Source organism: Paenibacillus herberti, assembly GCF_002233675.1.
Taxonomy (GTDB): Bacteria; Bacillota; Bacilli; order Paenibacillales; family Paenibacillaceae; genus Paenibacillus_O; species Paenibacillus_O herberti.
In genome coordinates, this window is sequence record NZ_NMUQ01000002.1 from 1039814 (window position 1) to 1153040 (window position 113227).

General features: G+C 51.7%; 108 protein-coding genes, 1 rRNA gene, 1 other RNA gene, 2 pseudogenes and 1 riboswitch. Of the genes and pseudogenes, 79 read left to right on the top strand and 33 right to left on the bottom strand.

Going from position 1 to position 113227, the window contains the following annotated elements; all coding sequences use genetic code 11:
• The first annotated feature begins 80 nt into the window (after positions 1 to 80).
• From CGZ75_RS17075 to CGZ75_RS17100, 8 genes are all read left to right on the top strand, one after another.
• Positions 81 to 1124: an IS630 family transposase gene (locus CGZ75_RS17075; RefSeq protein WP_425436469.1), complete on the top strand. Its 1044-nt coding sequence runs from the start codon at positions 81 to 83 to the stop codon at positions 1122 to 1124.
• Between the two features lie 31 nt (positions 1125 to 1155).
• Positions 1156 to 1236 carry a putative holin-like toxin gene (locus CGZ75_RS26240; RefSeq protein ID WP_281255125.1) on the top strand — a complete coding sequence of 27 codons (81 nt, stop codon included), beginning with the start codon at positions 1156 to 1158 and terminating at the stop codon, positions 1234 to 1236.
• Between the two features lie 345 nt (positions 1237 to 1581).
• Positions 1582 to 1962, top strand: coding sequence for an Imm50 family immunity protein (locus CGZ75_RS17080; RefSeq protein WP_176444892.1), 381 nt, complete (start codon positions 1582 to 1584; stop codon positions 1960 to 1962).
• A 40-nt stretch (positions 1963 to 2002) separates the two neighbouring features.
• Entirely contained in the window at positions 2003 to 2164 is a 162-nt protein-coding gene (locus CGZ75_RS25395; RefSeq protein WP_176444820.1) for a hypothetical protein, read from the top strand.
• Positions 2165 to 2188: 24 nt separating this feature from the next.
• Positions 2189 to 3049 (top strand): aminoglycoside phosphotransferase family protein, encoded by an 861-nt coding sequence (locus CGZ75_RS17085; RefSeq protein WP_089525448.1) that lies wholly within the window; start codon positions 2189 to 2191, stop codon positions 3047 to 3049.
• A gap of 138 nt (positions 3050 to 3187) precedes the next feature.
• Complete coding sequence (locus CGZ75_RS17090) at positions 3188 to 3637, top strand: hypothetical protein (RefSeq protein ID WP_089525449.1); 450 nt, start codon at positions 3188 to 3190, stop codon at positions 3635 to 3637.
• Between the two features lie 356 nt (positions 3638 to 3993).
• Positions 3994 to 4803: a CPBP family intramembrane glutamic endopeptidase gene (locus CGZ75_RS17095; protein WP_176444893.1), complete on the top strand. Its 810-nt coding sequence runs from the start codon at positions 3994 to 3996 to the stop codon at positions 4801 to 4803.
• 51 nt (positions 4804 to 4854) lie between these two features.
• Positions 4855 to 5154 carry an RNA polymerase alpha subunit C-terminal domain-containing protein gene (locus CGZ75_RS17100; protein ID WP_089525451.1) on the top strand — a complete coding sequence of 100 codons (300 nt, stop codon included), beginning with the start codon at positions 4855 to 4857 and terminating at the stop codon, positions 5152 to 5154.
• Between the two features lie 60 nt (positions 5155 to 5214).
• Here CGZ75_RS17100 and CGZ75_RS17105 read toward each other — a convergent pair whose 3' ends face one another.
• Together CGZ75_RS17105 and CGZ75_RS17110 are read right to left on the bottom strand one after the other, a co-directional pair.
• Complete coding sequence (locus tag CGZ75_RS17105; protein ID WP_089525452.1) at positions 5215 to 5664, bottom strand: YdeI/OmpD-associated family protein; 450 nt, start codon at positions 5662 to 5664, stop codon at positions 5215 to 5217.
• Positions 5665 to 5734: 70 nt separating this feature from the next.
• Complete coding sequence (locus CGZ75_RS17110) at positions 5735 to 6958, bottom strand: PQQ-dependent sugar dehydrogenase (RefSeq protein ID WP_245850892.1); 1224 nt, start codon at positions 6956 to 6958, stop codon at positions 5735 to 5737.
• Between the two features lie 150 nt (positions 6959 to 7108).
• Here CGZ75_RS17110 and CGZ75_RS17115 point away from each other — a divergent pair, with 150 nt between their 5' ends.
• The 3 genes from CGZ75_RS17115 to CGZ75_RS17125 are packed head-to-tail and all read left to right on the top strand — an operon-like array spanning position 7109 to position 9045.
• Complete coding sequence (locus CGZ75_RS17115) at positions 7109 to 7597, top strand: MarR family winged helix-turn-helix transcriptional regulator (RefSeq protein WP_089525454.1); 489 nt, start codon at positions 7109 to 7111, stop codon at positions 7595 to 7597.
• 46 nt (positions 7598 to 7643) lie between these two features.
• Positions 7644 to 8018, top strand: coding sequence for a VOC family protein (locus tag CGZ75_RS17120; RefSeq protein WP_245850893.1), 375 nt, complete (start codon positions 7644 to 7646; stop codon positions 8016 to 8018).
• Between the two features lie 49 nt (positions 8019 to 8067).
• Entirely contained in the window at positions 8068 to 9045 is a 978-nt protein-coding gene (locus CGZ75_RS17125; protein ID WP_089525455.1) for a hypothetical protein, read from the top strand.
• A gap of 163 nt (positions 9046 to 9208) precedes the next feature.
• On the opposite strand, the gene CGZ75_RS17130 is transcribed toward CGZ75_RS17125, so the two are convergent.
• Both CGZ75_RS17130 and CGZ75_RS17135 read right to left on the bottom strand, forming a co-directional pair.
• Positions 9209 to 9727, bottom strand: coding sequence for an SRPBCC family protein (locus tag CGZ75_RS17130; RefSeq protein ID WP_089525456.1), 519 nt, complete (start codon positions 9725 to 9727; stop codon positions 9209 to 9211).
• Between the two features lie 157 nt (positions 9728 to 9884).
• Positions 9885 to 10436 (bottom strand): DUF1697 domain-containing protein, encoded by a 552-nt coding sequence (locus tag CGZ75_RS17135; protein ID WP_089525457.1) that lies wholly within the window; start codon positions 10434 to 10436, stop codon positions 9885 to 9887.
• Positions 10437 to 10593: 157 nt separating this feature from the next.
• On the opposite strand from CGZ75_RS17135, the gene CGZ75_RS17140 reads away from it, so the two are divergent.
• The 7 genes from CGZ75_RS17140 (at position 10594) to CGZ75_RS17175 (ending at position 17385) form a co-directional block, all read left to right on the top strand.
• Positions 10594 to 12165 carry an ABC-F family ATP-binding cassette domain-containing protein gene (locus CGZ75_RS17140; protein WP_089525458.1) on the top strand — a complete coding sequence of 524 codons (1572 nt, stop codon included), beginning with the start codon at positions 10594 to 10596 and terminating at the stop codon, positions 12163 to 12165.
• A 231-nt stretch (positions 12166 to 12396) separates the two neighbouring features.
• Positions 12397 to 13245, top strand: coding sequence for an amino acid ABC transporter substrate-binding protein (locus CGZ75_RS17145; RefSeq protein ID WP_089525459.1), 849 nt, complete (start codon positions 12397 to 12399; stop codon positions 13243 to 13245).
• 22 nt (positions 13246 to 13267) lie between these two features.
• Positions 13268 to 13936, top strand: a complete 669-nt coding sequence (locus CGZ75_RS17150; RefSeq protein WP_089525460.1) for an amino acid ABC transporter permease — start codon at positions 13268 to 13270, stop codon at positions 13934 to 13936.
• Between the two features lie 27 nt (positions 13937 to 13963).
• On the top strand, positions 13964 to 14719 hold the full coding sequence (locus CGZ75_RS17155; protein ID WP_089525942.1) for an amino acid ABC transporter ATP-binding protein: 756 nt from the start codon (positions 13964 to 13966) through the stop codon (positions 14717 to 14719).
• A 148-nt stretch (positions 14720 to 14867) separates the two neighbouring features.
• A complete protein-coding gene (locus tag CGZ75_RS17160; RefSeq protein ID WP_089525461.1) occupies positions 14868 to 15263 on the top strand; it encodes a VOC family protein in 396 nt (131 codons plus the stop codon).
• 102 nt (positions 15264 to 15365) lie between these two features.
• Positions 15366 to 16124: a YheC/YheD family protein gene (locus tag CGZ75_RS17165; protein ID WP_245850894.1), complete on the top strand. Its 759-nt coding sequence runs from the start codon at positions 15366 to 15368 to the stop codon at positions 16122 to 16124.
• 454 nt (positions 16125 to 16578) lie between these two features.
• Positions 16579 to 17385: a MerR family transcriptional regulator gene (locus CGZ75_RS17175; protein ID WP_089525463.1), complete on the top strand. Its 807-nt coding sequence runs from the start codon at positions 16579 to 16581 to the stop codon at positions 17383 to 17385.
• A gap of 64 nt (positions 17386 to 17449) precedes the next feature.
• Here CGZ75_RS17175 and CGZ75_RS17180 read toward each other — a convergent pair whose 3' ends face one another.
• From CGZ75_RS17180 to CGZ75_RS17225, 10 genes are all read right to left on the bottom strand, one after another.
• Positions 17450 to 18007 carry a DUF1700 domain-containing protein gene (locus CGZ75_RS17180; RefSeq protein ID WP_089525464.1) on the bottom strand — a complete coding sequence of 186 codons (558 nt, stop codon included), beginning with the start codon at positions 18005 to 18007 and terminating at the stop codon, positions 17450 to 17452.
• Positions 17976 to 18344, bottom strand: a complete 369-nt coding sequence (locus tag CGZ75_RS17185) for a PadR family transcriptional regulator (RefSeq protein ID WP_089525465.1) — start codon at positions 18342 to 18344, stop codon at positions 17976 to 17978. Before CGZ75_RS17185 ends, CGZ75_RS17180 begins: the two co-directional genes overlap by 32 nt.
• 204 nt (positions 18345 to 18548) lie before the next feature.
• Positions 18549 to 20156: an AraC family transcriptional regulator gene (locus CGZ75_RS17190; protein WP_089525466.1), complete on the bottom strand. Its 1608-nt coding sequence runs from the start codon at positions 20154 to 20156 to the stop codon at positions 18549 to 18551.
• A 49-nt stretch (positions 20157 to 20205) separates the two neighbouring features.
• The gene (locus tag CGZ75_RS17195; protein ID WP_089525467.1) at positions 20206 to 21153 is read right to left on the bottom strand and encodes a FecCD family ABC transporter permease; all 948 of its coding nucleotides are present in this window, start codon (positions 21151 to 21153) and stop codon (positions 20206 to 20208) included.
• Positions 21154 to 21200: 47 nt separating this feature from the next.
• Positions 21201 to 22190 (bottom strand): FecCD family ABC transporter permease, encoded by a 990-nt coding sequence (locus CGZ75_RS17200; protein ID WP_176444894.1) that lies wholly within the window; start codon positions 22188 to 22190, stop codon positions 21201 to 21203.
• Positions 22191 to 22268: 78 nt separating this feature from the next.
• Positions 22269 to 23264, bottom strand: a complete 996-nt coding sequence (locus CGZ75_RS17205; protein WP_089525468.1) for an ABC transporter substrate-binding protein — start codon at positions 23262 to 23264, stop codon at positions 22269 to 22271.
• 230 nt (positions 23265 to 23494) lie between these two features.
• The gene (locus tag CGZ75_RS17210) at positions 23495 to 24493 is read right to left on the bottom strand and encodes an aldo/keto reductase (RefSeq protein WP_245850945.1); all 999 of its coding nucleotides are present in this window, start codon (positions 24491 to 24493) and stop codon (positions 23495 to 23497) included.
• Between the two features lie 25 nt (positions 24494 to 24518).
• Positions 24519 to 25112 carry a TetR/AcrR family transcriptional regulator gene (locus CGZ75_RS17215; RefSeq protein WP_176444895.1) on the bottom strand — a complete coding sequence of 198 codons (594 nt, stop codon included), beginning with the start codon at positions 25110 to 25112 and terminating at the stop codon, positions 24519 to 24521.
• Positions 25113 to 25490: 378 nt separating this feature from the next.
• On the bottom strand, positions 25491 to 25943 hold the full coding sequence (locus CGZ75_RS25400; RefSeq protein ID WP_425436502.1) for a collagen-like protein: 453 nt from the start codon (positions 25941 to 25943) through the stop codon (positions 25491 to 25493).
• A 30-nt stretch (positions 25944 to 25973) separates the two neighbouring features.
• Positions 25974 to 26291, bottom strand: coding sequence for a hypothetical protein (locus tag CGZ75_RS17225; RefSeq protein WP_089525471.1), 318 nt, complete (start codon positions 26289 to 26291; stop codon positions 25974 to 25976).
• 329 nt (positions 26292 to 26620) lie between these two features.
• Between CGZ75_RS17225 and CGZ75_RS17230 the strand changes: the two genes are divergently transcribed.
• The 11 genes from CGZ75_RS17230 (at position 26621) to CGZ75_RS17280 (ending at position 43073) form a co-directional block, all read left to right on the top strand.
• A complete protein-coding gene (locus CGZ75_RS17230) occupies positions 26621 to 27427 on the top strand; it encodes a TerC family protein (RefSeq protein WP_089525472.1) in 807 nt (268 codons plus the stop codon).
• A 220-nt stretch (positions 27428 to 27647) separates the two neighbouring features.
• Entirely contained in the window at positions 27648 to 28556 is a 909-nt protein-coding gene (locus CGZ75_RS17235) for an ABC transporter permease (RefSeq protein ID WP_089525473.1), read from the top strand.
• A 25-nt stretch (positions 28557 to 28581) separates the two neighbouring features.
• Positions 28582 to 29433 carry a carbohydrate ABC transporter permease gene (locus tag CGZ75_RS17240; RefSeq protein WP_089525474.1) on the top strand — a complete coding sequence of 284 codons (852 nt, stop codon included), beginning with the start codon at positions 28582 to 28584 and terminating at the stop codon, positions 29431 to 29433.
• A gap of 56 nt (positions 29434 to 29489) precedes the next feature.
• The gene (locus CGZ75_RS17245; protein WP_176444896.1) at positions 29490 to 31121 is read left to right on the top strand and encodes a type 2 periplasmic-binding domain-containing protein; all 1632 of its coding nucleotides are present in this window, start codon (positions 29490 to 29492) and stop codon (positions 31119 to 31121) included.
• Positions 31122 to 31227: 106 nt separating this feature from the next.
• The gene (locus CGZ75_RS17250) at positions 31228 to 32802 is read left to right on the top strand and encodes an extracellular solute-binding protein (protein ID WP_089525476.1); all 1575 of its coding nucleotides are present in this window, start codon (positions 31228 to 31230) and stop codon (positions 32800 to 32802) included.
• Positions 32803 to 32815: 13 nt separating this feature from the next.
• On the top strand, positions 32816 to 35197 hold the full coding sequence (locus tag CGZ75_RS17255; RefSeq protein ID WP_176444897.1) for a helix-turn-helix domain-containing protein: 2382 nt from the start codon (positions 32816 to 32818) through the stop codon (positions 35195 to 35197).
• Entirely contained in the window at positions 35175 to 37313 is a 2139-nt protein-coding gene (locus tag CGZ75_RS17260; RefSeq protein WP_089525478.1) for a family 20 glycosylhydrolase, read from the top strand. The genes CGZ75_RS17255 and CGZ75_RS17260 overlap by 23 nt, the downstream gene beginning before the upstream one ends.
• A gap of 129 nt (positions 37314 to 37442) precedes the next feature.
• Positions 37443 to 40013 carry a family 16 glycosylhydrolase gene (locus CGZ75_RS17265; RefSeq protein ID WP_089525479.1) on the top strand — a complete coding sequence of 857 codons (2571 nt, stop codon included), beginning with the start codon at positions 37443 to 37445 and terminating at the stop codon, positions 40011 to 40013.
• 292 nt (positions 40014 to 40305) lie between these two features.
• Entirely contained in the window at positions 40306 to 40611 is a 306-nt protein-coding gene (locus tag CGZ75_RS17270) for a hypothetical protein (protein ID WP_089525480.1), read from the top strand.
• Positions 40612 to 40762: 151 nt separating this feature from the next.
• Entirely contained in the window at positions 40763 to 41470 is a 708-nt protein-coding gene (locus CGZ75_RS17275) for an ABC transporter ATP-binding protein (protein ID WP_217900075.1), read from the top strand.
• Positions 41463 to 43073, top strand: a complete 1611-nt coding sequence (locus tag CGZ75_RS17280) for a hypothetical protein (protein WP_089525482.1) — start codon at positions 41463 to 41465, stop codon at positions 43071 to 43073. Before CGZ75_RS17275 ends, CGZ75_RS17280 begins: the two co-directional genes overlap by 8 nt.
• Before the next feature lie 107 nt (positions 43074 to 43180).
• Here the strand turns inward: CGZ75_RS17280 and CGZ75_RS17285 are convergent, their stop codons facing one another.
• Positions 43181 to 43912: a suppressor of fused domain protein gene (locus tag CGZ75_RS17285; protein WP_089525483.1), complete on the bottom strand. Its 732-nt coding sequence runs from the start codon at positions 43910 to 43912 to the stop codon at positions 43181 to 43183.
• A gap of 201 nt (positions 43913 to 44113) precedes the next feature.
• Between CGZ75_RS17285 and CGZ75_RS17290 the strand changes: the two genes are divergently transcribed.
• Complete coding sequence (locus CGZ75_RS17290) at positions 44114 to 44593, top strand: DUF6530 family protein (RefSeq protein WP_089525945.1); 480 nt, start codon at positions 44114 to 44116, stop codon at positions 44591 to 44593.
• Between the two features lie 100 nt (positions 44594 to 44693).
• On the opposite strand, the gene CGZ75_RS17295 is transcribed toward CGZ75_RS17290, so the two are convergent.
• Positions 44694 to 45032 (bottom strand): DUF1801 domain-containing protein, encoded by a 339-nt coding sequence (locus CGZ75_RS17295; protein ID WP_089525484.1) that lies wholly within the window; start codon positions 45030 to 45032, stop codon positions 44694 to 44696.
• Positions 45033 to 45238: 206 nt separating this feature from the next.
• Positions 45239 to 45748, bottom strand: a complete 510-nt coding sequence (locus CGZ75_RS17300) for an ROK family protein (RefSeq protein ID WP_089525485.1) — start codon at positions 45746 to 45748, stop codon at positions 45239 to 45241.
• A gap of 201 nt (positions 45749 to 45949) precedes the next feature.
• On the opposite strand from CGZ75_RS17300, the gene CGZ75_RS17305 reads away from it, so the two are divergent.
• Positions 45950 to 46306, top strand: a complete 357-nt coding sequence (locus CGZ75_RS17305) for a hypothetical protein (protein WP_089525486.1) — start codon at positions 45950 to 45952, stop codon at positions 46304 to 46306.
• A gap of 675 nt (positions 46307 to 46981) precedes the next feature.
• Here CGZ75_RS17305 and CGZ75_RS17310 read toward each other — a convergent pair.
• Complete coding sequence (locus CGZ75_RS17310) at positions 46982 to 47401, bottom strand: DUF6973 domain-containing protein (RefSeq protein WP_089525487.1); 420 nt, start codon at positions 47399 to 47401, stop codon at positions 46982 to 46984.
• Positions 47402 to 48191: 790 nt separating this feature from the next.
• Here CGZ75_RS17310 and CGZ75_RS17320 point away from each other — a divergent pair.
• Complete coding sequence (locus CGZ75_RS17320) at positions 48192 to 48383, top strand: hypothetical protein (protein ID WP_089525489.1); 192 nt, start codon at positions 48192 to 48194, stop codon at positions 48381 to 48383.
• 55 nt (positions 48384 to 48438) lie between these two features.
• On the opposite strand, the gene CGZ75_RS25970 is transcribed toward CGZ75_RS17320, so the two are convergent.
• Positions 48439 to 48774: a family 4 glycosyl hydrolase gene (locus tag CGZ75_RS25970; RefSeq protein ID WP_245850896.1), complete on the bottom strand. Its 336-nt coding sequence runs from the start codon at positions 48772 to 48774 to the stop codon at positions 48439 to 48441.
• Positions 48775 to 48939, bottom strand: a complete 165-nt coding sequence (locus CGZ75_RS25975; RefSeq protein ID WP_245850897.1) for a hypothetical protein — start codon at positions 48937 to 48939, stop codon at positions 48775 to 48777.
• A 134-nt stretch (positions 48940 to 49073) separates the two neighbouring features.
• On the opposite strand from CGZ75_RS25975, the gene CGZ75_RS17330 reads away from it, so the two are divergent.
• The 6 genes from CGZ75_RS17330 (at position 49074) to CGZ75_RS17355 (ending at position 55813) form a co-directional block, all read left to right on the top strand.
• Positions 49074 to 49940, top strand: a complete 867-nt coding sequence (locus CGZ75_RS17330) for a MurR/RpiR family transcriptional regulator (RefSeq protein ID WP_089525490.1) — start codon at positions 49074 to 49076, stop codon at positions 49938 to 49940.
• Between the two features lie 388 nt (positions 49941 to 50328).
• Positions 50329 to 51243 (top strand): N-acetylmuramic acid 6-phosphate etherase, encoded by a 915-nt coding sequence (gene murQ, locus CGZ75_RS17335; protein WP_089525491.1) that lies wholly within the window; start codon positions 50329 to 50331, stop codon positions 51241 to 51243.
• Between the two features lie 84 nt (positions 51244 to 51327).
• Positions 51328 to 52770 (top strand): ABC transporter substrate-binding protein, encoded by a 1443-nt coding sequence (locus CGZ75_RS17340; RefSeq protein ID WP_089525492.1) that lies wholly within the window; start codon positions 51328 to 51330, stop codon positions 52768 to 52770.
• Between the two features lie 108 nt (positions 52771 to 52878).
• A complete protein-coding gene (locus CGZ75_RS17345) occupies positions 52879 to 53781 on the top strand; it encodes a carbohydrate ABC transporter permease (RefSeq protein WP_089525493.1) in 903 nt (300 codons plus the stop codon).
• Positions 53782 to 53801: 20 nt separating this feature from the next.
• Entirely contained in the window at positions 53802 to 54662 is an 861-nt protein-coding gene (locus CGZ75_RS17350; protein WP_089525494.1) for a carbohydrate ABC transporter permease, read from the top strand.
• A 29-nt stretch (positions 54663 to 54691) separates the two neighbouring features.
• Positions 54692 to 55813 (top strand): exo-beta-N-acetylmuramidase NamZ family protein, encoded by a 1122-nt coding sequence (locus CGZ75_RS17355; RefSeq protein WP_089525946.1) that lies wholly within the window; start codon positions 54692 to 54694, stop codon positions 55811 to 55813.
• Between the two features lie 593 nt (positions 55814 to 56406).
• Here the strand turns inward: CGZ75_RS17355 and CGZ75_RS24690 are convergent.
• A complete protein-coding gene (locus CGZ75_RS24690) occupies positions 56407 to 56688 on the bottom strand; it encodes a hypothetical protein (RefSeq protein WP_176444898.1) in 282 nt (93 codons plus the stop codon).
• A 236-nt stretch (positions 56689 to 56924) separates the two neighbouring features.
• On the opposite strand from CGZ75_RS24690, the gene CGZ75_RS17360 reads away from it, so the two are divergent.
• The 4 genes from CGZ75_RS17360 (at position 56925) to CGZ75_RS25405 (ending at position 61327) form a co-directional block, all read left to right on the top strand.
• Positions 56925 to 58025 (top strand): N-acetylglucosamine kinase, encoded by a 1101-nt coding sequence (locus CGZ75_RS17360; RefSeq protein WP_089525495.1) that lies wholly within the window; start codon positions 56925 to 56927, stop codon positions 58023 to 58025.
• Positions 58019 to 59206: an anhydro-N-acetylmuramic acid kinase gene (locus tag CGZ75_RS17365; protein WP_089525496.1), complete on the top strand. Its 1188-nt coding sequence runs from the start codon at positions 58019 to 58021 to the stop codon at positions 59204 to 59206. The genes CGZ75_RS17360 and CGZ75_RS17365 overlap by 7 nt, the downstream gene beginning before the upstream one ends.
• A gap of 273 nt (positions 59207 to 59479) precedes the next feature.
• Positions 59480 to 61093, top strand: coding sequence for an ATP-binding protein (locus tag CGZ75_RS17370; RefSeq protein WP_089525497.1), 1614 nt, complete (start codon positions 59480 to 59482; stop codon positions 61091 to 61093).
• Positions 61094 to 61159: 66 nt separating this feature from the next.
• Positions 61160 to 61327, top strand: coding sequence for a hypothetical protein (locus CGZ75_RS25405; protein ID WP_176444899.1), 168 nt, complete (start codon positions 61160 to 61162; stop codon positions 61325 to 61327).
• 227 nt (positions 61328 to 61554) lie between these two features.
• Here CGZ75_RS25405 and CGZ75_RS17375 read toward each other — a convergent pair whose 3' ends face one another.
• Positions 61555 to 62271: a hypothetical protein gene (locus CGZ75_RS17375; protein WP_089525498.1), complete on the bottom strand. Its 717-nt coding sequence runs from the start codon at positions 62269 to 62271 to the stop codon at positions 61555 to 61557.
• Between the two features lie 163 nt (positions 62272 to 62434).
• Between CGZ75_RS17375 and CGZ75_RS17380 the strand changes: the two genes are divergently transcribed.
• The 8 genes from CGZ75_RS17380 (at position 62435) to CGZ75_RS17410 (ending at position 67809) form a co-directional block, all read left to right on the top strand.
• Positions 62435 to 63145, top strand: a complete 711-nt coding sequence (locus CGZ75_RS17380) for a response regulator transcription factor (protein WP_089525499.1) — start codon at positions 62435 to 62437, stop codon at positions 63143 to 63145.
• Positions 63142 to 63966, top strand: coding sequence for a hypothetical protein (locus CGZ75_RS25980; RefSeq protein WP_245850898.1), 825 nt, complete (start codon positions 63142 to 63144; stop codon positions 63964 to 63966). The genes CGZ75_RS17380 and CGZ75_RS25980 overlap by 4 nt, the downstream gene beginning before the upstream one ends.
• A 16-nt stretch (positions 63967 to 63982) precedes the next feature.
• Complete coding sequence (locus tag CGZ75_RS25985) at positions 63983 to 64657, top strand: sensor histidine kinase (protein ID WP_245850899.1); 675 nt, start codon at positions 63983 to 63985, stop codon at positions 64655 to 64657.
• Between the two features lie 106 nt (positions 64658 to 64763).
• Positions 64764 to 65216 (top strand): SRPBCC domain-containing protein, encoded by a 453-nt coding sequence (locus CGZ75_RS17390; protein ID WP_089525500.1) that lies wholly within the window; start codon positions 64764 to 64766, stop codon positions 65214 to 65216.
• 169 nt (positions 65217 to 65385) lie between these two features.
• Positions 65386 to 65538 (top strand): DUF1540 domain-containing protein, encoded by a 153-nt coding sequence (locus CGZ75_RS17395; RefSeq protein ID WP_089525501.1) that lies wholly within the window; start codon positions 65386 to 65388, stop codon positions 65536 to 65538.
• A gap of 201 nt (positions 65539 to 65739) precedes the next feature.
• Positions 65740 to 66183, top strand: coding sequence for a PH domain-containing protein (locus tag CGZ75_RS17400; RefSeq protein WP_089525502.1), 444 nt, complete (start codon positions 65740 to 65742; stop codon positions 66181 to 66183).
• A gap of 125 nt (positions 66184 to 66308) precedes the next feature.
• Positions 66309 to 66758, top strand: a complete 450-nt coding sequence (locus CGZ75_RS17405) for a VOC family protein (protein WP_245850900.1) — start codon at positions 66309 to 66311, stop codon at positions 66756 to 66758.
• Positions 66759 to 66903: 145 nt separating this feature from the next.
• Positions 66904 to 67809, top strand: a complete 906-nt coding sequence (locus CGZ75_RS17410; protein ID WP_089525503.1) for a 3'-5' exonuclease — start codon at positions 66904 to 66906, stop codon at positions 67807 to 67809.
• A 124-nt stretch (positions 67810 to 67933) separates the two neighbouring features.
• Here the strand turns inward: CGZ75_RS17410 and CGZ75_RS17415 are convergent, their stop codons facing one another.
• From CGZ75_RS17415 to CGZ75_RS17445, 7 genes are all read right to left on the bottom strand, one after another.
• Positions 67934 to 68701, bottom strand: a complete 768-nt coding sequence (locus CGZ75_RS17415) for an exodeoxyribonuclease III (protein WP_089525948.1) — start codon at positions 68699 to 68701, stop codon at positions 67934 to 67936.
• Between the two features lie 642 nt (positions 68702 to 69343).
• Entirely contained in the window at positions 69344 to 71407 is a 2064-nt protein-coding gene (locus tag CGZ75_RS17420; protein ID WP_089525504.1) for an alkaline phosphatase, read from the bottom strand.
• A gap of 103 nt (positions 71408 to 71510) precedes the next feature.
• Positions 71511 to 72185 carry a M15 family metallopeptidase gene (locus CGZ75_RS26245; RefSeq protein WP_281255117.1) on the bottom strand — a complete coding sequence of 225 codons (675 nt, stop codon included), beginning with the start codon at positions 72183 to 72185 and terminating at the stop codon, positions 71511 to 71513.
• Between the two features lie 215 nt (positions 72186 to 72400).
• Positions 72401 to 72904, bottom strand: coding sequence for a C40 family peptidase (locus CGZ75_RS17430; RefSeq protein ID WP_425436503.1), 504 nt, complete (start codon positions 72902 to 72904; stop codon positions 72401 to 72403).
• 3 nt (positions 72905 to 72907) lie between these two features.
• Positions 72908 to 73068, bottom strand: a riboswitch (cyclic di-AMP (ydaO/yuaA leader).
• A gap of 210 nt (positions 73069 to 73278) precedes the next feature.
• Positions 73279 to 73509, bottom strand: coding sequence for a hypothetical protein (locus CGZ75_RS17435; RefSeq protein WP_089525505.1), 231 nt, complete (start codon positions 73507 to 73509; stop codon positions 73279 to 73281).
• Between the two features lie 268 nt (positions 73510 to 73777).
• Positions 73778 to 74602, bottom strand: a complete 825-nt coding sequence (locus tag CGZ75_RS17440; RefSeq protein ID WP_089525951.1) for a hypothetical protein — start codon at positions 74600 to 74602, stop codon at positions 73778 to 73780.
• Positions 74603 to 74630: 28 nt separating this feature from the next.
• Positions 74631 to 76772, bottom strand: a complete 2142-nt coding sequence (locus tag CGZ75_RS17445) for a M1 family metallopeptidase (RefSeq protein ID WP_089525506.1) — start codon at positions 76770 to 76772, stop codon at positions 74631 to 74633.
• A 179-nt stretch (positions 76773 to 76951) separates the two neighbouring features.
• Between CGZ75_RS17445 and CGZ75_RS17450 the strand changes: the two genes are divergently transcribed.
• From CGZ75_RS17450 to CGZ75_RS17465, 5 genes are all read left to right on the top strand, one after another.
• Positions 76952 to 77557, top strand: a complete 606-nt coding sequence (locus CGZ75_RS17450) for a YwhD family protein (RefSeq protein ID WP_089525507.1) — start codon at positions 76952 to 76954, stop codon at positions 77555 to 77557.
• Positions 77558 to 77638: 81 nt separating this feature from the next.
• The gene (locus tag CGZ75_RS24695; RefSeq protein WP_141136806.1) at positions 77639 to 77980 is read left to right on the top strand and encodes a hypothetical protein; all 342 of its coding nucleotides are present in this window, start codon (positions 77639 to 77641) and stop codon (positions 77978 to 77980) included.
• 764 nt (positions 77981 to 78744) lie between these two features.
• A complete protein-coding gene (locus tag CGZ75_RS17455; protein WP_089525952.1) occupies positions 78745 to 80463 on the top strand; it encodes a family 10 glycosylhydrolase in 1719 nt (572 codons plus the stop codon).
• A gap of 375 nt (positions 80464 to 80838) precedes the next feature.
• The gene (locus CGZ75_RS17460) at positions 80839 to 81270 is read left to right on the top strand and encodes a hypothetical protein (RefSeq protein WP_089525508.1); all 432 of its coding nucleotides are present in this window, start codon (positions 80839 to 80841) and stop codon (positions 81268 to 81270) included.
• Between the two features lie 84 nt (positions 81271 to 81354).
• Positions 81355 to 82584, top strand: a complete 1230-nt coding sequence (locus tag CGZ75_RS17465; protein ID WP_089525509.1) for a glycosyltransferase family 2 protein — start codon at positions 81355 to 81357, stop codon at positions 82582 to 82584.
• 85 nt (positions 82585 to 82669) lie between these two features.
• Here CGZ75_RS17465 and CGZ75_RS17470 read toward each other — a convergent pair whose 3' ends face one another.
• The 3 genes from CGZ75_RS17470 to CGZ75_RS17480 form a co-directional block, all read right to left on the bottom strand.
• Positions 82670 to 84394, bottom strand: coding sequence for an ABC1 kinase family protein (locus tag CGZ75_RS17470; protein ID WP_176444900.1), 1725 nt, complete (start codon positions 84392 to 84394; stop codon positions 82670 to 82672).
• The gene (locus tag CGZ75_RS17475; RefSeq protein ID WP_089525510.1) at positions 84391 to 84876 is read right to left on the bottom strand and encodes a phasin family protein; all 486 of its coding nucleotides are present in this window, start codon (positions 84874 to 84876) and stop codon (positions 84391 to 84393) included. Before CGZ75_RS17475 ends, CGZ75_RS17470 begins: the two co-directional genes overlap by 4 nt.
• A gap of 99 nt (positions 84877 to 84975) precedes the next feature.
• On the bottom strand, positions 84976 to 87255 hold the full coding sequence (locus CGZ75_RS17480; protein ID WP_245850902.1) for a transglycosylase domain-containing protein: 2280 nt from the start codon (positions 87253 to 87255) through the stop codon (positions 84976 to 84978).
• Between the two features lie 425 nt (positions 87256 to 87680).
• On the opposite strand from CGZ75_RS17480, the gene speE reads away from it, so the two are divergent.
• The 6 genes from speE to argS all read left to right on the top strand — a co-directional run bounded on the left by speE (position 87681) and on the right by argS (position 92917).
• Positions 87681 to 88508: a polyamine aminopropyltransferase gene (gene speE, locus CGZ75_RS17485; protein ID WP_089525512.1), complete on the top strand. Its 828-nt coding sequence runs from the start codon at positions 87681 to 87683 to the stop codon at positions 88506 to 88508.
• Positions 88508 to 89377 carry an agmatinase gene (gene speB / locus CGZ75_RS17490; protein WP_089525513.1) on the top strand — a complete coding sequence of 290 codons (870 nt, stop codon included), beginning with the start codon at positions 88508 to 88510 and terminating at the stop codon, positions 89375 to 89377. Before speE ends, speB begins: the two co-directional genes overlap by 1 nt.
• Positions 89378 to 89543: 166 nt before the next feature.
• Entirely contained in the window at positions 89544 to 89807 is a 264-nt protein-coding gene (locus CGZ75_RS17495; RefSeq protein WP_090780348.1) for a DUF7667 family protein, read from the top strand.
• Positions 89741 to 90391: a DNA-deoxyinosine glycosylase gene (locus CGZ75_RS17500; RefSeq protein WP_089525514.1), complete on the top strand. Its 651-nt coding sequence runs from the start codon at positions 89741 to 89743 to the stop codon at positions 90389 to 90391. Before CGZ75_RS17495 ends, CGZ75_RS17500 begins: the two co-directional genes overlap by 67 nt.
• Positions 90392 to 90770: 379 nt before the next feature.
• A complete protein-coding gene (locus CGZ75_RS17505; protein ID WP_089525515.1) occupies positions 90771 to 91244 on the top strand; it encodes a YwiB family protein in 474 nt (157 codons plus the stop codon).
• Positions 91241 to 92917, top strand: coding sequence for an arginine--tRNA ligase (gene argS, locus CGZ75_RS17510; protein ID WP_089525516.1), 1677 nt, complete (start codon positions 91241 to 91243; stop codon positions 92915 to 92917). Before CGZ75_RS17505 ends, argS begins: the two co-directional genes overlap by 4 nt.
• A 34-nt stretch (positions 92918 to 92951) precedes the next feature.
• Here argS and CGZ75_RS17515 read toward each other — a convergent pair whose 3' ends face one another.
• Positions 92952 to 94073, bottom strand: a complete 1122-nt coding sequence (locus tag CGZ75_RS17515) for a S8 family peptidase (RefSeq protein WP_425436519.1) — start codon at positions 94071 to 94073, stop codon at positions 92952 to 92954.
• Positions 94074 to 94494: 421 nt separating this feature from the next.
• Here CGZ75_RS17515 and CGZ75_RS17520 point away from each other — a divergent pair, with 421 nt between their 5' ends.
• The 18 genes and pseudogenes from CGZ75_RS17520 (at position 94495) to CGZ75_RS17610 (ending at position 113185) form a co-directional block, all read left to right on the top strand.
• Positions 94495 to 95295, top strand: coding sequence for a hypothetical protein (locus CGZ75_RS17520; RefSeq protein ID WP_089525517.1), 801 nt, complete (start codon positions 94495 to 94497; stop codon positions 95293 to 95295).
• A 209-nt stretch (positions 95296 to 95504) separates the two neighbouring features.
• Positions 95505 to 96068 (top strand): DNA-directed RNA polymerase subunit delta, encoded by a 564-nt coding sequence (gene rpoE, locus CGZ75_RS17525; protein WP_089525518.1) that lies wholly within the window; start codon positions 95505 to 95507, stop codon positions 96066 to 96068.
• Between the two features lie 422 nt (positions 96069 to 96490).
• Complete coding sequence (locus CGZ75_RS25640) at positions 96491 to 96646, top strand: hypothetical protein (protein ID WP_217900076.1); 156 nt, start codon at positions 96491 to 96493, stop codon at positions 96644 to 96646.
• A gap of 8 nt (positions 96647 to 96654) precedes the next feature.
• A pseudogene (locus CGZ75_RS17535) lies at positions 96655 to 97374 on the top strand (alpha/beta hydrolase family protein); the annotation flags it as partial.
• 206 nt (positions 97375 to 97580) lie between these two features.
• Positions 97581 to 99182: a CTP synthase gene (locus CGZ75_RS17540; RefSeq protein ID WP_089525520.1), complete on the top strand. Its 1602-nt coding sequence runs from the start codon at positions 97581 to 97583 to the stop codon at positions 99180 to 99182.
• Positions 99183 to 99515: 333 nt separating this feature from the next.
• Positions 99516 to 99917: a response regulator gene (locus CGZ75_RS17545; protein ID WP_281255118.1), complete on the top strand. Its 402-nt coding sequence runs from the start codon at positions 99516 to 99518 to the stop codon at positions 99915 to 99917.
• A gap of 279 nt (positions 99918 to 100196) precedes the next feature.
• Positions 100197 to 101450, top strand: a complete 1254-nt coding sequence (locus CGZ75_RS17550) for a UDP-N-acetylglucosamine 1-carboxyvinyltransferase (protein ID WP_089525521.1) — start codon at positions 100197 to 100199, stop codon at positions 101448 to 101450.
• Positions 101451 to 101764: 314 nt separating this feature from the next.
• Positions 101765 to 102995: pseudogene (rho, locus tag CGZ75_RS17555) on the top strand (transcription termination factor Rho); the annotation flags it as partial.
• 1676 nt (positions 102996 to 104671) lie between these two features.
• Positions 104672 to 105928, top strand: a complete 1257-nt coding sequence (locus CGZ75_RS17560) for a radical SAM family protein (protein ID WP_089525522.1) — start codon at positions 104672 to 104674, stop codon at positions 105926 to 105928.
• A 103-nt stretch (positions 105929 to 106031) separates the two neighbouring features.
• On the top strand, positions 106032 to 106229 hold the full coding sequence (gene rpmE / locus CGZ75_RS17565) for a 50S ribosomal protein L31 (RefSeq protein ID WP_089525523.1): 198 nt from the start codon (positions 106032 to 106034) through the stop codon (positions 106227 to 106229).
• A gap of 78 nt (positions 106230 to 106307) precedes the next feature.
• Positions 106308 to 106721, top strand: a complete 414-nt coding sequence (locus CGZ75_RS17570; protein WP_089525524.1) for a hypothetical protein — start codon at positions 106308 to 106310, stop codon at positions 106719 to 106721.
• 177 nt (positions 106722 to 106898) lie between these two features.
• An RNA gene (gene ffs, locus CGZ75_RS17575) (signal recognition particle sRNA large type) lies at positions 106899 to 107164 on the top strand.
• Positions 107165 to 107737: 573 nt separating this feature from the next.
• Positions 107738 to 109513 carry a DNA polymerase III subunit gamma/tau gene (dnaX, locus tag CGZ75_RS17585; protein ID WP_089525526.1) on the top strand — a complete coding sequence of 592 codons (1776 nt, stop codon included), beginning with the start codon at positions 107738 to 107740 and terminating at the stop codon, positions 109511 to 109513.
• Positions 109514 to 109602: 89 nt separating this feature from the next.
• Positions 109603 to 109914 (top strand): YbaB/EbfC family nucleoid-associated protein, encoded by a 312-nt coding sequence (locus CGZ75_RS17590; protein ID WP_089525527.1) that lies wholly within the window; start codon positions 109603 to 109605, stop codon positions 109912 to 109914.
• A gap of 122 nt (positions 109915 to 110036) precedes the next feature.
• Positions 110037 to 110636, top strand: coding sequence for a recombination mediator RecR (gene recR / locus CGZ75_RS17595; protein ID WP_089525528.1), 600 nt, complete (start codon positions 110037 to 110039; stop codon positions 110634 to 110636).
• A gap of 220 nt (positions 110637 to 110856) precedes the next feature.
• A complete protein-coding gene (locus CGZ75_RS17600; RefSeq protein WP_089525529.1) occupies positions 110857 to 111144 on the top strand; it encodes a YaaL family protein in 288 nt (95 codons plus the stop codon).
• A complete protein-coding gene (locus tag CGZ75_RS17605) occupies positions 111141 to 111404 on the top strand; it encodes a pro-sigmaK processing inhibitor BofA family protein (protein WP_089525530.1) in 264 nt (87 codons plus the stop codon). The genes CGZ75_RS17600 and CGZ75_RS17605 overlap by 4 nt, the downstream gene beginning before the upstream one ends.
• Positions 111405 to 111630: 226 nt before the next feature.
• Positions 111631 to 113185: ribosomal RNA gene (locus CGZ75_RS17610) — 16S ribosomal RNA — on the top strand.
• Positions 113186 to 113227: the final 42 nt, after the last annotated feature.

A 113227-nucleotide genomic window follows, 5' to 3' on the forward strand; every position in this document is an offset into this window, starting at 1 on the left:
TTATATAGAGCGCAAGTGAAAAACGAACAAAGTCAGGCTTACCACCAAAGTGGGTAATGAATAGTAACAAGAACCCGGTGGTGATGAAAATGAGTACTGCAGAAATGGAGAAACTCAATGTGTCCATGAGAGAAACTTCAGATAAACGGCTTTACGAGAGATACCTGGCGGTCCGTCTTCGCTTTGAAGGTCACTCGTTTGAGGAAATCGGCCATTTACTCAATCGCACGCGCCAAACGATCAGCCTCTATTGGCAAGCGTATCAAGAACGTGGTCTTGCCGGGCTGGAAATGGATCATTCTCCCGGACAACCGACAAAGCTCACGGATGAGCAACGCAGCCAGCTAGGCGCCATGCTGGAGCAGAAAACCCCAGTCGATGTTGGCTTTGAAGCGCGTCACACCTGGACACTTCCGCTGGTAGCCGAGTGGATCAAGATGACGTTTGGTGTCACCATGAGCGTACGCGGTATCAGCGCGATGCTGGGACGCATGAACTTCAGCTTTACCAAAGCGACCTATTCGCTGGTTAGAGCCGATGCGGATGCCCAAGCCCTTTTCCGCAAGCAAACGTTCGCTCAGCTCAAGAAACAGGTGGAAGCCGAAGAAATCGATCATCTGCTGTTTGAAGACGAATCCATGATTCGCTCCTATCAAGCGCTGCAATACAACTGGTTCCCACGTGGCAGGCAACGCAAAGTGCCGACTTACGGCAAGCATGAAGGAGCCAAGTTGTTTGGGGCGATTAACTACGAAACCGGACAGGTGCATCATCGAGAAGAAGAGAAAGCGGATGTAGCGGCTTTTGTTCGCTTTCTTGAAGATCTACTTTCTGTGTACCCGTCGGGAAAAATGGCCTTGATCCTGGACAACAGCCGCATTCATCATGCTAAAGCGTTACAGCCGTTTCTCAAAAAACATCCTCGTTTGCAGTTGGTCTTTCTGCCGCCTTACAGCCCGAACCTGAATCCGGTGGAAGGCTTGTGGCTATGGCTCAAAGCTGACGTAGTCAATAACGTATTCTTTGAAAAATTCTATAAGATCAAGCTTCATGTGAGTCAATTTATGAATCGAATTAATAAGAATCCGATGGAAACCATCGATCGTCTGCTTGTTCGGTTATGATCTTAAGTGCGCTCTATATAGCTAGAAGTTAATGATCGGTTTTAGTGCGCTTATAGTAGCGATGCTGACGCTGGTTGTTGCCATCATTGCAGTGATTAACCAAAAGAAATAGACCGCCCACCTCACCAGGATAACGGTCTATTTCTGACTGATTGACTGGAGCCGACCGCCTTTGAAGCGGTCTACTGTGCCGGAGGAGTCGTGTTGACGCACGGCTCCTTCTTTAGCTTTATTATAACGGCGGGAAATTATTCGAGCAATCTGTAATTAACCTAGCTTGCTTGCGCTCAATCTGTTATTAACATTGGTCAAGAATTCCTGAGCCTGACTAGAACGTCAGCGTTCGATCTGTTGAGCGTGAGGAGATTTGTTTTGCTCCAAATAACGATTGGCAGGTCCAGGTGGATGGAATGACTCCATTTTGCTGTATACAGGCCGTCAATATGAGTTGCAGCTCATGAGCAAAGTCCAGTTTGAACTCATGTTCTCGCCGTTAATTTCCATAAAAGGTACTCAGGATGTTATCGATAGGCTCGGTTCCTTTCCCTCGTTTCATTACGATGAAATCACGAAGGTACATTTGAAAGCTACGGGACATGGTGACATTCAGACGGATCTGTCCTTGACGATAAGACATACATCGGCAGATGGGCTGGAACAAGATGTTAATTTCTATTTCGAAGATATTCAGCAAGAGAACATATCTCCTGCTGAGGAATGCAATATTTGCTTGCAGCTGAGTTTCTCTTATGTAGACGAACTTATCCGAGTCGAGCTGGATGCCGTGTCCGGGTTTGCAGCAACGTTTCTTTGTCGCGATATTAGGGCTCAACTCTAAGGTGGCTTAATGCCTGCCCATTAAGGAGGAATTGAAACGTTTGATAAAACGGTGGCGCTGCAACCATTCTCGAGAGTTCCTGCTTGGAGATGGAATTCAGAGTGTTCAGGTGACGGATAAAGGTATCATATGGACCAGTTATTTCGACGAAGGCGTTTTTGGAAATAACGGTTGGGATAAACCGATTGGGGAATTGCTTTAGTTCAAATGAAAAGGAGCAGGTAGCATGGATGAGAGGCTTGGGAAGAAGATTGGAGAGGGCGGTTGTTCCGAGGTTTTTGAATGGGTAGATAACAGCAAAATTATTAAGCTAGGGAAGCTAAACACGGATTATGAGGGTATGCAAAGGGAGTACCAAAACAATTATGTGGCATGGGAGAGTGGGCTTCCTGTAGCTAAGCCAGTAGAGCTTTTGAATATTGCGGGACGTCCAGCCATTGCTTTTGAACGGATTTTTGGTGAGACGATAAAGGAGCGATTTTTTAAGCAGTTGCTGAATCAGGCCGCAATCCCAGTAATGAAAAGTATTGAAAATGATGTTCGATTAACTGCTCGTGCTCTAAGTGAAATTCATAAAAAAACGCCTCTAGGTTCGCTATCTTCTCAAAGAGAGAACATTAAGTCCTTCATTCAATCGGTCGAGTATCTCACCCAAGAAGAAAAACTAAAAATAATAACTATGCTGGATGCGCAACCTCTCAAACAATTATTTTGTCATGGTGACCCGAATCCAGGAAATATCATCGTGAGAGTTGATGGCTCATTTGCTGTAATTGACTGGATGAATGCTTCCATTGGCAATCCCGAGGCAGATATAGCTGAGTATATTATTATGGTTAGATATGCGATTCTGCCTGATTCTCTTCCAAGCGCAGCTTTAGAATTCTTTGATACGATAAGAGAAACTATGATCAGTATATTTATGGATGAATATTGTAAGGAAACAGGGTTTTCATCAAAAGACATTGAACCTTGGATTGTACCCATCGCAGCTCGGAAGTTATCAGCTGACGGAATTTCTGAAGATGAGAAGTGTTTATTGATTAAGGACATCAGGGGATACCTTAGTCAATTGGCAGAGGCTTAGATGAAGTAAGAGGGGCTTTTCCCTGTGTAACTCTTAGAAAAAGGCGGATCCACCCGGGCTTTAACTGTGTCTCTCTTATCTTTGAGCGAATATAAATAGAACTAGAGAGAAACACTTTAGAGCCGGAGGTAATATTCTGTGGGAAATTCGTTTTCAAACTCCGCTGTTATACTTGTCCTGTTCATTTTACTCGTTATTGTGGTCAGTGTCTTTTCTTCAAATTTGTATCTTAATCCTTCTGATGATGATCTCGGGTCCCTTTCTCGTACACAAGGCTATGATATCTACAATAACACCGGAATCTATACTTTGGTTTTTGATGATAAGGATGGACCTATTTCCGCGCCTTCAGACATCTTTATTCCTCCAGGCTCCAGGCATCATTATGAAATGCTTTGCAACGCAGGTAATAAGGCCGAGGTAGAATACGAGGTTTGGCAGAGCCCTGCCGGGGAAGAAATTGGCTCGTTTGAGGCTAACTTGGAAGTTAGATCTGGCTGCAGTTATGCGAAATTCTCGGGTTTAGATTCTAGTTCAAACATTCGTTTGACGACTAGCGGTACTAATCTGTATGTGTATGTTACCTGATTTAGAGCAGATCCATCTATTGATAAAAGAAGGCCGGACAGTCAGCTCATTGGAGTGGCTATCAGGCTTTTTGTGTACCTGAAAGATAAATCTAATCTTAATGAGGGAAGGTACAGAGCGGGATGACGTAATATATCTGCATGCACTGGCGTTGCATAGTCAACTTTTTCGTATACTTATCTTGCTGACATTCCGCCACGGCATTTATGAACGTTTTTACACAGATGGTCCAACCCATTTACCAAATGAAAGTAATGCAGTGTGATTGTCCATGCTGGATCCTTTTCGGCGTGGTAAAATATTACTTATAATAATCTTTTTGTTGGATGCAAAATTCGTGCAAAAAGGGGTGTAGGATGGATCAAGTTTATTTATGGGTGATGCTGATTGCCGCTTGTGTGCCCGGCATATGGTTAATAAGCCGGTTCTCGGTTAATGATCTATTCAAAATGCCGGAAAACAAGCTATCTAAGCGGGCTTTGTTAGTGTTGCTAACTGGGCAGACAATCGCGATCGTTGCAGTTTGTGCTGCTGCTGGTATTTATTTTGGACCCAAGATCGGAATTGCCGACCAGTTCCTGAATGGGTTAAGCCGCGGCAAGGCGGATTGGAACGATTTAATTCGTCAATTGTGGATCGGGGCTATCGCAGGGATAGTTTGCATTTTCTGCTGGATGGCTTGTTATTACGGTTTTATCCGTGCCCGTATTGATAGGGAGTCTGTGCTGATTGCCGAGGGCCTACGCCAAAACCTGGGGCTGATGACCAGAATTACTTCAGGCGGAATTACCGAGGAAATTATTTTTCGTTGGGGGCTGCTGAGCTTTGTCATGTGGCTTATTTCGCTGATGGAATCCTCCCAACCGATTGCCTTTTGGACGGCGACAATCATTACTGGGATTTTGTTTGGCTTGGCGCATTTACCTGGCAATCTTCAAAAAGGATGCAAACCGTCGCCGATGCTGATTAGTTCAGCTGTACTCGGGAATTTATGGGTGACTATTGTCTGCGGTTATCTTCTGTGGCAGTATGGTCTGATCGCCGCTATAGTTGTGCATATATTGTTTCACGTCATCTGGTATCCGTTGGATCGGATGGCGTACAATAAGTTGCTTGGAGAGCAGACACCAAGCATACATATCGATCATCGTAGTACTCATTATTAGGCGGCAACGAGATAACTACAGCCTAATCCTAATAATCTGAAAGGGAGACGGATGCCTTTGACCACTTCCGGGAAAAGCTTAAGAACTTGCGACAAGGGACACAAGTACTACAAGAGCACCGACTGTGCTACATGCCCGACCTGCGAACAAGAGCGCGGACCGAAGAGCGGATTTCTTTCGCAGCTATCTTCGCCTGCGAGGAGAGCGTTGGAGCAAAAAGGGATTCTCACGCTGCAACAACTCTCCGCCCATAGCGAAAAAGAGATTTTAAAGCTGCACGGAATGGGGCCGGCTTCGATGCCCAAGCTAAGGATGGCTTTGCAGGCGGAAGGGCTGGCTTTTCGTGAGTAGCATAACGCGTTTAAATCTAGAAGGGGATACCGAATCTTCTATTGTAAGTTCTCAGTTCCTTTAAGGGGTCCGCCCTTCCGTCAATGCTTCGACGGCTTTGCCGACACGCTTCTGGCGAGTCTCGGCTGTTTTGGCTCCTTCAATAGAAAGCACGATGCGGTTTTTGTTGCTGTACGATAATCCGTCAAAATAACCGCGTGCTTCTGCAGCTCCGTTCAGCGCTACAGCCAAATCATCCGGCACAACGATCTCACGCGGCTCTGTATCCAGCGCCACCTCAACCTCAATCGTATCTCCGGCGGCGACTCCAGCGCCTTCCCGATTCGGCGCGCTGAGCGGAATCCAGAATTGCCCGCCCATGAAAGCAATTGTACTGCGATAGCTATACTCCCCAATCCTGACGTGGACGGGTGGTTTTTTGCCTGCTCCTAGCGCAGCAACAACCTCGTCCGGAACTTGGATTCCGGTTGCAGTTTTGCCGCTTAAATGAACAACCGATTGGAATTTCATCGGGAACACCTCTTTTCGTAGGGTTGGATTACCCCAAATGATACAAAAGTACAATTGTGGAAATAAAATATTATTTCCAGGTCGGTGTTAGCGCTAAAATTCGGTCATCACCTTCCGAAGGTGTACCGCGGTCCAGATTGCTAGTCAGCACATAAAGTGTGCCATCTGGGCCCTCCGCTACGTTGCGCAGGCGTCCCCAATCTTGCTCGAACAAAGTTTCCAGAGATGCGGCTTGTCCTTCCTTATCAAGTGTTATATGCAGCAGTCGCTGTCCCGCTAACGCAGCAACCAGCAGCTCTCCGGACCAAGGGCCCTGTGTAATAAAAGTCATGCCGGAAGGAGCCCATGTCTCGTTCGAGCCGCTGTGCACAAGGGGCGTTTGAAGACTTTCTCCTTGCTGTCCGCTTCCGCTTTCATCTCCTTGTATCAAGGGCCAACCATAATTGCCGCTAGCTTCAATGAGATTAATCTCGTCATGTGCGGAGGAGCCGTGCTCTGAGCTGTAAAGCAGGGATGTTTCCGGCTGCCAAGCCAGCCCTTGAGGATTACGATGGCCGTAGCTGTATACTAATGAGCCCTCAAAGGGATTGTTCTTCGGAACCGACCCATCCGGTGCAAGACGCAGGATTTTTCCCGCCAGGCTGGTTATATCCTGGGGTAACTTGGTCTCTGACCGATCACCCGTCGTGACATACAACATCCCGTCCGGTCCGAACTTTATTCTTCCTCCATTATGATTCACACTGCCAGGAATATCGTCCAGCAACACCATATCGATCTCGGCTGACTGCTCCCCAATCTTCAGACGCAGTATACGATTGCTGATTTCCTCTCCATCCGGGTAGGAATGGTAGACGTAGGCATAACCGTTGTTTGCAAAATCAGGATCAAGCGTCAGTCCCAGCAAACCTCCTTCACCGTAGGAAGGGGCTGGAACCTCTAGCAGCGGCTGCGGCTGCAGCTTGCCGCCCACAATGACGCGCAGATTGCCCGGCCGCTCCGTGAAGAAGATCCGTGAATCTGGCGCCGGAGCAAAAGCGATCTCCCAAGGCAAACTAAGCCCTTCTGCCAGTGTCGTTATTTGGTAGGGGAAGGTTTTCTCGGTGGAGCTCTCCTCTTCTGCTCCAGCCGGACTTGCCGTGGGCAGATTGGATGGGCTGCTCACGGTGGGGCTTTTACTTTGGACAGGACCAGAATTATCATCGGTATTGTTGTCGGTTTGCTCTGTGCAGCCGTATAGCAAAGCGGTCGCAAGAGCGGCAGTTAGACTCAGCCTGCGGCTAGACTTATTCATTAGCATGGAGTTCTCCTTCCGTCGGGAGCTCGTTTTGGGCGGTGCCGGCATTCGGATTTATAATTATTTTTACCCTAATCGGTATGCTTCAAAAGTGTCAAATAATAGTTGCAATAGCATCCTATCGTGCATATACTGAAATTAGTTGCAATGACATTCTATCGAGGGGGGAGTAAACTGAACGAACAACGGACGCCTCATGGCGAAGGTTCAACGGAATCGCACGGTCAATATATTTCGGCCATCTACCGTCATATGCAAGTATTGATCTCCACGGAGCTGGCGCCGTATCGGATCGGGAGCGGTCAGTATATTTTTCTGATGGCGATTGCGTTCCAGGAAGCAGTGACGCAGAAGGCGCTGAGCGAGAAGCTGCTCATAGATAAAACAACTACCGCCAAGGCAATCGCTAAGCTTGAAGCCGAGGGGTATGTACGGAGAGAGGCTGATCCTGCCGACAATCGCTATCAGCTGCTTTTTTTGACAGAGTCGGGACGTGAAGTTGTGCCTAAGGTACAGAAAGCGCTGGATCGCGTCAAGAACAAAACCCGGAAGGGCATCGCTGACGAGCAATATGACTTGATGATGCAGCTGTTAAAAACAGTGCTGAGCAATCTGACTGAGCATGATGCAACGTAGGTGCAAGCCACTACAAATATGATTGTATAACGCTAAGGAGGCTACAATGATGATGATCGTGCATCCTTTTATCGTCGTGGAGAACTGTAAGGATGAAATTAAGTATTATCAACATGTTCTTGGCGGTGACATTGAAATCCTTCGTAAGCAGGGTGAAGAGGTTTATAACGCAGATCTGCATGCAGACGGTGCTGTAATTAAGTTCGCCGACACTCGGGCCGCGAAGCCAGTGCTGAAAGGCGACTATGTGAGAGTTTTCCTGAAAATTGAGACGGAGGAGAAATTCCGCAGCATTTATGGACAATTCGCAGAGGACGGAACCGTCAATACGGAAGTATATGAAGCTCCTTTTAATGGACTTCTAGCCATTGTTACGGACCGGAATGGTGTGTGCTGGGTACTTTCTTATTATCGAATTTGATAGGGCAAGTGAATTGATTTCTTTGAAATATTAGATATGGGGGAGCGGAATGAGCACAACTTTCGAAGTTTATCCTACCGGGATAGAAGTACCCACTGTAGTCGCGTTATTAAAGCTTGCTAATGAAAAATTAAAGCACTTTTTACAACCTTTAGAATTACAAGAAGTACCGTTGATCTGTGTTCGGCTAGGAGAAAAAATAATTACGCCAGGCGATACAAGCAATGAAACGATGAATTGGGATGTAGAGTATGCCTGTTTTTTTGTAGAGCCGAGTGAAGGTGGCGGGACGGATGCCTATTATCATAAAGTTGATGAAGATACGGCTGATATTTGGGACGAATACAGTGAGACTGGAGATACATACCTCGAGGTGAAGAGTTCTTTATCTGTCGGATATTTCTGGTCATTTCGGAGATCAGCAGGACAACCAGCTATTATTAATTTAGCGTATGGCTTTATTGCTTCGGCGCTAGCGGAATTAACGGAGGGTTTTATCTTTTCTGATGACGGTGCTTGGTATGGTAAACCCATTCGTTCTCATCTTTTTGATACCGAGTACTTTGATCCAAGTAAAGCCAAGTCAGTTGATGATGCTTTATGGTATGAGAGGTGTTTAAATAGCATTGCTAGTAAATATAATGGCAAATCTATTGAACCTCATCATCAACTTTTTGAGGAGCATGATTTATCATGGGAACAGCGTTTAGTGTATTATCCTTCAGGTAGATTGTTCAAAGAAGGTCCCGCAACAGAAGATCGATTTTTTGTGATGTTAAGTCATTTCAACAACCTCCCTTATTGGTTCATTGATCATACGATGCTTTCCGCCACGGAGGAGCTTTTATCCAGGCAAATGAAGCTGATCGATATTAAAGGTGGGTTTAAACTTTTGAATCACCCGATTGCACAAGTAATGGGAGAGTATCAAAAGTTGCAATTTGCCCTCAATAGCCTCGAAACAACATTTTGGGCTAACCCCTTGTGCATTGAAGAGGGTGACGCCATTCGAAAACAGATAACATGAGACCGATTGGGACTGGATCATAAATCTCGTCCAGCAAGGACGTCAGTTAGATCGTCTGCTGGCCCGACTGGAAAAATGGTATGGAATCGTCGTTGGCTGGTTCTAAAATAGGGCTGTGACCGTCACCCTAGTGGTGAAGGTCACAGCCCTATTTACGCAACAATTAAACTTTCGCCAAGTACTCCTCGAGCTGATCGAAGGTGCCGCCGAAGCCTTGCTTCATGGACTCGAACATGCTCTTGAAGAACTCTTGCTCCTCTGCAGATGCGTTGTGAGGGCCTCCGCTCAGGGTAAGCGTAGTTTGGCCATCCTGCTCGGTGAATGTGACTACATTCATGATTTCAATTGGAAACACAGGACTGAACTCGGGACGTACGGTATTGCCTTCTGGATCGGAGAAGGAGTTGGTGAAAACAATTTTCTCCGGTGCTACGATTTCCTGGTAAACGAATTTGCCCCACATTTCATGGCCGTCAGGAGTGCGCATATTATAATGGAACATGCCGCCAGGGCGCAGATCGAACTTTTTGACTTCGATGTTCATGCCTTTCGGACCCCACCATTGTTTCAAGTGCTCAGCCTCTGTCCATACTTTGAACACCAGCTCGCGAGGTGCGTTTAAGGTTCTTGTAATAACTAACTTGCCTTCCTCCATGGTTGTTCCGTTTTGGCTTTCTGTCATTTTAATTCCTCCATTATAGGATTGTAGTAAATGCTATATCCTTCTAGTCTGCCCTTGCCATTCCAGCAAATAATCATCAAAAATCATGCTCTAAATATATCTCACAAGGAATATTCTCGTAAAGGAATATAAAATGAAAATGTTATCTAAGGAAAGTTTATTCGCGCTTTGCGGCGGTCACCATCAGATTGTAGATTTTTCGAGCCGTATTAACGTTCCGGATGGTCACGTTTCGGTAGTTCTTCGAGCCGATCAGTTTGTTCATGCCGCTTTTCCCCGCATGTTCCCTGTCGTACGACCAAAGAATAGCTCCACTTACGTAGATGACGCGGTCAATTTCCGGTTTAATGACCATCGTCTCCAGCACAGATTCCTCATTGATGTCATCCCACAAATAAAGCACATCGCTGCGCATACTCGTATCATTCATCCAATGCTCGGGCAGGGCGTCCATAATCGTCTTGATCTCTTCTAAGCTGCGGACCATGACTCGGATAGACAGACTGAAATCTCGATGAATGGCTTCCTCCAGCAGGCTGGACAGCTCTTGCACAGAATGAAAAGAGTCTGTAAAAATAATATTCCCCGTATTGATGTAGGTAAGAACATGGTTCAGGCCGATTCGCTCAAAGGTTCCCTTGAGCAGCTTCATATCCACTTTATTATTGCCGCCAACGTTGATGCCTCTGAGTAAAGCTACAAAAACCACCGCGATCCCTCCATGAATTCCAAATCAAACTAGAAATAATTGGTGTTATTATACGGCTAAGAGGAGTCGTTAACAATGGACCGACAGTCCCTTCCGCCATGTGCTGCAGTGACCTAGTGTATAATGGGGCAAATAGAACGAATCAGAGGAGATAGCGATGAGCGTCATTCGGCTTGAGAACGTCACGAAGAAATATGAAGAGTACCTAATCTTTCGCAATATTTATTTTCGTATTAGCCAGGGGGAGCGGGTCGCTCTGATCGGACGGAACGGTGCCGGGAAGTCGACGGTGTTCAAGCTAATTTTGGGCAAAGAAGAGCCGACGGACGGAAAAGTAGAGGTTGATCCTCAAATTAAAATCGGCTACTTCTCGCAGTTCTCGGAATTGCAAGGGAGCTTGTCCGTCCAGCAGGAGCTGGAAAATTGCTTTGAACAAGTGGCGCTCATCGAGCGGGAGCTGCAGGAAATAGGAGAGAAGCTTGGCGTCGTGGCTGATGACGGCGAAATGGACCGACTGCTGGCGAGGCAAGCCGAGCTGTTCGAGGGAATGGAACATTTGGACGGCTGGAATGTGTCCGTTGAGATCAATACTGTTCTGACAAAACTCGGCTTCAATGAAGTCTCGCGCAACCAGCCCGTCGACGAGCTGTCAGGAGGCTGGAGAAACCGTGCGGCACTCGCCAAGATGCTCATCGAGCAGCCCGATGTCGTCCTGCTGGATGAGCCGACCAACTATCTGGATATAGAAGGCATCGCTTGGTTGGAGCAGTGGCTGTACCGCTTCAAGGGCGCAATGATTCTGGTGTCCCATGATCGGCAGTTCATCGACAAGGTCGTGACGAAGACGATTGAGATTGAGAACTATCATTTTCAGGAGTACGACGGCAATTACACCGACTATATTCGTAAAAAGAAGATGCGGAAGAAGGAGCTGGACCGCCAGTTCGAGTGGGAGGAAGAGCTGCTGCTCATGGAGGCGGAAGCCATTGACAGTCGTGCGAGCAAAAAATCACCTAAGGATCGGCTTTCCCGTCAACTGGCGGATAATAAGAAGCGGATCGAGCCGCATCCTGTGAACGTGCTGATCACGGATATTTATGAGCGGCTGCGGTTCCCAGATCGGTTATGCGAGGTCAAGAATATCGGACAAGTGTACGAGGATCGGACGATTTTTCAAGATGTTAGCTTCGATATTCAAAAGGAAGACCGCTACGTCATCGCGGGTCCCAACGGCAGTGGAAAGTCTACGCTCATTAAGGTTCTTACCGGACAGGAGAAACCTGCAAGCGGCGAGGTGACCTGGGAAAAGGGCGTCCAATATGCGTACTTCAACCGCATGTGGGAGGAGCTTGATCCCAAGGATACGGTGAGCCATGCGGTTAATACGTACGGACTGGGACTGGATGCGCCGCGTAAAAAAGTGAATAAATTCCTGTCCATGCTGCAATTTTCCGAAGCAGATCTGAGCAAGGTCATCGGCAATCTGTCCGGCGGGCAGAAAGCCCGCGTGGCGCTGGCCAAATGTCTGCTCTCGGGAGCGGCAATCATTATATTGGATGAACCGACTAATCATCTGGATCTGACGAGCATTCAGGTGATGGAGCAGGCGCTGATTCATTTCCCCGGCGCTGTTGTGACGGTCAGCCATGACCGGTTCTTCATCAATAAAATCGGAACGAAAATGCTGACTTTTGATCCGGTGTCTGGAGTGACGGTGCAGAGTCTGTAATATTCATGAGAGCACGGCCGGGATGATGCCATCCCGGCCGTGCTTTTTTAAAGTTGTCTAATGGCATAAAGCGGGAAGTCCAGGGAATGATGAACAAAATAAGTCTGCAATTGGTATGATTTATTTAATTCCAACAAGAATGATCGGAATTTTAATTGACATGACTTTGCAAGGGATGTAAACTTCATTAAGTCATCTATAAAAAAGAAAGTACTTTTGGAGGGAATCACCATGAAAAGAAAAAGCTTTGCAGCCCTGCTGCTAATCGTTACTGTCCTCATTCTTGCCGCTTGCGGCAGTAAGAATAACAATACAAATACGCCTGCACCGTCTGAAAGCCCCGCAACCAATGCAACTGGCGAAACTGGCGCTGGCGGAGACTCTTGGGAGGCCATCAAGGCCAGCGGCAAAATGCGTATCGGAACGGAAGGAACCTATGCCCCATTCTCCTTCAATGATGCTTCAGGCAAGCTGACGGGTTTTGACGTGGAGATCGCCGAGGAAGTGGCAAAACGCCTGGGCCTTGAACCGGAATTTAGCCAGACGCCTTGGGATTCCCTTATTGCTGGTCTTGATGCGAAGCGGTTCGATGTTATCTTCAACCAAGTTGGCATCAACGACGAGCGTAAAGCCAAATACGACTTCTCCGACGACTATATCGTTTCCAAAGCGGTTCTAATCGTTCGTGAAGACAATAACGATATCAAAACATTTGCTGACTTGAAAGGCAAAAAATCCGGACAGACGCTTTCCAGCAACCTGGCTACTCTTGCTAAAAACAACGGAGCTGAAATCGTGTCGGTGGACGGCTTCAACCAGGCGATCGACCTGCTGGCTTCCAAGCGTATCGATGCTACGGTTAACGACTCCCTTTCTTTTCTGGATCTAAAGAAACAGAAGCCTGAGCTTCCGATGAAAATCGCGGTTGAGGCCACCGATGCTTCGAAAAACGCGGCTCTTTTCCGCAAAGGTAATGAAGGGTTCGTCAAAGCCGTGAACGAAGCGCTAACCGGCATGAAGAGCGACGGCACCTACCTGAAAATTTCCGAGAAGTATTTTGGGGAAGACGTCTCCAAATAAAGAATAAAGGAAAGCTGCCACTATGAGTGAACGACAGATCGATATTCTTCTCGATTCGCTGCTGCCTCTGCTTAAAGCGGGGGTGGCTTTTACCATTCCACTAACTCTTGTTTCCTTTGCCCTTGGCATGATTGTGGCAGTTCTGACCGCCTTGGCCCGGCTATCTTCCATCTGGCCGCTCCGTCTCGTTGCCGGCTTCTATGTTTGGGTCATCCGCGGTACGCCATTGCTGCTGCAGCTATTCATCATTTTCTACGGCCTAACTTATGTCGGCATCATTTTGAGTTCATTTACGGCAGCTACAATTGGTTTTACTCTAAGCGTCGGAGCTTACGGCTCCGAAATCGTAAGGGGCTCCATTCAGTCCATTCAAAAGGGCCAATGGGAAGCAGCAGCTTCGCTCGGCATGACGCGTGGACAAGCACTCCGCCGCATTATCATTCCGCAAGCCGCCCGCGTATCCGTGCCGCCGCTTGGTAATTCCTTTATCAGTTTGTTGAAGGATACATCTTTGGCAGGCAGCATTATGTACCTGGAGATGTTCCGTGTTTCGCAGCAGATCGTTGCTACTACCTACGAGCCGTTACTTGTTTACAGCGCGGCAGGGGTCATTTATTTGCTGTTCTGCACCGTCCTGACCTGGCTGCAAAGCATATTGGAGAAACGGTTGGCGAGATATTCCGCAAGCTAGGGAGGCTCTTATATGTCGGGTACAACTATGATTGAAATCAACAATTTGCATAAATCCTTCGGCTCCCTTGAGGTGTTGAAAGGCATCGACCTGACCTTGGAAAAGGGCAAAGTACTTGCCATTATCGGGCCTTCCGGCTCGGGAAAAACGACGCTGCTGCGCTGCTTCAATCTGCTTGAGGTGCCGGATCAAGGCATGATGAAGATCGGAGAGATGTCGCTCCAATTTCAGCAGGGCAATGGGATCCGTACGGCTGATACTTTGGCTCTCCGCAAGCGTACCGGCATGGTATTCCAGTCGTTCAACTTGTTTCCTCACATGACGGCGATCCAGAATATTATGGAGGCTCAGGTGACCGTACAAGGGAAAAGCAAGGCCGCTGCGCGCAGTCGCGCCGCCGAACTGCTTGGTAAGGTAGGACTTGGGGACAAGGCGGACGCCTATCCCCATCAGTTGTCGGGTGGGCAGCAGCAGCGAATCGCTATTGCCCGAGCGATGGCCCTCGATCCGGATGTGCTGCTGTTCGATGAGCCGACCTCGGCTCTCGATCCTGAACTTGTCGGTGATGTGCTGAAGGTGATCCGGCAGCTGGCTGCCGAGGGGATGACGATGGTCATCGTCACCCATGAGATGAGGTTCGCCGAAAATGTGGCGGATCATATCGTCATGATGGACGGCGGCGTCATCGTTGAGTCAGGCCCTCCCGAGCAGGTAATCGGCAATCCGCGGAGCCCGCGCGCGATTCAATTCCTCAATCGAGTGACCAACTACGATGTGACCTAGAAAATAGAAACCCGGTGGACCAGGCAGCTCTGGTTTATCGGGTTTTTAATTTGCCGACTGGAATTTTTCCTGCCTTGTCGATTTCACGATTGTTCGTTCGTCGTGTTCATGTAAGGTCAAATTCAAAGGGAAAGGTTGTTAAACTATTATGGGAGCCCAAATTCACTCTTATTTGATGTCGGAGGATGCAAGCGGTCAGGCTAATTTTTACATGGAGTCACTCGGTGGCGAGATTCAATTCCTGACCACATTCGGTGAGACACCGGGAACACCCGATGCGATGAAGGACAAAGTCATGCATTTGGCTTTCACAGTAGCAGGTACGAATACGTTAATGATTTCCGATTCATTCGAGCCGGTTTCGTATAACCGTAACATCAGTATTTCCTTGAACTATGATGATGTGTCAGAGGCTAGCACGGCATATGCCAAGCTAAGCGAGGGCGGCGAAAGCAAGTATCCTTTTGCACTTCAGCCATGGGGTGCTTATTATGGCGAAGTCGTAGACAAATTCGGTGTTACGTGGATGATTACCAAGCAGTAAGCTTTTGGGAAACTGCCCCCTGAGATTAGGTGTTTGTACTGGACGGGTGCACATACAGGCTGTTAAAACCCCTCATATGCTAAGTGTGGAGGGGAGCCCTACATGGTGAGCTATCGAAGTTCCACAATTAGTAGTAAATTGGTGAAAACGAAGTGGCTGCTTGACGGCGGCGCTATACAATCGTATGTACCTAAAACCGTAGCTTTTAACTACAGCAACCTGAAAGCGATGTTTGCTTTGTATCCAACCGTCTATTTCAAGCCCATTAATGGCTCGGGCGGCTTCAACATCGTGCGGATAAAAAAGCTGGGAAATAGTTATCAAATGCAACACGATTCAGCGAAAAGCAATTATCTGAGCTTCGATGTGCTCTATGCGAAATTGAGTAAGCGTGCCAAGCAGCGTCCCTATCTGCTGCAAAAGGGCATTAACCTTGCCACAGCTAGTGGCCGACCATTCGACATTCGAGTTATGGTTCAAAAAGCGAATACTGGAGCTTGGAAGAGTACCGGGGTTTTTACCAAAATAGGCAGGCCGGGAAAAGTCGCCACTAATTACAATCAAGGCGGGACGATCGGGTATTTCCCACAAACAATGCTCAAGGCTGGATTCAGCAAGGAAACCATCCAAAAGAAAGACCAAGAGCTGAGAAGACTTGGGGAAGCGGTTGGCCGAAAATTTGATCGGCACTCCAGTGGATTCCGAGAGCTGGGGCTTGATGTTGCCTTGGACGGCAGCGGCAGGGCTTGGATTCTTGAAGTGAATACCAGACCACAGTTCTACCCGCTGAAAAATATGGTGGATAAAAGCCTGTATCAACGCATAATTTCTTATTCCAGACAGTATGGTCGGACGAAGTAAGAAGTTTATGTTATAAAAGCCCCTCATTATTCTGTGAGGGGTATATTTCTTTATAGATAAAAAGATTCCTTTTAATCAATTTTTATCTATATTAGTAAGCAATTAGATTTCATAATGTATAATCTAACGATGGTCGTGATCCATTTTTAGGAGGTAATTTATATTAATACATACTATTCAGGAATAGGAAGAATGCTCGAGGGAAGAACTCCCCTTAATGAAGATGGTTTTTTTGTGCTATATGGAAACAATGAAGTTAGCTTCAGCAGTGCCAAACCCGAAGGTATTGAAAATGTAACTACGAGTGTATGCGGCATTGATCATAACGATATATTCCGGTTTCAACTATATCCGGAACAACTATCGCAAGCTTAAGCTTGATGCATATTGACTTTGCCCCAGGGTCAACGTTGTAGGATGTACACACAGACCATTGCTGGAAGGAGATTTCACCTTGCTTACCATTGGACTCATGGCTCGCTTATTCGGCATAACTTCCAAGACGCTGCGGTATTACGACTCTATTGAATTGTTTATGCCAGCTCGGATCGGAGCCGACAATTCATACCGACTCTACTCCCCGGAACAAATCCCAGAGCTGCGACGGATCTTATTCTTTCGATCTTTGGGACTAGGAATTGAGGCGATTCAGGAGCTGAAGCGCGAGGGAACATTGGACGATGTCGACAAGATCAAAAAACTCCTTCAGGAAAGAGCCTCCGGTATTCAAGATGAAATTGCCGCAAGGGAGAAACAGCTTAATTCCATCCAACGCATGGTCGAGTATGTGACGTTTACTGGAGGCATATCGATGGAACCAAAACTGGTAGAACAAGCGGAATTTACGATTATTGGCATGGCATGGAGCAGCTCTTCAAGCGAAGGTGATATACCTGGACTATGGGGGCGATTCATCCCACGGGAAGATCAAATAGAAGGAAAGCTGCAGCCCGCCGTCTCTTATGGAATTTGCCTGCCGGGCGTTGAAGAGGAATTCACCTATGTGGCGGCTTTTGAGTCCAATTCGGAGAACGTCCCCGAAGGGATGACAAAAGTAGTCGTTCCAGCACAGCGCTATGCTGTTTTTACTCACAAGGGCTCAATTGAGCAATTGGGTGACACGTACGAGATGATTTACAGCAAGTGGCTGCCGCTGCATGGGCTTCAGCTTGTGAAAGGAATTGACTTTGAGTTGTATGACAAACGTTTCAAGCATTCACAGTCGGAGTCGGAGCTGGACATCTACATTCCAATAGCCTAATTGGCAGCTATATCACACAGAAATAAAAAGGGATGCTGCGGACTGATCCGTGCATCCCCTTTTATTAGCCGCGAATAGTAGTTTCCAGCATGCTGTGGTAGCGACTGGATAGAGCGGCAAGATAGCTCTTCAAGTTCTTCCAGCTGATAAAGGCTATGGCGCCAATTATTGAGGCTATAACAAGTGCAAAGGGGAAGCTCCATACAATAGGAACTTCATACCCGGGGGCAATGGTCATATCAATCCAGGTAACGCCAAAGGAACGTATAATTCCGGCAATTACAATTATTACGGCGCAAAAACCAAAGCCGTAAGCTATTACCCCTAGAATCGGCACGACGGCAATGCTCAGCAGTCCTGCTGTGCAATAAAAGCCAATCATGGTCATAACTTCTTTGAAGGAGCGCGGGTTTGCCTGAGAAATATATTCGCTGCTATAAGCTTTAGCCAGTTTTTTCGGATCGCCTAATTTCGCTAAAATTTGTTTGTCCGATTGACCGTCCCGTAGCCCATGCATAATATGGCTTTCGATTTCTCGAATTGCATCCTGCTGTTCTTCCTCTGGCAACGCTTTTAAGCTTGCATGGAACTTATTCAAATATGTCTTTACCAATGGACTCATAAATACCTGCCACCTTTAATTTTTCAATTTGATATACAGCCTCGACAATCTTGCTCCAATCTTGAGCCATATTCTCGACTAGCTGTTGTCCTTGCGGGGTCAAGCGATAGTACTTCCTCGGTGGGCCTGAATCGGACTCTTGCCAGAACGATTCAAGATGTTTTTCATTAATCAGCCTGCGTAAAATGGGGTAAAGCGTTCCTTCCGTTACAGCAAGCGATTCCCAACGATTCAGCATCGTGACCAGCTCGTATCCATAAGTAGGTTTACTGCCGATTAAGGACAGAACGCAATACTCCAATATTCCCCGTCTAACTTGTGATGTCCACTCTGCCATAATTTTCATATCTCCCTTACTGGCAACATATTATCACACAGTACTGTGCCTTACAAGGTACTAAAGTAAAAAAATGGTGAGCTTGTCTATACCGGACAGGAGCAGAGGGGCTTGCAATCAATCCCTCTTTTCATTGACAGTTTGGAAGCGACAAGCCTATTTTAATAACGGTCATTTTGTACGGGATCAGTGTCGTTTTTATTCTTACTCATTTTGAATAATCCCGCTTTTATCATTTTTGAACAAATCCAGCAATTGCTCCATAATCAGCTGCCTGCCCTGCAAAGTCCAGCTATGCACAAACCAATTGTCGATGATTCTAACATTCCCGAGGCGAACGGCCGTTATTTGTGACCAAGAGGAAGTATGAGCCAAGCGTTGGTACACCGCTTCGCTACCCGCCCGGAGATGATGTTTATGGATGAACAGATGCTCGGCATCCAGCACATCAAGCCATTCAGGCTGGAGCTCAACTCTCCATTCATCTGCGGGTGTATCGGGTCCTGCCTTCAAGCCAAGCTCACTATAAATCAACTCATTCAGTGGGTGATTAGCAAGACCTTGAATTCCGATTGCCCGGTGATTGACCTGTATGATCGTTAATCGGTCGTCACCCATTGCCTCACGCAGCGCCAAGCCAACATCGGATATTCTAAGCTGGAGTCGGGTCAACAGCACATCCGCTTCCTGTTCGCGGTTCATGAGCTCGGCAATTTTCATGAAGTTCTGCTTCCAATCCCATCCGTCCGAATCAATATAAACCGTTGAGGCTATCTTTTTCAGGGAATCTCGAAACTCTGTATGATAATGATCTGCGATAATTAATTCCGGTTCGGAGTTACTTAATTGCCTCAACTGTTCGGCTAGCAATTGCTGATATTCCTGGTCCTGCATGCCAGGATATTGGAGCAAGTCCACGATTTGTACCGCTTCAATGCCCAGTGCCTGTAGATGGTTATGAAAGCCGAGCGAGGATGCAACAGCTACCTTTAGCTGCCCTCGCTTCATATATACGGTTGGTGAAACCCCGACCACTCGCTGAAAAATACGGCTAAAATAAAACTCACTGTTGAAGCCGACAGCGGCTGCAATCTCTTTGACACGCCTGTGATCCTCATCAAGCATTTTCTTCGCGTTCATTAAGCGGATATGATTCAGATATTCAACAGGGGGGATGCCGGTCATCTTCCGAAAAGTTTTTGAGAAAGCAACGGTGGAAATTCCTCCGGCTGCGGCCATTTGATTCATGCTGATTTTATCGGTGAAATGCTGCTCCATGAAGGTAATGACTTTCTCAATTCGCTGATCTTTCATCGTCGACAGGACCGGGGTATCGCTAGCCACTTCGTAAACGAGCTCTTCTAGCTGAATTCTCAGTTGGGTGGGGTCTTTTTTGTGTACCCCTTTGCTGTCCTCTTGCAGTTGTAAAATATGCTGAAGCACCCGCTGCGGCTGAGCAAGCGGCAGCGGGCCGGGGAGGAATGAGCCTAGTTGTTGCATTTCTTTGGCAACAGACAAGCCGTGTTTCGTTTTTGTAATCATCAGTGGTTCAAAGAATACACCATAATAGTCAAAACGGACGGACTGCTCCGGCACCTCAATCATCATCCCCGGTACGAGAAGATAAAGCTGCAACGGATAGATGCGGCATAAAACACCGTCCAGAAGCAGAATACCTTCACCTTCGGTAACCAGACATAACATATGCACCGGAATACGGTAGGCTTTTCGGCCAATCGCTGCAGGAAAACTCCTTTTACGAACCGATGAGAACATATATAACGAACTGACTTCTCTAGAATGATCTGCCATGAAAAGCTGCCCCCCTCTCTTGCCGAATAATCGGAAAATGATTCCTTAATTATAAGGTGCGAGAACGCAGGAGCAAATAGAACATATAAGGGGCTCCGAATAAAACAGTCATTAAACCGGCTGGAATTTCATGCGGAGAGAATATCAAACGCCCTGCTAAATCGGCCAGCATTACAAGCAGACCTCCCAATAGGGCTGCAATAGGCAGGCGTCTGTGGCTTCGGCTCCCCACTAAATAATGAGCCATATGCGGCGCCATCAGCCCGACAAATGCAATCGTGCCCGCCATCGCAACAGAGGAGCCAGCAAAGGCAACGGCAAGCAGCAAGAACAGACCGCGCATAAGCTCCAGGCGGACGCCAAGCCCCAGGGCAGACTCATCCGCAAGCTGAAAAATATCCAATGTACGAGCAAGCAGGAGCAGCAGCGGGAACAGGATGACCAACCACGGAAGCAAGGGCCAGAAATGCTCCCATGTCCGTCCATAAAGGCTTCCAGCCATCCAGATCGATGCCTGTGTAACCCGGAAGATGCCGCCAACCGTCAACCAATACGTAATAAGCGATCCAGCCATAGCGGTGATCCCAATGCCAATCAGCAGCATTCTTGTGGTGGAGGTTCCTTTTTTCCAGGACAAAATGTAAATCAAAGCCGCAGCTGCAGCAGCCCCACCAAAGGCAATAAAGGGTAGCCTGCTCATCGGAAACGTCGGAACAAGAATCATTACAGCGACCACAGCAGCAGCTGCACCTGAATTGAGACCGATAACTCCGGGTGATGCCAACGGATTACGGGTGATCACTTGCAAAATCGTACCGGAAAGCGCTAGTCCACATCCAACGAGGAAACCGGTCATCGCTCGAGGCAATCTAAGGTCCATCACGGTAAACGCATATTCCCCGCTGCCGCTCAACACGGTCCGAATCGCTTCAAGCGGAGGAACACTCCGCGCACCGGTGACCAGATGGAGCAAGAGAATAACCAGATTGGCTGACATGAGGATTAGAAGACAGCCTAGCCAGCGTCTTTTTTGAATAGAAGGGACTATGTCGCTCTCTCCTTTCGTTGGGCCAGGTAGATCAGGAAGGGAGCTCCAAGAAAGGCGGTTACAACACCTACGGGAATTTCCTGTTCCGGTAAAATGAAGCGTGCTCCTATATCGGCAAGCAGCAACAATAAGGAGCCTGCTCCTGCAGCGTAGGGAATCGTCCAGCGATAATCATGTCCCGCAATAGCGCGTGCCAGATGAGATACAGCAAGCCCGATGAAGCCGATCGGTCCAGCAATTGCAACCGAGCTTCCGGCAAGCAGCACGACTACAGCAACGCAAAGTGCCTTAATATAGAACACATGTTGACCAAGTCCCTGAGCCATCTCTTCTCCGAGTCGGATGATATTGAGATGTTTGCTAATCAACAGGCCGCCTATTAGGCCGATAGCCATGATAGGAAGGACTTTCCAGAATGTCTCCATTTCTCTGCCGGTAAGCGACCCAGCCAGCCAAAATCGTATCGTATCCAGCGATTGCTCATTGAGGATCAGGATTCCCTGAGTAATCGAAGCGAGCAGCAAATTCATCGTAGATCCGGCTATAACAAGCTTGATCGGGGTTAAAGCTCCTCTGCCAAGTGAGCTGAGCAGAAAGACGAATATGCCGGCAAGTGCTGCTCCCAGCAGAGCTGAAGAGGCGAACAGGTAAGTTGAAGCTGAACCTGAAACGAACATAGCGATAACGATTGCCAGTGCGGCACCGTAATTGATTCCGAACAGCTCCGGCCCGGCAAGATCATTGCGACTGAGTGCCTGCATTACACAGCCCGCGATCGCAAGGGAGCATCCAACGACCAGCGCAACGAGCGCTCTTGGCAGCCGGACGTCGCGAACGATTAATTGTTCCCTTGAGCCGTCGAACGACCAGAAGGCATCCACAATGGAACGGAAGGGGATAGATACAACACCTATACTGATGCTTAATAGGAAGGCCAACAGCACAAGGATGAACAGAATGATCAAACCTATAATTTTAGTTTTCAATCCTCTAACCTCCGCCTCATAACAGGAAAAGAAATAGAAAAATGGGCCGTATAATAACGACCCAATTATTGTAAAATTTTATTTTACGAGAAATTTATTTAAATCATCCACAATTTTTGTGGCTGCCTGTATGCCGAGGCCGCTTAGCCAGTATTCCCAATCCACCGAATGGACGTTTTTGTTCTGAACGCCTTTCAGGGAGCTCCATAACGAGCTCTTCTCCAGCTTGGCGAACGCATCGGCTTCACGGTCGAACCAGAGGATGACATCGCCATCCAACTCTGCGATTTGCTCCTCGGTCACATCCTTAGAGAACTCATCGTTATTCTGGGCAGCTGGGCGTACAACGCCGGCATCATTCATGATTGCGCCAGCAAATGTAGCTTTCATATAGATCTGAATTTTATCGGCACGTGGGCGGAAAAGGGAAACCGCGGTACCTGTTTTGCCAGCAATTTTCGATTTCAGCTCTTCGGTTTTTTGCTGATAAGCTGCGAGGAGTTTATCTCCTTCGGCCTGCTTGTTCACTGCTTCCGAATGCAGCTTGAGGTTCTCTTTCCAAGTCGTGCCCAGCGTCTCTACGAATACGGTCGGAGCGATTTCACCCAATTGCTTGTAAATAGCATCATGGGTATCCTTGTTGCCGATAATCAAGTCCGGTTGCAGGGCATCGATTGCTTCCATATTCGGTTCGTTGACCGATCCGATATTTTTAATTCCATCTGTATTTTTCAAATACTTAGGATAAGGATCTCCCGCTGCCAAAATAGAAGGGGCGCCGATCGGCACAATGCCCATCTCCAGCAGATTATCGAGTGCTCCGATGTCCAGCACGACGATCTTAGTTGGATTAGTTGGTACCTGCACATCTCCGTAAGCGTCTTTAACCGTCCGTGTATCGCTACTCGTTTCAGTACTTGCTTCATTAGTCGTATTGCCCGTGTTACTACCGTTACTACTGTTAGCCTTACCGTTGTTCCCGCTTGAGCAGCCTGAGACCAAGATTATAACCAGTAGTAGTAACATTCCTACTGTTCCTTTATTGCGACGGGTATGCATGGAATGACCGATCATGAAAACTTTCCCCCTGTGTCTAATTGATAATGATAATCATTACCTGTATTAGAATAACTTATGTTGAAAGGTAAAGTCCATGCACAAACATTTAGATCTCATAAACTATTTCATACTTAGCCCTGTTATTACAGGGGAATGAGGATAAATCAGAGCATTCATACTGAAAAGAGGGATCACCGTCGAAACGGTAATCCCTCTATTAGCTTCTACAGGCTAATGGATAGATGCTACTTCTGCACGCCCCATGAAATTGTGCTGATGGAGTCCATTTCATTTTTGGTCAAAGCAAACCTCATCGCATTCACATTTTCCTGCGCATGGCTGACTTTAGTAGCGCCTGGAATAGCAAACACTGTGTTTCCATTTGCGTTTATCATCCAATTCAACACAATTTGCGTAGGCGAAGCGTTATATTTCACAGCGAGCTTATCAAGCTCAGTGATGAGTGGTTGTGATTTTTTCAAACCGGACGGTCTGAACGCCGAGCCAAATTTTCTCGGTCCCTTGATAGCACGGACAAGGGCTTCATCCTTATGGAATTTACCGCTTAATATTCCTTGCTCGAGTGGCGAATAGGCAATAATAGCAACTCCAAGCTCTTTAGCTGTGTCTAAAATTCCGTTTTTCTCGATTTTACGATCCAACAAGCTGTATTTAACTTGATTGGATGCCAAACGGAGGCCATGTCCTTTCAGCACTCGATCCGCTTCGCGCATTTGCTGGGCGGAGAAGTTGCTGACACCGACATGTTTGATTTTTCCTTGCTTTACCAGTTTAGCCATGGCATTCATTTCACTAGCCACTGAGGAGAACGAATAAGGCTGATGTACCTGATGCAGATGGATCGTCCGATGATCAAGCATTTGCAGTCGCTCATCGATTGTTGCACCAATACTGCTGGCCGTGCGGAAAACAGGCCACCATTTTGTAGCGATGTGGGCTTCCTCTGCCAAGCGGGTATTCGTTGTTTTCAAAGCGGCGGCTAACATTTGCTCCGACTCGCCATGACCGTAAAATTCAGCGGTATCAAACCAATTAATGCCTCCGTTTAAGCTAGTTTGGACGATGTTAAGCACGGATTCAGATGGGAGAGTTGGCCAGAACTTTCCTGAGATTCCTGTTCCATTGCTGAACTGCCAGCAGCCCAGTCCAAGAGGAGAAAGCATTAAATCCGAATTTCCCAACTTACGTGTTATTGGAGTTGTTGTTGTTGTTTCCACTGTCATCGTAGTCACCCATTTCCTCTATTTTTTAAGCCGATATTCCTTTGAAAAACAGTTCGAAAGTGAACGCCATTTGATTCGCCAGCTTTTCATCTCCCAAGCCTTTGCCCCAATACAGTAAAACGCCGTCATAGGTTTGCACCGCAAGATCTACGATTATTTCGGCTGGCATGGCTGGGCTGATTTCGCCTCTTGCTTGGGCAGCTGTTATGATATCCGCGAGAATCTGCTTGAACGAATCATTTTTCGTTTTTTCCAGCTCCAGCAGCTTCTGATGAGTTAGGGTGGACTGGAATAAAGCCAGTATCAACGAGCGGTCCCCTGGCAAACGCCTAACCATTTCCATCAGGAATTCTCTTACAAGTGGAATGATCGGGCCTGGGTGGTGGCGTAATTTAGATAACTCTTCGGTAACCAGCACCAATTGAAAGTCGCAAAGAACCTCTTCCTTGCTCTCAAAGTAGTTAAAAAACGTCCCTTTGGCCACACCGGCATGCTCTGTGATTTGATTTACCGTTGTCGAGGCGTAGCCTTGCTGTGAAAATAGCTCTACAGCACAGTTGATGATGTTCTGCCGTGTAGCTTTTTTCTTTTCTTCGCGGTTCAAGATGACCAGCTCCATGTATGATGTTCTCATTGAACAGCCGTTCAAGGATAATTATGACCATAAGTATAATATTATTAATAGATTTTAGCAATTGGACTTTATGAGATTGAATATGAAGTCATATGTAATGTTCATATATAGTGTAGGGGTATAGTCTTAGATTTAATGACTATTGGTCATGTAATGAGTAAAAAAGAACCGCAGGAGCTTTAGCTCAAGCGGTTCATCTTTTTGATTCGGCTCAGCTAGCTTCAACCGTCATATCCTTAACTCTAATGGGTGAAGCTCATACGCTAACGAAACTCAGAGAGCTTATTTCCACTCAATAAGGGTTGTGCGTCATCTAACGGAACTGAGAAGCGTTATTCTTATGCCGGGCGTATACTTACCGCCTCAAAAACAAGTGAACGATTCTATCCGTTGGAGGTCCAAACCGGAGAACATCCAGAAGAAGCCATTCCAGCGGAACCCGGAGATCGAGGTGCGGCCGATGAAAACGGGATAAAACCAGAATCCTGCTCCGTTCCGCGGCCAGATATAAGTGTAGCGGAACGCACAGCCGGCGATAGCGCCGGGATCAACGGCGAATACGCCGAAAGGCTTCGCCGGAATCGTTTGCGGCGGTGGTGAAGACGGAGGCTGAGGCCCGCCGCCGGGTCCGCCCGGTACTCCACCCGGGAATCCTCCGGGAGGTCCACCAGGGGGTCCACCCGGAAATCCACCAGGAGGGCCGCCTGGAAATCCACCAGGGGGTCCACCTGGAAATCCTCCGGGAGGCCCGCCCGGAAATCCGCCTGGGGGTCCGCCTTGCGGACCAGAAGGGAACAAGAAAGACAAGCTGATCACTCCTTTTTAGTTAAGCTGGTTCACAGTGGGTCACACTAGCGTGATAGCGAGCAGGTCGAACAGCACGAGAGGAAGAATGACGTTGTTGTAGGGAGTTGCCGCCCCCGGAACAAAAGCGCGGGAATTGCCCTCGTTGGATAAACTGAGGTAGACGATGCTCCGGTCACAAAGAACGATAGTCCCTTCGTACACTTCGCCATCCATAGTCTCGACCTTGACGAGTCGATGGGCGTTCTGGGCACATAGCTGGTTAAGATGATCCTTAACGGACCGCAGCGTGTGGTGGGCATACGTTTCACATTCATAGATCGGCGCCAGCGCATGCTGGGTCTGATAGAACGAGCTCATACCAATGACCTCCGTTTCGTGAAAACTCAAGGTATCCTATGCAGGAGCCTAGATGGGGGTGACATTTTAAAAAAATGAAACCTAGATGCCGAACCAGCGTATAACGGTTTAACTATCACGCTTGACGCAACTGCATAGAGACTCCGAAGGGGAGTAGCTGCCACAATAAAGTCGTCAATCCGAGAGTGAGAGCTCTCCGGCTTTATTGGCAGTGCCGAATCGGCATTGTTAGCGAGACCTTTGTCCTTGTGAAGAGACCGTCGTCTCTTTTGAGGTCAAGGGTCTTTTTGTATTCATCAAGCAACTGAATGCCGAAGAGGGGGATTAAGATGGACTTTGCATTATTAATGGAGTATGGGTGGGTGTTGCTCGTCCTGATTGCGCTGGAGGGATTGTTAGCGGCAGATAACGCGCTCGTGCTGGCAATCATGGTTAAACATTTACCGGAGCAAGAACGTAAAAAAGCATTGTTTTATGGCTTGGCTGGTGCATTTGTATTCCGCTTGGCCTCGCTGTTCATCATCTCCTTCCTGGTCGATGTATGGCAGGTGCAGGCGATCGGAGCGCTATATCTTCTGTTTATCGCAATCAATCATATTTACCGCAAGGTCATTGTTAACAGAGCGAAGCAGAACGTTGAACCGCATTCTGGTGTAGAACCCAAAAAAGCGGGCTTCTGGAAAACGGTCATTAAGGTCGAGCTGGCCGACATCGCTTTTGCCGTTGACTCTATTCTGGCAGCTGTAGCACTGGCGGTTGCACTTCCGGAAACACCACTGCCGCAAATCGGCGGTATGGACGGCGGTCACTTCATCGTTATTTTCCTCGGCGGATTCCTTGGCTTGCTGATCATGCGCTTCGCAGCCAACTGGTTCGTGAAAATACTGGAAGAGCGTCCATCGCTTGAGATCGCCGCGTTCGCCATCGTAGGTTGGGTAGGTGTCAAGCTGGCCGTTTATACGCTGTCTCATCCGGCGCTGGCCGTTATCCCTTATGGATTTGCCAAGTCGGCGGGTTGGAAGTTGACGTTCTACGGTGTCTTGATCGCTATCGCGGTATTCGGCTGGTTCATGTCCGGGCGCAAAACCAAGACGCAACAGGAAGCTGAGCCGGTAAAAGCGGAATTCCCGGAATAACGCGATAATACCAAGCGATAACAAACAATTAGAGTTTAATTAGGCACTGCAGGGGCATTATGTCCCCGGCAGTGCCTTTTTTCATTGGAAAATAGCCGTGTTCTACGGATTTGCAACACATTCACAGATCTGCTTCTTTCCCGTTGTGAGCCCTAAAACCTATGATTGGCCTATGCCGCGGACTCAACCGAAACAGCGAAAGGAAGGAAGTGCAACGCCGATGCAGCAGCTGTCGTTCTGGAAGGATCTTAGTCGTTATCGTCAAATGTATCTACTGGCTTTGCCCATGATTCTGTTCTATCTAATCTTCGTCTACGTTCCCATGTACGGCATCGTAATCGCTTTCAAAGACTACTCTGTTGTGCAGGGCATCCTCAAAAGTCCGTGGGCTGGACTGGAACATGTGAAGGCAGTATTCGCCAATCCCTTTTTCCAACGTGCCTTCGTGAACACCCTTCTTATCAGCCTTGGAAAAATCATATTCGGATTCCCCGTTCCCGTTATACTCGCGCTGCTATTGAACGAGGTACGGCATCGCTGGTTCAAGGGATTGTTCCAGAATATTATGTTCATCCCTTATTTTCTTTCATGGGTCGTATTTGCAGGCATCATTGAAAATCTATTTAACGGCTCAGGCCTCATTAACGGCATCCGTGCAGGGCAAAGCCTCGAAGTCATCCCATTCCTGGCGGAGGGCAACTGGTTTCTCGGCATTCTGTTCGTGAGCGACATTATTAAAGGAGCGGGCTGGGAGACAGTCGTTTATCTGGCGGCGCTAACAAGCATTGATCCCCATCTCTATGAAGCTGCAGAATCGGATGGAGCGAGCCGTTGGAAGCAGACGCTGCACATAACGTTGCCTGGCATCGCCAGTACAGTTGTACTCCTGCTCATTTTGCGGGTCGGCTACTTGATGTTCGCAGGCTTCGAGCAAGTGTTCTCTCTCTATTCCCCGATCGTGTATGGGGTTGGCGACATCCTGGATACATTCGTTTATCGCATGGGCATCGAGCAGGGGGACTATAGCTTTGCGGCAGCAGCGGGTTTGTTCCAAGGTCTAATCGGACTGATTCTGCTGTTCACTGTTAACCAAATCGCGAAGAAAACCGGCTCCCCAGGTATCTTCTGATCGGCCCGGAAAGGAGACCTTGTTCATGATCAATCGCAGCCCCTGGTATTCCCAGGCCGTTCTTATAGGCATCCTGACGCTATTCATGCTGGCCATTCTGTTCCCGTTTTATTACGTGATCACCATCTCCGTCATGCCGAACGAGAACTATGTATCCAAGGCGTTTCATCTATTCCCGGACGGCTTCACCCTGGATTATTACAAGCTTATTTTCAATGACAATCGCTTGGTCAACGCGCTCGGTGTCTCCGTATTCGTCACTGTCGTGGGCACATTTCTCAACGTTGTTGTTACCGGCGCCGGCGCTTATGTACTGGGCAAAACGCATCTGCGACTGCACCGGACGCTCAACCTAATGGTCATCATCCCGCTGCTGTTCGGCGGCGGCATCATTCCACTGTATCTAGTCATTCGAGCGCTTAATTTAACGAACAGCATCTGGGGTTTGATCATCCCGTTTCTGTGCAACTCGTTCTACGTCATTCTGATGAAAAATTTCTTCGCTTCGCTGCCCGTTGAGCTGGAGGAAGCCGCGTACATCGATGGTGCAAAGGAGATCAAGACGTTCTCGCGCATTATCGTACCGCTCTCCAAGCCGATTATGGCCGTCATGACGCTGTTTTACGGCGTGTTCCACTGGAACGAATTTTTCTGGTCCGGCATTCTGGTCGCTCCGGATAAATACCCCATGATGGTGTTGCTCCGACAGCTCATCCGCAGGGTAGACACCCAGATGCAAGTCCAACTTCCCGGGCTGATTCCGATGTCACTCACTTCCGCAATCATTATCGTGATGGTCGTTCCGATCATTCTAATCTCACCGTTCATCCAGCGCTTTTTCATCAAGGGCATGGTGGTCGGCGCGGTCAAGGCATAGAATGGGCGCTTTCACGATGTTGATTTATAGGCATGATTTTAAAGGGGGATGAAGGTATGGCTTCTGTATGGAAAAGAGCTCCACTCGTTCTGGTTTTAATGTTGTTCGTTCTTGCTGTTGCTGCATGCAGCTCGAATTCGAAGGAGGAGAACACGGGGGGTCAAGCTACGCCTGTTGCCAGCCCGGGTGCCAGCGCTGTACCGTCCACCAAGCCGGAGCCGTCTAAGGAGCCGGCGCCGATCTCGATCTATAGCTATGATCGGACGGACTACGGCAGCGACCGGGTCGTACAGGAGATCGAAAAACAGACGAATACAAAGCTGTCGATCCAAGCCGGTATCCCGTGGGATCCAGAGCAGTTGAACGTTATGACGGCAACGGGTAATTACCCGGATGTCATCACGATCATCGACAACGATACCTTTGACCGTACCGGCCAATGGATCAAAAGCGGCATCCTGTCCCCGATTACGGATGAGATGCTGGAGCAATTGCCTAATTTGAAAGCGCTGTTAACGCAGCCTGAGTTCAAAGACTTGAAGGTAGACGGCAAGTACTACCTGATTCCGATGCGCGATGAGCCGCCGCTTGGCTCAGCCGGTCAATTCGTTTTCCAAATTCGCCAGGATTGGCTCGACAAGCTTAGCTTGCCGGTTCCGACAACGACGGATGAGTTTTTTGATACGCTGATGAAGTTCAAAACGGGAGATCCAGACGGCAATAAAAAAGCGGATTCGTATGGACTGATTACGAACGGGCTCGACAAACTTGTGAGCTACAGTGTAGGATTTTTCGGAATTCCGCATGATGAGCGGAGCACGGGCTTCCTCAAAGTGGGAGACGGTTATGAGTACTGGGCGGTCCAGCCGCAGACGAAGGAAGCACTTAAATGGGTCAAAAAGCTATATGAAAATGGCCTCATTCATCCCGATACACTCACTCAAACGAACATTACGAAGACGCGTCCGGTATTCGCGGAAGGCCGTATCGGTGTGACGGTTGAGAACATGAACTTTGATCAGCTCGTTAATCGCAACACGGCCTTGAAGCAGAATGCACCGGACGGTAAAGTCGTTCAAATGTCTGCACTCAAAGGAACGGACGGCGCTTTCGGTTATTCCAAAGGTAATGGACACTGGGCGTACACGGCGATTTCCAGTCAGGCTAAGGACCCGCTTGCCGCGGCGAAACTGCTTGATTTCCTAATCTCGGAAGAGGGTACGAAGCTGAGCACTGTCGGCATCGAGGGCGTCCACTACAAGATGGAGGGCGACAAGCTCGTCTGGAATGACGAAGAGAAGAAGAAGGACCCTGGCTTCAACGTCAACACATCCGGGCAGTTCCATGAGCTGAACTGGGGACTTGTACGCTGGTCGCCAATGGTTAGTGAGTTCTATATTAAAGCGTCTGAAGCCGGTTATCCGGGTTATGGAGCTTTAATTCAGGAGAACCTTGACCGCGTCAACAAATACCTGCTGGAGCCAGCATCCTATAATTTGATGAATGAAGAGTGGTCCAAATTCATGGGCACGGGCAAAACGTTGCAAAATGAATTCTTCATTCAGGCTGTACTCGGCAAAGTAGACATCGACAAAGGCTTTGATAAGTTTGTTGCCAGCTGGAAGGCTGCCGGCGGCGAAGCAGCGATGAAATCGATGAGCGATGCAATTGCAGCCAGCAATTCATAGCAGAAAAAAGGGAGATAGGGAAGGGGAAAACCTTTCCTATCTTCGCTTCCTTTTTCAGATTTTTCCGTTACAATGTGAGTGAATAACAGACGGAGGAGGAGTGGACATGGCGCGCAAGACTTGGCGATTATCAGGCCTGCTGCTGGCAGGCTTCATCGGAATGGCGGGCTGCAGCGCCCCTTCCTCCAGTTCTAGTACGGAGGCAATTGTGCCGATCAGCATCTACAGCTTCGACCGGCAAAATTACGGCAGCCAAGATGATCGCGTGCTGAAGGCGATCGAAGAGGCGACCGGGACGCGGATCTCGCTGCAAACAGGGGGCTGGGAGGACACGCAGCTCGATATTTTGATGGCGACGGGCGGTTATCCGGATGTACTTACGATCGTCGACAACGAAAAGACCGGCCGCTTCAACAAGTGGATCAAAGAAGGCCGAATCATCCCGTTCTCCGATGAGCTGATCGCCGGTTTGCCTTACTTGAGCGCACAGCTAAACAATCCCAAGTATGACGAGCTGCGAGTGAACGGTAAGCTGTACGGGTTGCCGCTGCAAGACGAGCTGCCGCCGGGCAGTGTGGGTCAACATGTGCTTATTTTGCGGCAGGATTGGCTCGATAAGCTCGGTCTACCGGTGCCGCAGACGCTGGAGCAATTCCGCAATACGCTGCTTGCTTTCCGCGATCGGGACCCCGATGGGAACGGGCTTGCTGACACCTACGGCATTATCGGCAACGGGTTGCCTTCGCTCGTCCGCAATCTGATGGGCGCTTGGGGCATTCCGATTGATGCCAGGAGCACTGGCTTCCTTCAGGTTGGCGACGCTTATGAATATTGGGTCGTCCAACCCGAGGTGAAGGAAGCTCTCCGGTATGTGAAGGAGTTGTATGATGGGCGGCTTATTCAGCCGTTCACGTTGTCTGCAGCTACGAACGTCCAAGTTAGGCCGAGGTTCATTGAGGGGCGCGTCGGAGCGATGTTCGACAACGCCAACTTCGAGGAGCTGCTCAAGAAGCAGGAGCAGCTTCGTCGCAACTTCAAGGATGCCGAGCTTATGGAGGCGGCTGCCTTGGCGGGTCCAGATGGCAAGCGCGGGTACAGCGTTGGATCTGGTTTCTGGGGTTATACGGTTCTTACCGATAAAGCGCAGAACCCTGCGGCGGTTGCCCGGCTGCTGAACTATCTGCTGTCGGATGAAGGGAACCGACTTACGCTGTATGGACTGCCGGATGTACACTACCGGGAGGATAAAGGGCAGATTTCCCTGCTGCTTGATGAGCGCAAAAACGATATCGGGTTCGGAACTTTACATCCCGAAGCGGCGCATGAGCTGAATTGGGGTCTCGTCAGTTGGACGCGGATGACCGAGACGGACTACTTGCGCTTCCGCGAATCCAGCACCCCCGGTTTTACCGATGTCGTTCAGGAAAACCTGGAGCGCATTAATCGCTATCGGATTGAGCCGGCCTCGTATAATCTCGCGACTTCACGGTGGGTTTCCTTCAAGTCGACCTCGGATGAGCTGACTGAATCGTATTTTGGCAAGATGATTATGGGTGAGCTGGACATCGACGGCGGCTTCGAAAAGTTCGTGAGCAAATGGATGGAGTCTGGCGGTGCAGAAGCGATGAGTGAGATGAGTGGGGCGCTAGTACGGTCTGCCGACACCGGATCGCCAGAATAAAGGAGCGATGACCATGACCACGTTCAGGAGGAGATTTCACGCCCGGCTGTCCCGAAGCCCACTACCGATTTATTTCTCGCTTGTCGTGATGCTTGTCGTGGTCATGTTGAGTTTGCCGATCTATACGATCTACACCAGCAAGCTTAAAAATCAAATTGCCATCATCCATAAATCGCTTATCGACCAGGTTCTGACTACGTACGACGGATTGCTTCAGGAAATTGACCGAACTTCAGTCCGATTAGTGGAGAATACCACTTTGAACCGTTTCGTCTTCCTGGAACAGAACGATCTGTTCGATAGTGAGGTAGAGTATCAGCTGCTTCTTAAAGAGCTTCACGGCATCATCGCCAATGAGGAGAAGTTCTATTCAAATATAGGCAGTATCTATCTGTATATCCCGAGGACAGACATGATTGTTACGAGCGATATGGTCATGCCGCTGGGCGAATATCCGGATCGAGACTATATCGCACTCGTCGCAGATGGGAAGCAGTCGGAGACTTGGAGCAGTGCCCGTATGACAAGCGCGAGGCTGGTCAGCGGCTACCCGGCGCCAGAGGAGGTCGTGACGCTCCATCGCAATTTGACCAATGACGGACTCCGTAATGATGCCGTTCTGCTCATTGATGTGCGAATGAGTCTATTCCGGCAGACGCAGAGCTGGCGTATGGAAAATCCGGCAGCCTTAATTATAGCGGGCAAGGATAATGGGCTTATTTTTTCGGAGACGGGCGGGCTGGATGATACCGGGGCGCTAATTTCAAGCGCGCTTGAGAAAAGGCTGGACGCGGAGCGTTATATCGAAGCCACGGCGCGATCGAATTACAATGACTGGAGTTATTCGGTGCTTATTCCGAAGCAGCGGCTGTTTGCCCCCATGCAATTCATCACCCGTATGACGTTTGCCCTCTCGATCCTTGTGCTTGCCATCGGATTTATTATGTCTCTCTACTTTAGCCGGAGATTTCATCGACCGCTGGAGGCGGCACTTGGCAAATGGGGGATCGGGATTGCCCCGGATGCGGGCCAACCGGAAAGCTCGGCGCGGGCAAGCTCGCTGCAATATGCGATTCAATCGCTTGTGCAGTCTACGCAGTCCTATGCGAGCCTGCTGGAATCCAATCAGAGTGCGATCCGCAGCTCAATGCTCTCTGGTTTGCTGAAAAATAATGAATGGCCTGCGGAGACGGGACTGGGGCTTCTCCCGATACGAGATGCGGCCTTTTACCAGGTGATGACCTGTGTACGTGACGAAAGTGAGGATCTCAGCGAGGGGGACAAAGGACGCATCCAAGCTGCCATTCACAACCTAACCAAGGAATGGTTCGCCGCGGAGCTGTCGGCATGCGGCTGCGAGCTTGTTCCGCTCGATGATTCCTCATTCAGCCTTCTTTTGTATGGCCTTTCGGAGGACCCGGATCAGCCGACGCAGGAGGAAGTCATGCAACTGCTTAGCAAGCTGCAGGAGCAGCTTCGTCCGTACCCGCAATTCGCCTGGACGTTCGGCATCGGGAACCGATATGGAGACGCGGAACTTATCTCTACGTCTTACAGAGAGTCCCAGCTGGCCGTACAGTATCGAGTATTTCGCGGCAAAGGCAGCCGGATTCCGTTCGCGGAGCTGCTCACGGATGAAAATCCTATCCAGACCCGCTCGGATGAGTGGATCAAGTACAAGGACCGAATCCTCTCGGGCATCCGCTCCCGCAATGTAGAATCGACCCGTCGCGCTGTCTTGGAATTATGCGAGTGGATGGAACGGACGCCGGGAAATAGTGGAGGTAGAATGTCTGGGAGCCGCACCGCGTGGTACCGGATCCATTATATGAGTTATTCGGTATTCAACGAGATGGAAAAACTGCTCCTTGAGCTGAATCTGGATCGATCCTCGGTTTATCCCGGAGAGCTGCCGTTCGGGAAGCTTATCGAGACCAATCCCACTATCGTCGAGATTCGGGCCATGCTGCTGGATGCCTGTGAGCGATTGATTCGGCATTTGGAGGAGCTGCCTTCGTCATCGAAGTCTTCTTACGTCACTTCAATTGCCGAATATATTCGCAATGAATACAGGGATCAGCAGCTGAGTCTGGAGAGTGCAGCGGCACGATTCGGCATGAACCCGAGTTATCTCGGTCAGCTTTTGAAAAAGGAAATGAACCGGACCTTCCTGCAGCTAGTAAGTGAAGTGCGGATGGAGCAAGCGAAGCGGCTGCTTACCGATCCGGCCATACAGATTCAAGATGTCGCTGCTGAGGTGGGATACGGCAATCGGTCGACGTTTATACGCATTTTCAAATCACAGGTTGGTATGACACCATCGGATTATCGCAATCGGATGTTGCTGGAGAAGAAAGGAGAGATCAGGGATTTTGAGCAAAACTGGATGGGATGAACAGGGTCTTCCATTATTACCGATGCCGAAGCATGCTCACAGGCTGGATGGAGTCTTGAAGCCGGCCGGCAAGCGGCTGGAGGTATGCGTGAACCCCGCGCTGGCGTGGCTCGGGGAGGTTATAAGTGAAGAGTGGACAGTACGGTTCGGCGGGGAGATGGATATTCGAATCGGCGAGGAAGATGATTGGCAGATTCGTATTGGTTCCGTCGATGAGGGGAATGTGGAGCATGCTGATAGAGTCGGCCATGATGATATAACGCAGGTTAGTAGCAGTCATGTCGATGAGAGCGGGCAGCCGCTTGGCGAGGCGGAGGCCCCGCCTGAAGTCGGTGGAGGGCTTCCTTCGTCCGAGGCCTACCAGCTGCGAATTGATAGCAGCGGCATCCGCATCGAGGCAACCGGGTACCGGGGAGCCTTATACGGCTGGTTTACACTGAGCCAGTGGCTGCATGCTCATCAAGGCGATGCTATTCCCGGACTTGACGTAAGCGATGCTCCGGAGCTGGAGCTGCGCGGATTTCATTTTGACCTGAAGGGTTCTGTGCCAAATCTAGAGTATATGCTTGGTGCCATTGAGCGGCTGGCTTCCTTCAAGATTAACACGTTGCTCGTGGAATACGAGGACCAGTTCGAGTTTGTAGGATTGCCCGACATTCATAAACCAGGGGGCTTGAGCGCCGGAGATAGGGATGTGCTGCTCGCACATGCGAGGCGCTACGGGATGGAAATGATGCCGGTTGTGCAATGTCTTGGGCATGTGGACTATATTTTGAAGCATGAGCGATATGAGCACTTGTCCGAAGACGGGCTGCTGTCGCAATTCTGTCCTGCAATGCCGGAAACGCTGGCGCTTGTGACCGCGATGATCGACGAGATAGCGGCCGCGCATCCGGATGCAGTCTACATCCACATCGGAGCGGACGAGACTTTGGCGCTGGGGCGCTGCGAGCATTGTCGTGAACGGATGGGCGGCGGAAATAAGGCGGATCTATATTTGGAGTACGTCAGCAAGGTTGCGGATTACGTATTATCGATTGGGAAAAAGCCGGTCGTCTGGGACGATATGTTCCATCTGGAGCGGTGTATTGAACGGGTCATTGAGCTGCCCAAAGGTACGGCAATTTGCTCCTGGAGCTATTACGAGTTCGGCGAGCCAAGCAATTGGTTCTGGTATGGCGGCGGGTATTACTCTTCGCAAAATTGGGAGAACCGAGATCCTGGCGCAGTGCCTGCGGGACCGAACTTGGAGGGACTGCCGGAAGAAGACCAAGCGGTCGTGCGGCAGTATTGGGATGAAGGACAGTATCCCGACTTCGGCGGATCGGCTGTGCCTTGGGTTCGGCATTACATGGAACAGGGGTACGAGGTGATTGGGGTTTCCTGTGCTCGCGGAGCAGACTTCATCAATCAATGGTCGGCTTATCCAGCGGACCGGGTGGCCAATGTTAAGTTTTGGGCGGGGCACGCGGCCAAACGCGGCATGACGGGTACGATTGCCTCGGCATGGACCCGGTTCTATTCTCTCTCTCCGCCAATCGAACATTGGGAGACGGGATGGTATCCAACTGTCGCGCAAGCGGCATACAGCTGGAATCCGTCCATGGACGAGTTCGAGCGCTTGTTCCGAAGTGTTTTTTTGGAAGGGGACGCCGAGATCTCGCAAGCGATGGATTGGATTCAAGCCGCTTGGGACACCCGGGAAGAAAACAATATGGGACGCAAAAGAGCCTACTACCAGGCATCTGTAAGGAAGCTCGAACCATTCGCTGGGCGTACTGATCCTTTGGGACGGTATGCGGAAGGTTTGCTGTTGTCGGCACTGTACGAGGATAGTGTGCTGGCACTCGAAAGCGGGCTGCGGCAAAACGAATGGCGAATGTATGGGCAGTTAGATAAAGGTCCAACAGATCGAGATTATATGGCGCACCGAGACTGGAACGGGCTCTGCAAAGCGGCGGATCAGGCGGTTCGTTGGGAAGAGCGGGCTTTAGCTTATTGCAATGCTTTTATGCCTCGGGACGAGGCGGGAGAACTTGTCGAAAGCAAGCTTCATGCCTACAGGGCAAGAATTAGGCTTCTAAGCCGGACATTGGGACGGGATTGCACTATTTAATTTGTCTCAAAATTCTGAATATGTATCAATATCCTCATTGTGGGTCTTCCCTACCTTGTGCGCTGTCTAAAGGGATGGAATAGTGAGGTTGAAGCCTAAGCTTCAATCCAGAATAGGGAAGGTGGAACAATGAGGATCAGTTGGAAACATGGATTGCTTGCCGTTTCTGCTTTGCTGCTGGTAACAACGGTTTCTCAGGCGGCGGTTCCGATGCCAAAGGCGGAAGCTTTTGATTGGTACGGCCACAACGGTTCAGGTACGTTCAGGGAGGAGTTTAATGGCACGGAGCTAGACTCGACAAAATGGCTCATCGCGGCTAAACAATGGGGAGGCGATAACAACGGAGTTGTGCCGGAGAACGTCAAGCTGTCTGGTGGTAAGCTCATTTTGGAAGCCCATGGCGACAGCTATACTGGCGATGTTCTTGGCCTAAAGAGAGACGGCTCGGCTCCCGGTGGTGTTAAGCAAGGCGGCAAACAGCGAGTCGGAGCTGCTATCGCTTCTCGCGATTATCTAGGTTCCGGTAAATATACAATGCGTGCGAAGGTCATCGGTAATATGGGCGTCGCCTCCACAATGTGGACGTTCAACTATCAGGAGTATTACCCTGGTGATCCTGAATTCCAACGTGCGGTGAATGCGGGGCTCGTGTCGCCTACGGCGGAGTATTATGCTTATAATCACGAGATCGACATTGAGCTGCCCGGTCGTCCGGGCGCTGCTCATACGGGGCAATCTTTTCAAAAAGCGCTGTTCAACACCTTCACGGGAGAAAATGAAGGCGAGTACCAAACAACGTATGGCAACTTGCCGGTCAATGTGGCCGACGGACAGTTCCACGACTTCAGCTTCGAGTGGCATACCGGCAGTCCAACGGAGGCAGCGCGCGTCGATTATTACATCGATAATGTCAAAGTAGCAACGAACACGAACTTTATTCCTACTAATGCAGGAAGGTTATGGCTTGGCGTTTGGTTTCCGAACACCTGGGCAGGCGGACCTCCAAGCTTTGATGTGAAACAGATGGAAGTGGATTGGTTCGAGTTCACTCCTTACAACGAGCCGGGAGATACTTGGATGCCAGAAACTTTTCCCGATGACGGTTGGGAGTCGATGGATTTTCGTCCTATGACTGGGGCGGAAATTAATCAGCGCAACCCGTCTGCCGGAGGCGTGTGGCGTGATGATTTTAATGGAACAACGCTTAATCCCGGTGATTGGCTCGTTGCCAAAAAGAACTGGGGAGGGCAGCTTGGCAATGGCCTGACCGGACAAAGCTTCAACGGCGGAGTGCATCCCGACAATGTAAAGTTGGATGGACAGGGCAATTTGGCGCTTGAAGCGCATGGAAACTACTACAACGGATTGCCTCTCGGTATCAACCGTACCGGTGCGCCGCGCAAGGATGGCAAGCGGGTCGGAGCAGCCATCGCGACCTCGCGGTATTTTGGCTCTGGCGAATACGAGGTGCGGATGAAGGTACCGAATGTGAACAACGGCTCGCCTCATGGAGCGGTTCCGGCGATCTGGACGTTCCATTATCAGGAATTCGATGAAGGCTCTCCAGAGTACGTTGCCAATAATGGCACCGGGGATTATTGGGCAAGCAATCATGAGATTGATATCGAGCTTCCCGGACGTCCAGGGCCCCCACACACGGGCATGACGTTCGAGAAGGCGCTGTTCAACACCTGGCAGGGGGAGCGGGAAAGCCCGCAGGAATACCATGCCAACTTTACGGATTTAGGTGAGAATGTTGCGATTACAGATGGCGGGTGGCATACATTCAAGTTCATCTGGGAGACGGGAGATACAGCACGCGGCGTCGTTCCAAGCGTAAAGTTTTATTTGGACGGTGATCTCAAGTGGACTGCAACGGGGGCAAACTACGTTCCGAATAAACCAGGACGCCTGTGGCTCGGTTATTGGTTCCCTCGGAACTGGGCGGGAGCGGCTAATTTCTCTACTTCCCAATTGCTGATCGACTATGTGAGCATCAAGCCGTATTCAACCGGCGGCGCTGTCGTTCAGTCTGAATCCTATCCGATGGATGGCTTCGCGGCTTGGGAAGAGTATCCTGGATACTGCTCGTCTCCATGTGGTGGAGGTGCGCCGACTCCAACGCCGAGTGCAACTCCAGGCGTGACGCCAACCCCAACGCCGGGTGCAACGCCGACACCAGGTGTGACGCCAACACCGACACCGAGCGTGACACCAACGCCGACGCCGGGTGCAACGTCGACACCGACGCCAAGTCCAACCCCAAGCGTGACCCCGACTCCAGGACCGAATCTTTTGGTTAATGGAGATTTCTCAGGCGGCATGAATGGATGGACTCAATCCGGGGGCAGTGCAAGCGTGACGGGAGGCGAAATGGTGCTCGCTTCGAATTCAGTTACGTCTCGAGCAGAGCAGCAAAACATCACGGTCACATCAGGACGCAAGTACAGGTTATCGGGAAATCTCAAAAATTCGAATGCCGCATCATGGACTTATCTGGGCCTGACGGGCAGCATGTCCAATGTGACGAATAGTCAGGGCAATACGAACAAGGAAGCCGGAATCAGCGGTACAGCTTATACTCAGGCGTGGATTGAGTTTACAGCTACCTCCAACACCGTCAGCGTTTATACTTCCTTCTACAAAGACCAGGCGGGGAGCGGTTATGCGGATCAACTGACTTTGGTGGAGATTCCTTGATCTGAGAGTACCCTTATCATGGTCGTCTTGTAGTCGGATTTCTTCATATCGGTTAGGCCGGGCGCATCTGCGCTCGGCTTTTTTTGACTAAAAGGCCAATAGGATATTAGCTAGTCCGCATCCCTGGTTTGAAGGGGAATAAGCTCTCTGAGTTCCGTTAGCGCATGAACAGCAAAGTTGGAGCAGATAAATTAATCCATTTTACTCAAAAAATTCAATAGAAATGACGAAAAATGATTCTATAGCCCTATGAAGACACTCGTAGGGATTATAAATCGAGGAGGATGGCAGGGTGCATATTCAATTAATCAATGCTGCCGGCGGATTGAAAGAGGTCAAGCTTGGGTTCAGTTGGACAACCTTTTTCTTCGGTTTTTTCCCGGCTCTGTTCAGAGGAGATTTGAAATGGGCTGCCATTATGTTTGTGGCTGCGTTTGCGGTAGGGTTCTTCACAGCGGGAATTGGGTTATGGGTTCCGGGACTTATCTTTTCTTTTATTTATAATCAGATGTACATCAAAGAGCTGCTGGAGAAAGGCTACTATCCCATCAACGAGCATGTAGAGCACCAAATGCGAGCTAGAGGAATTATTGCTTAGCTTAGATTGAGCTGAGCAGATGAGCAGGACATGGCACTGGGTGCCATGTCCTTTTCTGACTGTAATAGAGCCCTTTTCACGAAACCAATTCCTGGTATTTTACGTAAAAGAACGATCTGTACTAGGAAAACCGTTTGAGGGAGGAAGACACTTGCATCTAACATTAGATGGAATTGTTAAAAAATTCGATAACAAAAAGGTGCTTAAAGGCGCCACCTATCAATTCGAAAAAGGCAAAATCTATGGTCTGCTTGGCCGCAATGGTGCGGGGAAAACGACGCTTTTTAACTGCTTGAGCGGTGAGACTGAAATGGATGTCGGAAATGCTTTTCTGGAAGACGAGGGGAAGCTGCAAGAGCTGCAAGATACGGACATCGGATACGTCTATTCGCTTCCTATTCTGCCGGAATTTCTGACGGGTTATGAGTTCGTTAAGTTTTTCCAGGAGGCAAACCCGGACATGCGGCAGCCAGAGTCAGGTATTGATGCCTGGTTCGACCGGATGCGCATTAATGAACAGGACCGCCATCGGCTCATTAAAGGCTACTCACATGGAATGAAAAATAAGCTGCAAATGCTGCTATTCCTCATCACGAAGCCTCCGGTCATTCTACTAGACGAGCCTCTGACCTCGTTCGACGTCATCGTCGCGCTGGAGATGAAGAACATGCTTCGGGAGATGAAAAAGGATCATATCCTTATTTTCTCCACTCATATTCTGCAGCTAGCAACTGATCTGTGCGACGAACTGGTCGTGTTGAACAATGGACAGCTCTCTTCAGTACCGTCGGAGCTGCTGCATAGTCCTGACTTTGAAAGCTCCGTCATTGAACTGCTAAAGGATGAGCCGCATGGTTAGTACCTATCGCATCCTGCTGGCGATTCAGGTCTCGTCCTTCGTCAATCGGCTCATCTATTACATCCGTAGGATACCGTGGATCGGCAAGCTGTTGCTGCCGGATACGCTCTATGCTCGCACTGGATTAAAAAAGGCAGCTTCCATAGCCGTGTTTATACTGGGATTGTTTTGGGCCATCGCCAATAAGTTTATTTACCTTGGATTTGTGGCTCTTTATCCCGTGTATGAACTGTCCGATAAGGGTTCGCTCAATGATTCACTTCCCTTGTTCCTGAACATACTGCTGCCTCTAAGCTTCGGCATGGGCTGCATCTGGAATGCGAGAGTGCTGGAGACGAAAAGGGATAAATATATCGCCGTCAAGCTCATGAGGGTGCGGGCAGATCGATATATGAAAGCTACTTTGACTTATCGCTATGTACTCTTTTTTATATCTTTCCTGATCGCTTTGTTGGTCTTCATTCCGCTATTCGGCGGGACCTCCCTTGAAGCGCTATTAGTCGCTCTTAGCATCACGATGTGGAGATTAGTATGCGAGTACGGCCATCTCAAGCTGTTCGAACGAACGGGAATTGTGCTGATCAAAAATAACGCTATTGTCTGGCTCAGCATTGCAGCTGGAGGTATCGCGGCATATGTCCCGGCTCTGCTTGGCAATACCCACGCTTACGGCAGTATTTTAGTATCGCTGCCAGCCGTAGCTGTGGTCACGGTGCTTGGGGTGGCTGCGGCAGTACTGATGTTTCGTTATAAGTTGTATTTACGAGCCGTCAACGCCGCCACCAAACGCGATGATCCGCTGCTGAACCTGGGCAAGATGATTTCAGACGCTCAAAGAGCAGATGTCGAATCGAAGGCCGGCGACTTTGACACGGAAACCGTCGTTTTGCAAAATGGTAAAGCTTCGAGGCGTCAGGGACATGATTTTTTAAACGAATTGTTCTTTACTCGACATCGCCGCCTCATTCGTAAACCGCTCTTGGCGAGGCTCGCCATCATCGGAGGGGCAGGCGCTGTTGGCAGTGTGGTGATGGCCAGCTTGGGTTTAGAGACAGAGGGCTGGTCCTTGGCCGTGGCCGCGGTATTTCTGCCGGTTCTGATGTTCCAACTGACGGTTGGAGATCGGCTGTGCCGGGCTTTATTTTACAACTGTGATATGCCCCTGATGCGCTACAGCTTCTATCGGGAGGCGGCTTGGCGGCATTTTCGTATCCGGCTGTTACGGCTCTGCGGCATGAATCTGATAACTGGGGCGGCGCTGGCGGCCGCGTCCACAATAGTTGCATTCGCCGCGGGCATGTCTCTATCTACAAACGAGCTGCTGCTTCTGTGGGCGCTTATCCTGATCCTATCCCTACTGTTTTCGGTGCATCATCTTGCGCTGTACTACCTCTTGCAACCTTACACGACGGAGATGAACTCCAAAAACCCGCTCTTTTTTGGCGCAATTATGGTCGTATCAGCCGCTTGCTGGATTCCGATCATCCTGCAGCCATCCTTGCTTTCAATGACGGTCGGGGCGGCCATTGTGCTGGTTGTTTACTTGCTCGTAGCCGGCATACTGGTTAGGCGAATCGGGCCGCGGACTTTCCGTGTGAAATGAAGCTACTTATATCAAAAGGCATCACCAGAGCTTATCCGCTCTGGTGATGCCTTTTTTGGAATACTCGCTACTGGTAGCGATGGTCAGATGCAAAGGGTTTGTTCTTGTTAGAACAACCCGAACCACTTTTTGCAGACGTTTTTCCGGCTCGGCTGAACCAGTTCGGTCACTCCGGCATTTTTGATTTTGCCATACAGCTCCTCGGCTCCATGCTTCAGGCTGAAATCCATCTCTTCCTTGTATAGTGGAATCAAGCCAAAGAAGTGAACCGCTTGCTCTGCTGATACAGACAAGGTGAAGAAATCCTGGAGCGGCTCCACGGTGGACGGAATCGAAACCATCATACCGGATAGCTTGGTTGTAGGAGCATAGGGCTCAGCGGGATTGCCATTTGGAATTGTATGGGCGGCATAGAGCCAGGTGTTGTATTCATGCGGCAGGCGAGCTAGTGTCTTCAGAGCACGAATAGGCCAGTAGTGCTCTTCTTGGCGGAAGCTCTCATCCGATAGCGACCAATCTGGAGGAAGGCATAACATTAGCTCAGCATAACGGAAATCCTCAGCTCCATTTGGAACCGTCATCGGCAAAAGTCCCATTCCACAGGTGACAAGGGTATGATAATTCCGCTCCGGCGTAGGAGCGACAAAAAGAATATCCAGATGAACATGATCGGACAATAGCTCGTGGAACACATTTGTAACAGGACCGATCGTGGACTCGACGTGACTTGTTACCAGATCGAGATAAGCTTCGTTCTCGTGTACCTCGACGGCTGGCTGTTCCTTGGCTTCATGATGCAAAATGGGAACGCCTGATGCTGAAAAAGTAGTCGTACTCATAGGAAAACCCCTCATTTAGTAGAAGTAAATAATGGTATTTATCGGAGGTTATAGGGAAAAGATGAAGCGACTCCTAAAATATTGATCCCAATGTCCCATCGTTTGACAGCAGGGTGAGCGGGAAGTATGATAACTTCGATGTTAGTTATTTAGTGGATTAGTAAATTAAAGTTTAAAGAAACGAGGGGTGACAGCATGGAGATGAAGATTCCAACTACCTTGAAGCATAAACCGGTCATCGTGTCGGAGAACTACGGTCAAGTGGACGGCCGCTATGCGCCTGATTCCGATGCCAAAGGGCTGTCGCTTGGCCTGGCTCAGTGGAACGATCGGGGTAAAGTAGATATTTCGGCTAAAGTATGGCGTCATACGGGTGGCAAATGGTCGAGGCAGTCCGAGGAGCTTCCGCTCCACCGTGTGCTGGATTTGTCGATTCTGGTTGCGAGCAGTATGGTTCATTTCCGTGAAGCGTACCGGCATGAGAACCTGTATGATGCAGATCAGCCTGTGCTGGACCGGATCGGCCTGCAAGGCGATGCGATGACAGTAGCAGTATGTACGGACAACGAGCGGATTAACGAGGATATTCGCTTGTTTAATCAGGCGCTGAGCGATGATAGTGAATTGATCGGAGAGCGGCTTAAAACATTGTCCCGTCTGCTCAAAGAGATGGGGTATTGATGCTCCGCATCGTTTAAGCTGGACGCGGAAAAGCGGCATCAGAGGGATCGTGAGTCATCCTTCGGATGCCGCTTTTTATTGAAGCCTATTTTCTGTGTTTTTAAAGTCCTGACGACGCTTGCTGCAATAGCGGCTCTAGCAGCTCAACGTCTACTTTTTGGCTGGCGGACAGCTTGATCGTCTTGCGCTCAGGCGGCCCTTCAAAGGCATCCGGCCATTCCAAGCCGTCCGCATTAAAAATCGTAAAGCTAACGGCACTTTTGGCGACGCTAATGACTGCGGCATAACTGCCGTTTTTAAGAAAATGAGGCTTCTTGTACTGAATTCTCTCCTGAACGTCCGGAACGACCCGGTGAACAAGCTCCCGCAATGAGGAAGCCGCCTGTACTTTCCACTCAGCATCTAGCTGCTCGATATAGTCGATTACTTCTTGATTCAAGGAGCGTCCCTCCTAAATTTGGTTTCAACACAGAGTTCGTTGCGAAGGGACCGGGTTCCTTTTACGAAGGGGGGAACCAATGCTAGAAAACTCAGCCGATATTAATTTTTCTACTCACAGGCTGTTTCTTAGAACAAAACACCCAGCTCGATCCCAGCCGATTTTGTAGCGTTAAAGAACGATTTTCTGAGTGCTCGGAATAATGATTACATAGAATGCAGCACCTTTTGCCGCAAGTTTTCACTAGGCTGCCGACAGGACGCCAGCTGCAGCGCCCATAAAACGGCTCCTGCAACAGGAGGGGCCTTCAGCAATAGAAAGTGGCACTCCGTACCAGGCAGCAGCTCTCGCACCTGCTGCTCATACAGCTCGCGCAAAATCGGCGGCGATGCCTTCACCCATACGGAGCCGGCCAGAATGATATCGACCGGTCCACGTCCAAAGTCGAGCCCGCGAATACAGCCAGCGGTGGACAGCGCCATCTGCTTGGCGGAGCTGCGCACCGCTTCCATTGCGGGGCCATCGCCAGCCTGCGCTGCTTCGAGCAGCAGCGTCACCAGGTCTGCCGCTGGGAGAGTGCGGGCAAGCATGCCCTCTAACCCGCGGATGGAATCGATCCGATTCCCTTCTAGATCGAACAGATAGTAGTCGGTTTTGCTGTTTCCGCCGTCGACTCCGATAACGTAGGATGCTAGGCAATGCGGGCTGTCTTTCATGTACGAGCTCCTTTCTCTCTATTTATCTAGAAATAGCCGAGACGGGTAAATTTCACGGTTTCTTTTGTTTATTGTATTTCCAAGTCGATTGGAATATTTGGTAAATTATTATATCATGTACAGTGAATGAGATCAGATGGTAGGAAGAGATTAATTCAACAAGTAGAGGTCATAATGTCGACGAAATAAGGGAGCAAAAATATGACTGTCGTAGGCATGTTAATAGCGCTTTTTATTACTCTTCTCTCCATAGTTTTTCTAGGACCATATGGAGCAGCCATTCTGCCCATCTTGTTATTTGGTATGGTATTTAGCATATACCAAAAGAACAAGCAGATTTATGAAGACGTGAAGTTGATTAGAGAAAAATTAGGACTGCTTAGAGAAGAGGAGGAAATAGAAAGAGAAATTCAAAAAAGTAAAGATGAATACAATAAATCAGATCCTGAAATCAAGGAAATTGATTTTTTAGAACGTTCAGAGATTGATAAAGAAATTGAAGCTGAACTTGAAAAATACATAAATGATAGTGAAATCAAGGAAGACAAAAAGGAATGAGATAACATTCAAATAGTTGCTCTTTACGTTATCCGAAGAGGTGAGGTGATGGAGACAATCAGAATCTTAAAAATTGATCGAAGGGAGTGTGAAATGAAAAATGGAACCTTTGAAAACGAGAAAAGTTGGACATACTGTTCACTAGAAAAACTCGATTCGGAGGAACTTATCATAAAGAAAAAAAGAAGCGCTCATGTCAAATTGAAACCTCGTTCAGGGCATTAAAATACACGGTCAGTCTGACGAATATACATGCAAAGAAACGAGAGTTCGTCACTTAAGAGATTTTCGCAAGATAGAGGTATGCGTAATTTAATAGTTTTCTTGATTATCAGCCTTTAAAAAACTGTACCTCCAAAGTTAGATTTTGTCTAACAATCAGAAGTACAGTTCATCTCATTACTTATGACGGCCTGAATCTTTTAATTATGTTTATAGCTAAGAAGACGACACTTATACAGAGTAAATAAACTCTGTCCACTTTAAGGATAACCGCGGTATATGTATCAGAGCCATCCCTATAAAAAGAATATTTATTGTACAACAATTCATGTTCAATATTATAAGAACGGCCAGAAGCATCCATAATTGTTTTAGTGCTACTAAGATCGAATATCCAACAGGCTAGTAAGTAAAAAAGTATTAGCACCGCTGTTAAAGCTAGTTTTTTATTCATTAGGCATTAGTCCAAGCTATGAACCCATTCTTAATGTATTTGAAATTTCCAATATTTAAATAAGTTTTGATTAAAGTGATAAGTGCGCTTTCAGTTGTTGAGCCGGTGTGATTAGTATATATAAGTATACCCGCTGCATTATTCCATACGTCCATTTCATTCGCAAGTGCAGTACCCGGATTATGCTCTTCATGAATATCACCTGCTTGTTCGTCAGTGGTAAGTAATCCTTGTCCCACTTCCTCTACAATTTGTTCATAAACACTCATACTATAAACTGGGTATTGTTCTACAATTTCTTGAGCTGAACCAGAGACACTAGTGGACTTTTGTGTACTATCAGTTGCAAATACAGTGCCTGTAGAAACGAATAGCATAGTCGTTATTGCAATGGATGCTACTAAACTTCTTTTTTTCATAAAAAATACCTCCCAAAAATTAGAATAGAAACATTGAAAATTATTCTAATATTCCCAATTAAATTATTGCGAATATGTTCATAATTAAGAAAGCATCTATAGAACTAATTTAAGTGCCTATCTCAAAATAATTGGGTAATAAGGGGTACTTTGCTAATCGACAACATTAGGGCCGCTGAACACAAAGGAAGAAATTCAAATGAAAGAGCCGTTCAAACGCATGATTACGTTGAAGCGATCGGATATGAGTTGAAAGGATCCTTATATTTATATTTAGGCCCCTGCTTTTTTTTGCATTGCGCGTCTAGCGCAGCGGTAAGTCGTTGCCAATTCCGGCCGCCGTTCCTGGCGTAGCCGGGAACGTTCCTTATCCATGAAGGGTTGTTCTGATTTAGATTTTGAATTGGTTTGGCTCCGGAGTAGGGAGAGCCGAAGAATTAAAGGTAAAGTGCTGGAATACGGGGGAATATAGCTGGCCTGTCTTGGTAAAGGATTGAAATTTAATGCTGCAGCTCACAAGAGCATCGAAATAGATCTAGGACTTGGTTTCATACCGAATTAGCTTCTGAGCAATGGAGAAGAACGCTTTCTGCGACACGCGATCTGGTGGAAACTCAAACATGCCAACTTGCCGGCCATCGAGATCCAGGCCCCAACCAAAGGAATCTTTTCGAATCGAAGGGATCCGGCAATCTGCATATTGATAAGCTTTTGTCTTAACCCATACGCCGGATGGGATGGTGATAGCCTCCAATTGTGGCATAACACAGATACTTGGTGGGAGGAAGGTATGAAGTTATGGCATGAAGTTGCTTATGACGTAAATGCGACGAATTGGTCCGATTACCCGTTACTCACCGATGAATTTGTTTTATTTGTTGACTGGTTAGACATAGATGTCCTAGATGGTGATCTTGAAAAGAGTATTCCTCTTTGGAAGTTGGAAATTCTCCAATCCAAGGGATTGCTGCCAACAACTTAGGGCGAAATAAGTTAAGTCACCATCAGCGCTCTCATCGCCGCAGCTTCGCTTCCGTTCACAGCTGCGGCAACCGTTTCACGCCCATATGCCTCCATCCCACCACCCGCATAGTGTCACAAATATGAGCATTATCCAGCCCACGCACGGGTACCGGCTTCGCACCATCCTTCCCAATGACCGCCTTAATCTCCACTGCATCCGTATCCTCCATGAAACCCATCGCGCCCTGGTTCAGCAAATTGACGACATGCTCCTCCTGCTTATCATTCCCAATGGCATCCACCAGGCTGATCGCCACCTCGGAGTAGTTGGCACCGCCGCGCGAAGCAAGCAGCTCAGGCTTCGCATGCAACTCCGCATGCAACTCCGCATCGGAATAGAGCGCCAGCAATTATTCCTCGATTTCCATGCAGCGCTGGCCGCGCGATTTTTCGGTGCTGCGCAGCAAATCTAGCTTTTTCGTTTTGAAGTAGTAGTATTTCAGGTAAGAAGAAGGGATGGCTCCAACGAACTGGACCCACTCGGGGCTGAAGCCGCTTGAGGGAATGGTTTTCAATTTTAGTTTAAATCAATAAATCCGCTTGGAATGCGCTGGACTCAATGTAAAATTTCGTAATCGCACTATTGTAATTAATGGGCCGAGCGTATACGATAATGGCGCTGTACCAGTCAAGCGGCAGGAGGCGGCTTATGGCAATAAATGACAATGTACTGATCAAGATCCGAGAACGTAAGGACAGTCTCACTCCTGTCGAGCGCAGGGTCGCGGAGTATATCCTCGATAACAAGGAAGAGGTACCCCATCTTTCCATCAAAAACCTGGCTTTAGGCAGTCGGACAAGCGATGCTTCGGTGCTTCGTTTTTGCAAAACGATGGGCTACAATGGCTACCGCAGCTTCATTGTCAGCATATCGGCGGCGATGGGGGGCAAGGAAGATCCCGATGGCAGTCAATATACCGATATTCAGCCAGGGGATGATCTGCAGTCGATTATTTCTAATACGGCAAGGAACAATATACGCTCTATCGAGGACACGCTCAGCCTAATCGACCGCGAGGCGGTGGACAAGGCGGTACAGGCGCTGCTTACTTGCAACCGGATTTTCCTGTTTGGCATTGGCGCATCGGGACTCATCTGTCTCGACGCAGAGCAGAAGTTCACCCGCATCAATAAAAATTGCCACGCTTATTTGGACGGGCATAGCCAACTGACGGCAGCGACGCTTGTCACGGACCAGGATGCGGCGATTTTCGTTTCTAATTCCGGCGGTACAGATGAGATTCTGGACGCGCTGGACATCGTCTCCAAGACCGGTGCACGGACGATCGCGATTACGAAGTATGGCAAAAGCGAGCTGTCCGAGCGAGCCGAGCTGCTGCTCAGCATTTCCACGCCGGAAATTACAATTCGGAGTGGAGCGATGGGCTCGCGCATCGCGATGCTGACTGTAATCGACATGCTGTTTACCGGCGTGGCTAGCGCAGACTACCAGCAGGTGAAGCATTATCTTACTCGCAGCCGCAACATCATCGCCAGTAAGCGGCGTCGCAGATAGCGGCTTGTAGGGGTTGGTAAGCGTTCGGCCTTGGCCGAACGCTTTTGTTGTTGGGGGAAGGAGGGGTCACTCGCTGCAGTGCCCGGTACTTTAACTTAGGAAACAGGTGAAGTTTCCCGCTAACGCTGCGAGCCCCAGCTCATTCAAGCTTGTCGTCGTCGAACCAATCCAGCCCCGGAGTGAACCTATCCCCCTCCCCCAACTTTCGTCCCGACATCTTTTTAAACTAATATTACAGTTTTATATTTCATAATAAAATTAAATTCCGAAAACTATTGACCGTATCCATGGCTTTGATTACCATAATGGTAGATCAAACGAAGTTCATCAAGATCCGCCTCGGCATATTTAAAGCGCTTACAGGCGATCGCAGGTTAGGGGAATGGAAATGAACGAATACCTTGCCGGCTTAACTACGGAGGGGATTAACCCCGCGACGATGTCTATAGACGAATGTACGACCGAGGGGATGCTGCGGCTGCTGAACGAAGAGGATGCGAAGGTGCCCGCAGCGGTAGCAGCGGAATTCCCCCGCATCACGCAAGCTGTTGATGCTATCCATGCGGCTCTCTCGCAGGGCGGGAGATTATTTTACATCGGTGCGGGTACCTCTGGCAGACTGGGCGTGTTAGACGCTTCGGAATGTCCGCCGACATTCGGCACGGAGCCGAGCCTCGTCCAAGGTTATATCGCTGGCGGCGATGTAGCCCTGCGGACAGCGGTTGAGGGCTGCGAAGACGATGGAGACGCAGGAAGCGCTCTGATCGACGAGATTGGAGTGACGGCAAGCGATGCGGTTGTTGGTATTTCGGCTAGCGGCAGCGCGGCTTTTGTCATAGAGGCTCTGAGAAGAACACAGGAAATCGGCGCGGTCTCCATCGGACTGGTCAACAACAAGAACACCAAGGTTAGCGAGGTATGCAACATTTGCATCGCGCCTGTCGTCGGCAACGAGGTGATCGCTGGGTCCACGAGACTCAAGGCGGGAACGGCTCAGAAGCTTGTGCTCAACATGCTTAGTACGTGTACGATGGTGAAGCTGGGCAAGACGTACAACAATCTAATGGTCGATCTAAAAGCTAGCAACAACAAGCTGCATGACCGCTCCCTGCGGATCATTTGCCGGGCAACAGGAACCGACGAATCGACAGCGGCAGAGATGCTGAAGCGGGCGTCCAAGGACAGCAAGCTCGCTATCATGATGCTGCAAACTGGGCTTGATGCCGACGAGGCACGCAAGATGCTGCAAGGCAGCTCCGGCAATCTTAAGGAGGCAATTCGTATCTGCGCCGGAACGGGCTGAAGCTGCAGGTTGAAGGCTGAGGGTCGACCAGGGCGTCATGCGATTCCATAGATAATTGTTTATTCAAAGGGAGGATCTTGAAAAATGAAAAAGGGATCAAGATTTAGCGTAAGCGTACTCGCTCTCATGGTAACAGCTGGCGTGCTGGGCGCTTGCGGCTCGAACAACGGTAATAGTCCAGCGGCCAACAACGCCGCAGGCAACACAGGGGGAGAAGGTGCTGCTGCCAAAGATACGATTACCGCGCTGCTGCCTCCGGTCTCCCCGACTTACCAGGAAAATTTCAAGCAAATGGAAGCGGACTTCAATAAGCTCTATCCGAACTTGACGCTCAAAATCGAGCCAGCCAGCTGGGAAGATATGACCCAAAAGCTGGATACCCAAGTCAATGCGGGCAGCCCGCCAGACATCGCATTCATTGGCTCTGAGGGCATTTCCAAGTATAAGCAGTTGGATATGGTGCTTGATATTACCGACACAGTGACCCCAGAAATGGTTGCGGATATCGACGAGGCACCTCTGGAGTATATGAAAAATGGCGACGGACTGTACGGCTTGCCGGCTTACATGGAAGTGCACGCAATCGGCGGAAATAAGCCATTCTTGGAGGAAGCGGGCATCGACTGGAAGAAGGTGCAGCAGAGCGGCTGGACCTATGAGGAATTCCGTGAGGCAATTAAGAAGGGCGTCGTCAAAGAAGGTGACACGACGAAGCGATACGGTTTCGTGTTCGCGACGGCCGGCGTTGCGTCTAAGGATTACCTGGCCATACTTGTCAAAAACGCCGGAATGCCGTCTCCTTTTACGAAGGATCTGAAGTATGCCTACACCAGCCCGAACTATTTGGAAGTGCTAAAGGCGATTCGCCAGATGATCGACGACGGCTCGATGCCTAAAGAGATCAGCTCCGTTGACGCCGGCAAGCGCTGGAACATGTTCCTGACAGGACAGACGATGATTACCGGCAAGGGCCTGGCTGTATTTGAGAACTCATCAATGAAAAATAACGAAAAAATCGACGCTAATGATGGAAGCGCAGTCAAGGACAGCGTCAAGACGGATTACGTCGTGCTGCCGGTGCCTACCTTTGCAGGCCAACCAGCAGCGTCAGCTGCGGTCGTTGATGGATATGTTGCTTTCCGCGGCAAAAAAGAGCCGACAGCCGAGCACAAAGCTAATGTCGTAAAGGCGGCCTACTTCCTGGCGAGCGGCCAAGTAGCGGCGCAGACGAACGGCGATCTATTCGCGGCTCAAATTACGGACAGTGGACGCAAAGCGTCCGAAAGTCTCCCAAGCAAACAAAGCGACTACAACAAAGCCGCCGTCCAGTATCTGCTGTCCACAGCAGCGCCGGCCCGCCCAGACATTCCGGCTGAGCTTGGCGCCAAAGCGATTAAGCTGGAGACCGAGGTCATCGTACCGAAGTTCCAGGCTCTGCTTGCAGGCGAGACCACCCCGGAGAAAATGTTCGAAGACGTGAAAAAAGCCGCCGTTGATACGTTCGGCGAGGATGGTGTCTTTAAGTAACCGGCCCGTCCAGTTTAATCGGTTCTTCGGCCGGCCCCCCAAGCAGGGAGGCTGGCCGAAGCCCTATTTGGAGGGCTGGCAAGCGGGATATGGAAAGGAGATCACAGCATGGCCCGAACCGCATCATCCAACCGAAACCGGCTTAACCGAGGAGACGGAGCATGGGGCTACGCCTTCATTGCCGTTGCACTCGTCGTTTATACGTTGTTCACGGCCTATCCGGTCGTTAGCGCATTCCTCATTAGCTTTCAGGAATACAAACCACTCGGCTCTACCTACATCGGCTTGGACAATTACACGGAGATTTTCAAGAGCTCCCTGTTCTGGAAAGCGATCGGCAACACGGTCGTGTACACGATTCTGACCGTTCCGGTTGCTCTGATTCTCAGCTTCGCCGTAGCGGTTATGATCATGCCGCTGCGCAAATGGATGCAGACAACATTCAAGGCTGTCTACTACTTGCCGGCTGTCGCCTCCGGCGTTGCGCTGTCCGTCGTTTGGCTTTGGATTTTTGATCCGATGCAGGGCGGTATTTTGAACCAATTGATCGGGGCTTTTGGCATCGATAGTCAGAACTGGCTCGGCGCCAGCTCGACCTCGATGTTCTCGCTCGTGCTCATGTCCTGGCTGTCCAGCCACGGCACGAGCATCATTATTTATGTGGCGGCTTTGCTCGGCATCGACGACAGCTATTATGAGGCTGCGGATATTGATGGGGCCAGCTTTTTGCAAAAGATGTGGCATATCGTTGTTCCCTGCCTGAAGCCAACTACACTGTTCCTGCTCGTGACCGGCGTCATCGGTTCGTTCCAGGTGTTCCAGAACGCCTATCTGATGACTGGCGGCGGACCGGATCATGCCACAACGATGGTCGGATTGCTTATCTTCGATACCGCATTCAAATATTTCGAGTTCGGCGAGGCGGCTGCTCAGTCGCTGGTGTTGGCGCTCATGATCGGATTTATGGCTTTTCTTCAATTCAAGTTCCTGGGCAAAGACGTGGAATATTAAGCAGAAGGAGGGCATGAGCTTTGAGCCTCTATAATAATCAACTAGGCAACCCACTGTTCAAGTTCGTACGCAACATGATTCTGATCCTCCTCCTTCTGCTGTTCGCCCTCGCAACGTTATTTCCGATTTACTTCATGATTATTTCTTCCTTTGGCGATCCGGTGGAGGCTGGGGCAGTCAGTTATTCCATCTGGCCCGGCAAGTTCACGCTGGATTCGTATAGATTCTTCTTCGCCTTTAGCGAACATTCTTACCGCTGGTTGTGGAACTCGCTGATCGTGGCAACGGTTATTATGGTGTCCAATGTTATTTTCGCTACGGCTGCGGGTTATTCGTTCGCTAAGGTGCGGTTCCGCGGTAGCAAGTTTCTGTTCGGCATGTTGCTCGTCGCCATGATGATTCCTTACCAGGTGACGCAGGTGCCGCTGTATATTCTGATCGTTAATATTTTCGATATTCCGAATACGTACAGCGCGCTCATCCTGCCAAGCCTCGTTACCGTCTACAACATCTTTCTAGCTAAACAGTTCATGAGCTCCATCCCGAATGAGATTATCGAGAGCGCCAAAGTGGAGGGCTGCAGCCAACTCCAGATTCTCACTCGCATCATCATGCCGCTCTCAAAAACCGTAATGGCCGTTATGGCGATCCTGACTTTCATGGATGCGTGGAACACCTTCTTCTGGCCGTTTCTCGTCACGAACACGATGGAAATGCAGACGATCCAGGTTGGTCTCAAAAACTTCCGCTTCGCCAACACGACCTATTTCTCCCCGATGATGGCGGGAGCTACGATCTCGGCTGTGCCGATGTTCATCCTGTTCTTTAGCCTGCAGAAGTACTTCCTAGAAGGGGTTACGGTTGGGGCGGTTAAAGGGTGAGAGTAGCGCTGGAATGCGGGATTGATCGGATGGATGAAGCGGCACCCCTGCTGCAGGGCAGGCGGATCGGGCTGATTACGAGCCCAACCGGTGTCAACGCGACTTTTCGGCCCACGATAGATGTGTTGCAGGAGCGTTTTGGCCTAGCGGCACTGTTCTCGCCAGAGCATGGTGTGCGGGGCGATTTGGACGCCGGTTCACTTGTGGAATCGTATACCGACGAGCGTAGCAGCGTACCGGTGTATAGTTTATACAGACGGGGTTCTAAACGGCTTACCCCCGAGATGTTAGAGCGGATTGATGTGCTGGTGTACGATATTCAGGACATTGGCACACGCTATTATACGTTCATTTATACGATGCTCTATGCATTGGAGGATTGCGCGGTTGCTGGTATTCCTTTTGTCGTGCTGGATCGACCGAATCCTCTGGATGGCGTCACTGTTGAAGGGAGCGTTCTGGAGGGTGGCTTCCGTTCGTTCGTTGGCGATTATCCGCTTGCGGTGCGATACGGGCTGACGGCAGGGGAAGTGGCTGAAATGGCCAATATCGAGCAAGGCTGGGGAGCACAGATTCATGTCATACGCTGCCGGGGCTGGGAACGGAGCATGCGGTTTCCCGAAACAGGCCGCGTATGGATTGCTCCTTCGATGAATATTCCAAACTATCATGCGGCGCTGCTATATCCTGGTACATGTCTTTTCGAGGGTACGAATCTGTCGGAGGGACGAGGTACAACGGCGCCTTTTGAGCTGATTGGAGCACCGTTTGTCGATGCAGAGCTGCTGGCAGGCGAAATGAACGGGCTAAAGCTGCCGGGTGTACACTTCCGTCCCATGCACTTCAAGCCGAGTGCGTCCAAGCATCAGGGGATGCTTTGCGGCGGTGTGTATATTCATGTTTTGGACGAACGGGCCGTCAGGCCTGTAGAAATCGGCGTCAGGCTACTGCTGACCGTGCGTCGTCTATTTCCCGAATTGCAGTTCCTCCCGCCTCTGCGGGAGGGTGGCCGACCGTTCATCGACCTGCTCGCGGGCGGTGAGCTTTACCGGGGCATGGAAAGCGTGTCGGATGCAGAAGCACTGTTGGAGCGGTTCCGCAGGGAGAGCGAAGCGTTCGCGGAACGGAAGAAGGTCTATCATCTTTATTAGTGTGCCTTCGAAAACAGTAGAACTCTGCCACTTTATAGATTTATAGATTTATAGATTTATAGATTTATAGATTTATAGATTTATAGATTTATAGATTTATAGAACCTATTTACCTGGAAAACCTTATTTATTGCGGAAACAACCATGAAGTAGGGACAGGATACGGAATCAAGTAGCGAAAGCTACTTGAGAGTGGTGAAATGGGGCTAGGATGCGAAAGCAAGTAGTCGAAGTTACTTGAGAGCGCTGAAATGAGTCCAGGATGCAAAAGCAAGTAGTCGAAGTTACTTGAGAGCGGTGAAGTGGGGGCTCGGATGTGGAATCAAGTAGTCAAAGCTACTTGAGAGCGGTGAAATGGAGCTAGGATGCGAAAGCAAGTAGTCGAAGTTACTTGAGAGCGGTGAAATGGGGGCTCGGATGTGGAATCAAGTAGTCGAAGTTACTTGAGAGCGGTGAAATGGGGCTAGGATGCGAAAGCAAGTAGTCAAAGTTACTTGAGAGCGGTGAAATGGGGCTAGGATGCAAAAGCAAGTAGTCGAAGTTACTTGAGAGCGGTGAAATGGGGGCTCGGATGTGGAATCAAGTAGTCGAAGTTACTTGAGAGCGGTGAAATGAGTTCCCGGATGTGAAAGCAAGTAGTCAAAGTTACTTGAGAGCGGCGAAATGGGGCTAGGATGCGAAAGCAAGTAGTCAAAGATACTTGAGAGCGCTGAAGTGGGGCTAGGATGCAAAAGCAAGTAGTCGAAGTTACTTGAGAGCGGTGAAATGGGGCCTGGGTGCGAAAGCAAGTAGTCAAAGTTACTTGAGAGCGGCGAAATGGGGCTAGGATGCGAAAGCAAGTAGTCGAAGCTACTTGAGAGCGGAGCTAGGGGCATCGCAGTTTGTTTTGAAGAGGGCATTCATTTTTTGAGATAGTTGGCCATCCTGCTACCCGTGCGCAATTTCAGAATGTGTGGTGCTGTCAGCAGGCATTCGGCAAGCTGAAACGCTCGTTGCGGTAAAGGTGCTGGAGCGCTTGCTGTTGTTCCGGCTTGAACCAGCCCGTATTTCCACGCAGATAGCATCTTGCTTCGTGTGAAGAGTGTCTGCATAGCTTGGGGAGGAGAAAAAGATGACCTATATCCTTGGACTGGATGGTGGTGGCACTCGCACGACTATATGCGTGGCCGACGAGTCGGGCTTGGAGCTGCAGCGCTTCGAGGCTGGTCCGTTGAACATTAACGGTCAACGCGAAGGCGCGGCCGAGCAGACGTTAGCTGCAGTGGCGCATGAGTTGGAGCGGCGCGGAGTGCCGCTAGTTGGCTGCATCTCTTTGTGCATCGGCGCGGCCGGTATCAGTAATCCGCAGGCGCGAAATAGGCTTGCGGCTGCGCTGGAGCTACATGGCTTTCGGGGTATATTGACGTTGGCAGGCGACCATGAAACGGCATTGTGGGGAGCATTGGAGGGGCAGCCGGGGATCGTGTTGATCGCCGGCACGGGCTCAATTTGTTATGGGCGAGGCGTATCAGGCGAAACGCATCGAGCGGGCGGCTTCGGCCATCTGATCGACGACGAGGGTAGTGGGTATAGCATCGGGCGCGCTATGCTGAGTGCGATTGTGCGTGCGGCGGATGGTCGCAGCAGCGGACCAACCGCGCTTGCTGCGCCGGTACTCGGCCTGCTTGAACTGAATGGCTTGCCGGATTTAGTCCGTTGGGTGTATGACCCGGCACGGGTCAAAAAGGACATCGCGGGGCTAGCACCATTGCTCTCCGCTGCTTGTGAAGCGGGCGATGCCGCTGCGCTGGCAATCGCAGAGCATAACGCCGCCGCGCTCGCAGAGCTCGCCGAGGAGGTGGCCGTCCGCCTCGATCTCGCGGACGGCCAGCTCGCGCCGCTTGGCAGCGTGCTGCTGCGCTGCGCACCGTTGCGCGCCGCTTTTGCCGCGCGGCTGGCGCAGCGGCTTCCGCGGCTGCGCCTTACGGGCGCTCACCGCGACGCCGCTCACGGCGCGGTGCTGCTCGCGCAGCGAGAGCTGGCGGCAGCGCCCAGCACTGCCGCCAGCACTGCGCCCAGCACTGCCGCTTTCAGCACCGCCGCGCTCGCGCTTGGCGGTGCGCCCCAGCTCGCCGCGCCCCAGCTCGCCGCGCCCCAGCTCGCTGCGCCGCCGGCTAGGCCTGCGGCGTCCACGGCCCCGTCGCTGCGCGACGGGGAGGAGCCGCCATGTTAAGCTGGCGGCCCCGCAGGGGTTACGCGCTGGCGGTCGGCCTTATGTCCGGCACCTCGCTGGACGGAGTGGACGCCGCAGTCGTCCGACTCGAAGGCGAGGGGCTGGACACGACCGCCCAGCTGATGCATTTCCACACGCGGCCGTATGAGGAGCCGCTTCAGGAAGCGTTGCGCCGACTTTGCGATCCGGCGCAGTCCGATGTCCAGACGATTTGCGGCATGAACGCCTGGCTGGGCGAGCGTTTTGCAGACGCGGTATTGGAAGCCGTACGGGAGGCTGGCTTGACGATGGATGAGATAGACTTTGTCAGCTCACATGGACAGACCATCTGGCATATGCCGGAGCCACCAGCAGGCGCGCCGTACCTTGCTCCTTCTACGCTTCAACTTGGCGATCTGGCGGTTATTGCGGCGCGCACAGGTAAACCGACGGTCGGAGACTTCCGGCCCGCCGATCTGGCTGTTGGAGGCCAGGGAGCTCCACTTGTGCCCTATGGCGACCTTGTGCTGCTGCGTCATCCAGAGCGTGGACGGCTGCTGCAAAACATAGGAGGCATCGGCAACTGTACCGTGCTGCCTGCCGGAGCGGACCCGGATGATGTGTTCGGCTTCGACACCGGTCCCGGTAACATGGTCATTGACCATGTTGTGCAGCGATTGTCCGAAGGCAAACTCCGCTTCGATGAAGGCGGGGAGCTTGCCGCGCGCGGAACGCCGGACAGTCGCTTGCTGGCAGAGCTGCTCCTGCATCCTTATTTCCTTCAGCCGCCGCCCAAGTCGACTGGCCGCGAGCTGTTTGGAGCGGCATACGCCGAGTCGCTGCTGAAACACGCGGCGGAGCTCGGCCTGTCCGACGCGGATACAATAGCAACGGCGACGGCGCTCACAGCGCGGTCCATCGCGGATGCCTGCCGCTACCTCGTGATGCCTCGGTGCCGCATCGATGAGATCATCGTCAGCGGCGGCGGGGCGCATAACCGAACGCTGTTGCGCCAACTAGCTGAGCTGCTGCCCGAGCTGAGGGTTCTCAGCTCAGGCGAGATCGGCCTGGACAGCGATGCCAAAGAGGCGGTGCTATTTGCTTTGTTAGGGTACCATTTTCTGCTGGGTATTCCGAACAATTTACCGAAGGTGACGGGAGCTTCCCGTCCCGCCCTGCTCGGCAAACTCGCACTCCCGTAACTTCGCCACCGTCAATAGCTTCCTAAACAGCCCTACTCAGGGCTCTTTTTCCTTTCATTAAAAACCAATCGGCGACCTTATTGCGAGACGGTTCATTTAATTTGTTTCCCATATGCATCCCATTTGTATTTAATTTCCATTCCATTTCCATTCCATTTTCATCAAATTTGCACAATGAACGAACATAATTAATTCTCAAAAAGATAGGTAAAATGTGGTATCCTTATCTCAATACAACGGAGAACGTTTTTAGAAAGGCACAGGAGAACTTTTATGACAGAGTCGCGTATCGAGGATTGGAAGCGCTTATGCCGTGAATCCGGCATGGACCCCTCCTCCATGCCTGAATTTAATGAGCGATATGCCCCGGAGCAGCTGAGCAGTCATCTGAGGCGTTATGCGGAGCTGATGGATATATGCCGTTCCTTTACAGATGAATTTCTTTCCTCTTTGCCGGACAATCCCATGCTGGTCGCTATCAGTGATGCTGAGGGCTACATTCTGGGCTTTTTTGGCAATAAATCAATTGAGGGTATACTTGAACAACTTGGTATCGTCCCAGGTGTGCGTTTTTCAGAGGCAGTAGGACCTAACGCTATTGCCCTGTGCCTGAGCACCGGCAAGCCGGTGAAGCTCATGGGCGAGGACCATTATCATATCGCTCTGCAAGGTAGCGCCTGTTATACTTCCCCGCTATTTTTGCACCGAGAGGATACGAGACCATGGGCGGCGGTCAGTTTTATGATGATGGCGGAGAACTCCCATCCGCAACTGATGGCACTCCTGCGTTCCATGACTGGATCGATGGAGAGGGAGCTTGAGCTGAGGCAGCGAAACAACCGGCAGCTGATTCTCACCCAGGCGCTCCTACAGACTCCGCATTACGGAGTTGTGTTGGCGGACCCGGAAGGCAGAATTGTGTTGATGAACAAGCCGATCCTGGAGCTGTTGCAGCTGGAACATGATGCCCAAGGCGAACCGTGCGACAAGCTTCCCTTGGTCGGTCCTCCCTTAAAAGTAATGCTGGAGGGAGGGGGCGGTCCGGTTCTTGGGCTGGAGATGACGGCGGAACGAGCGGAAGGGCAGCGCCATTACTTGCTTGATTTGTTGCCGATTACGGATGAAGATGGCGGCATGTTGTTCGCGGTAGCCATGTTACGAGATATGACTGCTGCCAGACAGTCCGATGAGATGCTGCAAGGAGCGGAGAAGCTTGTTTTTGCTGGACAGCTCGCCGTCAGCATCGCTCATGAGATCCGCAATCCATTAACGGTCATTCGAGGCATGCTGCAGTTCACTTCCACTCGGATCAAAAAAGAGCATTACGAGCTCATCATGGACGAGCTGGACCGTATCAATCTGATTGTCGGAGATTTCATGGGATTGGGAAAGAAACAGCCTCCGGCCCTGCAGCTAGAAGAGACAAGCAGACTAGTGGAGGAGACCCTTCAAGTTGTGGAATTCCAGTGCCGCTTGGACGGCATTGCATTGCACCGAGAGTACGAAACCCACGGGCATGTGCTTTGCGACCGCAATCAGATCAAACAGGTGCTGCTTAATGTACTTCGAAACGCGACCGAAGCCACGCCGGAAGGCGGCCAAATCACAGTCCGACTTGCAGAGGAAGAAGGCTGGCAGCGCATTGAAATCATCGATACGGGAGTTGGCATGACCTCCGTCCAAATAGCAAGAATCGGCGAGCCTTTTCGCACGAGTAAAAAAGGGGGCAGCGGCCTCGGTCTTGCCATCGTCAAGCGGATCATGGAATCGCATGGCGGACGGCTGCGCTTCCAAAGCGAGCCCGGGCAGGGTACGACGGCTGTGCTGGAATTTGTTATGCAAGGACAAGGAACGCTGGGAGGGGAGCTTCCACTAGCCCCCCATTAATATCTCGAGATACGATTTCTCCGACATAAGCAATCGGACACTAATTTAAGAGGAGTCGGATTTCGGATGATTCGCAAGGTTAAGCGGAGAGTAGAAAGAAAGTTAGTGGCATTAATTAGCACCGCGATAGTCGTGGCTATCGTAGGCATCGTCCAAGAGAACATCAGCTTGCCCGGCTTGCTGGAATGGCTTACGGTCCAAGCCCGTGAGCTGGCTTCCGGAACTGATGGCTGAGCCCCGTGCTCCTCATCGAGTAAACAGTAAAAAAGTCTTCTCATTATACAGCGATTGCCCCACGGTATTTTACCGGGGAGCAATCGCTTTTTATTTTCTGCACGAAGCAATAGCTTCGTTTATTTTCTGCACAGAGCAGTCGACGCATTATTTCTTCTGCCACTTCTAGTTTAAATCCGTTCAGGCTAACTTATTCATAAGCCTGCTCAAATCAGCTGCGGCGCGCCTTATTTATTGTCCGTTTCATGTTCACTCAGCGCCACCTGGTAGGCGTCCAGCAGATTGCCAAGACAGTCCTCGATGGCTACTTTGTCGCCGGCCTTAACGGCAGCATTCAAAGCTTTCTCAGCTTTTGTTATGCCTTTTGTCAACTCTGTAGCTGGAATATATTGCACTTCCCCATCGGCTTTGTCGATCCTCTTAGTCATTGTTTTTCCCTCTAAAGCTGGCTTATCCCCAGGAGCTTTCTTGTAATCACCGGATGCTTCGGATGCTTTAGCATCCCAGTCTACTTTTGTTTTTGCTGAGCCTTTATCGTACTGAACAAGTTGATCGAGATCGCCCAGCGTTTCCTTCCACTCTCCTACGGTATTAGGTGCGTATTTTTTGGCGAGCTCCAGCGGATCTCTTTGGAGGGTTGCTTTTACGGACGAGCTAGCGGTCATCGGCTGCATTTTCTTAAGCTCAATGTTCTTGACTTTCGGGCTCGAATCCTTGATTTCAACACTCTTAGCCTTCGTGTTTCTCTCCTTGGTCACAGCGCTCTTAGTGTTCGAGCTTTCATCTTTGATCGAATTAGCCTTCGTATTCTCATCTTTAATCATGACATTAGCCATGCTGCTGCTAAGCGGATCGACGGCAGCGTTCGCGACTAGCGGGCTGGCAATGGCGGCGAACATTAGGGAGGCAACAGCGACTTTGCTTGCGATAAAGTTTCTTTTCATAGTTAACAGCTCCTGTTTGTGTAGTGTGTGTTGCAAGATTCATGTTACGCCCGAACTGTGGCAAGCCATTGGTGTATTTGTGGAAAAACGATGGCACAAGCTATTGGAAGGGGCAAGCTTGTTATAATGGTCTTAGTTGAATTCGAAACAGGAGGCTCGAACTATGCAGGGTATTACGGTCGCAATCGTGGATGACGACGAGAATATCCGTCATCTGGTCGAAGCTTATTTAAATAAGGAAAGCTACCATACGATCGGGCTTGCTTCCGCCGAGGAAGCATGGACCCTTTACCGCAGCAATCCGCCAGATTTATGGGTGCTGGATATTATGTTGCCAGGCATGGATGGTTATGAGCTATGCCGACGGATTCGCGACGAGGCCGAGGTTCCGATTATTATGATTTCCGCGAAAGACAGCGAAGTGGATAAAATATTAGGACTTGAGCTCGGCAGCGATGATTATCTCGTCAAGCCGTTCAGTCCCCGCGAGCTTGTCGCTCGTGTAAAACGTCAGATTCAGCGCTGGTACCGAAGTCGGCTCGCCCCACTGCAACCATCGAATTCAGAAGAAGGGCTCCTTCTTGGCAGCTTACGGATTTTACCGGAGGAACGCCGCGCTTTTTGGGAGGATAACGAGCTTGAGCTGACGTTCAAGGAATTCGAGCTGCTGCATGTATTCGCAAGGCATCCCAACCGCGCCTTTAATAGGGAAGAGCTGCTTGTCATGATTTGGGGAGATGATTATTTCGGCAGTGATCGGGCTGTGGACCATCTAATCAAAAGACTGCGGAAAAAGTGTGTCGAGCTGCCGCTGGAAGCGGTCTGGGGTCACGGGTATCGGTTGCGCTTAGAAGAAGGAGGAGAAGGTGAATGAAGCTACAGCATCAGATTAATCTAGCGTTCGGCCTGCTGCTCGTGTTTGTCCTGGGATTCGCGGCTATCCTGATTCACTTTGTACTGATGGACTATCTGGTTACGACTCAGAAGCAAGAAATGCGCTCCATCAGCACAGCTTTGGCAGCGAAGCTGGAGGCTTCCGGAAGTGACGCCAATGCGCAGAGTCCTGAGCCTTCCAATAATAAAGAGGACCAAGATCCTCCCCTGCCGCGAACTGAGACCGGAGAGACTGCAACGATTATAGAGGGACTGCCCACTGATTCTTCTCAAATGTTTGATGCCTATTCGGGTATGGAGGTTTATCTCGTTGATGAATCAGGGAAGATCCTACGGGAGAGCAGCGGGGCTTCCGGGCTGCCGGAGGGTGTAGTAAGGTTGGGCGCTCCTGCAGTTGAAACTGATTCGAATCAAAGTCGATTTGATCTTGCCTTCGGCAGTTCAAATCGTTATTTATCCGATGTAATTAAAGTACCTCAGGGCAATTTGGCGCTCGTTAAGCCATTCAGCCAGATTAAAGAAGTTGAACAAGCGCTGATGGGACGTCTGCTGCTCGTGCTTATAGCCGGTGGCGTGGTTGCCTTCCTGTTGAGTCTGCTGCTTACCCGAAAGCTCATCAGCCCTCTCGTAAGGCTTCGCGGTGAGCTGAAAAAAGTTCGCGAACGGCGTTTCGGCGAGGTCGCGTTGGTGAAGGCTGGGGGAGAGATCGGCGCTGTAGCGCGCACGGTTCATGAGCTGGCGGGGGAGCTGGATCGATACAACCGGCGCGCAAAAGCAATTTTTCCAGAATGCCTCCCATGAGCTCAAGACGCCTTTAATGTCCATTGCCGGTTATGCGGAAGGGATTCGGGATGGAGTTTTCCAAGGAGAGAGCTCTCAGAAGGGGCTGAAAATTATCCTCAGCGAAGCCGGGAGGCTTACCCGCATTGTGACGGAGATGACGCTGCTAGCGAAGCTTGAGAGCGAGGAAGATATTTTTCAAGTGTCGAATGTGGACGTTCGGGAGTTAGTCGATGATACAGCAGAGCGGGTAAATCCATTGCTCGCGAAGCGAAATCTCCGTATGGAGTTAAAGTGGCCCGAAGCCGAGCCGAAGCGTCACCTGGTTGCTGCTGATCGAGACAAGCTGCTCCAGGCATTCCTTAACCTGATGTCTAATGCTTCTCGTCACGCCAATTCGGTCATCACAGTGGAGGCCGCGTTCAGCAAGGAGACGCTCACCGTACGAGTCCAGGACGATGGTGCAGGCTTCCCGGAAGGAATGCTTCCGAATCTTTTCCAGCGTTTTGTCAAAGGAAAGGGCGGCGATACGGGACTTGGGCTCGCTATCTCCCGCGCCATTGTGGAACGAAGCGGCGGCACAGTTGCCGCTAGCAATGGCAGCGAAAGCGGTGCGGTCGTTACCGTAACATTGCCGCTGGCTAATCCGGCTCATTATCGCAATAAGCCCTCCCATGCTTCTGTTTCTGCCATTCGGCAGGAATCGGCTTGACCCGGCAACCTAGAGAACGTCTGCTTGTCGCATTTATCCAATCCCGCTCATGGCTGACATGCTATGCTGAAAAGGAATTAACCATTTTTGCGAAGAGGTGACAGGGATGGATGAGTTGAGCTACACGATTTATATCAATGCTTCCCCAAAGGAAGTTTGGCGGGCTTTTGTGGAGCCTGAAGGTACGCGCGCGATTTTTTTCGGGACTGTACTGGAGACGGACTTCAAGCCGGGCTCGGAGTACAAATATGTAGGCCCGGGCAATGACGGGGATCATACCGTGCATGTGTATGGGAGCATTTTGGAATTCGACGAAAATGTCCGCATGAGCTACACGGAGCATCCCGGCCCCTCTTATCGGGACAATCATGCCGAATTGGAAACGAGAATTACATTGACGCTGGAGCTAGTCGGCAGCACAACGAAGCTGATGCTTGTCAACGACCGCTGGCCGGACAACCATCCGTCTTACGCCAGTGCGAGCGGCAGCTGGCCGATTATTTTGAGCAGCGCTAAGACGTTTGTCGAGACGGGCAAAACGATGGATTTTGGCTGGTAATCCGAAAAATAGGAGGAATTGCTAAAGGGCTTAATATGGATTATGATAGGAGAAGGTCTAACACGCAAAAACAAGAAATAGCCCATCGGAATCTGCAAATTCCGGACGAGCTTGAATGTGCTTCACGTGTCAGGCCGCTGTTGTAACTACGGCTTAGGAGGTGAAACTTATGGCTAAGGACGTATTATGCGAAGTGGATAGCTGCAAAAACTGGGCTTCCGGCAACCAATGCAACGCTTCTTCCATCTATGTGACAAGCAATCGTGGACAAGCGAGCAACTCGGAGGAAACCGACTGCAAAACCTTTGAAGTCAAAGCTTAATGTATCGTCATTCGATCAGGCAGCCGTGCCAGCGGCTGTCTTTTTGTTTCGCTCTCTATACTATACTCAATAATGATTATTGTTATCAAGTGGTTTTGATAAAGTTTTGAAAATAGGGAGCCCATACGGCATCTGATATGGTAAAATCTATTCTTGTTCATATGGAAATATTTAACGGAAAAGGAGCGTTTGAGATAGGGAATGAAATTTGTGCCAAAAAGAGAGCTACGGCCGGCTTGTCTCACTTGGTCCGCGATCAGCTTCTTGGTGCTTGCCGGTGTAACCGAGCTTATTGACAGTGCTGGATCTGGGCCGATCCAGATAGCCGTCGCTATAGTCATCCTCCTGACGGCAGGGCTGCTCATCTGGATTTGGGCTGTAACCTTTTATGTTTTTGAAGATGAGCATCTATTTTACCGAGCGGGCCCGATTGTGAGACGAATTCCGTACCGCAAGCTGACCCGTGCTCGGCGTAAACGTTCGGGATTGTCCAGTCTTTTCTCCGCTCATCATATTGAGTTAAACGCAGGGGCGTATGACAGCTATCAAGTGGCGCCGCTCCTGGAAGCGAAATTCATGGAAGAGCTCTGTGAACGCTGTCCGCAGTTAATCGTGGAGCAAGTTGCAGCCAATAAAGTTTCCTGAACGAAGACAGGCGCAATGCACGTCGGTTGATCAGCAAATGAAGCTCCACTTAGCCCTTTGTTAAATACAGCATACTATTGGACTGACATCAGCTATAATTGGAATAAAATGCTGGAGGGGTTAATGTGGAACATTCGCAACAAAAGCAAGTGAAAAAGGTTTCTGAAGCCGAAGCCTTGCGAAAAAGCGAAGTTGTACCGCAGTTCAGCCCCATTCAAAGCCGCATCGGAGGCTGTTTCATCCCAGTGAGCGATCTGGAGCGTTCCCGCAGCTGGTATTGTCTGCTTCTCGGAATTGATGAGAAGCAATGCCCGATCTATTTTGACCATATGTGTGTCATCCCCATGCAAGGAGCGGACATCATGCTGGATACGATGCCTCGTTGGGGAGGAGAGGAGCCCGGAGGGCCGCCGATCCTTCGCACGCCTGCATTCATGCTGCTGACCGATGATGTGGAAGAATCTTTCAAGCATGCTCGATCCATTGGTGCAACGCTTGTGACTGAGATTGAGCAAGGCCAATGGTTCGTCCTGAAGGATCCTGACGGCAACAAGCTAATGGTCAACCGCGGCTAGCCTTCGAGGACAAGGACTCCGGTTAATTTTCGATACAAATTAGAGCTTCCCTAATTCGTCGTTCGGCTGATTCGGGTTCTGCTCGGCTGTCTTTCCCTCTCCTATTTCGTGTATGATGGATAGACCTAAGTTATGGAGGTCTACGATGGATTACATCATTCTCGATATTGAGTTCAATGGGAGAAAATTCGCCAGCGACAAACCGATGGAGGTTATCGAAATCGGCGCGGTGCGGTTGAACGAGAGCCTGCAGCAGGTTGACGAGTTTTCTTCTCTTATCAAGCCCGTATACTTTTCTAAGCTAAATAGCTTCATCCGGGAGAAAACCGGTATTGCGCAGGAGGATATCGATGTGGCCAAAGGCTGCGTGCCCATCTTCCGCGCTTTCCGTGAGTGGCTGGATCGTAGCGAAGCCTGCACCTTCGTCACCTGGGGCGGGGAGGATATGAAGCGCATCGTGCTTGATACCCGAATGCACCGGATGGATGACGCTTACTGGTTACAAGCTGACTATTACGATTTGCTCAAAATCTATCTGCGTACCCGCGGGCTAACCAACGATGTCAGCGTCGAAAAGGCGCTGGAGGAGCTTGGTATACCCGCCCAGGGCACGGCACACCGGGCGCTGGATGATGCGCGGATGACCGCGGAAATTTTCCGCAGCGTGTTCCCGGAGATTCAGCCGGAGACGGATGCGCGCAGATATAAAGATATGTACTCCAACGCCAAGGAACGGCGCATGGTCAAAAACGCGCTTCGAGGCTTGGCGGTGCAGAAGGTTCAACCGACCTGGGAGCTTATCGCGGAGAAGCTGGCCAAGGCCAAGGTAGACATCAATATCAAAAAAGCCGCGGAGCTCAAGGCCTACTATGACGTTGAGGTGGAGAAGCCGATTAAGCCCCGCCCACCGCGGCCGGAACGGACGCCTGATGGCGAGCAACCTGTAGCTTCCGCCGAAGATCAACCCGATGGTGCAGCAGATACTGAAGCGGATTCGGGCGAGGTTGATGCTGCTGTCGCCGAAGCTTTGCCGGAAGGCGAACGGCAATAAGAGCAGGTTTACCGCTGCCGGTCTGAGTTGGTGAACGAAAAGAGGAAGTCTCCTGTTCGGCGTAGTTGCCGAATGGGGGACTTCCTCTTTTTTATGTTTGTTTCCGCTTAGCTGTGTAAGTTGTTTATGCTCGTGGCTCATCTGCCAGCTCCAGTATGACGGGACAATGGTCGCTGCCAAGCGTCGCGCTGTCGATTTCGGCTGCGGTCACAAGCGGCCGCAGCCGGTCGGAGACGAGGAAGTAGTCGATGCGCCAGCCGATATTCCGTTCTCGCACCTTCGGCATGAACGACCACCAGGAATAGGCGTCGGTCCGATCCGGATGCAGGTAGCGGAACGTGTCGGTGAAGCCTGTCTCCAGCAAGGTGCTCATGCAGCCGCGCTCCTCTTCCGTAAAACCGGAGTTTCCACGGTTGGAGCGTGCATTTTTGAGATCGATTTCCTGATGAGCGACGTTAAGATCACCGCACATAATAACCGGCTTGACGGCGTCCAGCTTCCGCAAATAGTCCAGCATGCGAGTTTCCCATTCCAGTCGGTAGGGGAGGCGGGACAGATCACGGCGGGAATTTGGCGTGTACACGTTGATCAAGTACCAACCCTCAAACTCCAGCGTTAGAATACGGCCTTCCTCCTCAAAGTCGTCCTCCAGCCCATAACGCACGGAAAGCGGCTGTTTGCGCGTCCATACCGCTGTACCGGAGTAGCCTTTACGAGCGGCATAGTTCCAGAACAGATGATAATCCTCGCCATGCTGAAGCTCAATCTGGCCTTCTTGCAGCTTTATTTCCTGTACACAGAACACATCGGCGTCCATCGTCTCGAAGTATTCGGCGAATCCTTTTTTGACACAGGCCCGCAAGCCGTTGACGTTCCATGATACCAGCTTCAAATCCATTCTCCCCCTGATGTCCTGCTTGTCTGTCCAGTGTAGCATGGGAGGACGGGGCTGTCAGCGAAGGGTGGACATTCATACAGCTGGGAAAAGGGGCCACCCAGTACAATGTAGCTCCAAGGCGCTGACTAGTTTTCGAATCTGAGGCGCGATGAGTTGTACTTGTGCATGAATCCCCCCCTCCATGCGTAACGGACCTGAGAGACGCTATTGAGGGCAGCTCGTAGTAATATTTTCATTTCTGATCCCAATAACGCTTCTCAGTTCCGTTAGGACGTGCATGGACAAGCTGAGGTGCTCTAAGTTTCGCTAGTGTGGAAGCGATGCAATAGGAACTTTCACAACAAAACAGAAGGAAGCTGAGCTTGGCTCAGCTTCCTTCTGTTTTGTTGTTATTAGTTTATTAGTATGAGGCACTGGATCCAAAGTCGTAGACGCAGCAGCCGGAAGCTTAATTACGTGTGGATTTTAGGGGCTTTTGGGACAGCCCCCTGGAGCTAATATGAAGGTGTAGCGACAAACGGCTTGCTTAGCTGTCACGGAAGGTTACTGTTTGTTGCCAGAGCTATTGCCAGCAATGCTACTGTCGCTAACGCTACAGTCACCACGGCTCCTGTCTCCCTAGTTGCAATCGCCAGGTTACTTACCAAGAGCTGCAAGCAGAGATTCGCTAGTAACAATAAGCTTGCCGTTTTCTTGTTTAAACTTCAGAGCAACGATCTTGTTGTTCTTCTTAGCGATGCCTTGGCTATGGTACAGCACAATCGTGCTGCCACCGGCTTTGATGAAGGTGACATTCTTCTTGGAGTCGTAGGTAGTGCTGCCGCCGACAAGGCTCAAGAAGTCATCCAGCACGATCCAAGAGCCGGATGCAGGCTTGGAGCCGTCCAGACGAAGTCCGATGGCATTTGCCACAGCGTAGAATACCTCGGTGTTATCCATCGTGCCTGTGAAAAAGCTCGCGCCTGGGCCATGAGCCATCAGAGGTACATCATCGGCGGAATGCACTTCGGTCGACTCATCATGAGGCAGCGTGCCCGTATGATGGTATTTCTCCTTGTCAGGGGCATCGGGATCAGCGAGCGTGGCCGGGTTGGCGACGTAGTTATCCCCTTCTTTAATAGCAGGAGGCACTGGCACAGAGTTGAAAATATAGTCCTCATAGTAGTCCGGCGTCGCACCGAAAGTTACAGCCAGCTTGCGATCGACATCCGGGGAGTCGGGGAAGCCGTCTTTATTGGCATCACTGTAGCTCGGGAAGCTGGAGGCATCGTATGTGCGCAAGGCATCACGGCCCGTTTCCGTCTCGGTTTTTTTGTAGGTGCCAGCGATGCTTGCCGTATGGGAGTGGTCGGCGGTAGCAACGACGAGCGTGTCGCCGCTCTTATCCGCGAACGCACGAGCGAGGCCGATCGCCTTGTCCATTTCAATCGTATCGTAAGCGGAGCGTTCCCAGTCCATCGTATGCAGCTGCTTGTCGATGCTGGCGCCTTCAACCATTAGGAAGAAGCCGTTCTCATTTTTGCTCAGCACCTCGATGGCTTTGCTAGTCATGTCCCACAGCGTAGGTTGATCCGTAAAAGATTTCAAAGCAGCCGTATTGTTCGTAGAACGGTCGTAATACACGTTCATATCGCTGCTTTGGAACAGTCCTAGCAATTTATCCGGCGTGCCGACCGTTTTTAGTCCGGCTCCATTTTCTACGTAGCTGTAACCGGCATTTTTGAAGCCGTCGACAATATTCTTCTCATCGGAGCGTTTGCTGCCCGTTGTAGACTTTGGCAGGAAATAAGCAGAGCCGCCGCCCAGCACAACTTCCGGCTGCAGCTTCAGCAGCATTTCGGAGATTTCAGGCTTGTCCGCTCTGCGGCGAGTATGGGATACGAGCGATGCTGGTGTGGCATCTTGTAGCTCAGAGGTCGTCACAATGCCGACCGACATGCCGCGCGAGCGCTTCAGCATTTCGGCAATCGTTTCGACTTTTGGATCGTCGAGCGAGCTTTCGGTATTATCCGGGTAAACGCCGAGCGCGTTAACGGCCGATTTGTGGCCGGTCATATAGGCGCTGGCGCTATTAGCGGAGTCCGTGACGATGGAGTCCATGCCGGAGGTCGTCACATAGGCGCGCTGATCCAGCTTGTCCATTTCAAGCATGCCATTGTACTTTCCTTCCGTAAGACCTTTGGACATTGCGCGAGCGATGGTAACGCTAGAAACACCCATGCCGTCGCCAATGAACATGATGACGTTTTTAGCCTTTTTGCCCGTCTCCGTGCTGTTCACGACTTGGTAAGAAATGCTGCGGCTCAGGCTGCCTGCCTTCACGCTAACCGTGTAGCTGCCCGCCTTGGCGAAGGCGACGTCGCGAATGGTGAATTCGCGGCTTTTATCCGTCGAGGTTCCTTCAAGCTTTTTGCCAAAGACTGCTTCCGGGCTCTTGCCGTTAATAAGAATGCTGACGTCGGACGCACTGCCCGTCCAGTTGTTCAGCTCCACGCGGAAGTCGAACTTCGCGGCTGCCAGGAACTTGGCATTATGGATCGGCGCAATGTAGATGGAGGCCGCATCCCCTTTTTCCGTCGACGCTTGGGCTGCCGCTGCCGGTTTTACACCGAGCTCTGTCAGCCCTGTGCCGCCAATGGCTGTCGTTGCTGCCAGCATAGCGCCGAGCAGGATTTTGCCTGTCCTAGTCTGTCTCTTCATTCTGAAAAACCCTCCCAGGATAACGAGTATGAGTGACTGTTCATCGTTATCTTAAGAGGGTAGTATGCGGCGAATAATAAAATTGCATTAAGAATAGGTAAATCTACTTTTCTCCGGCTGTTGTTCCGTCCGCGAGCAGGGAGCCTGACGGGCGATTGCCTTTCTGCAGTTCCCAAATCGAGTAGCCGAAGTCCATCTGCAAATGCGGGTTGTCCTTGAAGTCCGGCCAGTCGCCGCCCCAGGTGAAGCCGAGTCCTTTGCCGAGCGAGGCGACTTCCAGCCAGTCAGCCTTGCTGTTGCGATTGCCGTCATATTCCATGTCCCAGATGATTTCCCCGCGTTTGTTCTCCAGGGCAAAATCAATCGCCAACCCGTAATTATGATAAGACTCGCCGCCTTTGGCGTGCGTAACGACAGATCCGCCTTGGCTGCGCCCTTTTTCGTACAGCTTGTCCTGCGCCTCCGAGCTGCGGAAGTCGTCGGTGTAAACAACCGTGATTCCTGCTGCCTTTGCTTGGCGAGCTAGCTCTTTAGCGGCTGTGGATAGCTCGGGGTGAAGGGCGGACACGGGTGGTACTTCCCGGTAGAGACCTTGCGGTATGGCTTTATCAAAAACACGGGGCAGCTCAAGCTTGATCAGCGCGCCTGCCGTCGCAATAAATCCGAGAACAAGGATGAACCAGCCAAGTCTCCGCTGCTTTCGGCGGGCCTTCTTCCGCGCAGTGGTTGTGGCGGCTGAAGCGGGACGCATCCTATGCGTCGGTTGTGGCATTCCCATCTTTTATCTCCTTTTAGCTTTTCTATGGTGAAGTCCATCCCTTTACTACGAGTGGGAGAGCCTATTGGCTTCAGTAAAAGCTATCCATTCCTGTGAATCCGGTTATGCCTGAGAGACATTACCCTACCCCAAAAAAACAAACAAACCGCAGGAAACGCTCCGGCAGGAGGTTTCTTACGGCTTGCAGGCTTGGTGCATAGCACACCAGAATATGGCTAGTCGACGTCCGGACCGCCGTCTTGCTGGTCTGCGACATCGTCAGCGAATTTCTCAAAAGATTTGTCGTCCATGATCCGTCGAGCGGACAGATAACGTTTGGCGTAGTAGGACTCGCTGAGCTCGCTGATAATAACTCCCTTGCTGCTGGAGGAGTGGGCGAACTGGCCGTCTCCTACATAAACCCCAACATGGGACACGCCTCTACCACTCGTATTGAAAAATACGAGATCTCCCGGTTGCAGGTCATCCTTAGTAACTTTTTTGCCCATGCCTGACTGGGAGGAGGAAGAGTGGGGAAGCTTGATTTTGAATTGCTTGAACACGTAAGACGTAAAGCCCGAGCAGTCAAATCCTTTGGTCGTTGTTCCAGCTGCCTTATAAGGGGTGCCGATCACGTCGTCGATAACGCCGTCCATTGTGGAGCCGGCTGACGCGCCTTGCGAGCCTGCTGAGAATAGCAGGGTAAATCCGAGAGCGATGCTGACAGCTTGCTTTTTCAAACGATGTGCTCCTTCCAGAGCCTACGAGGTTAGCTGTGGGGTTCGGTTGAAGGTTCCCTATGATTTATCCGGCATCCGCTGTCTGCGGCGTGACGCCCAAAATCAATTCACCCAGAAATGGTTCCCCCGTTTCCATGTTCGATGGAATTCGGCATTCGGCATAATTTGAACTTTTTGTGAAGCAAGATTTTCTTCATTTTACCTTATACTTCTCCCAAAATTTGCGTTTTCTCATAATTCTCATGATTTAAATGGGAAATAGAAGCAGTCTCTTCCATGTCAGATGGTGCCAAAAACGAAAAAAAAAAAGCGCCGCAGCGGGCGCTTTTCTAACGGTTGAACTAGTGTTGAGGTTGATGGACCGCAGCTTGAGCTTAAATGGTGTAAAGCGCGTTCTCCATCATCGTTACTAGCTTGGAGCGCATGCCCATCAGTGACATTAGCGCGTCCTCTTGAAGCTCTCCGGCTCCAGGGGGGTTCAGCCTGGCGTGCTCGCTTTGCAGCGTCTGCAGCTCCTCCGTATTGCGATAAGCGCCGGCACGGCTCAGCAGCTCGCCAATCGTTTGATGCAGCCGCTCGTAGTAGGTATGAATTTGTTCGGTCATAACGGTTCTTTCCTCTCTATCTAAATATGAACTCTCTTGCTAGTATGCCCTGTTAACAGCTTGATCTATCCTTATTAACGCACATGAATGTAAGAGTAAGGTTAGCTGCGAATGAAGATCTTGTAGAGGTGATCTTACTCGGAACTGTATCTGTCTGAACGTTATATAAACCGTTGTCGAGCAAAGAAAACAAGACAAAATTGTCAGAGAATTTTCACAATTGTACGATGACGATAGACATTTGTCAACTAAGCTGACGTTTGTCTACTCAGCGCTTGTTGGACCAACAGCTGAATTGGGAGCATAGGATCCACATGTCTATCAGCGTGCGCACAAAATGATAGGATTGCTGAATAAGGAGCGCAGCCAATCCTGCCAAAGCCAATGCACCAGAACTAACACCTGCCGAAACGGCAGCGGACAGCAGCAGAAGGATAAGGCTGAGACCGGCCAGCGGCAACAGGCGATTCATAGCCATTTTCATGCTTGCTCCGATACCTATTCCGGATACGGCACCAAATTGCAGGCCCAGCGTCACCAGGTGAAGCAGGCCGATCCAGAGCAGCCAGCCGACGAGCCAAGGTAGTGCGGCCGCAGCCATCTCGGGCAGTGAGGAGTAATGCTGGAAACGCTCGATGGCTTGTTTGGCAAGCCACCAGGTTGGCGCCAGCGCCAGCAGCAGTTCTGCCCCATATAGCAACAGGACCGGCTTCCATTTTTTGCGAATGCCCTCCAGAAACTTCGTGCCTCCTTGGCCGCCAGCTTCTGCGACTTGTTGAATGGAGTAATAGAGGCCGGCGTTCATCAGTGGTGTTAGAAGCAGGCGAGCAAGCAACAAGCCGCCGAGTAGCCATAGATACGGATCGGCGAGCCCCGTTTTCATAAGGCGGAACTGTGATTCGGCCCAGAAGATGGCATCCCCGCCTGAGGTAGGGCCGTCCGCTCCAGGGTAGCGCTGCAGGAGCGGACGCACGATCGCATCAATGCAGCGGTAGAGGAAAAAGCCCCATAGCAGGCGGTACAGGAACAGGAAGGCCGCGATAGGCAAATGTTTGACGGTCAGTCCCCAGCCTTGCTTAAGATATGTGGACACGGATGAGTCACCCCTCTCTTCGCCGCCCTCACCAGGCGAACGCTCCTGCAATCCATTCCAGCGCCTTGACGATGCCAAGACTGATCCGCACCCTTTGATCTGCTGGTGCTTCGGCCCTTAAATAGTTGTTAATTTGCCGGTTATCAAGCGCGTTGGTTCGCTCTGGATCAACCGCCGCCCACAGCAGTGGGGAGGAGGAGCCCAGTTTGTAGAGGACGTTGTCCTCTACGCCGTCCCAGGTTCGCTGCACAGTTCGGCCATCGGCGAAGCGGAAAGTGACCGGTACAGGCCCGTACACACCGTCCATGCGGCGGATGACAACATGGGATTCGTAGGCAGGTTTGCCGGAAGGCCCCTTGGAAGAGGAAATCCGAATCGAATCCACCGCGTAATCGGCCATCTGACCGCCATATATGAACTGGCTGAAGTAATCATCCCATTTGTCTTTGGTTACCTGTTCCACAACTCGCTTGAAGTCGGCCGTTGTTGGATGCCTGAATTTGTACTGGTTAAAATAGGTCCGCAAAATCTTGTTCATCGTCGTTTGTCCAGTGCGATTCTCGATTCCGGTCAGCACCAGCTTCGCTCGGCTGTAAACATTGTCGGCGTAGCGGCCGTGCGAGCCGTACGACCAGGAAAGCAGCTTGAGTGGAGCTGGATCGGTCACATAGCTTGCCTCCAGCGCGGTACGCGGCTCGACGCCGTACTCGCTCTCCATGATTTTGTCTTCGGAGTAGGAGGTAAAGCCTTCGTCCAGCCAAGCTTCCTCGAATTCATTGGAGGCAACCATGCCATACCAATATTGGTGGCCGATTTCATGGACGACTGCACGCTCCAGGCTGTATCCGGGATTGTCCGTATCTGCGGCAAAAGCAGTCACTAAAGTGGGATATTCCATACCGCCCGCCCCTCCGGCCCCCGCCGGTGGAACAACGATGGAGAGGCTGCTATACGGATAGGTTCCATACCACTGGGAATACTTCGCCAGAGCTGACTTGGCGGCATGCATGTAGCGCTCGGCAAGCGGCTTTTGGAGCGGATCGAGATAGAGCTTGATGCGCACCCCTGGAACGCCTGGGGCAGAGAACGCTTCTTCGCTGACGATAAAGTCCGGTGAGGCCGACCAGGCAAAGTCATGTACATCTTCAGCATAAAATGTAAAGAGCTGTCCTCCTTTGGCTGGCTCGACAGGTTTGATCTGTACACCTGTTGCAGCTACTTTGTAGCCTGCAGGTACCTCGATTTTGACGGTGTAGAGGCCAAAATCACTATAGAATTCAGAATTGCCGTGGTATTGATGGACATCCCAGCCCTCAGGACGGGAGCTGGAGGCGGTGTTGTAGGCGGCAATTTTCGGGAACCACTGTCCGGCCATGACGAACTTGCCGGAATAGCCCATGCGTGCGAACACCTCCGGCATGCTGACACTGAAGCCGATTTGCAAAGTAATCTCTCCGCCGGGAGCGACCGGCTGCGGAAGCTTGAGCTTGGCCAAAGTGAAGTCGTCTTTGTTGCCGTCATCCGGCTGCACAAAGTGTACGCGCGGCAGCAAGCTCGTTCCGTCCTCTGTTTTAAGCGATTCCAGACGCATGTAGCCTTGGCTCGCCTCTGTTGCCCTGTCCTCGCGCAGCATGCCGCCGGACTCTTTCATGAACGTGGTTTTGTTCGAGAGGAAGGCGTTTGGATACAGATGAAGATACATATCCGACACGGTCTTCTTTCCAGGGTTTTTCCAGGTTACCGTTTCTGTGCCGATCAGCATCTTGCCATCAAGCTTGACCTGAATCTGATAGTCTGTGATGCGCTGAGACAGCGGTTGTGGCTGCGGCCGTGGTGTCGGAGCCGGGGGAGACTCTGCAGTCGACTTGCCGTTGTTCTTCCCCGTTTTTCTGGTAGTCTCGTTCAGGATGGAAGCAAGATTGGGCGCAGCATCGGTGTTCGAGGTAAGGGTGGATGAAGGATTGAGAGCAGTGAACAGACCGTTGGAAAGATTGAGAGCAGCGAAACCATCGAGCGAAAGGCTGGGGGCATGTCCGGTTGGAGAGGTGCGAGCCTCTGCAAGGGCGGACTCCGCATAGGCGATATTGGCGTTCCCTATGACCGGGAGCGGCAAGAGGGTTAGCAATAGCGCTGCGAGCAGCAAATTTTTAAATGATCGGCGACAGATCATGAACCGGTTCCCTCCCGTTGACAAGCTTCTAAGGCATCTATATGTTTGCTTTTGCAGGATTATTAGCTAAAATGAAAAATATCGGATACAAGCCCCTGCCTGTACCATTGATGGTAGCTTGCGGGTGGTTTCGGACTATAGATCAGCTTGGTTCAAGCAAGCTTGGAAGGGAGCAGGGTATGGAAGAGAATAAAGGAACAGGGCAGCCAGAAGGCGCTCAGGGCGCGGCGGAGCAAACACAGGGTGTACAGAACGCGGCGGAGCAGCCACAGGGGGCACAGAGCGCGGAGCAACCGGCGAAGGGCAAGCGCTCGCTGTCGCTAAATGTTGTGAGTAACAAGGAACATCGCGGTTTCGGAGCAGGTACGATCGATCTTAGTCGTGTTTCTTCCGTCATCTTGGACGGCAGCGAGGCCTACATCGACAATGGTGCTATGCATGCCAAGAGCAAAGTGGAAAAGGGCATTAAGTTCATTCCTAACAAGGAGGACGTGCCGAACGGCCGTCCGGTGTGGATCATTTGGGTCGCGGTCGACCGGGACGAAGAGGGGTCTTTTTATGCAGGGGTGACAGCCTGCCCGATGCTCGTGGACACCGAGGCTCGCCGCGGCTGGAAGATTCTCGCGCAGCATGTCAACAATCTCGATTACGCGATCAAGCGTCGTTTCGTACTGGATGGGCTTTCCGATGAGGAGAAACAGACGCTACGCGAGCTGCTCATTTCCCACAACAGTGAGTGGTGGGAGCATTCTCCCCAGACGCTGAAGGATCAGCTGGGAGCATAAATAAATGGTGTCCTAAGAGCAGGTTGCGGCCTGCCTTCGGGACACCATTTTTTTGTTGGATATGTTGGAGTAAGCGGGAAAGTGGCTCGGAATGCCGAAGCAAGTAGTCAAAGTTACTTGAGAAGCGGGAAAGTGGCTCGGAATGCCGAAGCAAGTAGTCAAAGTTACTTGAGGAGCGGGAAAGTGGCTCGGAATGCCGAAGCAAGTAGTCAAAGTTACTTGAGGAGCGGAAATGTGGCTCGGGATGACGAAGCAAGTAGTCAAAGTTACTTGAGGAGCGGGAAAGTGGCTCGGGATGGCGAAGCAAGTAGTCAAAGTTACTTGAGGAGCGGAAATGTGGCTCGGGATGACGAAGCAAGTAGTCAAAGTTACTTGTTGGAATTCGCTCCTCTAGAATGCACTTGGGAAATAGCTGCGACTTAAGTAGATCTAAGTATATGTTGAACACTATAAATAGTTTTTCCCGGAAGACTTCCAGCAGTTCCTTCTTCAACATAATGATGCGGTTAAATTTAAAGCACCTTAACTATGGCGGTGGAACAGAAGTATTAAGCGTTGAAAAAACGAGGATCTCTCAAGCCATTTAACGACATAAACACAAATAGGGCCTCCGCTTGTCCGCTGACAACCAGAAGCCCTATTTCTTGCTTAACCGTTTCTTATTCAATTAGACACTGACACTCCATTCCCAGCAGCTTGCGTAACCTAACGCTTGCTTCCTTCTCAGATTTCGTTTTCTCCATACAGATTGAATTACCGGTTCGTGTGCACAACAGATTTCCGTTTCAGTACCCGCATGTCCGCTTGGCCCTGCACGTGGGGCAAGCTTCACCGATCGGACCGATATGCCGTCCAGTCGGGGACATGCTTCGCTAACCGTCTCCATTGGACTATCCCCTTTCCTCTGTGGGAGTGACTTAAGTATAACCTATCTTTACAATTATTTAAATAATCAGAATATTCAGTAATGGGCATTTATCGGCAAAATAACGCCTTCCTCGAGCCCCAGCATCATCTTTCTGCAATGACAGACGGTTTTTCGCCGTTATTCTCCGTTTTCCCTCGTTATGGCAAAGGTTAGCAACTTCCGATGCCCACCTGGCGTCTAACCTAGCGTTGGCCTTACACTTTGAGGCATTCATACAAGGACTTGTGGAAGGAATGAGAAAGTGAATCAAAAAAGAAAAATGCTGGCCCGATCGGGACTGCGTAAACTCGTCGCGCTACCGCTACTTGCTGCGCTTGCAGCCGGGACGGCAGCTGTGCCTGGCGATGCGACTGCTGCATCTACCATTCAAATTTATCTGGACGGGCAGCAGTTATCTTCTGACACGCCCCCTTATATCGTAGCTAAAGCGAATGTGACGATGGTGCCATTACGAGTCGTGAGCGAAGGCCTTGGGGCCTCGGTTAGCTGGTCCAGCAAACAGCGCCGGGCCGACATCACCATGTCTGGTAGCGCGATTACACTCACCATGGGACAAACCTACGCTCTTGTGAATGGAACCCGGATCAAGCTAGACACTTCTGTCCAGATGAAGGGGAATCGGACCATGGTGCCGCTTCGTTTCGTCAGCGAACAGTTGGGCCTAGTAGTCGATTGGAACAAAGGCGCACGGACCATCCGTTTGACTTCGCCGGGTGGAGAGGGAGGCGAACCCCCGCCTGGAACGGGAACAGGTACGCCGCCCGGAACAGGTACGCCACCCGGAACAGGGACAGGTACGCCACCCGGAACAGGTACGCCGCCTGGAACGGGAACGAACCCTGGCGCTGTCGTGCCGGGCCCGGGTAAACCAGCCAAGCTGCGCGGTGCCTGGATCTCGACCGTTTACAATTTGGACTGGCCGACTGCTGCCTCCGCTAAAGCACAGGATAGTGCCAAGCAGAAGCTGGAATTCACGCAGCTGCTGGATGAGCTTAAAGGAATGGGCATGAATGCGGTATTCGTGCAAGTGCGGCCAGCAGGCGATGCGCTGTATCCGACATTGCTCAGCCCGTGGTCAGCGTTTTTGACGGGTAAGCAAGGCTTGAAGCCGAATTATGATCCACTAGCTTTCATGATCGAGGAAACGCATCGGCGGGGCATGGAATTCCATGCTTGGTTTAACCCATTCAGGGCTTCAACTACTACCGATCCGGCGCAGCTGGACCCTCTCAGTCTCGTCCGCCAGCAGCCTGAGTGGATCGTTAACTCCGGCGGTAAGCTCTACGTCAATCCGGGAATACCGGCTGCCCGGCAAGCCATTATTGACGCCATTACGGAAGTAGCGGCCCGCTATGATGTAGACGGCATTCATCTGGATGATTATTTTTATCCATCGGGGTCGACTTTTGATGATGAGGCAATTTACAAGCTATACAGCGCTGGTACGCTGATGTCCAAGGCCGACTGGAGGCGCTCCAACATCAACGCATTCGTGCAGGAGCTGGATCGGTCCGTCAAAGCGGCAAAACCTTCTGTGAGCTTTGGCATTAGCCCGTTTGGTGTGTGGCGCAACAAGTCAGTCGATCCTACCGGCTCAGATACAAAGGCAGGGGTCACGACGTACGATAGCATGTATGCAGATGTGCGCCTATGGGTGCAGCAAGGCTGGATCGACTATGTCGCTCCACAGATTTACTGGAGCTTCGCTCATCCAACCGTACCTTACGATAAAGTCGCAGAATGGTGGCTCAAAACAGTGAAGGGAACCGGTGTAGACTTGTACATCGGCCACTCGCCTTACAAGCTCGGCACATCGGAGTCAGGCTGGCAGTCATCTGCCGAAATTACGCGCCAGCTAGACTACAACCAGCTCACAGGTGCTGTGCCCGGCGAGCTGTTCTTCAGTGCCAAAGACTTACGTCGCAATCCGCTCGGCATCGCCGATGCACTGCGATCCTACTACGCTGACGCCGACTAGGGTCTAGCAGCCGCCAATCGGTTCCAAGAGCTGCTTTCAGCTTCAGTGGGCTCGCTGACGCCGAATAATGTTTGCAGCCATTCGGCTACTGAAGTTGCTTACGGTTCCAGTAAGCTCATCTTTTGCAGCAAGCAAGAGACTGCCACATAGCAAGCACGCATAGCAAGCACACATAACAATCAACATCTGGGGAGCGGCAAGTTATACCGCTCCGTTCCATCGGCTCAAGAATAGCCCGCTCCGATTTCCGGAGCGGGCTATTCTTTTGCTCAAAAAGCTCAGGAAACAAGAAATGTTCTGAGGGGCGCTTGTCCGTTGCAGAATGGCCTGTCCGGCATATGATATTCCATATTTTAGAAAATGGAGGGATCGAATATGTCTACTTGGCTTGATTCTAGAGCCTCACAAAACGCAAGTTATGGCAGCTCGATCGCTATTCCTATTCCCACGTCGGGCAGCTTGCAACTAGTCGCACAGCAAACGCTCAATCTCGCGCTCGGCACTCCCGGCAACACACGGGTAGAGTTTGCCGGAACGGTGACGTTCCAGCAGCCGAGCACACCTGTTGATGCGATGGTCACCATTTATGTAATGAGGGGGCTAACCTCTGGGGGCGTTGTCGTCTTCTCGCTCAGTGAGCAGATTCTGGCAGCCCAGACGGGCCCACGCGCAGTCAGTTTCAACGGCTCAGACTTTGGAGCGCCGGTGAGCGCCTCTGCCGCTTACTCCGTGTTTGCCACCTCTAGCTTAGCTGGAATGCTTCGTGTCGGACCGGAAAGCTTCAACTTTAGCGGTTATAGCAACTAAGTTTAGGGAACCGACTTTTCATGAAGAGTCTGCAATCCACATATAGTGGAAGATGGTCGAATCCGTTCCGAGGAGGGAACCCGTTTGACGGATGTCGGAATTGTCATGCCGGTATACAAGCAAAAGCCCGAATTTCTGGCTATAGCTATTCAATCGGTGCTTGCCCAGACCTACCAGAAGTTTCGCTTTATCCTGGTTATTGACGGTGCACCGGAGATGGAACCTCTCGTTCGAGCGCAGGTTGGGCAGGATCAGAGAGTGGAGGTTCTCTCTTATCCAGACAACAAAGGTGTGGCGCATGCGCTTAATACAGGTTTTGAGCCGCTACTGGAAGATGATCGGATTCAATACCTGACTTGGGTTTCGTCAGATAATAGTTATGACCCTCATTATTTAGAGGTGCTACGGGCCGCTTTAGTCCAAAGTCTGCCTGAGCTTGGCCTTGTGTATAGCTCCTTTCGCAGCATTGACGACGAGGGACGGCAGTTAATGTCCGAGGCTGAGCTGGCTTCAATGCGTCATTATCAGTCCCAGTCGGAGGAAAAGCTGCTGGACTCTTCTATAGTAGGCATTTCTTTTATGTACAAATCGAGTTATGCCCGGTTAACTGGTCCCTACGGTATGCAGCCTGTTGAGGACTATGACTATTGGCTGCGGCTGACCGAACACTGCCGGATGAAACATCTACCGGTGGAACTGGTCGATTACCGGGTGAATTCGTCCTTCAGTATATCGGCTTCTCTGAAGTCTGAACTTGCCCATCGGCGCTGGCGTTATGCCTATCATCTGACTCGGCATCAGGCGCGGAAACGGCGAGGAGTCTCCTCGCCGTTGACTGTATTGTTCCCACTTGTGCATGCGAGGGAGCATGAGGTCGCCATCATGGAAAATGTGTATGAGCAAACATATAGCAACTACACCTTCACAGTGCTGGATTTATCCGAGTCAGGTCAGCCGACCGAATTGCTTTCCAGCATTTCACATCCAACGACGAGCTTTAATTCATTCCCAGGGATGAAAGTTACAAATTCCTTGCTGTACGCGTCTTATTCGATATCAACTCCGTATACGCTCGTACTCGGACCGAAGCTGTTCGAGGCGGCCGTAGACCTGCAAAACTTGCTGGATCACGCCAATCAAAAAGGGCAACCGAATGAAATCTCCTGGTTTTTTCCACAGGGAAAAATACCGAGGCTTCCCAGTAGCCGGCTAAGCTCGGGGAATGGGTTAGTCGACAAGCCGGACATTTTTCACGAGGTATTCCGCACGAAAAGCCTACAACAGCTGCTCAATAACATCGTGAATGGGGGATGATGATCCACCAATGCTCCGACCACCGATTATGACAATGTGAAGAGGGAAAAGGCATGATCCACGTGGGTAACCACGGGACTATGCCTTATTTTTTGCCGGAGCGAAAGATGGATACAATCATATACAAAAACATAACGGCGGCAATCGTGAAGCCGATTTCTAGTACGGGAAAACGGGAGAGCAATCCGGGCTGTCGTCCAACGGACGAGCCGATGACGAGGCCGGCCATGATGATGCTGAAGCTGAGCAGCACGATGCTGAAGCTGAGCCGTCCGCTGATGCGGTCGAGCTTTTGCATCATGCGGTCCACATCCCGGACCGACAACTCAAGCGGCAGCTTGCCGCGAGCCAGCAATCGGCCAAAACTTCGCAGCCGGGAGGGCAAATCTGCGAGCAAATCTACATATTCAGCGGCGTAGTTAGCGGCTGATTCCGCTAGCCTGTCCGGTTTCAACCGTTCTAGGAAAAGCTTTTTGCCAAAGGGCTCCGCCACAGCTACAACGCTGAATTCTGGATCAAGCGAGGTGATGACGCCTTCGAGCGTCAGCAAAGCTTTGCCGAGCAGCATGAAGTCGGCTGGCATGCGAATTCGGTGGTGGTAAGAGACATGGAATAAGTCGGTCACTGCTTCTCCCAGGCTGATATCACTAAATGGTACTTGGTAATACTTTTCGCGGAGATGATCGACATCGCGCCGCAGCTCCTGCCAGTCGACGGAGTCCGGGATCAGGCCCATTGCCTCGATCGCTTTAATCACACCGTCCGTGCTCTGACGGCGCAGCGCGATGATCAGTGAGGCGAAATGGCCTTTCAGGCCTGGCGTTAGCCGACCCGTCATGCCGAAATCGAGCAGCCCGATGACCGGAGTGGGACTTGAAACGGCTTCCGAGTCGCGATGCTTGCTGCCTGAGGCCTGGGGCATGACCAGTACATTGCCAGGATGGGGATCAGCGTGAAAATGCCCGGAAATAAATACTTGCTCCAAAATGAGGTTTGCCACCGCTTCGGCGATCTCCGTTAAATCGTAGCCAGCTTGCTCTAGAGCCTGCACGTCATGCAACTGTATGCCATGCATGAACTCCATCGTGAGCACACGCCGGGTCGATAGATCCCACCAGATTGATGGAATATGCACGTTTGAACGATCGGTGAAATGGGACGCGATCCGCTCGGCGCTTCGTCCCTCCAGCGTATAATCTAGCTCGGCCGTCAGAGACGAGCTAAGCTCCTCCACAAGCTCGACCGCGCCATACTGCTTGGCCCAGTGCAGTCGATGCTCCGCTATTCGGGCCAGGTTGCGTAGAATTTCCAGATCGGTCTCCACTGTTTTACGGATGCCAGGACGCTGCACTTTGACGGCGACTTCCTCCCCGGAACGCAGCCGCGCGTAGTGTACCTGGCCAATAGAAGCCGCGGCAACAGCCTCCTTGCGGAAGTCGCGGTAGACCGATTCCAGCGGTGCTCCCAGCTCTTCCTCAAGCACTCGTTTGATTTCATCGAACGGAACTGGTGGGACTTTGTCCTGAAGTTTTTGCAACTCGGCAATGATATCCGGAGGGAAAATGTCATGCCGGGTGCTGGCGATTTGGCCAAGCTTGACGAAGGTCGGACCCAGCTCTTGCAAAAAAGACCGGAGGCGTTCTCCGGTCGTACGCACCTCGCTATGATGCCGGCTCTCCACGCTGCGCCAGTGGGGGATGAGCTTCATCAGGCCAAGCTCCCGGACGAAATAACCAAAGCCATTGCGTGCAAAGGCAAGCGCGATCTCGCGATAGCGCTGCAAATGGCGCAGCTGGCGTCCGAGCTTCATTCTCCCTTGCCGTGCTGTGACTCGCTGGAATCCGTCCGGTACAGCTCGGCTCCTTCCGTTGTTTCATGCCGAGGCGTCTCGGGGTGGGCGACTAGCGGCACGTCAGGGCCGGCTTTGCCGGTACCCTCATAGGCTCCATTATCGAGCTGAGCGTCAGTAGGAACGGCGGCGGCTGCATATTCGGACGAGAGGCCGAGCCGGGATTCTAGCTCCGCGATGCGCGATTCTAGCCTGTTGAGCTCGCCGCGATGAACGAGTTGCAGCTCATCAGCAATGTCCTTGACCCGCTCACGGATAAATGTCTCCATGCTGCTGCGGGCTTCCTGTCCCCGTGAAATCATGTTGCTGACAAACTGCTGTGAATCGGCCTTGCTCATGTCGCTTCTGGATGACAGCTCCTGCGCGAGCTTCTCTGCCTGCTCTCTCGTGGAAGCGGCCAGACCAAGTCCGAGGGAAAACGCTTTGTTCAAGAGGTCTTTCATGAATTGACACCTGCCTTCTTCTCATAGTCGCAAGCTAACATCTATGCCTATACTTCTTCATTATACTTCAGTGTGCTGGGTTAATCATCCAGTGCTGGTTCAGTGCCGCAGCCAGCGGGACAGGCCCTTCAGCCATCCGCTGCCCTTGCTCTCATTAGCGGCGGGCGAGGCAGAGCTTGCTCCTTCCGCTGGCGCAGTGTCAGCGGCGTCGGCCGTTCCGGCCTTGCTGCCGTCGCAGGAGCCGATCGGCTCCGTTCCAGCGACGAACAGCTCCATGCGCCAGCCACTGCAGCCAGGGCCGTAGCGCAGTCCGCTGGCGGGATCGACCGCCACGCTGACGATGCCGTCCGGCACCGTGAACGGCCGCGCCGGTCGGCCGGTAAGCGCATGCTCCGTAAAAGCGGCGAAAATAGGCGCCGCACGGTGCGACTCCGCCGTTGTCAGTTGGCGGCCCTTATCGTATCCGGTCCATACCGCCGTCGCCAGGTCCGGCGTATAACCGACGAGCCAGGCGTCGTCAGCCGTCGTACCGGTTTTTCCGGCGACAGGACGGTGGATCATGGCTGAGACGCGGCTGCCGGTGCCGCCGTTCTCGAACACGCTCTCCATGAGGCTTGTCAGCACATAGGCATGGGCAGCGTCGGCGACACGCGACAAGCGCGGCTCGGAGCGGTAAAGCACCTCGCCTTTGCTGTCTTCGACGCGCAAAATCGCGGTTGGTTCGGCGCGTACGCCACCTGCGGCTAGCGCGCTGAAGGCCGAGGCCATCTCAAGCGGGCTGGCAGGATAAGTGCCCAGCGCCAGAGAGGGCAGCGGCTGCATATCGCCATCCAGGCCGAGCTGCCGTGCGGTGGCGACAACCTTATTCGCTCCAATACGCATGATGGTGTTGACCGCGTAGGTGTTGTCGGAGCTGGCAATGGCGTCGCGCATTGTAATATCTCCACCAGCGTAATGATCGCGGTAGTTGCGCGGGGAATACGTTTTACGGCCGCCATCATAGGTGAAAATCGTCGGTGCGCTGGTGAACGGCGTCACGGCGGTCATGCCGCTCTGCAGCGCGGTCAAATAGAGAACTGGCTTGAACGAAGAGCCGGGCTGCCGACGAGCGAGCGCTCGGTTGAACGGCCCTTTGCGATAATCTCGCCCCCCGACCATAGCCCGGATATATCCGGTCTCCGGCTCGATGGCGACAAGCGCCGCCTGTTGCTCGGAGCTTGAGGGAAGGGCGTCCTGCATGGCAGCCTCAGCCGCCTGCTGCATGGCAGGATCGAGCGTAGTGTAGATGCGAACGCCGCCCTCGCTGATCAGATGCTCGTCCAGTCCAAGCTCATCAACTGCTGTTTGCCGTACATAATCGCGAAAATAAGGCGCGCCTCCGTCTGATCCAGCCGGCTGCAGCGTCTTCAGCTCAAGCTTCTCGGCTTTGGCGGCCGCCGCTTGCTCCGGCGTAATCGTTCCCGCTTCCTGCATCGCAGCAAGAATGAGCCGCTGCCGGTGAACGGCATTTTCCATATTCATATAAGGCGAGTAATATTTCGGCCCTTTAGGCACGCCGGCTAACATGGCGCTCTCAGCCAGCGTCAGCTCGGAGGCGTGTTTACTGTAATACATTTTCGCCGCCTTCTCGATGCCGTAAGCTCCATGCCCGTAGTAAATCTGGTTGAAATACTGCCCCAGAATCTCCTCTTTGCTCAAATTCATTTCGAGCTGGGCGGTGTAGGCGGCTTCCTTGATTTTGCGTTTCCAGGTGCGCTCATGGGTCAGGTACAAGTTGCGGGCAAGCTGCTGGGTAATCGTACTGGCTCCCTGGCGCGCTCGGCCACTCTCCAGATTGACGAGCGCTGCCCGCGCCATGCTGCGTAGATCAAAGCCATTATGCTCGTAAAAGCGCCGATCCTCGATCGCGAGCGTTGCGTCGATGAGGTAAGGGGAGATGCGTTGTAGCGGCACGCTTTCCCGGCTTTGGCCGGCATGGAACGAGTCCAGAAGATTGCCTGAGGCGTCATAGATTTGCGATACCTGCGCAGCAGACGTAGCGGGAAGCGACTGCAGGCGCAGTGTCAGCAGTAGGACACTGAGACCGAGCAGCAGCAGGGATAAAGTCGTTCCCGCCAGCAGCGCCGCAAGACGGAGTAGGCTGCGGACGCGTGGGAAGCGGATGGCCCATTCCCCTGCTGTTGGACTCCTCTTGCTGGCTGGCGAGCTAACCAACTCACCCAAGGGTCGCTCATTGGCGCCTGGTATATTCTTGTTACGGATTGAGCTGGACGGCCGCCGACCGCGGAGCTTGGCCCGCAACGTTTTCAGCAGTGCCGCCAGCGGGCGAAATAGAGACTCCAGGGCCGATTTGCGGCGTGGGGATGAACGTTTGTTCACGAGTGTTTCCTCCCGAGGATTCGACATTATTTTCCATAGTATGGATATTGGGAGGGGCTGTTATACGGCCGTCTTTAAAGTGCTGTAAAACAAGGAGGAAAGGTTTGTGTTGAGGGGGGTATTTGACTATAATACAGGTTGAACCGTCGACCTTAAGGGGGCCAGTCCGACAAAAGCTACTTTTGTCGAATCGCCTTTCGAATGGGAGGAATGGATGCGTAAGAGCCTTTTGCAGGCATCCCTGCGCTTCGAGTTCTCGCGCTTGAATATATGAACCTGATATAGATTCTTGCTGCTCCGCCGCGCACGCCCGCCGTCCAAGGACGGCGGGTGCGTGCCGCTCGGGCCGGCCGGCAGGCCGGGGCGGTCCTCCGATGGACGGGCCTCCCGTCCCCAACTTGAAGAAGAAAGAAGGGACTTTTACTATGGAATTATGGTACACAGAGAAACAAACCGAGTCGTATGGCATCACTGCTAAAATCAAGGAAACCTACGTCAACGAGCAAACGGATTTCCAACAGCTCGCCATGATCGAAACCGAGGAGTTTGGCACGATGCTCGTGCTCGACGGCATGGTCATGACGACTGACAAGGACGAGTTCGTTTACCATGAGATGGTTGCTCATCCGGCGCTCAATACGCATCCGAACCCGGAGCAAGTGCTCGTTGTGGGCGGCGGCGACGGTGGCGTTATCCGTGAAATCCTCAAACATCCTAAAGTAAAACGCGCCGTGCTCGTCGACATCGACGGCAAGGTTATCGAATATTCCAAGAAATATCTGCCGAACATCGCATCCGGCCTCGACGACGCGCGCGTCGAAGTGCATGTGAACGACGGCTTCATGCATATCCATGACCACAAAAACGTCTACGACGTTATCATGGTCGACTCCACTGAGCCGGTCGGCCCTGCAGCCAACCTGTTCACGCGCGGCTTCTACCAAGGTATCTACGAGGCGTTGAAGGAAGACGGCCTGTTCGTTGCTCAAACGGACAACCCTTGGTTCAAAGCTGACCTGATCACCAGCGTTAACCGCGATGTTAAGGAAGTTTTCCCGATCGTACGTGTATTCTGGGCTAATGTACCAACCTATCCGTCCGGTCTTTGGACATTCACGATGGGTTCCAAAAAATATGATCCGCTCCAAGTTGATGAGACGGCGATTCCAGAGCGCGAGACGAAGTACTACACGCCGCGCCTGCACAAGGCTGCATTCGTGCTGCCTAAGTTCGTCGAGGATCTGGTGAAATAATGAAAATTGACCAAAAATACTCCGGCAACGTTTTCATCCTGAGCTCCGAGAATTATGAAGCATCGCGTGCCGTCATTTACGGCATGCCGATGGACTTCACCGTGAGCTTCCGTCCCGGCTCCCGCTTTGGGCCGCCTCGAATCCGCGAGGTATCGATCGGCCTGGAGGAGTATAGCCCTTACCTGGACCGCAGCCTTGAGGACATCGAGTACTTCGATGCCGGCGATCTGCTGCTGCCATTCGGCAATGCTGCCCGTTCGCTGGACATCATCGGCGAGTTCGTAGCCGGCGTGCTGGCTGATGACAAAATGCCAGTCGGTCTCGGCGGCGAGCATCTCGTTAGCTGGCCGATTTTCCAGGAGGTTTACAAGAAATACCCGGATCTCGCGATCATCCACTTTGATGCTCACGCCGATCTGCGCGAGTCGTACGAAGGTGAGCCATTGTCCCACTCCACGCCGCTGCGCAAGGCGGCTGGTCTGATGGGCGGCCAGAACATTTACCAGTTCGGTATCCGTTCCGGCTCTCGTGAGGAGTGGCAATTTGCCCGCGAGAATATCAACTTCCATCCGTTCGAAGTACTTGAGCCTTTGAAAAAGGTTCTGCCAGAGCTGGAAGGTCGTCCCGTCTACCTGACGATCGACATCGATGTTCTCGACCCTTCCGCTGCGCCGGGCACCGGCACGGCGGAAGCAGGCGGCATCACGAGCAAGGAACTGATCGACGCGGTTCACGCGATCGCGCGTTCCGGCGTGAACGTTGTCGGCTGTGACCTCGTGGAGGTAGCGCCAGCCTATGACCCAACGGAGCAGACGCAGATTGTCGCTGCCAAAGTCATCCGCGAAATGCTGCTCGGCTTCATTAAGTAAGCAAAATTCAGCCCGGCTATTTGGAGCCGCGAGCTCGTTGTCTGCAAGTCCCCGTCTCTTCTCTCCCTTTGGAGAGAAGGGTGGGGATTTTTTTCGCCTGCTTTGCTTGGACCTCTATTTCTTTGGCCATACTGGCTGATAGAATACAAGGAGGTGCATGAGCGCTATGGGGTTGCTGCCGATTCACGAGCATTTGGCGGAGCTGTGGACCATCCGCGAACGCCGTCCGCTTAACGTTGAGGAGCAAGCGGACTTTGAGCATTGTCTGGCGGTGAACGCCTCCCATTGCAGGCGTCTGGCCAATTTGTACAATATGTCTCTGCTGGCGTCCATGACGGACGATACAGAGTGGCATCACGAAATATGCGGCAAAATCGAGAAGCTCGACGGGACGCCACCCGCCTTCCGCGGCAAAAACGGCCAGGTATAGCCGGAGCCCCTAGATCTGTCGGCTCTGCTCTCATTTGCCGCCAAGGAGGGGTTAAGCTGGACGAGGATAAGGTTTATTCTTTTCCGCCGCTTGTTCAGCCCGGGGCGACCGTGCTTGTACTGGGCAGCATGCCCGGCGTAAAGTCGCTGCAGGAACAGCGTTATTACGCTAATGATCGTAACTATATGTGGCGCATCCTCTATGCTCTATCGGGCCGAGTGCCGGATGAGGGTTATGAAGATCGACTGGCATATGCAGCGAGCATCGGCGTCGGTATGTGGGATATGATCAACTCCTGCGTGCGCCCGGGCAGCTTGGACATGAATATTCGGGATGCCGTGCCCAATGATTTGGTGGGGCTGGTGCAGGCGTATCCGTCCCTGCGTGCACTTGTGTTTAATGGGACGAAGTCCTTTGCGACGTATCAAAAACACTTCAAAAACCATCCCGATTTGGCGGGCTTGGAACTTCTGCGGATGCCTTCCACGAGCCCGATTCCTACACCGGCTATGCGTACGTTAGAGGATCGACTGGCGGAATGGATCCGCTTGAAGCCATATCTGCGCGGCTCTGCCGGGCTCTAGGTGGGGCGGGAACTACTTTTAATGGGGCTTGATCCAACATGGGAACGAGAACATACTCTGATCTACAGAGAGCGCGTGCCGTCTGACTGTACCCACAGCCGGACGGCTTTTGCTGTTTTTGGATTCCGTACATCATATAGGAAGGTATCCCAGGAATAAGGCTTGAGAGGTCCTTTACCCCTTCCAATGCCTGAATTTTGATCAAAAAAGGTTTGTGAGGTCCGTTAGAATCAAAGTTAGTTGTGGGGCGTTATTATGGAGCCTTATACAAGGAACGAAGTCGGCGTAGTTGATTGAAACTTAGAGCTATCCTGTATATAGTTATGGAGATAAAGATGCATGACGCCGGCCATTGGGGCGGAGAGGTTGCGGATTTAACATGGAACAGTGGAATGAAGAGGCTCCAAGCCCGCCGCAAGGCGACGGCAGGCGCGAGGTAACCATCACCGTGAGCAGCACGCAGGACGGGCAGCCAGCCCCTGTCGTGAAGCATGTTGGGGTATTGATTCCCAAAGGTCGGACGCTATACATCCGCTATGAGGAGCAGGACGAGCTGCACGGCTCGGTGCGCACGATGATCCGCTGGAACGGGGAGGAGCTAACGCTCACCCGCAGAGGCGGAGTGGAGTCGGATCAGACCTTCGCGGCCGGACAGGCGCGCGGAGGGCGGTACAACTCGGCGCATCTTTCGTTTCCGCTAGTAACGGAGACGGAGGATTTGTCGGTGACAATGGCGAGCGACGAAGGCCTATTGCCGCTGACGCTCGGATGGACGTACCGATTGCGTATGGAAGATCAGTTAAGCGGCCGCTTTCAATTGCGGCTTACGATACAGGAGGCTAACCAATCATGAGTCAGAACGTACTTGAGCAAGTATACACAACGATCCGCGAGGGAATCGCCGATGCGGTAGTCGCCGCAGGTCTGGCAGCCCGCGAGGATCTGCCTGAATTCGTACTGGAGGTGCCGCGGGACAAGTCACATGGCGACCTGGCGACCAACGCCGCGATGCAGCTGACCAAGCTCGCCCGCAAAAATCCGCGCCAAATCGCCGAGGCGATTTTGGAACATTTGGACCACAACAAAGCCTCCATCCTGTCGGCAGATATCGCCGGCCCGGGCTTCATTAACTTCCGCCTGGATCGAGCTTATCTGTACCCGGTCATCGGCCAGGTTCAGTTGGCAGGTGAGAACTACGGCCGCGCCGAAAGCACCGGCAAACGCGTCGAAATCGAGTTCGTCAGCGCCAATCCAACTGGCAACCTGCATCTTGGCCATGCCCGTGGAGCCGCAGTCGGCGATGCGCTGTGCAATGTGCTTGATTTTGCTGGTAATGAAGTGACACGGGAGTACTACATCAATGATGCGGGCGCGCAGGTGAACAACCTTGCCAAGTCAATCGAGGCCCGCTACCGCCAGCAACTCGGCCAACAGGCGGAGCTTCCCGAGGATGGCTACCACGGCGAGGATATTATCGGGTTTGCGCGGGAGTTGTCGGCGGAGCGTGGAGATACTCTGCTCGCCATGACCGACGAGGAGCGTTTTGCCTTTTTCAAGGCGTACGGTTTGGAGCGTGAACTCGGCAAGATCAAGCGCGACCTGGAGCGTTTCCGCGTTCCGTTTGATCTTTGGTACAGTGAGACCTCCCTGTATGAAAAAGGCCTCGTGACACAAGCCTTGGACGCATTGCGCGAGAAGGGGCAGGTCTATGAAGAGGAAGGCGCGACTTGGCTCAACACGACCGCTTACGGCGACGACAAAAACCGCGTCCTCATCAAAAATGACGGCTCCTACACGTATTTGACGCCAGACGTAGCTTACCACCGCGACAAGTATGGCCGTGGCTACGACACGATGATTAACATTTGGGGCGCTGACCACCATGGCTATATTCCGCGCATGAAGGCCGCTATGGAAGCACTCGGTAACGATCCTAATAAGCTGGTTGTATTGATTGCCCAAATGGTCAGCCTGTTCCAAAATGGCGAGAAGGTCAAAATGTCCAAGCGTACGGGCAAAGCCGTCACGATGGAAGATTTGATGGACGAAGTTGGCGTAGATGCAATCCGCTACTTCTTCACCATGCGCAGCATGGATTCACATTTGGACTTCGACATGGATTTGGCCGTGTCCACCTCCAATGAGAATCCGGTCTACTATGTCCAGTACGCTCATGCCCGCATCTGCAGCATTTTGCGCCAAGCCCAAGAGCAAGGCGTCGCTTTGCTGTCGCTGGACCAGGTAGAGTTGCCTCGCCTGACCTCGGAGCATGAATATGACCTGATGCTCAAGCTGGCTGAATTCCCGCAGGAAATCCGCCAGTCGGCGGAGCAGCATGCGCCGCATCGCCTGGTCCGCTATGTGTATGAGCTGGCTTCCCAGCTGCACAGCTACTATCGTGCGGAGCGCGCCATTACCGAGGATGCGGCTCAAACGCAGGCCCGGCTGGCTCTGCTGGACGCTGTTCGTACCGTCATCGCTAATACGCTACGCCTGATCGGTGTCTCTGCGCCTGATCGTATGTAGCCCATTCCTTAGTCCAAAAGAAAGCCGCTGAAGCCTAAGCTTCGGCGGCTTTCATCATTTTGGGCACATCCAGCTCGCCTGGCGCGAGTTTGTCTTTAGCTCCTCGTAGCGGTACCATGGAGCGCTTCAGAATCACCTTGATCTCAGCCGGTCCGAGGCCGGGCTGATGCGCGAGCAGCAAGGCGACTGCACCGCTCACATGGGAAGTAGCCATCGATGTGCCACTCATTTCATGGTACTTGCCTTTCAGCCAGGCGGAATGGATGTGGTCGCCTGGAGCATAGATGTCGATATAAGGCCCACGGTTGCTGAAGGAAGCGATGCGGCGCATCCGATTCGTCGCCCCAACAGAAATCGTTTGCGGATAGCGCGCGGGATAATCGATGGAACGGCGCCTGCCGTCATTACCGGAAGAGGCGATGATGATGACTCCGGCGTTGGTGGCGTTGATACAGGCGGTATGCAGCGATTTACTGCGTGATTTCATACCGAAGCTCATGTTGATAATATTCATGCCGCTTCGGACGCACCATTCAATGCCGAGGATAATGTCGGACACGAAGGCGCTGCCGTTCTGATCGAACGCTTTGACGGCATAAACGATGGACCGTGGAGCGACCCCGATCATGCCGGTGGGCTGATTTGCAGCAGCAATCGTTCCGGCGATATGGGTTCCGTGGCCGTTGTCATCATGGGGAAGCTGAGTGCGGTCGACGAGATTGATGCCACGCCCGAGCGATGATTTTAGATCGGGATGAGAATGATCGATACCCGTATCGATGACACCGATTTTGATGCGATGACCTGTGGTGCGGTTCCATGCCAGAGGAGCCCGGATTTGCTGAACGCCCCAGGGCAGCCCTTTTTCAGGCATAGCTTTAGGCAATCCGGCCGCGTTCATATAAATCAAGCTGTCTTTTTCAACGGTAATCCCTTCGGGAAGCGGAGGCAGCTCCGCCTTCTTGGGCAGCAGCAAGCTAAGCGATTGGATGAGCGGTATCGGAGTCAGCTCCAGGGCAGGTGAAGTTCCCTCGCAGGCATGGAGGAAAGAATGATATTCGTCGGGGCGTCGGAAAGAAAGCATAAACCGCTTTGTCGGAACGCCCGCGGAGGCAGGGATGTCGCGCAGCCAGCGGAGCAGTTGATCCAAGTTGATGTCCCTCCTGACGGACAATGCTTGGATAATGTATGAGCAGTCTGCCGCTGCCCGATAGAGCCACCTGCCCGTTTTAAAACAATTTGGGCCGCGACTCGTGTCAATCGCCCGCCAGTCTTCATACAATGGATCAAGAGTCGAAGGGCTCTTGCAAGCCGGGGGGCCAGCGCTCTCGCGGAAGGATACAGTCAGGAGCGAAGGGGAGGCCCTTCGTTCTTCCCTTTTACCGAGTAAAGGGGATCCATATGTAGGAGTGGACAAGCCTAGAAGGATGGGGTTAGGACAAAAGGCCCGTTTTTTGAAATTAATTAACATGAAGCTGTCCCTATTCCGAGTTACATTAAATCCACTTGTATGAATATGGAAAATTAGGTTGTATCGCACAGTTTATTAATAAAACAATAAAGGGGTTACACAAGCAATGAAGCAGAAGGTAGTTTTGATGTTTATGGCAATCATGATCATGTTGCCTGCAACTGTTTTCGCAGCGTCGGACAAGTTCCTATCGGAAGAGTACTCGTACACTTCTCTTCCTGAAGATATCCAAGTTGGTGATATAGTTCAGATCGAATTTGAGTCTCTGAAAGGAAAGTCTATGAATGATCTTCGAATACTCATTTCAGACAGCTCCATCCTGGAACATACTTGGAATGGTGATGCTGGAGAGCTGGTTGTGGAAGCAGTGGGAGAAGGTCAGGTTGAAGTCACTTACTCTGCTGAAGGATATAAGGATGAGACGATTAGCTTGAATGTCGTAAGTGAGTTATATGAGGATGAGGATTCTACTACGGAAGAGGAATCAGTGAACGAAGAAGCGTATCCTCAAGAAATTCTCGATCTTCAAGAGTATGTTTCCATGCTCGAACCGATTGAGCCTTACGAAACAAAAGCATTAAGTGCCTATGAGAAGTTGGGTAACATTTCAAGCTCTAATCGTAAGTCTTTCTACAACACTCTGACTTATTCGATCATTCCTAACTACACTAAAGTTGTAAGCATGTCGAAACTAGTTGTTGCTCCTAATGATGAACTGAAACAAATCCATAGTCTAGTGATAAAAGGATCTAAGCTACAGCTTGAAGGATTCCAACTAGCAAAAACGGCCATCTACAAGAAAACGAGCTTCAAGGCTGCAAATGCTAAATTTGCGGCTGCCACAAAATTACTTGAACAGTATAATAGCGAAGTGATTAAGTATGGTAATAGGTACAGCTCCAACTGATTCATTTTTCAGTTGGCTAGCCGCGGTCTTGCGCATGGCGCAGGCCGCCTTTTTTTATGGGACGGCTTCAGTTCACACGCAGAACCATGCCAACGGCTCTATACCGCCTTGATTTTTTGGGTCAAATAGGTTTTACTAAAGGTTGACTGTGGACATGATGGAAGAAGACTACTTGCGTATGATTATCCGAGAGGATGTGTCTGGATTAGATGAGCACGACTAACTTATCCCAAAAATTCGATGCGGAGCGCTTGCGCGAGATGCCGATGGTTGACCTGGCATTCGAGGTGCTGAAGTCGGCAAATACGCCGTTCTACTACCGCGATCTGATGAAGGAAATTGCCAAATATCGTGGGCTGAAGGGTGATGAAGTGAACAATGTCATCGCCCAGGTTTATACGGAGATCAACATCGACGGGCGTTTCGCCTGTGTTGGCAGCAACACCTGGGGCCTGAAACGCTGGTACCCAGTAGAGAAAAATGAAGATCCAATCAGCAATGCCAAACGTCCGCGTATCATCAACGATGAAGACGATCTCGAGGATGAGGAAGTGTTCGAGGCCGAAGAGGACGAGAACTACACCGAAACCGAAGAGGACTTCGATCTGTTCGATGAGGATCGTGAGTTCGAAGAGAGCGAAGAAGAGGAAGAAACCGCTGTCGACGAGACGATCGAAGAAGATGCCGATGCGGTGGCTGAGGAGTCGGATGACGATGAGGAAGACTTCGACGATGAGGACGAAGACGGCGATTCGGAAGACGATAAGAAGTAAGAACTAGGCTACAGAGGCTCCGGGCAACCTTTCAGAAGGTTGTCTCGGGGCCTTTTTCAGTAGCAAAGGAAAAATATTGAAAATGATTCCAATTTGAACCTTTTCAGCACAAGTCTACCACCCTGTACTCTTTGAAATCCTTCTTCATGCTTAGAGGTTTAGATGCTTGGAGGGCAAGCCAATGTGGAGAACTAGTCATTCTAGGAGGAATCATATTTGGAAAGGTTTTTGTTGGAGCAAGTCAAGCGTAAAACGGGTGCCGCAGTCCTTGCAGTGGCTTTATTGTTCACCGCAATGCCGCCCGCACCTGTAGCTGCTTTACCGATTCAAGCCACTGGAAGCGTCTCCGCTGAATTTGAAAATAAAGCGATTGAAGCGCTCCGGCAACTGGGATACACAATACCCATATCGCGTACCTTAGCATGTGGGAGAATCGACTGAACATTTTCGTCAAAAAAGTCGGAGAGAACGACGGAGTCCGGATCACAAGTGAAAAGGAACGCAGCGTTGCCGGATTTGCATGGGCAGCCAATGATCGGCTGATCTATGCGAAAGACACTGGCGGCGATGAGAACTAGGTGCCGATCCGAAAAACCTTCCTCTTATTGTGAATCCGCACGGAGGCCCATGGGCTCGGGATGTGTGGGGTTATAATCCGGAAGTGCAATTTTTGGCCAGCAGAGGTTACGCGGTGCTGCAGGTTAACTTCCGCGGTTCAACCGGATACGGCAAAGAGTTCCTGGATGCAGGCAACAAGCAATGGGGTAAAGCGATGCAAAATGACCTGACAGACGGCGTTAATTGGCTCGTTCAGGAAGGAATTGCGGACAAAGAGCGGGTAGCCATATACGGAACTTCATACGGAGGTTATGCTGCGCTCGCTGGTTTAGCTTACACACCTGATGTATACGCAGCGGGAGTAAGCTATGTCGGTCCGTCCAACTTGTTCACGTTGCTTGACTCATTGCCCGCTTACTGGGAATCTCAGCGTACGATGATGTACCAGCGTATAGGCGATCCTGTCAAAGAGAAGGATCTTCTGACCGAAATCTCGCCGCTGTTCTCCGTTGATACAATCAAGGCGCCCCTGTTTGTCGTTCAGGGTGCCAATGATCCTCGCGTCAAACAAGCCGAGTCGGATCAAATCGTCAAAGCTTTGAAAATAACAGTGCAAGTACAGGGTGACAGTATCTCAGAACAGCTACAGAGTGACAATCTCAAGCACAACGCCAGGCATCTGCTTGTCCTTGACAGTACATCTGCCGTGAAGTACACTATTGCATGGGCTTTTTGGAGCGTACTGTGAAATTTATCATCAGCTTAAGGCTGTAGGCGCAGGGATCCGGTAAGTGGATGCCGCTGCGGGCAGCCTGCATATTTGCATGGGTGATTGAAGAAAGTGCCCCCTTATACGGGTGACACTTTTTTTGTTTTTATATGGGGTCCGCGCCATGATTTATGGCCGGCCTGGGCAACCTTTAACTAACCATAGGAGCATGGAGGGTACTAACAGTGACGAAATATATCTTTGTAACGGGCGGTGTGGTGTCGTCTCTTGGCAAGGGAATTACCGCAGCTTCACTCGGCAGGCTGCTCAAGAACCGTGGCCTCAAGGTAACCATTCAGAAGTTTGATCCGTACATCAACGTGGATCCGGGAACGATGAGCCCGTACCAGCACGGCGAGGTTTTTGTTACGGACGACGGGGCGGAAACAGATCTTGATCTAGGCCATTACGAGCGTTTTATCGACATCAACCTTTCCAAGAACAGCAATGTGACGTCCGGTAAGGTTTACTCCTCCGTTATTACAAAGGAGCGTCGTGGTGAATACCTCGGCGGAACGGTCCAGGTTATCCCTCATATTACCAATGAAATTAAAGAGCGCGTCTTCCGCGCCGGCCGCGAGGCGGGCTCGGATGTCGTCATTACCGAAATCGGCGGCACGGTCGGCGATATCGAGAGTCTTCCTTTCCTGGAAGCCATTCGCCAGATCAAGAGTGACATTGGCCGTGACAACGTGATGTATGTTCATGTGACGCTGATCCCTTATATCAAAGCAGCTGGCGAAGTGAAAACTAAGCCGACCCAGCATAGCGTTAAGGAACTGCGCAGCATCGGCATTCAGCCGAACGTTATCGTTTGCCGCACGGAGAAGAGCATCTCCGAGGAAATGAAGCGTAAAATCGCGTTGTTCTGCGACATCGATCCAAACGCCGTCATTGAATGCCGCGATGCTTCCACACTGTACGAGGTTCCGCTGATGCTTCAGGAGGAAGGATTCGACGAGTACGTGGTCAACCATCTGAAGCTGAGTGCGCCACAGCCGGATATGACGGAATGGAAACAGCTTGTTGATCGTGTCAAAAACCTCAAGCACTCCACCGAGATCGCTATTGTAGGCAAGTATGTTGCCCTGCATGACGCTTATCTCAGTATCGTGGAATCGCTGGCGCATGCTGGCATTGAGGCGGACTCCGAGGTTAACATTCGCTGGGTCGACGCAGAGGAGCTAAACGACGAGAACGCCGGTAAGCAACTTGGCGGCGTGAAGGGAATTCTCGTTCCTGGCGGCTTTGGCGATCGTGGCATCGAGGGTAAAGTAGCGGCAATTCGCTATGCGCGCGAGAAGCAGATTCCGTTTTTCGGTATTTGCCTCGGCATGCAAGTAGCCGTTATTGAATATGCCCGTAACGTAGTTGGTTTGGAAGGTGCTAATAGCTCGGAAATTAATCCGACGACCACATATCCGGTTATCGACCTGCTTCCGGAGCAGAAGGATATCGAGGATCTTGGCGGCACGATGCGTCTCGGTCTGTATCCTTGCAAAATCGTGGACGGCTCCCTGGCTGCTCACGAATACAATGACGAGCTGGTTTATGAGCGTCATCGTCATCGGTACGAGTTCAACAATGAGTACCGCGAGCAAGTGGAGAAGGCAGGCCTGCGCATTTCCGGCACCTCGCCGGACGGCCGCCTCGTTGAAATGGTTGAACTGCCGGGCCATCCTTGGTTCTTGGCTGTCCAATTCCATCCGGAGTTCACCTCCCGCCCGAACCGCCCACAGGCGCTGTTCCGCGGTTTCGTGAACGCCTCGCTTAAGACAGGCGAATAACATTCTTTAGTCCGCCTTTGTAAGTCCCTTCTGCGGACGTTAATACTGGTTCCATCAGCCGCCCGGCTTCCTCTGTGGATTCGGGCGGCTTTTTTCCATATCCAAGAAGGAGTTAAGAAGGGCAGGGCGAATATACAGGATTAGTAAAACTGTTGCCCAACCTCTGGAATAAAGTCGCCAACGGATTCGCTACCCGACATCGGAGCGGTTAAAGTTCGTGATGAAAGTGCAACGATGGAACCGAACTGGATATAGGGGCTGGAATTCAAGCAGAACGGACCCACCCGGGCCTGATCTGTAGAATAGCACGAAACCTAACGGGAGGTAGAAGAGTTGGACATGAAAAAGGTGCTCATCGTAGATGACCAGAATGGAATACGCGTTCTCCTAATGGAGGTATTTACGAGCGAGGGATACACGACCTTCCAAGCTTCCAACGGCAAGCTGGCTCTGGAAATTGTCCGTAATGAAAGTCCGGATCTGGTGTTGCTGGATATGAAGATTCCCGGCATGGATGGGCTTGAGATTCTCAAGCATGTCAAGGCAATCGATCGCAGCATTAAGGTTATTATGATGACGGCGTATGGTGAGCTTGACATGATCAAGGAAGCGACGGATTTAGGAGCGGTTATGCATTTCACCAAGCCGTTCGATATCGACGAAATGCGTCTTGCCGTCAACATGCAACTGCGGCGTGATGGGGAGAACAATAGCAAATACGCAATCGGGTCCTGAGAGCAGGACCTTTTTTTGTGTGTATGAGTACGCGTTGCTGGGCGGGACGCCCAAGTACACATGTATTATTCAAGTGTGTTATAATGTCTCAGAATGAACAAGCTACTTTTCCTTTAGCGAAGACTGCAGTCTTACGACTGGCAGCCTTCTCCTTTCGAACCAAGATAATGAGCGCGCGCCCTCTCTTTCGAATTGTCGGTGCGCGCTGCGTTATTTTCAGCCGCAGGTGAGCCGCATAGCGGCACTATACCTGTTTTTTCCGGGGAGGATACCGCATCAATGGAGAAATTAATGGTTCGTGGCGGACGGCCGCTACGAGGCACGGTTCAAATCAGCGGCGCCAAAAACAGCGCAGTCGCACTGTTGCCGGCAGCCATCCTGGCTGAATCGGAAGTTGTTTTGGACAACCTTCCGCAGCTTAGCGACGTTGCGGTGTACGGTGAAATTTTGGAGCAGCTCGGTGCAGGCGTGTCCTGGAGTGGAGATACCATGCGCATCGATCCATCGCGTCTGGTCTCAGCCCCTATGCCCGACGGCAAAGTCAAATTGTTGAGAGCTTCCTATTATCTGATGGGGGCGCTGCTAGGCCGCTTCGGTGAAGCGGTTATTGGATTGCCTGGTGGCTGCAATTTTGAGCCCCGTCCAATTGACCAGCATATCAAAGGCTTCGAAGCTTTAGGAGCCGAAGTGTCCAACGATCATGGTTCAATTCGTATCTCGGCCCGCGAGCTTCGCGGTGCTAAGATTTATCTAGACGTGGTCAGCGTAGGCGCGACCATCAATATTATGTTAGCGGCGTCGCGCGCCAAAGGCATAACGACCATTGAGAACGCGGCTAAAGAGCCTGAAATCATAGATGTGGCCACATTGCTTAACGCCATGGGTGCTAGAATAAAAGGTGCTGGAACGGAGACGATCCGAATCGAAGGTGTGGACAGCATGCATGGCTGTCGTCATTCGATTATTCCGGACCGGATTCAAGCCGGCACGTATATGATTGCCGCTGCAGCAACTCGGGGCGACGTGCTCATCGATGGCGTCATTCCGAAGCATATGGAGGCAATGAGCGCCAAGCTTCTAGAAATGGGCGTGAAGGTCATCGAAATGGATGAATCCATCCGCATAATCGGTGCTCCTGTCTATGAGCCGATCGATGTTCGCGCGCTTGTTTATCCCGGATTTGCGACCGATTTGCAATCTCCGATGACTAGCCTGCTGACACAGGCGGGCGGAGTAAGCATCCTTACGGATTATGTGTACAGCAACCGGTTTAAACATGTGCCGGAGCTGATTCGCATGGGCGCCAACATTCGTGTTGAAGGTCGCTCCGCCATCATTGAAGGCAGTTCGCTCAATGCGGCCAAGGTCAGAGCGGCCGACCTGCGCGCTGGGGCTTCATTGGTAGTTGCTGGGCTGACTGTGGCCGAAGGCATTACAGAAATTACAGGTGTGGAGTATATTGATCGTGGGTATGATAACCTGGTTGAAAACTTACGCCGACTCGGTGCTGATGTTTGGCGCGAGAATGAATGATAGACACTCTGGTATAGTTCCAGGTGGCAACCCATTTTCTTTTGCATCGCCGTCATAAGACGGGTAAATTTGCTTTACTTGACCGGCGGTCATGCCGGTGCTGCTGTTTTAGAGCGCCGGCCCGCCTTGCTTTTCCCCGCATCTGCCAGCTTTCCTCTCTCCAGACTTTCCAAGACTGTATGAACAGTCGTTTCCTTCTTGGCGGTTAGAGCCTCGCTCTGACGGACACAATGAAAGAATAGAGTTTATAGATTCGGATTGTCCCAGTATGAGGTAAGGATTAAGGTGTGAAAACTGAATAAAGTGGTGAGATCATGAGCGAATTTCAGATCGCTGATCTGGAAGTAATGTCATTGAATGATTTGTACAAGCTCGCGAAGCAGTTCGAGGTACCGAGCTTTAATCAGATGAGAAAAAGAGAATTGGTTTTTGCTGTTCTTCGCGCCCAAGCGGAGCGTGGCGGGCTTTTATTCATGCAAGGTATTTTGGACATCCTGCCGGAAGGTTTTGGATTTTTGCGTCCGATTAATTATTTGCCTAGCAATGAAGATATTTATATCTCGGCTTCCCAAATCCGTAGATTCGATCTTAGAAGCGGCGACCTCGTATCGGGGAAATGCCGTCCTCCTAAAGAAAACGAGCGTTACTTCGGCCTTCTGCAGGTCAATGCAGTTAACGGCATGAGCCCAGAAACGGCTGCCGAGCGATTGCATTTCCCGGCGCTGACCCCTCTCTTCCCGCAAAAGAAGCTTGTTCTCGAAACGACACCTGGTCGTCTTTCTACCCGGATTATGGATCTGCTCGCTCCGGTTGGTCTTGGCCAGCGGGGACTGATTGTGGCTCCTCCTAAGGCAGGCAAAACATTGCTGTTGAAGGAAATTGCCAACAGCATCTCTGAAAACAACCCGGAAATCGAGCTATTCGTACTGCTTATCGACGAGCGGCCGGAGGAAGTTACGGACATGTCCCGCTCTGTAAGGGGAGAGGTTGTAGCGTCTACCTTTGATGAAGTACCGGAAAATCATATCAAGGTTGCAGAGCTTGTACTTGAGAGAGCACTGCGTATGGTCGAGCACAAGAAGGATGTTGTTATCCTGCTGGACAGTATCACTCGTCTGGCGCGAGCTTATAATTTAGTCATTCCTCCGTCCGGACGGACGCTGAGTGGTGGTATTGATCCGGCGGCATTCCATCGTCCGAAGCGCTTTTTTGGTTCGGCTCGTAATATCGAGGAAGGCGGCAGCCTGACCATTCTGGCGACCGCGCTGATCGATACGGGTTCGCGTATGGATGACATCATTTATGAAGAATTCAAGGGCACGGGCAACATGGAGTTGCATTTGGACCGCAAGCTGGCCGAGCGCCGGATCTTCCCAGCCATGGATATACGCCGTTCCGGTACGCGCCGGGAGGATCTGTTGCTGACAAAAGAAGAGCTGGATAAAATCTGGGTCATCCGCAAAAATATGAATGACTCGCCGGACTTTGTCGACGGGTTTCTCCGTAAGCTTGGCGAGACCAAGACGAATGTGGAGTTCATGGCTACCTTGGAATCCAAAAATGGCAACCGGCCTGCCCTGTCTTCTTCATCCAGCGGCAGCAGACCTGGAACTTCGAGCGGCAACCAAACGCCGAAGGGCCCAGCCGGCGGCAGCCCGATTGTTTCCAATACAGCTGCTTATCGCAACAATAATAACACGCAAGGCAGCGGCTACCGCAGCTACTCCCCCGGCAATGGAGGCACAGCTCAGATCGCTGGTGCGAATAGCTCGAGCGGCAGTACTAGTAATGGTGCAGCACCAACGCGCAGCGAGAATGGCTATAGTTCGCAACGAAGCGACAGCAGTAACAGCAGCAGCAACAGCAGCAACAGCAGTAACAGCAACAGCGGGACTGGGTACTCGCGCAGCGAAAATGGGTATAGTTCGCAGCGAGCTGGGCAGAGCAGCTCCTATAGCAGCAGCCGGCCAACTCCCGGCCAACGGCCGCTCAGCCGGCCTTCCTCCACTGGGGCGACTCGCCCAGTAGGGAGCAGCATGCGCCCGGGCAGTTACAGCCCGGCGCCACGCCCTAGCACCGGCGAAGTTCAGCCGCCGGTGCAGTCGGCTTCAGCCGACGAGCGCCAGCCGGCGGCAACAGTCGGTATGGCGGCTGCGCCAGCTGCGCAGCCGGAGCGCGCTGTCGAGGCGCGGCCGGCAGCGGTAAGCGCCGCTGCGGCGGAGCAGCTGCAGCAGCGCGCAGGCGAAGCCGCCAGCGCGGGCGCAGCCGCGTTGCCTGCACCGCAGGCAACGGCTTCTGCGCCAACAGCGCAGTCGGCCACGCCGACCGAAGCACCGGCTGCTGAAGCCACGCCGCCAAAACGCGGCCGTCCAGCCGGCGCAACAACGGCCTCCGCGCCAACGTCTCAGTCGGCTACGCCGACCGAAGCGCCGACTGCTGAGGCAGCGCCGGCAAAACGTGGCCGCCCAGCCGGCGCATCAACGGCCTCCGCGCCAACGTCTCAGTCGGCTACGCCGACCGAAGCGCCGACTGCTGAGGCAGCGCCGGCAAAACGTGGCCGCCCAGCCGGCGCAACAACAGCCTCCGCGCCAACGTCTCAGTCGGCTACGCCGACCGGAGCGCCGACTGCTGAGGCAGCGCCGGCAAAACGTGGCCGCCCAGCCGCAGCATCAACGGCCTCCGCGCCAACGTCTCAGTCGGCTACGCCGACCGGAGCGCCAACCGGAGCGCCAACGTCTCAGTCGGCTACGCCGACCGGAGCGCCGACTGCTGAGGCAGCGCCGGCAAAACGTGGCCGCCCAGCCGCAGTATCAACGGCCTCCGCGCCAACGTCTCAGTCGGCTATGCCGACCGGAGCGCTGACTGCTGAGGCAGCGCCGGCAAAACGTGGCCGCCCAGCCGCAGCATCAACGGCCTCCGCGCCAACGTCTCAGTCGGCTACGCCGACCGGAGCGCCGACTGCTGAGGCAGCGCCGGCAAAACGTGGCCGCCCAGCCGCAGTATCAACGGCCTCCGCGCCAACGTCTCAGTCGGCTATGCCGACCGAAGCGCCGACCGCCGATGTAGCGCCGCCAAAGCGCGGCCGCCCGGCTAGCAAGCCGACCGCCACAACTACTACCGATGACGCGGCTAAGCCTGCGACATCGATTCGCCGCCCGGCGCGGTCCAAAACCTCGCCGACGGAATAACAGCTTTTGCTTTTACCGATTTAGGAGGACATCATGAATCTTGTCTATGCCGACGAACAAGGCCAATTGTTCGACCATCCCGACTGGACCGGACTCGGCCGCGGCGGGGACATCGTCATCGAACTGATGGAGGATGAGCTGATTCCTCTGCCGGAGGGCGCGACTCTAGTCGGCCTTCCTGGCACCAGACCGATCGGCATTAGCCCGAGCGGTAAGATGGAGATGCTACCCGGATCGTACCAAGCCGTAGGAGCACTTCTTCCTCAGGGTTATACGCGACTTGCGATTCCTGGTTATGTCAAAGCGGATCGCACCGCCGTTTTGCCGCTATTCGGCTACACCGCTGTCGTCTGGAAAGACGGTGGATTTTACGTAGCTGCAGAGCAGTGCGACGATCCAGAGCGATGGAATCCGCTTAACTGCGATCGCGGTGAGCTGAACGTCAAAGTAGAGGAACTGCTGGCGAAGTACCCGGACAACCGGCTGTACAAGCATCTTTCCAACTGCGCCCTCGGCTATGAATGTCTGACCGCATCCAATACCTTCTTACAGCGCTGGGAAGGAGCCGTTCCAGTTTCCTACTCCTGTAACGCAGGCTGCTTCGGATGTATATCCGAGCAACCGGAGGATAGTGCTTTTCCCGCGCCCCAGACGCGAATGAACTTCAAGCCGACTGTTGATGAACTGGTTGAAATTATGATGGAACATCTCAAGCAGCCCCAATCCATCATCAGCTTTGGCCAGGGTTGTGAGGGCGAGCCTTCCACCCAAGCAAAGATCATCGTTGAGGCAATGAAGCGCGTCCGCCAGCAGACGAACCTAGGTTATATCAATATCAACACCAATGCCGGTTTGACCGACTTTATGCGAGCGATCGTTGATGCTGGGCTCGATCTCATGCGTGTTAGCACCATCAGTGCGCTAGATGATCATTACAATGCCTATTACAAGCCTCGGGCCTACACGCTCAAAAATGTCGAAAAGTCTCTCCGCTACGCGGTGGACAAAGGCGTCTACACCTCCATTAACTATTTGATTTTCCCCGGGGTTACTGACCGTGAGGAAGAGATGGAGGCGATGATCGATTTTGTGCGGCGGACCGGGCTACGCCTGATCCAGATGCGTAATTTGAACATTGATCCGGAGAGTTACCTTAACCTGATTCCAAAGGCGCAAGGCGAAATCTACGGTATGAAGCAAATGCTTCAGATCTTCCGCGAAGAGCTCCCTGATGTCGTGATTGGTTCCTACACGCATGTGCCTCCTGCCGAGTTAACACGTCCGCGCTGACCAAGGATTGCCGTTGCACAGGACGGGCAGGCGTGATATATTATTGAGGTATGTGATAACTCTGGGCTCGCATGAAGCTCAGGGCAGAAAGAGGTGAAAGACGATGAAAGAGGCTATTCATCCGAAATTCCACGTGACTACGGCAACTTGCGCTTGCGGCAACTCGTTCGAGACGGGTTCCGTTAAACCTAACCTGCGCGTAGAGATCTGTTCCGCTTGCCACCCATTCTTCACGGGTAAGCAGAAGTTCCTGGACGCCGGCGGCCGCGTAGACCGTTTCAAAAAGAAATACGGTATCTAATCGAATGCAACTGCCTCATATTGGCAGTATAGAAGAACCTCCCTCAGCCATCCTATGGCTAAAGGGAGGTTTTTTGCTATGTACCATCCATCTCGTTCCCGCCGACAAAGCAACCGCCTCGCGTTTGCCGCAGCCGGTCTGTTAATCAGCGCGCTGCTATTGTCCGGTTGTGGCGGCAGCCCCAATTCAATGAAGGGCAAAAGCTACGGCCAGGACGGTCAGCTTGGCTTGACCAATACGAATCCGCATTTGATCAACACGCCTCACGCGCAGAATTACCAACAGGACGCCAACTTCGCCAAGCAGAAAGCGCTGGAAGTTAAAGGGGTTCAATCGGCCCGACTCGTATTCAACGGAGCGACGATGAGTGTTTATGTGACTCCTAAGAGCGGACTTAACTCCTTGCAGCAAGAAGAAGTTCGCAACCGTGTTCAGTCTCAGATGGCATTTAACATGCCTCGCTACAAGGTCGTTACGCACCTTGCGGAATAAACCCAAACAAGGCCACTACGCACATTGCTGAATACACTCAAATGAGGTCGTTATAAGTAAAGCGGAATAATTTCAAGCTAAGGCACTCGTTTGCTGTTTCCTATGCGGTTATGGGGCTTGGCGTGACAATAGCGTTCGGTTGCACAAGCCTTGTAAATCGGCTATACTGAAAATCTGCCGTGCTAGACGGGGAGGTAGCGGTGCCCTGTAACTCGCAATCCGCTATAGCGAGGTTGAATTCCTGTCGTAGGTTATGCGTTGCAGTGTTTGGCGCCTGTGAATAGTGTTGATGGATGGGTCCTCCGCAATGGACGCTTGTGAACCCGGTCAGGTCTGGAAGGAAGCAGCCGTAAGCAAGTTTGTTCATGTGCCGGAGGAGTGCCTGACCTGAGCTAGGACCAGGAATGCCTGCTGGACCGCATGGATCGAGGACAGGTGCACGGTCCTACGATAATGACTCAAACGCTTGGTGCGTCTTTAATAGACGCTCCCAAGCGTTTTTTTGTCTCTTTTTTTTGCAACTTCTACAGGACTCGTTAGATCAGTTCAGTTTATTAATTCGTCTTTCGGCCTTGAGTCTTCAGCGACTTTTTCCATGTGAAGCACGGGCCAGCGCGACGACAGTGGTAGAGCTAGAGTCGAGCCATCTTTAAATAAAAAAGGGGGAGTGGAATCGCAGGAATCTGGGCTCCAGAGAATCGGAGGAAGAGTCTGTCAGCGTAGCTGTTTTGGCCCCGTGGCTCCGTGTGAATTTTCCCTTTATCACTTTTCTCTTCGTCCTTCGCTCTTCCTCCATCGCTCTTCCTCCTTCGCTCTTCGCTCTTCGTCCTTCGCTCTTCCTCCATCGCCTTCTGTCCATCGTCCTTCACTCATCATCCTTCCATCCCCCCGTGCCATACCTTCTCGGCATTCCGCAACCCTTTCCGAAACCCCTCCCTTTTGCCGAACCCCCAGGTGATGTATAATAAAAGAACGATTATCGGCCGCCTCTGAGCGGCACGAAAGGAAGCCACCTAGTGACCCATATCGCCTTATACCGTGCTTGGCGTCCGCAGACGTTCCAGGACATGGTAGGACAACAGCATATTAGGCAGACGCTGCAGAACGCGATCCGCGAGCAGCGCATTGCGCATGCTTACTTGTTCAACGGGCCGAGGGGCACGGGCAAGACGACGACTGCCAAAGTTTTCGCCAAAGCAGTTAACTGCGAGCACGGCCCGGCGCCGGAGCCCTGCAACGAATGTGCGGCTTGCCGGGGGATTACCGCCGGTACGATCATGGACGTCGTCGAGATTGATGCCGCCTCCAACCGGGGGATCGACGAGATTCGCGACATCCGCGACAACGTTCGGTATGCCCCTTCCGAAGTCCGCTACAAAGTCTACATCATCGACGAAGTCCATATGCTGACGACGGAAGCGTTCAACGCGCTTCTAAAAACGCTGGAAGAGCCGCCGAGCCATGTCATCTTCATCTTGGCGACGACGGAGCCGCATAAGCTGCCGGCCACGGTCATCTCTCGCTGCCAGCGCTTCGACTTCCGTCAAGTTTCACTGGAGGAACAAATTGAGCGCTTGCGCCAGATTACCGAAGAGGAGGGCATCACCGCTGAACCGGAGGCGCTGGAGTACATTGCCCGCTTGTCGGACGGCGGGATGCGCGATGCGATCAGCTTGCTTGAACAGTCTGCAGCCTTCGGCTCCGAAAAGATCACACTCGAAGGAGCAGTCGATGTAACCGGCGGACTCGCAGTCCGTCAGTTCGCAGGCATCGCCGAAGCGGTGCGGGACGGCAACGCGGCCGCTGTGCTGCCGCTTATCGAAGGCCTTATGCAAGGGGGTAAAAGTCCCGATAAATGCCTCGAGAACCTCATCTATTACTTCCGCGATTTGCTCGTGCTCAAGCTGGCCCCGGCGAGCGCGGAGGGGATGGGACGGATGGCAGATCCGGCGGTGTTCCGCGACATGGCGGAGGGCTTCAGCTCGGAGCGCATTTTCCGAATGATTGACGAACTTAACCGGTATCAAAATGAAATGAGGCATGCGGCGCATCCCCAAACCTTATTCGAGGTTGCGCTCCTCAAAATCTGCACCTTGCCGGAGAGTGCTTCGCTCGGCTCGGGTGCGCAGCCCGCTGCGGATAATCGCGGGGCTTCCGCCCCTGCGGCCTCCGGCCATGAAATAGCTGCGCTGCAGCAGCGAATTGACCAGCTTGAACGCAAGCTGGAGCAGCTTCAGCGCAGCGGAGGCGCCGCTCCCGCAGCGGCCCCAGGCGCCGCTGCGGGCGGCGCACCCGCCCGCGCCGGCAGCAGCGGGTTCGGGCCCCGGTCCGGCGGTAACCTCCGGACCGTTAAGCTCGATCCCTTTGCCTCCGCCGCTGCAAGTGCCGACACTGCCCAGCTCCGCGGCAAGTGGACGGAGGTGCTCGGGCGCATCAAGGATGCGCGCGTCACCGTCCATGCCTGGCTCGTTGATGGCGAGCCAGTCTCCTGGGCGGGCGATTCGGTGCTTATCGCTTTCAAAAACACGATGCACCGAGAGACCACCGAGAAGCAAGCCAACCGCGAGCTGATCGAGCGGGTGCTGCAGGAGACGTTGGGTAAGCCGATCCAGCTTGCCACCGTCATGCAAAAGGACTGGCAGCAGGCGTCGTCGGGCGTTTCCGCCGAGCGAAAGGCGGAGCCGCTTGAGCTTTCACATGATGAACCGCCAGTAGCGGCTTCCAGGCCGGAATGGGTCGAAGAAGCTTTCAAGCTGTTTGGCGAGGATTTAGTGGAGCTTAAGAAGGAGTAAACCTTGCATTTTGACCCATGCTGGATGCATAAGGCTTCTAATTCAATCAAGTTTAAATCAATTTAAATTCTATTAATGAGGTGACGAAGATGAATAACATGAACCAAATGATGAAGCAAGTTAAGAAAATGCAGGAGCAAATGCTGAAAGCCCAGGAAGAGCTTGAAACCAAAAGTGTTGAAGGCACAGCTGGCGGCGGCGTTGTTACGGTTGTAGTTAATGGTCACAAAAAACTGGTCAGCATCGCTATCAAGCCTGAAGCGGTTGATCCAGAAGATGTCGAAATGCTGCAAGATCTCGTGCTGACAGCTGTGAACGATGCCCTTTCCAAAGCCGACGAACTGGCGAACAAGGATATGGGTAAATTCACCGGCGGTATGAAAATTCCGGGTCTCTTCTAGTCGTCGCGCCTCGGGCGCTTGCTGCATGCTGCGGCACTTGAACTTTTCTGTGTCTAAGCTGCGGGACGGTCTCCTGAACGAACGGGGGGCCGTCCCGATTTATATTGAAGGAGTTGGGCTAGTTGTATTACCCCGAACCGATTGCGAAGCTCATCGACTCTTTTACCCGGCTGCCGGGCATCGGGCCTAAGACAGCTGGAAGGCTCGCCTTCCATGTGCTTAAGATGAAGGAAGACGATGTGATTGATTTTGCCAAGGCATTGGTCAGTGTCAAAAGAAACCTGCATTTCTGCTCTGTATGCTGCAATATTACCGATACCGATCCTTGCCGCATTTGCCAGGATAAGAGCCGTGATCACTCCTCCATCTGTGTAGTGCAGGAGTCCAGGGATCTGGTCGCTATGGAACGCACTAAGGAATACAATGGCCAGTACCATGTGCTTCAAGGTGCAATCTCGCCAATCGAGGGCATCGGTCCGGAGGAGATTCGCATTGCCGAACTGCTGCGCAGACTTGAGGATGAACGGGTACAGGAGCTTATTCTAGCGACGAACCCTAATATTGAAGGAGAAGCGACAGCGATGTATCTTTCTCGCCTGATCCGTCCCTTCGGAATTCGCGTTACCCGCATTGCACATGGACTCCCGGTAGGAGGGGATTTAGAGTATGCGGACGAAGTTACGCTATCCAAAGCTTTGGAGGGCCGCAGAGAGCTCTCCTGAAAAACTCCTCTTATTAGAAGAAACGAGGCTGACCAGAGATTCTGGTTGGCCTCGTTTTTTTTAGAACTGTATTTTCTGATCAGATCATTGCACCGGTAGTCCGCCCTTTTATTGAAAATAGATGGCGCAACCATTATTCGGCGTTCTAAACGTCCAAACCCGTTTATAGAATAACTACACAGGCAGATAACGGTCAGGACAAGCCGAAAGGGTGGTTTGAATGGGAGCAAAGCTGCGTCTGGACGGACGCGTGGAGACGCTGGCTGTTAGTAGCGTGGAAGCGGGGCGTGATGATATCGGGGGGGTTGAACTGCTGGCTGAGATTCGAGAAGCTCACCGGGATTGGATTAATGCGCAGTATCATTTTGAACAGGCGGTTGGCAGCGATCAGATTGATTACGCGGTGTATGCAATTGAAGCAACGCAAAGGCGTTATGAAATGCTGCTCCGGCAAGCGAAGCGCCTTGGAACAGCCTCGCCTGAATGGAAAGGGGGAATTCCGCGATGAAATGGATTTGGTTGAGCATGTTAAGCCTGTCTTCTATTCTACTGGTTATTACATTGGTGAGGAGCCGAATGTCCTGGTCTTGGTTCAGTCGCTTCGCTCTTCATCTTACAGCAGCCGCGGTGGGGATCTATCTGCTTAACGGAACGGGGCTGCTGCCTGGCTCCGAGATTCCGCTCAACCCGGCAACGATCAGTACGGCGGTTGTTCTCGGACTTCCGGGGGTGGCGGTACTGGCTGGTATCCAAGCAATTATTCTATAAGATTGGGCTCCCTGGATACAGGGGGCTTTTCGTATTTTCAAGGGTGAAAAAGAAAATCGAAAAAACTTTAAAAAAAGACTTGCATCCGCTTAGGCGGCTGTGATATATTATCTAAGTCGCCGCTGAGAGGCACGACGGAAACAAGCGAAAAACAAGTGAATTTGTTCTTTGAAAACTGAACAACGAGTGAAGCAAGTCAACGTTATAAATGAGCAAGTCAAACACCTTTATGGAGAGTTTGATCCTGGCTCAGGACGAACGCTGGCGGCGTGCCTAATACATGCAAGTCGAGCGGATTGATGAGGGAGCTTGCTTCCGATTCAGTTAGCGGCGGACGGGTGAGTAACACGTAGGCAACCTGCCCTCAAGACTGGGATAACCTTCGGAAACGGATGCTAATACCAGATAAACGGTTTCTCCACCTGGAGAGATCGAGAAAGACGGAGCAATCTGTTACTTGGGGATGGGCCTGCGGCGCATTAGCTAGTTGGTGAGGTAACGGCTCACCAAGGCGACGATGCGTAGCCGACCTGAGAGGGTGATCGGCCACACTGGGACTGAGACACGGCCCAGACTCCTACGGGAGGCAGCAGTAGGGAATCTTCCGCAATGGACGAAAGTCTGACGGAGCAACGCCGCGTGAGTGAGGAAGGCCTTCGGGTCGTAAAGCTCTGTTGCCAGGGAAGAACGGGTAGAGGAGTAACTGCCTTTGCCATGACGGTACCTGAGAAGAAAGCCCCGGCTAACTACGTGCCAGCAGCCGCGGTAATACGTAGGGGGCAAGCGTTGTCCGGAATTATTGGGCGTAAAGCGCGCGCAGGCGGCTTTGTAAGTCTGGTGTTTAATCTTGGGGCTCAACCCCAAGTCGCACGAGAAACTGCAAGGCTTGAGTGCAGAAGAGGAAAGTGGAATTCCACGTGTAGCGGTGAAATGCGTAGAGATGTGGAGGAACACCAGTGGCGAAGGCGACTTTCTGGGCTGTAACTGACGCTGAGGCGCGAAAGCGTGGGGAGCAAACAGGATTAGATACCCTGGTAGTCCACGCCGTAAACGATGAATGCTAGGTGTTAGGGGTTTCGATACCCTTGGTGCCGAAGTTAACACAATAAGCATTCCGCCTGGGGAGTACGCTCGCAAGAGTGAAACTCAAAGGAATTGACGGGGACCCGCACAAGCAGTGGAGTATGTGGTTTAATTCGAAGCAACGCGAAGAACCTTACCAGGTCTTGACATCCCTCTGAATCTGCTAGAGATAGCAGCGGCCTTCGGGACAGAGGAGACAGGTGGTGCATGGTTGTCGTCAGCTCGTGTCGTGAGATGTTGGGTTAAGTCCCGCAACGAGCGCAACCCTTGAATTCAGTTGCCAGCACATCATGGTGGGCACTCTGAATTGACTGCCGGTGACAAACCGGAGGAAGGCGGGGATGACGTCAAATCATCATGCCCCTTATGACCTGGGCTACACACGTACTACAATGGCCGGTACAACGGGCCGCGAAACCGCGAGGTGGAGCCAATCCTAAAAAGCCGGTCTCAGTTCGGATTGCAGGCTGCAACTCGCCTGCATGAAGTCGGAATTGCTAGTAATCGCGGATCAGCATGCCGCGGTGAATACGTTCCCGGGTCTTGTACACACCGCCCGTCACACCACGAGAGTTTACAACACCCGAAGTCGGTGGGGTAACCCGCAAGGGAGCCAGCCGCCGAAGGTGGGGTAGATGATTGGGGTGAAGTCGTAACAAGGTAGCCGTATCGGAAGGTGCGGCTGGATCACCTCCTTTCTATGGAGAATCGTTTCCTGCAACGGAAACATTCAAAACCGA

Coding starts and splice junctions, on each gene's coding strand:
- CGZ75_RS26240 (WP_281255125.1), top strand. CDS start 1,156: ATGATCGGTTTTAGTGCGCTTATAGTAGCGATGCTGACGCTGGTTGTT.
- CGZ75_RS17080 (WP_176444892.1), top strand. CDS start 1,582: ATGAGCAAAGTCCAGTTTGAACTCATGTTCTCGCCGTTAATTTCCATA.
- CGZ75_RS17085 (WP_089525448.1), top strand. CDS start 2,189: ATGGATGAGAGGCTTGGGAAGAAGATTGGAGAGGGCGGTTGTTCCGAG.
- CGZ75_RS17095 (WP_176444893.1), top strand. CDS start 3,994: ATGGATCAAGTTTATTTATGGGTGATGCTGATTGCCGCTTGTGTGCCC.
- CGZ75_RS17100 (WP_089525451.1), top strand. CDS start 4,855: ATGCCTTTGACCACTTCCGGGAAAAGCTTAAGAACTTGCGACAAGGGA.
- CGZ75_RS17105 (WP_089525452.1), bottom strand. CDS start 5,664: ATGAAATTCCAATCGGTTGTTCATTTAAGCGGCAAAACTGCAACCGGA.
- CGZ75_RS17110 (WP_245850892.1), bottom strand. CDS start 6,958: ATGAATAAGTCTAGCCGCAGGCTGAGTCTAACTGCCGCTCTTGCGACC.
- CGZ75_RS17115 (WP_089525454.1), top strand. CDS start 7,109: ATGACATTCTATCGAGGGGGGAGTAAACTGAACGAACAACGGACGCCT.
- CGZ75_RS17120 (WP_245850893.1), top strand. CDS start 7,644: ATGATGATGATCGTGCATCCTTTTATCGTCGTGGAGAACTGTAAGGAT.
- CGZ75_RS17125 (WP_089525455.1), top strand. CDS start 8,068: ATGAGCACAACTTTCGAAGTTTATCCTACCGGGATAGAAGTACCCACT.
- CGZ75_RS17130 (WP_089525456.1), bottom strand. CDS start 9,727: ATGACAGAAAGCCAAAACGGAACAACCATGGAGGAAGGCAAGTTAGTT.
- CGZ75_RS17140 (WP_089525458.1), top strand. CDS start 10,594: ATGAGCGTCATTCGGCTTGAGAACGTCACGAAGAAATATGAAGAGTAC.
- CGZ75_RS17145 (WP_089525459.1), top strand. CDS start 12,397: ATGAAAAGAAAAAGCTTTGCAGCCCTGCTGCTAATCGTTACTGTCCTC.
- CGZ75_RS17150 (WP_089525460.1), top strand. CDS start 13,268: ATGAGTGAACGACAGATCGATATTCTTCTCGATTCGCTGCTGCCTCTG.
- CGZ75_RS17155 (WP_089525942.1), top strand. CDS start 13,964: ATGATTGAAATCAACAATTTGCATAAATCCTTCGGCTCCCTTGAGGTG.
- CGZ75_RS17160 (WP_089525461.1), top strand. CDS start 14,868: ATGGGAGCCCAAATTCACTCTTATTTGATGTCGGAGGATGCAAGCGGT.
- CGZ75_RS17165 (WP_245850894.1), top strand. CDS start 15,366: ATGGTGAGCTATCGAAGTTCCACAATTAGTAGTAAATTGGTGAAAACG.
- CGZ75_RS17180 (WP_089525464.1), bottom strand. CDS start 18,007: ATGAGTCCATTGGTAAAGACATATTTGAATAAGTTCCATGCAAGCTTA.
- CGZ75_RS17185 (WP_089525465.1), bottom strand. CDS start 18,344: ATGGCAGAGTGGACATCACAAGTTAGACGGGGAATATTGGAGTATTGC.
- CGZ75_RS17190 (WP_089525466.1), bottom strand. CDS start 20,156: ATGGCAGATCATTCTAGAGAAGTCAGTTCGTTATATATGTTCTCATCG.
- CGZ75_RS17195 (WP_089525467.1), bottom strand. CDS start 21,153: ATGTCAGCCAATCTGGTTATTCTCTTGCTCCATCTGGTCACCGGTGCG.
- CGZ75_RS17205 (WP_089525468.1), bottom strand. CDS start 23,264: ATGATCGGTCATTCCATGCATACCCGTCGCAATAAAGGAACAGTAGGA.
- CGZ75_RS17210 (WP_245850945.1), bottom strand. CDS start 24,493: ATGACAGTGGAAACAACAACAACAACTCCAATAACACGTAAGTTGGGA.
- CGZ75_RS17215 (WP_176444895.1), bottom strand. CDS start 25,112: ATGGAGCTGGTCATCTTGAACCGCGAAGAAAAGAAAAAAGCTACACGG.
- CGZ75_RS17225 (WP_089525471.1), bottom strand. CDS start 26,291: ATGAGCTCGTTCTATCAGACCCAGCATGCGCTGGCGCCGATCTATGAA.
- CGZ75_RS17230 (WP_089525472.1), top strand. CDS start 26,621: ATGGACTTTGCATTATTAATGGAGTATGGGTGGGTGTTGCTCGTCCTG.
- CGZ75_RS17235 (WP_089525473.1), top strand. CDS start 27,648: ATGCAGCAGCTGTCGTTCTGGAAGGATCTTAGTCGTTATCGTCAAATG.
- CGZ75_RS17240 (WP_089525474.1), top strand. CDS start 28,582: ATGATCAATCGCAGCCCCTGGTATTCCCAGGCCGTTCTTATAGGCATC.
- CGZ75_RS17245 (WP_176444896.1), top strand. CDS start 29,490: ATGGCTTCTGTATGGAAAAGAGCTCCACTCGTTCTGGTTTTAATGTTG.
- CGZ75_RS17250 (WP_089525476.1), top strand. CDS start 31,228: ATGGCGCGCAAGACTTGGCGATTATCAGGCCTGCTGCTGGCAGGCTTC.
- CGZ75_RS17255 (WP_176444897.1), top strand. CDS start 32,816: ATGACCACGTTCAGGAGGAGATTTCACGCCCGGCTGTCCCGAAGCCCA.
- CGZ75_RS17265 (WP_089525479.1), top strand. CDS start 37,443: ATGAGGATCAGTTGGAAACATGGATTGCTTGCCGTTTCTGCTTTGCTG.
- CGZ75_RS17280 (WP_089525482.1), top strand. CDS start 41,463: ATGGTTAGTACCTATCGCATCCTGCTGGCGATTCAGGTCTCGTCCTTC.
- CGZ75_RS17285 (WP_089525483.1), bottom strand. CDS start 43,912: ATGAGTACGACTACTTTTTCAGCATCAGGCGTTCCCATTTTGCATCAT.
- CGZ75_RS17290 (WP_089525945.1), top strand. CDS start 44,114: ATGAAGATTCCAACTACCTTGAAGCATAAACCGGTCATCGTGTCGGAG.
- CGZ75_RS17300 (WP_089525485.1), bottom strand. CDS start 45,748: ATGAAAGACAGCCCGCATTGCCTAGCATCCTACGTTATCGGAGTCGAC.
- CGZ75_RS17305 (WP_089525486.1), top strand. CDS start 45,950: ATGACTGTCGTAGGCATGTTAATAGCGCTTTTTATTACTCTTCTCTCC.
- CGZ75_RS17310 (WP_089525487.1), bottom strand. CDS start 47,401: ATGAAAAAAAGAAGTTTAGTAGCATCCATTGCAATAACGACTATGCTA.
- CGZ75_RS17320 (WP_089525489.1), top strand. CDS start 48,192: ATGAAGTTATGGCATGAAGTTGCTTATGACGTAAATGCGACGAATTGG.
- CGZ75_RS17330 (WP_089525490.1), top strand. CDS start 49,074: ATGGCAATAAATGACAATGTACTGATCAAGATCCGAGAACGTAAGGAC.
- murQ (WP_089525491.1), top strand. CDS start 50,329: ATGAACGAATACCTTGCCGGCTTAACTACGGAGGGGATTAACCCCGCG.
- CGZ75_RS17340 (WP_089525492.1), top strand. CDS start 51,328: ATGAAAAAGGGATCAAGATTTAGCGTAAGCGTACTCGCTCTCATGGTA.
- CGZ75_RS17345 (WP_089525493.1), top strand. CDS start 52,879: ATGGCCCGAACCGCATCATCCAACCGAAACCGGCTTAACCGAGGAGAC.
- CGZ75_RS17355 (WP_089525946.1), top strand. CDS start 54,692: ATGGATGAAGCGGCACCCCTGCTGCAGGGCAGGCGGATCGGGCTGATT.
- CGZ75_RS24690 (WP_176444898.1), bottom strand. CDS start 56,688: ATGCCCCTAGCTCCGCTCTCAAGTAGCTTCGACTACTTGCTTTCGCAT.
- CGZ75_RS17360 (WP_089525495.1), top strand. CDS start 56,925: ATGACCTATATCCTTGGACTGGATGGTGGTGGCACTCGCACGACTATA.
- CGZ75_RS17365 (WP_089525496.1), top strand. CDS start 58,019: ATGTTAAGCTGGCGGCCCCGCAGGGGTTACGCGCTGGCGGTCGGCCTT.
- CGZ75_RS17370 (WP_089525497.1), top strand. CDS start 59,480: ATGACAGAGTCGCGTATCGAGGATTGGAAGCGCTTATGCCGTGAATCC.
- CGZ75_RS25405 (WP_176444899.1), top strand. CDS start 61,160: ATGATTCGCAAGGTTAAGCGGAGAGTAGAAAGAAAGTTAGTGGCATTA.
- CGZ75_RS17375 (WP_089525498.1), bottom strand. CDS start 62,271: ATGAAAAGAAACTTTATCGCAAGCAAAGTCGCTGTTGCCTCCCTAATG.
- CGZ75_RS17380 (WP_089525499.1), top strand. CDS start 62,435: ATGCAGGGTATTACGGTCGCAATCGTGGATGACGACGAGAATATCCGT.
- CGZ75_RS25980 (WP_245850898.1), top strand. CDS start 63,142: ATGAAGCTACAGCATCAGATTAATCTAGCGTTCGGCCTGCTGCTCGTG.
- CGZ75_RS25985 (WP_245850899.1), top strand. CDS start 63,983: ATGTCCATTGCCGGTTATGCGGAAGGGATTCGGGATGGAGTTTTCCAA.
- CGZ75_RS17390 (WP_089525500.1), top strand. CDS start 64,764: ATGGATGAGTTGAGCTACACGATTTATATCAATGCTTCCCCAAAGGAA.
- CGZ75_RS17395 (WP_089525501.1), top strand. CDS start 65,386: ATGGCTAAGGACGTATTATGCGAAGTGGATAGCTGCAAAAACTGGGCT.
- CGZ75_RS17400 (WP_089525502.1), top strand. CDS start 65,740: ATGAAATTTGTGCCAAAAAGAGAGCTACGGCCGGCTTGTCTCACTTGG.
- CGZ75_RS17410 (WP_089525503.1), top strand. CDS start 66,904: ATGGATTACATCATTCTCGATATTGAGTTCAATGGGAGAAAATTCGCC.
- CGZ75_RS17420 (WP_089525504.1), bottom strand. CDS start 71,407: ATGAAGAGACAGACTAGGACAGGCAAAATCCTGCTCGGCGCTATGCTG.
- CGZ75_RS26245 (WP_281255117.1), bottom strand. CDS start 72,185: ATGGGAATGCCACAACCGACGCATAGGATGCGTCCCGCTTCAGCCGCC.
- CGZ75_RS17435 (WP_089525505.1), bottom strand. CDS start 73,509: ATGACCGAACAAATTCATACCTACTACGAGCGGCTGCATCAAACGATT.
- CGZ75_RS17445 (WP_089525506.1), bottom strand. CDS start 76,772: ATGATCTGTCGCCGATCATTTAAAAATTTGCTGCTCGCAGCGCTATTG.
- CGZ75_RS17450 (WP_089525507.1), top strand. CDS start 76,952: ATGGAAGAGAATAAAGGAACAGGGCAGCCAGAAGGCGCTCAGGGCGCG.
- CGZ75_RS17455 (WP_089525952.1), top strand. CDS start 78,745: ATGCTGGCCCGATCGGGACTGCGTAAACTCGTCGCGCTACCGCTACTT.
- CGZ75_RS17460 (WP_089525508.1), top strand. CDS start 80,839: ATGTCTACTTGGCTTGATTCTAGAGCCTCACAAAACGCAAGTTATGGC.
- CGZ75_RS17470 (WP_176444900.1), bottom strand. CDS start 84,394: ATGAAGCTCGGACGCCAGCTGCGCCATTTGCAGCGCTATCGCGAGATC.
- CGZ75_RS17475 (WP_089525510.1), bottom strand. CDS start 84,876: ATGAAAGACCTCTTGAACAAAGCGTTTTCCCTCGGACTTGGTCTGGCC.
- speE (WP_089525512.1), top strand. CDS start 87,681: ATGGAATTATGGTACACAGAGAAACAAACCGAGTCGTATGGCATCACT.
- speB (WP_089525513.1), top strand. CDS start 88,508: ATGAAAATTGACCAAAAATACTCCGGCAACGTTTTCATCCTGAGCTCC.
- CGZ75_RS17495 (WP_090780348.1), top strand. CDS start 89,544: ATGGGGTTGCTGCCGATTCACGAGCATTTGGCGGAGCTGTGGACCATC.
- CGZ75_RS17500 (WP_089525514.1), top strand. CDS start 89,741: ATGCGGCAAAATCGAGAAGCTCGACGGGACGCCACCCGCCTTCCGCGG.
- CGZ75_RS17505 (WP_089525515.1), top strand. CDS start 90,771: ATGGAACAGTGGAATGAAGAGGCTCCAAGCCCGCCGCAAGGCGACGGC.
- argS (WP_089525516.1), top strand. CDS start 91,241: ATGAGTCAGAACGTACTTGAGCAAGTATACACAACGATCCGCGAGGGA.
- CGZ75_RS17520 (WP_089525517.1), top strand. CDS start 94,495: ATGAAGCAGAAGGTAGTTTTGATGTTTATGGCAATCATGATCATGTTG.
- rpoE (WP_089525518.1), top strand. CDS start 95,505: ATGAGCACGACTAACTTATCCCAAAAATTCGATGCGGAGCGCTTGCGC.
- CGZ75_RS25640 (WP_217900076.1), top strand. CDS start 96,491: ATGTGGGAGAATCGACTGAACATTTTCGTCAAAAAAGTCGGAGAGAAC.
- CGZ75_RS17550 (WP_089525521.1), top strand. CDS start 100,197: ATGGAGAAATTAATGGTTCGTGGCGGACGGCCGCTACGAGGCACGGTT.
- CGZ75_RS17560 (WP_089525522.1), top strand. CDS start 104,672: ATGAATCTTGTCTATGCCGACGAACAAGGCCAATTGTTCGACCATCCC.
- rpmE (WP_089525523.1), top strand. CDS start 106,032: ATGAAAGAGGCTATTCATCCGAAATTCCACGTGACTACGGCAACTTGC.
- CGZ75_RS17570 (WP_089525524.1), top strand. CDS start 106,308: ATGTACCATCCATCTCGTTCCCGCCGACAAAGCAACCGCCTCGCGTTT.
- CGZ75_RS17590 (WP_089525527.1), top strand. CDS start 109,603: ATGAATAACATGAACCAAATGATGAAGCAAGTTAAGAAAATGCAGGAG.
- CGZ75_RS17600 (WP_089525529.1), top strand. CDS start 110,857: ATGGGAGCAAAGCTGCGTCTGGACGGACGCGTGGAGACGCTGGCTGTT.
- CGZ75_RS17605 (WP_089525530.1), top strand. CDS start 111,141: ATGAAATGGATTTGGTTGAGCATGTTAAGCCTGTCTTCTATTCTACTG.